Consider the following 115,033-nt stretch of genomic DNA (forward strand, 5'->3'; position numbering starts at 1 on the left):
CGCGGTTCCTTTTTATTTGGATTTAGATTTAATTTTACCTGTCCACTTGCTGATGCCGTTTTTCAGCATATAGATATCACTGTATCCTTTTTTCTTAAGCATCTTTGCCGCTCTGATGGACAATCTTCCATTATGATCATACAGATAGATTGGCTGGTCTTTCCTTAATGAGTTCATTTTCATAGAGAAGTTCATCATCGGAATATTCCTTGCACCCATGATGTGTCCGTGTTCATATTTTTCCTTTTCCCTCAAATCAATCAGCTGAACTCTTCTCAGATCTTTTTTAAATTCTTCCTCTGGCAGGGATTTGACATTGCGCATGTTCCTGTAACCGTTCAGAACGAGCAGTAATATTACGATAACTGCTGCCAGAAGGATGATCATCCAATTTTCCAAAACTCATCTCTCCTTAACTTTTCACATAAGTATATTATAGAGATATTTGATATACTTTTAAAGAGGAAATGAAAGGGGAGAGACGAAGTAATGTTAGAACGCGTTTGGTATTACATAGAAAGTCATAAGAATGATGCGGCCTATAACATGGCGCTGGATGAACTTCTGATGGAGAAGGTGAGGAACAGGGAACTGCCTGCTGTGCTCAGGCTCTATGAATGGAAAACACCGACCCTGTCACTTGGATACTTCCAGAAGGTCCAAAAGGAAATAGACCTCGAACGTGTGGAATCATACGGATATGAAATGGTACGGCGTGCCACAGGCGGCAGAGGGGTGCTGCATGATAAAGAACTTACATACAGCGTTGTGCTCCCCGAAAGTTATGAGGGGATGCCGGACTCCATCACAGAGAGCTACAGGGTAATATCGGCCGGTCTCATGGAAGGCTTCAGGAATCTGGGGCTGGATGCTCATTTCAGCGTACCACAAACAAAGGAACAGAGGAAAGAATTGACGAATATCAGGAGCAGCGTATGTTTTGACACACCGAGCTGGTATGAGCTCATTGTCGAGGGACGTAAAATAGCCGGCAGTGCACAGACCAGGCAGAACGGTGTAATCATGCAGCATGGTTCCATTCTCCTGGATGTCGATATCGATCACCTTTTCGACATGTTCAAATACCAGAATGAACGTTTCAAAGAGAAGATGAAAGCGGCTTTCAGTGAAAAGGCGGTGGCAATCAACGACATAAGTGAAAAGCAATTTACAGTTGACATGTTATATCCTGCTTTCAAGTACGGGTTTGAAACAGGCCTCAACATGGCCACAAAGCCCTACCAGCTGACTGATGATGATCTCGGACGGCTCGAAGAAATCAGCAGTAAATACACTTCTGACGAATGGAACTTCAGAAGATAGAAAAATCCGGGCATATGCCCGGATTTTTCTATCTTCTGTTCTTTTGTCTATATTTGCGTTTCGATTTCCTTAATGCCTTCCGGTATTTCCTCTGGCTCGGTGTCAGGACGAAGAAATAATATACTCCGTAGATGATGAGCCCGAGGACAATCAGGAATATCAGTGAGTTTACAATCATGTTTAGGAAGTAATCCATATTGGTAAGCAGTCCAATTGCCGCAATGATAAGAACTGCATATAAAATTATTTTTTTCAAATTCAGTCTCTCCTTAACAGTTTATTGAACGAGTGAATGGCCACTTCGACCTGTGTATCATCCGGCTGCTTTGTAGTAAGATACTGCAGGAGGAGCCCGGGGGTGCCCAGCCATCTGACCACAGGGATATCCCTAAGCTTATTGGTAAGCTGCAAAAATTCGAAAGAAAGTCCGATTACGACAGGTATGAGTGCAATCCGGTTAAGAATTCTCACATAGAACGGTTCTACGGGTACGAACATATAGACGACGAAGCCGACCAGGACTGTGAAAAGTATGAAAGAGCTGCCACATCTGTAATGCAGCCTGGAGTGGCGCTGTACATTTTCAATTGTCAGGGCACGGCCCTCCTCGAAGGTATTGATCACCTTGTGCTCGGCGCCGTGATACTGGAACAGCCGTCTGATCATCGGGGTCATGGATATTACATATATATAGACCAGGAGAAGGATCAGTTTGAACAATGATTCCAAAAAGACCTGGCCGAAGTGCGAAGTAACCATCCCCGAGAATACTTCGGCAACGAATACGGGGATGAGGGTGAACAGGAACTTGCCGATGAGGAATGACAGTATGCCGACGATGATGGTCGACAATACGACCTTAGTCTGATTTACCGCCTGTTTTTCCTCCTCGATGCTGATATCGTCTTCAGGATTTCTTTCATAGCGATCTGTCGCAAATTCAAGATGCTTCATACCATAGATGCTGGATTCAAGTATCGCGACATTGCCCCGCAGAACAGGAATCTTCTTTAGTTTCTTAACCCATTTTTTCTGAGGGCGCTCCATTTCAAAATACTGTATATCACCGTTGTTTCTGCGAATGGCAGTCACCATCCGGCTGTTTGTCTGGAACATGACGCCTTCCACGACGGCCTGTCCGCCTACTAAAGGTTTATCCATTGGCTACTCTTCTTTCCGGTCAATAGTATTCGCTGGCACTGTTAAGCTGAGAAAGCCCTTCCTCCACGTCCTCCATGGATTCAGAATCCGCTCCGTTTTTAATCGACTGCAAAGCTCCTTCTATCTCATCATTGGCGAGTTTGAGTGAACTGTGCTGCCTTTTCAGGTATTCATTGAGTTCGAGTCCCTCGGCAGCTTTTTCATAATCGCCTGCAGCTTCGTGTATGCTGGAACTTATGTCGTCTATATCTTTACTGATGACAGACATGTCATCCTCTTCCTTTGCTTTTTGAACAGCTTCACTGAGGTCGGTCAATTCTTTCTCCAGTGTACCGGAGTACTCGCTGACAACCTGTACATATTCATCAATGTCAGAGTTGCCAATGACGGACTGCATCTTTGAAATATCCTCTTCAAGAGCGTCAAGCCGGAGTTTGTTCTTCTGGACATTGACTTCCTCCGTCTGGAGGACCCCCTGCAGCTCTTCCTTCTTTTCCTCGGCATTTGAGAGCTGATCCTCAGCAGAGGGGCTACCGCAACCTGCCAGCATAACTATGGGTAATATTATTTTAATTGATCTTCTCATTTGTAATTTCTCCTGTACATCATTTTATTATTTTATCATGATATGACAGAATATTAAATTGAATACTACTGAAATATACAACGATTTAATGTAGAATATATTTGAAAGGTGGATGAACAATGATCAAGTATGAGAAAGTCAATGCATTGCTGGAAGAGAAAAATTTGGATGCACTGCTCATCATGAGTGATTATAACAGACGATATCTGACAGGTTTCACGGGTTCCAGTGGTGCTGTAATAATGACAAAGGATGAAAAATTCCTGATTTCAGATTTCCGCTACAAAGCCCAGGGAATTGAGCAGGCAAAGAATTTTGAATTTGTGCTGCAGGATAAAGGCCTGCTTGATTTCATTATGGAATTCATGGATTCAAAGGGATATGAGAGCGTCGGTTTTGAGGGGGAACACGTGAACTTCAACACTTTCGACAGGCTGGACAGTACTTTCGACCTCATACCGCTCACGGCTGAGATTGAAAAGATTCGCATGTTCAAGACATCAGATGAAGTTGATCTGATCAGAAGAGCCTGCAGCATTGCCGATGAGACATATGAGTACATACTCAAATATATACAGCCTGGCATGAGCGAGCTCGATGTGAGAAATGAAGTCGAAAACTACATGCGTAAACTTGGTGCAGAAGGCTCCAGCTTTGATATGATTGTGGCGAGCGGTGTCAGGGGCGCACTTCCGCATGGAGTTGCCTCCGATAAACTTATAGAATCCGGTGAAATGGTGACCCTGGACTTCGGGGCCTACTATAAAGGCTATGCCTCTGACATCACAAGGTCGTTCGGTGTCGGTTCTGTAACGGAAGAGATGGAGAAGATCCACCATATCGTCCTCGAATCCCAGCTCGCCTCCCTGGATCGGATCGGGCCGGGAATGACTGGCCGGGAAGCGGATAAAGTGGCACGGCAGATCATAGAAAAAAATGCCTATGGTCCGAATTTCGGCCATTCCCTGGGGCACGGCCTCGGCCTTGAAGTACATGAAATGCCCGGGCTCGCCAAATCAAGTGATGTAAAATTGGCGAAGGACATGGTCGTGACAATCGAACCGGGTATATACGTGGATGATACCGGCGGCGTCCGTATCGAAGATGACTGCCTTGTTACAGACAGCGGTCTTGAAAAATTATCACACAGCAGCAAAGAGCTGTTCATCATCTAATTCATTTGGTTTTGAATACTGAGGAGGAAAATTATGATTTCAGTAAACGATTTTAAAACAGGCCTGACAGTAGAAGTGGAAGGCGGCATCTGGAGAGTCATCGACTTCCAGCACGTCAAGCCGGGTAAGGGCGCAGCTTTTGTAAGAAGCAAGCTCAGAAACCTGCGCACAGGTGCAATCCAGGAAAAAACTTTCCGCGCGGGGGAAAAAGTGGGCAAGGCCCAGATAGACAATAATAAGATGCAGTATCTGTATGCAGACGGCGATTCCCATGTGTTCATGGATAACAACACTTTTGAACAGGTTGAACTCCAGGCGTCAGCACTTGAGGATGAGCTGAAATACCTCAAAGAGAATATGAATGTCTCCATCATGATGTACGAAGGAGAAGTGATTGGTGTGGAATTGCCGAAGACTGTCGAGCTCGAAGTGACAGAAACAGAACCGGGCATCAAAGGCGATACAGCCAGCGGTGCTTCGAAATCGGCGACACTGGAAACAGGTCTCACCATCCAGGTTCCTCTGTTTGTTAACCAGGGGGATGTCCTCGTCATCAACACGGAAGAAGGCTCATACGTATCACGTGCCTGAAAATAAAAGCAGATTTCCATCTGCTTTTATTTTTTGCTTGAATTGGTATGACCACTTGCGTAAAATGTAAGACAGTAATTTTTAATTGTTAAGGAGAAGTAAACATGAATCTGGAATATATCGATAATCTGATTGAAAAAATGGAAAAGGCATCATTGACAGAACTCTCCTATAAAGACGGGGATGTTGATATTAAATTGAAGAGGGATATGGGGAACAGTGTACAGACAGCGCCGGTACAGCTTCCGCAGCAGGCACCTGAACAGCCAATGGCAGATGCGCCTGTGGAAGAGGGGAAGATGATCAAGGCTCCGATGGTCGGCACTTTCTATAAAGCAGCTTCACCGGAGGCAGATGCATACGTCAAAGTTGGCGACAAAGTGGATAACACATCCGTTGTATGCATACTTGAAGCAATGAAACTCTTCAATGAAATCCAGGCAGAAATTTCCGGTGAGATAACAGAGATCCTGGTCGAAGACGGAGACATGGTTGAGTACGACCAACCGTTGTTCAGAGTACGATGATCAATAAGATACTTATAGCAAACCGTGGCGAAATTGCAGTTAGGATCATCAGGGCATGTACAGAGCTGGGCATCGATTCTGTCAGCATATACTCAGAAGCGGATGCGGACAGCCTTCACCGGAAAATAGCCACTGAGTCCTATTGTGTTGGTCCGAAACTTTCCAAGGACAGTTATCTGGACATGATCAGCATCATCACCATCGCCAAGAAGTCCGGCTGTGATGCCATACATCCGGGCTACGGTTTCCTCGCTGAAAATAGTGACTTCGCTGAAATGTGTGAAGCTTCAAACCTCATCTTCATCGGTCCGATGCATGAGACAATCTCTCTGATGGGAGTAAAGGACGTGGCCAAAGACACGATGAAAAAAGCCGGGGTGCCGACCGTGCCGGGCAGCAACGGAGTAGTCGCCTCGATTGAGGATGCCAAGCGGATAGCATCAGACATCGGCTACCCCGTCATCATCAAAGCGAGTTACGGCGGCGGCGGCAAAGGCATCCGCGTTGCACGCACAGAAGAGGAACTCGTCCAGAACTACAAGATGACAGAACAGGAAGCAGAAAGTGCTTTCGGCAACAAAAGTCTCTATATAGAAAAATATATCGAGAACTTCAGGCATATAGAAATCCAGGTCATGGGGGACTATCACGGCAATGTCATCCATCTGGGAGAGCGTGACTGTACAGTGCAGCGCCGTATGCAAAAGCTTGTCGAAGAAGCCCCGAGCCCGATTCTTTCTGAGGAGAAACGTGCTGAAATGGGAGAGACCGCAGTGCGTGCTGCAAAAAGCATCGACTATATCGGTGCAGGCACCATCGAATTCATCTATGATCTGAACGACGACAGATTCTACTTCATGGAAATGAACACAAGAATTCAGGTGGAACATCCTGTTACAGAAATGGTCACAGGCATAGACCTTGTGAAGATGCAGATCAAAGTCGCCAGGCGTGAAGCCATTCCGTACAGACAGGAAGACATCAGGATTGAAGGGCATGCAATCGAGTTCAGGATCAATGCCGAGAACCCGTATAAGAACTTCATGCCTTCAGCCGGAACAATCACCGATTTCATCGTTCCCGGAGGTTACGGTGTCAGGCTGGATACTGCCTGCTACGCCGGTTACCGCATCCCGCCTTACTATGACTCCATGATTGCTAAACTGATCACCTTCGCCGATACGCGCGATGAAGCGATCAGGACAGCGAAAAGGGCGCTTGGTGAATATATGATCGGAGGGATTGATACTACGATCCCATTCCACTCCAACCTGCTGGATAACGAAGCGTTCAGAGCGAATGACTATAACACGAACTTCCTGGCTCAGCACGATGTAATGAAATGATGAGTACTGAAACCCGCTTTTTCCAAGTGACAGTGAAAAGGCGGGGTTTTTATTTTCAGAGCAAGAGCATGATTTACTGCTGTAATAATTACCTCAATTAAGTTACAAGTTGTTTCTAATTCCGCACACAATCATGCTATAATAAAATGACGGGGTGATGAACATGATAATCCAGGACGATAAATCAAACTTGGGAATGATCGAGATTTCTTCGGAAGTGCTGGAAGTGATTGCTAGCATTGCAGTTACTGAAACCAAAGGCGTTCATTCATTGCAGAATAATTTTGCCAGCGGCAATTTTGAAAAGATAGGCAAGAAGTACAGGGGCCGCGGTGTCAAAGTTGAGACAGAGGATAATGAGGTGCTGATCTCAATTTATGTAACATTGGATACGAAAGGCAAGGTCCATGAGACGGCTGAAAATATCCAGAAGAATGTCAGCCAGGCGATCAGAAACATGACGGATCATGTTGTTAAGGAAGTCAATGTGCACATCGTAAATATCAAATAAGGATTCAGATAGGTGTTTTTAATGAACAGACACGAGCAGCGGAAAAAGATATTTCAAATAATATTCCAAAAGGACCATGACCTGGTCGATCTCGAAAAAACTGCGTTTTTCGATTTATATGAAACCCATGAGTATATCAAAAGGATCGTTGATTTCTATGTGGGCAGTCAGACAGATGTGGATGCTGATATCAGCGCCCATCTGAACAAGTATACTCTTGAACGGATCCCGAAAGTTGACCGCAATATATTGAGGACTGCAGTCAGTGAGATCAGGGAAGGCGATTCACCTGAGAGAGTCGTCATCAATGAGGCTGTACTGCTTGCCAAAACCTACGGTGAGAAAGACAGTTTCCGTTTTGTAAACGGCGTCCTCAAGAACTTCATCAGAGAAACGGATGAAAATCCATATGGAGAACAATGAGTATCTGTCTGTAGGTGCTTTGACCAAGTACCTGAAATATAAATTCGACCAGGACCCGTATTTGACACGGGTCTTTATCAAAGGCGAACTATCCAACGTAAAAAAGCATACCAGCGGTCACATTTTCTTTGCATTAAAAGATGGGAATGCTGTCATACGGGCCATTATGTTCTCTCGGAGTGCTGATGGCCTGAAGTTTGACCCGGAAAACGGGCAAAGTGTCCTGATTCAGGGCAGAATCAGCATTTATGAATCAAGCGGACAATATCAGATTTACGTGGATGAAATGGAAATCGACGGCATCGGTCTTTTATTTGAACAGCTGGAGAAGGATAAAAAAGAACTGGCTGAAAAAGGTTATTTTGATGCGGTACACAAAAAAACGCTCCCCCGGTATCCGGAACGCATAACAATCATCAGTTCCGAAACGAGCGCCGCATATCGTGATATGCTGACGACGCTCCGCCGCCGGTATCCTCTTGTTAAAGTCTCACTGATTAATACGCTGATGCAGGGGCGCGGGAGCAGACAGGCTGTCATTGAAAGCCTTGAAAATGCCGACGGCCTGGGAGGCGACATTGTCATACTTGCACGGGGCGGCGGTTCCATAGAAGACCTTTGGACTTTCAATGAAAAATCCGTAGCGGTAAAGGTTTTTGAAATGCGCACACCGGTAATCACGGGTGTCGGTCATGAGACGGATACGACACTCGTCGATTTTCTTGCGGACGCACGGGCTGCAACACCGACGGCCGCAGCTGAATTGGCGGTTCCTGACAGACAGGACATCGAGGGCAGCCTGGAAAAATCGGTCACTTTCATGATGCGCAGCATCAAAAATCGTATTGGCACCCAGAAAAACAGGTTGGAAGGGCTGTCCAACTACTACAAACTTAAAAACCCGGGGCTGCTCTATGACCAGCAGACAGAAAAACTTGCAACTCTAAGGACAAACCTTGACACGAAGACCGGCCTGATACTGAGAGATAAACGATACCGTCAAACCGGAATGAGCGAAAGAGTAGGATACAGGAATCCCGGTCCCGGGATTGCCAGGTACAAAGAAATACTGTATGAAACGGGAATGAAAATTGACGGGAAGATGGCTGATAAGATTGCCGGGAAGGAAAGGCGGCTGGGCGGCACAATCGAGCTGCTTAACTCCCTCAGTCCCACAAACACTCTGCTCCGCGGCTATTCATTCACCACGAAAGATGGGGATATCGTCCGCGATGCCCGGGCACTTGCGCCTGGTGATGAAATAGATACAAGGCTTGCCAAAGGGAAGGTCAGATCCAAAGTAACAGAGGTGAAAAAAGATGACAGAGAATAAAACAGAAACTTTCGAAGAGAAAATGGAGATTCTGGAAAAGATCGTAAGACAGCTGGATGAAGACGAGGTCTCATTGGAGGAATCACTAAAACTGTACCAGAGAGGTGTAGAATTGTCTTCGGAATGTGATAAAATCCTGAAAGATGCAGAGCTTAAAGTGGAATCACTGAACCGGAAGGACGATGGGGATGAATAAGGATCTGAAGCAGTATATTGAAAAGTCTGAAAACCTTATACTGGAACATCTCCGCGGGGGTAATATCTCAGACGTCATACAGAAGTCCAGTACCTACTCAGTGGAGGCGGGGGGCAAGCGCTTTCGGCCATATCTGGTCTTTGCCACATTGGAGTCATTCGGTGTCGACCCGGCAGAGGGTCTGTCTGCCGCCGCAGCTGTTGAAATGATCCATACCTATTCGCTGATACACGACGATCTTCCAGCCATGGATGATGATGACTACAGGCGCGGCAAGCCGACAAACCATAAAGTGTACGGGGAGGCTGCCGCAATTCTGGCGGGTGATAATCTCCTCACTGAGAGCTTCAATATCCTTGCACAGGATGAAACCCTTGATGCCGGTATCCGCATCCGGCTCGTACAGGCCTTCTCGGCTGCTGCGGGGCAGACCGGCATGATCGGAGGACAGATGCTGGACATCGAAGCCGAAGGGAAAGATATAACGATGGATGAACTTGTCCTGATCCATCGCCATAAAACCGGCAGACTCATCAGTGCGCCGATAGAATCTGCGGCAATAATCGCAGGGGCGGATGATGACACGAAGGCGCTCCTTTTGCGGTTCGCGGAATACCTGGGCATATTGTTCCAGATACGGGATGACATCCTTGATGTTGAAGGGGATATGTCCAAAACCGGTAAACTTTCAGGAAGCGATGCAAGAAAAGGGAAAGTTACATATGTGAGTGCATATGGTCTAAGCGGCGCAAAGGAACAGCTGGACTTATTGAAGGTTGAAGCCGACGGAATCCTTGAATCACTCTCTTCAAAACTTGATACCAGGAAACTTTACAGTGTACTTGAAATGTTTGCGGTCAGAGAACAGTGATAATTCATAATATTGAATTATCATTTTTTGTTTTTTAGTATTCTTCAATAGTGGTATAATTGGCATTAGTAAATTCAAAGGTGGTTGCTATATGAACCTGTATAGTATAGAAAATCCATCATTTTTGAAAGGTAAAAGTGATGAAGAACTGAAAGAACTGGCGCAGGACATTCGGGAATTCCTGATTCAATCATGTTCCGAGACAGGCGGTCACATCGGCGCTAATCTCGGAGTGGTGGAACTGTCGATTGCACTGCATAAGTATTTTGATTCCCCGTCTGACAAATTCCTGTTCGACGTCGGGCACCAGGCATATATTCATAAAATTCTGACCGGACGCATCAGTGAATTTGATACGCTGAGACAATACAAGGGACTGTGCGGATTCCCTAAAATGCGTGAATCAGAACATGACGTGTGGGAAGCCGGCCATTCATCCACTTCGCTTTCGGCAGCAATGGGTATGGCGAAAGCCCGGGATATCCAGGGCGGGGCCCATCACATCGTCCCGGTGATCGGTGATGGTGCTCTGACAGGCGGCATGGCCCTCGAGGCACTGAATCACATCGGTTCCGACCGGACGAACATGACAATCATACTCAATGATAACGAGATGAGTATAGCACCGAATGTGGGTGCCATGCATAATATGCTGGGCAGAATGCGCACGAATACACAGTATAACCGCGTGAAACATGATGTCGAAGATTTTATCAACCGTCTTCCGCAGGTCGGGTCGAAACTCAGAGATATGGCCGACCGGATCAAAGACAGCATGAAATATCTTGTGGTCAACGGCATATTCTTCGAAGAACTCGGCATAAAGTACATCGGTCCGGTTGATGGACATGACTTTGAGGATCTTGCACAGGCCATCAAATCCTCCAAGGATTACGATGGACCCGTCGTTGTGCATGTCATTACGAAAAAAGGCAAGGGATATCATCCCGCAGAAGCGGATAAACTCGGCAAATGGCATGGCCTCGGACCGTATAAGATCGATACCGGTGAAGTCCTCGGCAGCAAGACGACGCCCTCATGGAGTGAATTCATGTCAAATACGATACTTGAGTATGCCAAAGAGGATAGAAGCATCGTAGCACTGACACCGGCGATGCCGGTAGGCAGCAAACTGACAAAATTCCAGAATGAACTGCCGGATCAGTTCTTTGATGTAGGAATAGCCGAACAGCATGCATTAACCATGGCCGGAGGTATGGCGGCGAGCGGCATGCGGCCATACCTTGCAATCTATTCAACATTCCTGCAACGCGGATACGACCAGCTGCTCCATGACGTTGACAGGCAGAACCTGAATGTACTGATCGGCATTGACCGCAGCGGGCTGGTAGGAGCGGATGGGGAAACGCACCAGGGTGTGTTTGATATCAGTTTCATTTCTCCCCTTCCCAATATCGTACTCATGATGCCTAAAGATGAGGTCGAAGCGTCCCAGATGATTGATCTGTCTCTCAGGCATGAAGGTCCGGCCGCCATACGTTATCCTAGGGGTAATGTAAAAGGCCTGGATATTGGTGAACAGAGAGAACCGCTCAAACTGGGAGAATGGGAGGAGGTCGTTGCCGGTGACGATATGGCGATCATTTCCTTCGGCCCGACCCTTGATCTTGCCATCGACGCTTCCGCGGCACTCAAGAAAGGCGGGGTTGATGCAAGAGTGATCAATGCGAGGTTCATAAAGCCCCTCGATGAAAAGATGCTGCTTGGGCTTGGTGCCAGCAGCATGCCGCTCGTCACAGTCGAGGAATCGATGCTCGCCGGCGGACTCGGCAGCATGATTGCATCATTCATGGCAGATCACCATTTCACCAATCCTTTAAAACGTATCGGCATAGACGGCGAATATGTCGAGCATGGTGATGTGAACAAACTGCTTGAAGATCTCGGCATATCGACAGCGAATATCATACTGCAGTCCAAAACCCTGATGGAGCAGACAGATGAAAAAGAAATTAAGAATTGATGAATATGTCCATCAGGAATTCAGTTTCGGTTCACTGGAGGATGTAAGAAGAATCATTATGGCGGGAAAAGTGCTGAATAATGATGCTCCTGTCTACAAGCCGTCGGAAATGATTGATCCCCAAAAAGCAGATGTCCGCTTCAAAAATATCCGTCCCTTCGTTTCCAGGGGCGGGATAAAACTTAAACGGGCACTGGAATCCTTCGACCTGGATATTGAGGGCAGCGTGGTCGCTGACATAGGGAGTTCCACAGGCGGATTCACCGACTGTGCGCTGAAAAACGGGGCAGTGCGTGTCTACGCCATCGATGTAGGCACAAATCAGCTGGACTACAGACTCCGTATCGATGGAAGGGTCACTGTTATGGAACAGACAAACTTCAAAGGAACAGTGGAAACAGACTTCGATGTACCGCCCGGAGTATTCACCATAGATGTCTCATTTACATCCATCGTTCCCATACTCCGCCATATTGTGGATTTATTCAATCATGAATATGATATCGTTGCACTCATCAAACCGCAGTTCGAGTCGTACCTGGAAGAGCGGGAAGAAGACGGCATCATCCATTCTCTGAAGACGCATGCAGCAGTCATCAAAAGAGTGATGGACGAGTGCACTTCTCTCGGACTCACCCCTCTGACCCTGGAACGCTCACCGATAACTGGCGGGAAGGGCAATATTGAATATTTATTGCATCTGAATCACGGGAGGCACCAAGCTGTATCCATTGATGAAAGAGGCATTCAGTCGATTGTTTACGGCTGAGTGCTCTTTTTTGTGTTATATTCATAAGCTTTATGATATTATATGAATAAATATACAAAGGGAATCTAGGAGGACAGCCCATGTCAAACAAGTCAATCAGACAGATAAAAATCAGGGAAATCATCACAAACGGAAAAGTTGAAACACAGGAAGACCTGGTGGAAAAACTGAATGAATACAATTTCAACGTCACACAGGCGACGGTTTCGCGGGATATAAAGGAACTGCAGCTCATCAAAGTCCCTACGCCAAGCGGTTCCTATATATACAGCATGCCCAAGGATCGGAAATTCCACCCGCTGGAAAAACTCGGCAGATATCTGATGGACAGTTTCGTGAAGCTGGATTATACCGGTAATCTTCTTGTACTCAAAACACTGCCGGGCAATGCCCAGTCAATCGGTGCAATAATCGACCAGCTGGAGTGGGAAGAAGTCGTCGGCACCATATGTGGCGATGATACATGTCTTCTGATATGCAGGGACGAAGAGGCACAGCTGCAAATCAAGGACCGAATCTTTAATCTGATCTAATTGGAGTGGTAGCTTTGCTTGTACGCCTGAATATAAAGAACTTTGCAGTTCTTAAAAATATCGAACTTGAATTTAACAATGGCCTGACAGTCATTTCCGGTGAATCAGGGGCGGGAAAATCCATGATCATTGAAGCGGTCCGCTATCTGCATGGAAAACGGGCTTCTGTGGAGGATATAAGGTTTGAAACTGAAGGTGCTGTAATCGAAGGGGTTTTCGATTTCCCGGAATCGTCTAAAGTGAGAAAACTCCTGGCTGAAAATGATATCCCCGAAGAGGAGCTTTATATCGTCCGCCGGGAAATCATGCAGAACAGGAAGAGCATCATCAAGATCAATTCCCGCATGATTACCTTGGGTGCCCTGAGGGAAATCATGAACGAAGTGATAAGCATCCATTCACAGTCGTCGCAGAGTGGAGATCTGGAGTCCGGCATGCACATTGTATATCTTGACCGGTTCATCGGAATCGATGAAGAGGAAAAGTTCCTGCAGTATAAAGAGTGCTACAGAAAATTCAGGGAGCTTGAGACACGCATCCACGATCTGGAATACAAAGACCGTAACCGCATGCAGCAGCTGGAACTTTACAGGCATCAGTACGATGAGCTGTCCTCCATGGATCTGGTCCAGGGGGAAGAGGAGCAGCTGGAGGAGGAGATCAGTTACTTCAATAACTACGAAAAGATTCATGATGCACTCTCCATCATGCGTTCCCAGCTCGATTCCGAGTATTCTCCGCAGGTCATGCTGTATGAAATTCATAAATCAATCGAAACCATGGGCAGGTTCGATGATTCCTACACTGATTTTACAGAAACAATCCTTGGAGCGTATCATCTCCTGAATGAGCTCGACAGCAAGGTGGCAGGTGATTTGTCTAATGTGGATTACGACGAAGAGGCCTATAACGAAAAGCAGATGAGACTTTCCTCCCTGAATAACCTGAAGCGGAAGTACAACAGGAACATAGAGGAACTTATCGGACTCCGGGAATCCCTTAATGAGGATATCATGCAGCTTGAAAATATTGCCCAGTCCTTCGAAAAGCTGGAACAGGAAAGAGCCGCTGCACTGGCTGAAATGGAGAAACTGGCAAGCTTCCTTCAGAATTACAGGGTGGAACGCAAGCATTTCCTTGAAACCCGGATCAAAAAAGAACTTCAGGATCTTGATATGCCGGATGCGGACTTTGAGATCGAAGTCAAAGAGGGGACATTCGACCAGAGAGGATACTCTGATGTCGGATTCCTTTTCTCACCTAACAAGGGTGAACCGTTGAAATACATGAACAGCATCGCCTCAGGTGGTGAAATCTCCCGGGTGATGCTCGCTGTCAGAACAATTTTCACAGAATTCGACAGACACTCCCTGTTGATCCTGGACGAGATAGATACAGGTGTCAGCGGCGTTGTGGCCACGAAGATGTCAGCAAAGATGAAACTTCTGTCCAAAGCCAGGCAGGTCCTGGTCATATCGCATCTGCCGCAGGCTGCCGCTATTGCCGACAGCCATCTGTATGTCACCAAAAAGACGGCCGATGAACGCACGGTATCAACAGCCGGGTATCTCAACCAGAAGGGGCATATATATGAAATAGCGCGGATGATGAGCGGCTCCGATGTGACAGAAGCAGCACTTGAAAATGCAAAAACCCTCATCAAAGAACAAAAATAAGAGGCGGAGCTCCGCCTCTTATTTTTGTCTGGGTGTCCTCTTTCTTTTAGTCTGTTCCGAGAAACGCCCCTGTACTCTTTTGTTCTTCCTCTCACGGTGGAGCACATAACCGCCGATGAACCATACACCGAATATCGTCAGACCGAGACCCACGAGAAACTGGATGACTGTGAGCGTGAAGGGATCATTCACGACTCCGAACATGCTGTCCCTCATATATTTTATGCCCAGACCTGCGAGGAAAACCGGTACAACCAGTATTATCAAAGCAATCATTTTTTTCATCGAATCACCCGGGTTTCATAGATAATACACATTATACATGAAGGGAACACCAGTTTAAAATAACCTATTCTTTAAAAACTTCAGAATATTCCATGTTTGGTTAAAATCATGTATTTTGAGTATGGGAGATGTATAATAAAGTGTACAGGGGAGGTAGCATAATGAAATTTGATGAAATATTCGTAGAGTACAAAGATGAAATGGCAACGCTTTCAATATGTAAGGCGGCTGACATGGATGTACTCCAACCTGTTCTTCGTCTCTATAAGGAAACGGATATGAGATTTCATCTTGTCGATGACAGGACAAGGCTTGAAGAAATGCTCAGAACATTTGATGAAGGACTCGTTGATGATGGCCGTGTGACCATCCATCATTCTGCAAATGATGAGGAGGCAGCAGCAATTGCTGTGGGGCTCACCGCAGAAGGTAAAGCCGATATTCTCATGAAGGGGCTGATTTCAACCTCGACAATACTGAAAGAAGTACTGAACAAATCCCATGGGCTCATCAGCGGGGGATTGCTGAGCCATACTGCTTTATTCGATCTTCCGAACTACCATAAGGCAATCCTTCTCAGTGACGCGGCTATGAATATTGCACCGGACAGGGAACAGAAGATGGCAATCATTCAGAACACTGCCGGCTGTGCCCGGAAACTTGGGATGACAAGGCCGAAAATTGCCCTTTTATCAGCAGTTGAGAAGGTGAACAGTAAAATCCCTTCCACTACTGATGCTGAAGCCATTGTAAAAGCGAGCAGGGAGAGTGAACCGGAAATTCTGATAGACGGTCCTCTGCAGTATGACCTCGCAGTATCGAAAAAGGCCGCTGAACATAAAAACATGGCATCTGAAGTTGCCGGGGATGCGGATATACTTATCGTCCATAATATTGATGCCGGTAATGTCCTGTATAAGTCGCTGGTTTATTCAGCAGGGGCAAAAGTGGCATCCGTTATTACTGGCGCATCTGTACCGATAGTATTAACATCAAGGGCAGACAGTGCAGAGGACAAATATAATTCAATCAGACTTGCGATGAAGATTTCATAAAATTAATCAACGGGAGTGCTTATAATGATATTTGAAAAAATGGTGGAACAAGATTATGAACAGCTGATTTTCTGTCACGATGAGGCAAGTGGACTCAAAGCGATCATCTGTATACACGATACAACACTCGGACCGGCTCTCGGCGGCTGCAGAATGTGGAATTATGAAACCGAAGAGGAAGCAATCGAGGATGTACTGCGCCTGGCGCGCGGTATGACATACAAGAATGCGGCGGCGGGTCTCAATCTGGGCGGCGGTAAGACTGTGGTCATCGGTGATGCCAAAAAAGATAAATCCGAAGCATTTTTCAGGGCTCTGGGCAGATATGTAAACAGCCTGAATGGCAGATACATCACTGCGGAGGATGTGGGAACGACTGTGGCCGACATGGACCTGATCTATCAGGAGACACCTTACGTCTGTGGCATGAGTGAATCCTACGGCACCGGCGGAAACCCAAGCCCAATGACTGCATTTGGTGTGTATATGGCTATGAAGAGGACCGCCAAAGAGGCATTCGGTGATGATTCACTTAAAGGGAAGACGATAGCAGTACAGGGTGTGGGGAACGTTTCTTACAGCCTCTGCCGCCATCTGCATGAAGAAGGTGCGGATCTTGTCGTTACAGACATAAGCCAGGATGCAATCGACAGAGCTGTAAACGACTTCGGAGCCAAAGCGGTAGACATCGAAAAAATCTATGATGTCGAGGCGGACATCTTCGCCCCATGCGCACTCGGCGGCATCCTGAATGATGAAACGATACCAGCCCTGAAAGCAAAGGCGGTGTGCGGCAGTGCAAACAACCAACTCCTTGAAGATGACAGACACGGTGAAATGCTCAAAGAGCGCGGTATCGTCTATGCACCGGATTATGTAGTCAACTGCGGCGGCGTCATCAATGTGGCGGATGAACTCCAGGGATACAACAAAGAGCGGGCCAAAACCAAAGTGCAGGGCATCTACGATCAGATGGATAAGATCTTCAATATTGCCACACGTGACGGTGTGACACCGGCAGTAGCGGCGGACAGACTTGCAGAAGAGCGGATCGACAGTATGATGCGGGTCAGGAGCACATTTTCACAAAATGAAATCACCACCCTCAGCAGGAGGTAGCCGTCACTGATGCAATATAATATTCTCGTTCTCAATCTTGGAAGTACATCGACCAAGGTTGCAATCTACAATAACCTGATAAGCATTGCAGAAGATACTCTCAGCCATCCGGCAGAGGAAACAATGAAACCCATGACACAGCAGATTGAATACCGCCTCAATGCCATACTCTCCTTTCTGACAGAGCAGAAGTTCGACCCTTCATCCATCGATATAGTCAGCGCACGCGGCGGCACCCTGAGGCCGATCGAGGGCGGTACTTATAATATCAGCCCTCAGATGGTTTCGGACTTATCGGAAAGCACTTACGGCAGGCATGCTTCCAATATGAGCGGCCTCATAGCCGACAGATTCCGTAAAAAATACGGCTGCGAAGCAGTAATCACCGACCCCGTGGTCGTCGATGAACTCATTGATGAAGTGCGGATGACCGGCCTGAAAGGCATAGAACGCAGATCCATCTTCCATGCGCTCAACCAGAAAGCGGTGGCAAGAAAGTATGCAGAATCTGTGAATAAAGAATACGGGGACATAAATGTTATCATATGCCATATGGGCGGGGGCATAACTGCCGGTGCACATCAAAAGGGCAGAGTAATCGATGTGAATGACGGACTTTCCGGCGAAGGGCCGATGAGCCCGAACAGGACCGGTTCCCTTCCCAATGGTGCGTTCGCTAAATATATCATCGACAACAGTCTGGATTATGATGCTGCTTACGAAGTCATCACCAAAGAAGGAGGCTTCATCTCCCTCGCAGGTACCCAGGATGCATTGGAACTTGAGAACAGGGCGCTTGGCGGGGACAGCATGGCGATTTCAATCTATGAAGCGATGGCAGTGCAGATAGCCAAGGAAATCGGTTCCCGGGCGGCAATCCTGAAAGGTGAGGCCGAACAGATCATCTTTACCGGCGGACTCGCCTACAGCAAGTATCTGATCGATCTTATCCGGCCATACATCTCGTTCATCGCACCGATTACCGTCTATCCCGGAGAGGAAGAAATGTCGGCGCTGGCTGAAGGCGCATACCGTGTGATGAGCGGCGAGGAAAGCGTGAAGACTTATGAACAGGAGTGAAAAGAATGGCCCATGAATATGATTTAGTTGTACTCGGTGGCGGTACTGCCGGCTATGTCGCAGCAATAAAAGCCAGTCAGCTCGGTCTGAAGACGGCAATTGTGGAGAAAAGCCGGCTTGGCGGCACCTGCCTCCACAAAGGCTGCATACCGACAAAAAGCATGCTCAAATCCGCTGAAGTTGCAAATACGATAAGGAATGCAGATGATTATGGCATAGAATCCTTCATTCCTTCCATTTCAATGGAAAAGATACAGGCCCGCAAGGACAAAGTCGTGGATCGAATGCACGGGGGCATCAACCAGCTCATGAAAAAGAATAAGATAGACGTCTTTGATGGCTACGGACGTATACTGGGCCCTTCGATCTTTTCCCCTATGGCAGGCACTATCGCTGTTGAAGATCCGGAGGATGATGAAGCCGAAAGTGAAATTCTCATCAATCAGAATGTACTGATCGCCACAGGTTCTTTCGCGAAAGAACTGCCTTTCCTGCCTTTTGACGGCAATATTGTCCTGTCCAGTGACGATATGATGACACTCGACACCGTTCCCGCCAGGATGGCAGTGGTCGGCGGCGGTGTCATCGGACTTGAATTTGCAAGTCTGCTTGCAGACCTCGGCTCCGAAGTCACAGTCATGGAAGCAGGGGGGCAGATCATCCCTATGGAAGATAAAGATATTGCAGGGCAGCTGAAAAAATCACTTGAAGAGAAAGGCATAGAATTCATCACCGGTATATCGCTCAGTGAAGATTCTGTGCAAACATCCGGTTCGGACGCCACGTTTGAAATCAACGGTGAATCAAGGTCCTTCGACAAAGTGCTTGTTTCAATCGGACGCGCGCCGAATGTCGACGACATCGGTCTTCCGAATACAAAGATAGAACGTGAGAATGGATTCATTATCACGGATGAGCATTATCAGACCAAGGATAAGAATATTTATGCGGTGGGAGATGCCGTCGGCAACCTCCAGCTTGCCCACGTTGCGACAAAGGAAGCGATCATCGCAGTGGAACATATGGCGGACAGAAAACCCTATCTGCTGGATTATAAAACAGTACCGAGATGTATATATACTTCTCCGGAAACCGCCTCACTCGGCTATACCGAAAAGGAATTGAAAGATGCAGCAATTGATTACAGAACCCATAAGATACCACTGGCTGCCATTGGTAAAGCAGTCATTGCAGGAGATCAGAAAGGCTTCGGCAAACTGATTGTGGATCCTGAGACAAAAGATATCCTGGGTGTCTCGATCATCGGACCCGGTGCAACAGAACTGATCAATGAAGCGGCATTGGCGAAATTCCTTGATGCCTCATCACTTGAACTGGGTATGTCGGTACACGCCCATCCATCCATAGGAGAAGTTCTGATGGAGCTCGGACTCGATGCAGACGGTATTGCAATTCATGTTTAAGGAGGACAAACGCTTGATGGATTACAAAGAAGCGGGACTCGAAAAAGAGGACCTCAAGGAAATATATCGCACGATGCTTCTCGCCAGAAAACTCGACGAGCGGATGTGGCTTTTGAACAGGGCGGGGAAACTGCCGTTCGTCATCTCGTGCCAGGGACAGGAAGCGACCCAGGTCGGAGCCGGTTATGCACTGAATAAGGACGTTGATATAATCAGCCCGTATTACAGAGACCTGGCACTTGTCACTCATTTCGGCATGACACCTGAGGAGACGATGCTTTCTGCTTTTGCCAAAAAGGGTGACATCTCAAGCGGCGGCAAGCAGATGCCGTCACACTTCAGTAAAAAGGAAAATAACATCATGACCCAGGGCTCCTGTGTGGCAACTCAGGTGCTGCATGCCGTTGGTGCGAGCTTCAAATTCAAGATGGACAACGAAGCGCGTGTTGCAGTAACGACACTCGGTGAGGGCTCTTCCAACCAGGGCGATTTCCACGAAGGCCTGAACTTTGTCGGCGTTCATAATCTGCCTTTCATATGCATCATCGAGAACAACAAATATGCAATCAGTGTGCCGCGGCAGCTGCAGTACGGGGCTGACAAGCTTTCAGACCGGGCCGTAGGTTACGGCATGCACGGGGAGCATATAGACGGCAATGACCCGATTGCAGTCTACAAGGCAGTGAAGGAAGCCAGGGAACGTGCAACCAATGGAGAAGGCGGGACATTGATTGAAGCGATGTCAACCAGGCTTACAGCACATTCTTCGGATGATGATGATTCCTACCGTGAAAAGACTGAGCGCGAAGGTATCAGGGAAGAGGACTGCATTATAAAATTCAGGGCATACATGACCGAACATGAAGTCGCAGATGATGAATGGTTTGATGCCCTTGAAGCAGAACTAAAAAAGCAGGTCACTGATGCAACCAAAGCTGCTGAGAAGGCCCCTTACCCGGATGCTGCGGAAGCTCTGACAAACGTGTACGAGGAGGTAAAACATGGCTAAAATATCCTACCTTCAGGCGATCAAAGAAGCACTTGACTATGAAATGGGACAGGATGAAAATGTATTCGTCCTCGGAGAGGATGTCGGTAAAAAAGGCGGCGTCTTCAAAGTTACAGAAGGGCTTCAGGAAAAATACGGGGAACTGAGATGCCTTGATACGCCGCTTGCGGAATCCAACATTGTGGGTACAAGCATAGGGGCGGCGATGATGGGAAAACGCCCTGTTGCAGAAATCCAGTTTGCCGAGTATATCCTGCCGGCAACGAACCAGATCCTGAATGAAGCGGCAAAAATAAGATACCGCTCAAACGGTGATTGGGACTGTCCGATGGTGATCCGTTCGCCATTCGGCGGGGGCATCCACGGTGCACTCTACCATTCGCAGTCGATTGAAACTGTATTCACTTCGACACCTGGCCTCAAAGTAGTCATTCCGTCCACGCCGGCCGATGCGAAAGGACTGTTGATTTCCGCCATCAGAGACAACGATCCGGTTCTGTTTTTCGAACATAAAAAAGCATACCGGCTGCTCAAGGAAGAAGTGCCGGAAGGTGATTATACAGTGCCGATCGGCAAGGCGGATGTAAAACGCCAGGGTGACGACATCACCGTCATCACCTACGGCCTTTGTGTAAACTATGCACTCCAGGCGGCAGAACGGTTGTCGAAAGACGGATATGAAGCAGAAGTGCTCGATTTGAGAACCGTTTACCCGCTGGATAAGGAAAGCATCATTGAAGCCGCATCTAAAACGGGCAAAGTGCTCCTTGTGACCGAAGATAATCTAGAGGGCAGTGTCATGAGCGAAGTCTCTGCCATCATTGCAGAGAACTGTCTGTATGACCTGGATGCACCGGTAATGCGACTGGCCGGCCCGGATGTACCATCGATGCCTTACTCACCGCCGATGGAAGACTTCTTCATGGTCAATCCGGAAAAGATAGAAGCAAAAATGAAAGAACTTGCAGAGCACTAAGAGGGGGATAGGTTAATGGAAGAAGTATTGATGCCCAAACTGGGTGAAAGTGTAACAGAAGGCACAATAGAGAAATGGCTCGTCAAGCCGGGAGATGCCGTCGAAGAATATGATGCATTGTGCGAAGTCATTACCGATAAAGTGACTGCCGAGGTACCGTCAGTCTTTGACGGTACCATTAAAGAGCTTCTCGTGGATGAAGGGGATACAGTAGAAGTCGGTACCCCGATCTGCATGATGGAAACAAAAGAGGGAGCGGATGAACCCGCTGTTGAATCTGTTGAAGAGCAAACCCCGGCACCCCGGGAACCCGCTCCCCGTTCCAAAGAACCTGCAAAGGACGATGCCCGAAAAGGAACGCGGATTTCACCGGTGGTCATGAGGCTCGCCAGTGAAAACGGCATTGATCTCGATACTGTCGCCGGCACCGGATTCGAGGGCAGGATCACAAAAAAGGATATACTGAAAGTGATGGAGGAAGGGCCATCCGCAAAACAAGTTCCAGTACAGGAGAAAGAGAGTATTCCTGTTCCAGAATCCTCCCCGGAACCTCATGCCGGGCAGACTGCGGCCGGAGAGGAGATCCCCGTCACGGGCGTCCGCAAGGCGATTGCAAACAAGATGGTCCAGTCCAGCCAGGAAATTCCGCATGCCTGGCTGATGATGGAAGTTGATGCGACGAATCTCGTCAATGTCAGAAACAGCCACAAGGCTTCCTTCAGGGAAAAGGAGGGCTATAACCTCACTTTCTTCAGCTTTTTTGTAAAAGCTGTGGCCGAGACACTTAAAGAGTATCCAATGCTTAACAGTTCATGGCAGGATGATAAGATCGTTGTCAACAAAGACATCAATATCTCCATTGCTGTTGCAGGCGACGATAAGCTGTATGTACCTGTCATCAGAAATGCGGATGACCTTTCCATCAAAGGCATCGCAAAGCAGGTCAGTGAACTTGCCAAACTAGGAAGGAGCCATCAGCTGACTCAAAAGCACATGGAGGGCGGAACATTCACAGTCAACAATACCGGCGCCTTCGGGTCTGTACAGTCCATGGGCATCATCAATCATCCACAGGCGGCGATACTGCAGGTGGAATCCATAGTCAAACGTCCGGTCATCATCGACGACATGATTGCCGTGAGACATATGGTGAACCTCTGCCTCTCCATTGATCACCGCATACTCGACGGACTGGTTGCCGGCGAGTTCCTGAGAGCTGTCAAAACGAAAATTGAAAATTACTCAACTGAACACACATCAGTTTACTGACCTTTACAAAAACTTTGATTCAATATAGAATTGAGTCAAAGTATACTAAGTAGCTCGGATGTGAGAAGAGCTGCTCCAAAGGAGTTTTTGTGATGAATATGGATTTCAACCTCTACATGAATGATGTAGTCAGCCAGGCAAGAAACGAAATGCGTGAATCCGGATATACAGAATTGACCACACCAGAAATGGTGGATGAATATCTGAACAAGGAAGGCACTTCACTTGTCATGATCAACTCGGTCTGCGGATGTGCCGGCGGCATCGCGCGTCCAGCCGCAAAGCATGCTCTCAACTATGACAGGCTCCCAACACAGCTGCTGACCGTATTTGCCGGGCAGGATAAGGAAGCGACAGAGCAGGTCCGTGAAAAAGCGACTGAATTCCTGCCATCTTCACCTTCATTCGCCTTGTTCAAAGACGGTAAAATCGTAGATATGATCGAGAGGCATGAGATTGAAGGACACGAGACGATGAGTGTCATCACCGGCCTTCAGGCATGGTTCGAAGAGCACGGTGAAGAGGTATAATATAAAAAGAGGTCCCCGGAGGGACCTCTTTAATTTGTTACATCGTAGTGAGCATGCTTACGCCAAACAACAGACCTGACACTACGATCAGAAAGATCATGAACCATATAACAACTTTTTGGATTTTTCTATTGCCCATACCATCATCCTTAAATTTTTGCTCTTTTTATTATAATATACACTGCTGTGACAATCAACAAACTGACGGAGGAATGAAGCGATGAATAAGAAAAGACTGATCGATCAATTCATGGAAATGGTGCAGGTTGATTCAGAAACCGGCCATGAAAGGGAAATTGCAGACTATCTGCTCAAGATATTCAAAGAGATGGATGTCGAAGTATATGAAGATGATACACAAAAAGAAACGGGGTACGGTGCAGGAAACATTTTCGTGCGTCTCAAGGGGGATGACGAAAAGGCGGAACCTGTCTATTTCACAGTACATATGGACACAGTCGTGCCAGGTACCGGCATCAAACCATCCATAGAGGGGGATTATATCGTCAGCGATGGATCCACCATTCTGGGTTCTGATGACAAAGCCGGAATTGCAGCCATCATTGAAGCAGTCCGTTCACTGTCGGAGTCCGCTGTATCACATGGGGACGTTGAATTTGTCATCACCGTAGGAGAGGAATCCGGACTGGTCGGCGCAAAAGCATTTGATACTTCTGTACTCAAAAGCAGATACGGATATGCTGTCGATTCCACAGGAAAAGTCGGCACAGTCGTCACTTCCGCACCAACACAGAGCAAAATTGAAGCGCATATACATGGCAGGACCGCCCACGCCGGCGTTGCGCCAGAGGAGGGTGTCAGTGCAATCACCATTGCCTCAAAGGCGATCAGCAAGATGAAACTGGGAAGGATCGATTCCGAAACAACAGCCAATATTGGAAAATTTGAAGGCGGTGGCCCGACAAACGTCGTGACGGATTATGTCAATATACTTGCCGAGGCGCGGAGCCAGGACGATGAAAAAATGGAGGCCCAGACGAAGCATATGATTGATGCATTTGAAAGTGCAGCAGAAGAGCTGGGTGGACGTGCGGAAGTGAAATCTGAAGTGATGTATTCCGCACTGAAGGCGCGAGAAGACTCGGAAGTCGTCAGCACTGTAACGAAGGCGGCAGAGAATATCGGCAGGGAAGTCAGTCTGATCAGCCTCGGCGGCGGCAGCGACGGCAATATCTTTGCCGGCAAAGGCATCGATACGGCAATTCTTGGCCTCGGCTATGAAAATATCCATACGACAGCCGAGAGGATGCCGGTAGAAGAACTTGCAAAAATCACAGAGCTCATCATTGAAATCATTAAAGTCCAAAAAGAAATGGGGCGGGCTGAATGATTTATGATATTGGTGTTATCGGTCTTGGGGTCATGGGTACGAATATAGCGAAAAATATGGCCCGCAAGGGATTTAAAGTGATTACTTTCGATTTTTTTGAAAATGTAAGGAAAAACCGTCTGCATGAATTGAAGCAGGAGGATGTTGACATTGCCGAAACACTGGAATCCTTCGTGGACAATCTGAAGCAGCCGAGGAACATACTCATGCTGGTAAAGGCCGGGGAAGTGACTGACGAGACAATCGAACAGGTAGCACCACTGCTTGAAGAAGGGGATACGCTGATCGACGGCGGCAATGAACAGTATGAGAACACCCGCCGCAGAAATATAGAACTTACAAAAAAGGAGATAAACTACATCGGTATGGGCGTGAGCGGTGGCGAAGAAGGTGCATTGAACGGCCCATCCCTCATGCCAGGCGGACAGAGAGAAGCATATGACAATGTCAGTCACATCTTTGAAAAGATTGCTGCAAAAGCGGATGATGGAAAACCATGTGTGTCATACATCGGTGAAGACGGCAGCGGACATTACGTCAAAATGGTACACAATGGAATCGAATATGCGGATATGGAACTCATTGCAGAGAGCTACTTCTTCATGAAACATGCGCTCAGGATGACCAATGATGAAATGAGCGATGTATTCTCAGAATGGAACGAAGGAGAGCTGAACAGTTATCTGATAGAAATCACTGCAGAGATACTGAAATTCAGGGACGAGGAAGGCAATTATGTCCTCGACCTGATACTGGACAAAGCGGGTCAGAAAGGGACGGGCAAATGGACCGGGATTGAAGGCCTGAAACTCGGTATACCATTATCTCTTATAACGGACAGTGTATTTGTCAGATGCCTCTCCAGTCTGATAGATGAACGTGCGCTGATCAGTGAAGCCTATCCAGGGGAGATGGGCACAATCGATACAGACAGGGAAGTCGTTCTCGATGATCTGAAAAATGCACTATATATCAGCAAGCTCATGTGTTATTCCCAAGGGTTCAGGCTCATCAAAGAGGCAAGTGATATTTATGACTGGGATCTCCAGCCGGGTGAAATCTCTATGATCTGGCGCAAAGGATGCATCATCCGCGCCCACTTCCTTGAAAAGATCAACGAGGCCTATACAAGCAATCCGGACCTTACGAATCTGATACTGGGTGACTTTTTCAAGGAAATCGTCATCCGCAACCAGCAGAGCCTCCGCAATATCGCTTCGTCAGCAATACAAAATGCAATACCGATGCCTGCGTTCCTGAGCGCTGTATCCTACTTTGACAGCATGAAGCAAAAACGTGTTTCCAGCAATATGATACAGGCACAGCGGGACTATTTCGGTGCGCATACCTACGAAAGAACGGATAAAGAAGGCGCGTTCCATACAGAATGGTTCTGAAGCCAAAAAAGTACCGGGATCAGGTCAAAGTGATCCCGGTACTTTTTTATCAGTCAATGTATAGTGCCTGCCACACCTGCACTTTGGTGTCGGGAGAGGAGGCATCGAAAGTGCTTTTTAATACTTCCATTGAAAAATTGCAGTTCAGTTCGCCCTCTTCCTTGAAACGCCATCTTCTGAAAATATAGCTGTAGATGTCATCGATCGTCTCAGATGCCGGACCCGTTGATTCGAATATGACGAAATCACCGGACTCGGTGTATGTCTCCTCAAATGGCACAGCAAGGGTCGAAGTGACTCCTATCAAAATTTCCATGCTCTGTGAAACATATCTCTCATGAATGACAATCCCCTTGATGCTGCCATTGTTGTAACGGATCAGTTCATCAATGATGCCGTTCCTGTTAAGATCATCCAGCAGATGATATTTTGCCTCTGCACTATATTCTGCGATTGGGAAACGTTCTGCCACGCCCACTATCCTTGTACTTTCCAGGTACTGCCTTCTCTCGGGGTAGCGCGGCTTATCCACCGGAACCACCTCAAAGGAAATTCGCTCCAGAAGGGGGAGCGACCGGAAATGCTTCTCCGTTTCATAGGGGGAGATGCCAAACGTCCTGAAATACGCCTCTTTGAACGGTTCGATGCCCGAATATCCATAATATTTGGCGATGTCTATGATACGCCTGTGCCCGGTGTAGAGTTCATAGGCGAGCTCTGTCATCTTCCTTTTCTGCTGATATTCATAAGGGGTCATACCGACGAGTGAAGTGAAAATCGTCATGAATGACTTCTGTTCAACGCCCATGGCATTTAAAACCTGGTCGTAATCGATCCTTTCCCTCAGATGATCTTCTATATAGACTATAAACTTTTCAACAAAATTCACTGTTTCCATGGCAATTTCATTCCATTCATCATACATCCCACCATTTGAATCCGTCGCGTGAGACGAGGAGCGTACTTTTTACAGGTCCACTGGAACCTGACTGGTAATTCGGAAAGGCTGCCGGACTGTTTTCCCATACTTTATTGACAGGATCGACAAAAGCCCACGCGTTCATCAATTCTTCCTGGTGGGTGAAGTTTGTCGAATCACCGTTCAGGCAGTCATATATAAGGTTCTCATAAGCATCGACGGTCCGGGAGAGATCCTGTTTAGCAACCGTATACGACAGCTTGATCTCTTTAGTGTCTTTCTCACCGGCATAATCTTTCACATTCAGATGAAGTGTAATGCTCTCATCCGGCTGGATGCGTATTACCAGCAGATTTTTGGCGAGCACATCATCTTCCTCGGCCTGATAATAGAGATTCTTCGGCACTTCTTTGAATTCCACTACAATCTTCGTCTCTTTTTCCTTCATACGCTTGCCGGTGCGCACGTAGAAAGGCACGCCCGCCCATCTGAAATTGTCGATAAAAAGCCTTGATGCGATGAACGTCGGAGTATTGGAATCATCAGCTACATTTTCCTCGTCCCTGTATTTGGGTACCGCTTCACCGTCAACGAGGCCTTCATCATACTGTCCGCGGACGAAATGCCTCCTGACATCTTTTTCGCCGACCCTTCTGAGGCTTTTCAGAACTTTTATCTTCTCATCCCTGATATCGTCACTGTTCAGGCTGATTGGCGGTTCCATCCCAAGGAGGGAAACAATCTGGAGGAGGTGGTTCTGGAACATGTCCCTTACGGCGCCGCTTCTCTCATAATATTCCCCGCGGTCGAGCACTCCGAGGGATTCGGAGGAGGTGATCTGTATATTGGAAATGTAATGGTTGTTCCAAAGCGGCTCAAACATGCTGTTGCTGAACCGGATCACTTCTATGTTCTGTACCATCTCCTTGCCCAGGTAATGGTCGATACGGTAGATCTCATGTTCATCAAACGTTCTGGCAATTTCGTTGTTTAGTGCAAGCGCGCTGTCATAGTCCCTGCCAAACGGTTTTTCGATGATAAGACGCTTGAATCCTTTCGTATCCGTCACTCCGGATTCCCGCAGGTTATCAGTGATGACAGTAAAATACTGCGGCGGCATGGCGAGATAGAATAATCTGTTGCCGGCTGTATCGAACTGCGCCTCCAGTTCCTCGAACCTGTCTTTCAATATTTTATAGGTACTGCTCTCTGCAATATCCAATTTTACATAAAACACATGCTGGAGAAATGAACCAAGGCCATCCAGATTTTCCAGCTTTTTGTTGGAACTGATGGATTCCTCAGCCATTTCTCTGAAATCTTCGTCTGAAAAGTCCCTGCGGCCCACGGCAATGATTACAAAATTCTCTCTGAGTGACCCTTCCTGGAACAGATGGAACATGGAAGGCAATAACTTTCTGCTTGATAGATCGCCGGTTGCACCGAATAATGCAATGGCTGTTTTAAATGGTTGTGTATTCATTTCCAACAAGTCCTTTGGTCAAATTTTTCCTTATATCATTATTCCACTGTATACTGAAAAAAACAACTCTTTAATATGGTATAATGGACCAATCATTACAGACAGGTGATCATTATGAAATTTACAGTTCTCGGTTCCGGGGCAGGCATACCTTCAAGGACCCGGAATACGCAAAGTTACATCCTCGACATCGTGGAGGAGATAAATCAGTATTTTCTGATCGATGCAGCAGAAGGCGTACAGCACCGTATACTCCATACCTCCGTGAGGCCGGCCAAAGTAAGGCATGTTTTCATCACACATCTGCACGGCGATCATATTTACGGTCTGCCGGGGTTTCTTGCCTCCCGTGCCCACCAGGGAGGCGAAGACATACCGCTGACCGTTTACGGCCCTCCCGGCCTGAAGGACTGGGTGGGGCTTACACTCAAAATCAGCGGCTCCCATCTGAACTACCCGGTCCACTATGTGGAGGTGTCACACAATATGCGATACGAAGTGGAAGGCTTCAGCGTGCAGACGTATTTACTTGACCACACTGTGGACAGCTATATGTATGTCTTCAACGAACCTGAGAAGCCCGGCAAGTTGAACACAGGGAAGCTGAAATCCATCGGCATCGAACCAGGTCCCCTCTATAAGGAAATCAAGGACTCAGAAACATTCAACCACGGCGGCATCACTTATGAAACCAGTGATTTTCTTGGTAATCCCACGCCGGGAAGGAAAATATCCATCCATGGTGACACGAGGGTGATGACAGAGCCCGACTACCTGTCTCTCGTGGATGGTTCCGACCTCATTGTACACGAAGCCACCTATCTGGAAGGCGAAATGGAAAAAGCACACATGTACTTCCATTCGGAAATACAAAATGTGCTTCAGAACTTCTCACAGATTGATTACAGGAAAATACTGTTCAGCCATATCAGCAACCGGTATGATGATGACGATATCAGGCGGATCAAAGATACGCTCGGTAACCATGCAACGATTGCCCATGATTATCTTGAAATCACCATCCCGCGTATTTCTTTATAAAACGGTCGACAGTCTCCCGGTATTTTATCGGATCCCTGTTATAGCTCTCAACATGCCCCCCGCGTTCAGGATACCAGGCCGCCTTTGGCGGCTTTTTTTTATCGTACAGCTGACGGCTCTGTTCATACGGAATGAATTTGTCAGGCTTCGAGTGGATGAACAGCATCGGCTGTTCTATCTTGTCTATCACACGTATCGGCGACACTTTAAAAAGTGAAAACCGGCTCCTTATCCTGAAGAAAATGTTGGTGAAGAACAGGACAAGGGGTGAGCCTATTTTAGTGTACTGGCTGAATATGTTGGTCAGTTCATCGCCGAGGGTTGAAAACGATGCATCTGATATATAGAATTTCGCCCTGTTCGACAGTTCGCCTGCATACAGTATCATTGTTGCCGCCCCCATGGATTCCCCGTGTATGCCAACTTCTATGTCCGGGCCATAATGTTCGAACAGGTAATCGACAACCGTTTCCAGGTCATATTTTTCATAGAACCCGTATGTGGAGTGTATGCCGCCGGTATTGCCATGGCGTCTTGCATCATATATCACTGTGTTATAGCCCATCTTAACGAACATGTTCAAGTATTTGATCGAGCTGATCTTGTTCTCGGTGACGCCGTGGCAGAGCACAATCCACTTATTCGTCTCATTAGGATGGACGAAAACTGCATTGATGCTGTAGTCGAACCTGGAAGGAATCAGTACATCGTCCTGCTTCAGTTGCTGGAATTCTTCCATGTTCAGACGCTTGGCGCGTGTTTCACGGCGTTTGATCACCTCCACATCCCTCAGTTTGAAAAACAGTACCTGGCTCGAGGCGTAGTAACCGAGAGAGACCAGGAAAATGACCAATGATGATATGACCGCGATAAGCCATTTGATCACCGATTTCATATTCTATGCTCCCCGTACTTCAGGAGTTTTACAGCTTCCATAATGCTGTTGTATCCATCATCCGTCAGATTCTCTGTGCGCCCATAGCTTGCAAGGTTATCCTCCAGCTGCCGGAGGCTGCTGACGCCATTGACGATGACCGCACCATTCTTCCTGAGGAAGGCGTAGGAAAGGGTTGTCAGATCCCGGTTGATGGCAGCCAGGGCTCCTATCGTTTCCTCCAGTTCATCCTTCGAATAATCGAGGATGCCTTCATTGAATTTCTTCTCAAGCACACTGGAAGACTTGTTGCTGAGGAGCCCTTTCATGACCGGGCCACGTGCCAGGGGCCGGATGCCGGATAACTTGTCAGTGACTTCAAGCGGCCGGTTATCGATCGGATTAAACTGCATCATCAGCGTGGCAATTGCACTGTGCTTTTTATAATAATCGATGACATTCATCCGGATGGAGGAGATTCCGTAGCTTCTGATCGTACCTTCCTGCTTCAGATCATCGAAAGCCTGTATCGTCTCATCCTTGTTGTCTTCGATTGTCCCGCCGTGGAGCTGATACAGATCGAGCTCGCTTACACCCAGGCGGTGGAGTGAATCCTTGACCGCCTCTTTGATATAGGCTGCTGACGGGTTCCAGGCTGTCTTCTCCCGGTTTTCTGCATCAAATTGGTTGCCGACCTTCGTGCCGATGAGGAAATCATACCGCGAACGATGTTTCTCAAGTATTTCACCCACGAGCTTTTCGTTTTCACCGAATTGATAAAGGTCCGCCGTATCAAAATAATTGATGCCGGCATCAAGAGCCGTTTCTATTATCTTTTCGGATTCTGCCTTATCATCAATGGGAAGGTTCATACATCCCAGGGAAAGTTCGGACAGGGAGAGGCCGTCTTTAGTACTTAAGGTTCTCATTTGAATCAGTCCTTTTTATATGATTGTTTTGATAGACATATACAATTATAACAAGGGATTGTCCACTCTTGCAGTGAATGTGCAAAATTTAGTGTTTCAAACCAATTGCTCGAATCCTGGTAATATGGGAACATGTCAATGAAGCCATAGTTTACATATTGTCAGATTTTCATGGACGATATATTGGATAACGTGTATATTTGTTAAGGACGTGCTGATTCCGTATTGGAAAGGAAATCGATTATGAAGAAAAACAACAATTACAATCACCTCAGAGAAAAGATTATCCAACAGGAAAGAGTATTTGATGGTAAAGTGATCCAGGTGGATCATGATACTGTGGAACTTCCGGACGGCGGGCAGTCAAAAAGGGAAATCGTCTATCATAACGGAGCTGTATGCCTCATTGCAGTACATGAGGGAGTCATGTACTTCGTCAGACAGTACCGTGTTGCACCGGATGAGTTTCTGCTGGAAATCCCGGCCGGCAAGATAGAAAAGGGCGACGCGCCCGAAGCAACAGCGAAACGGGAGCTTGAGGAAGAAGTGGGGGCTGTTTCAGGAAAGCTGTCTCTCATTCATCAGTTCTACGTATCCCCAGGTTTTTCAAATGAATTCGTCTGTCTCTATGAAGCAGAGAATATGGAAATGAAAAAGCAGATGCTCGACGATGATGAATTCCTCGATATTGTTAAAATCCCGCTGCATAATCTTAGGGGAACACTCAGCGATGGTTCCGTCAGGGACTCAAAAACGATCATTGCCATACAATATGTAATTGAAAAATACAATTTATAATGATTATAAATAAGACTTTTAAAACAATCAAAAATTCGATATAATGTTTGTGATTATCAAACAAAGTAGGTGAACACGTGGAAAACAGGATTGAGAGAATTAAAGATGCACTCCAGGAGGCGAGATATAAACTCACTCCCCAGAGGGAAGTGACAGTCCGGGTTCTGCTTGAGAACGAAAAGGATCATTTAAGCGCCGAGGATGTCTTTATGAAAGTAAAGGATAAGTATCCCGAAATCGGACTGGCTACCGTCTACAGGACTTTGGAACTGCTGAGTGATCTTAAAGTTCTCGACAAAATTAACTTCGGCGACGGGGTCAGCCGCTATGACCTCAGGAAAGAGGGCGCCAATCATTTCCACCATCACCTTGTCTGTATGGAGTGCGGTTCGGTTGAAGAAATCGAAGAGGATCTGCTGACTGAAGCAGAGAAGATTGTAGAGAAAGATTACAACTTCAAAGTTCTGGACCATCGTCTGACTTTCCACGGCATCTGCAAAAAATGCCGGGAAAAGGAGTAACAGATGGATTTCGAAGGGAATATTGATGAATATCTGCTTTTCCTCAGTGTGGAAAAGGGGCTGAGCCAGGCATCAATCAGCTCATACCGACAGGATTTGAAACGATACCAGGCCTTTCTGGAAAATCGCGGGGTACAAGACTACAGCGCCGTTGATACGGAGCTGATCATTTTGTTCCTCAAACTTCTGAAAGAAGAGGGGAAGAGCGCCAAGACAATCACCAGGATGCAGTCGACCCTGAGAAATTACCATCAGTTCCTGCTGAATGAAGATGTCGTGAAGAGCAACCCCGCCATCAGGCTCCATACTGTCAAAGAGGACAAGAAACTGCCTGTATACCTGACGGTGGAGGAGATGGAAACCCTTCTCAGGACTCCGGATGATTCCACAGCCGGCACACGTGACCGGGCGATGATGGAGCTTCTCTATGCCTCCGGGCTCAGGGTCAGTGAAGTTATTGACATGAAGACGACTGATCTGAATATCGACATGGGGTTCATACGTGTAAGGGGAAAAGGCAGTAAAGAGCGGATTGTGCCCATGACAGACCATGTGGGAAGGCTGCTGACGAGCTACATGGCCAATGAGAGGCTCATCCTTCTGAAAAATGATGATGTGGATGCTTTATTCATAACGAACCGGGGTAAAGGGTTTACCAGACAGGGATTGTGGAAGACAATCAAAAAATACGAGATGCTGAGCGGCATCGGAAAAAATATCACGCCGCATACTTTCAGACATTCGTTTGCCACCCACCTGATCGAAAACGGCGCAGACCTCCGGGCAGTGCAGGAAATGCTCGGCCATTCCGATATCAGTACAACCCAGATATATACACAGATATCTGCAGTGAAGATCAGAGAGATGTATACGCAATACCATCCGAGAAAGTAGGAGATAGAATGTTCAACAGAATTCACCTCATAGTACTCGATTCAGTAGGGACCGGGGCACAGCATGATGCGAAAAATTTCGGTGACGAAGGAGCCCACACTTTGAAACATACGTTGGAATCCCATCCGGTCGTGCTGCCAAACATGGAGAGCTTCGGTCTCGGGTGCATCGATACCCTGCCGGGAATGACCTGTACTGACAGTCCGGCGGCTTTCTACAGCAAGATGAGCGAGGTTTCCCAGGGCAAAGACACGATGACCGGCCATTGGGAAATTGCGGGACTTAATATTGAAGAGCCCTTCAAAGTCTACCCGGACGGCTTCCCCGAAGCGCTGCTCGACAGGATACGCGACGTTTCAGGCAGAGGGATTGTCGGCAACAAACCGGCCAGCGGCACGGAGATCATCAAAGAGTACGGCGAGCATCAGATGGAGACGGGTGACCTCATCGTCTACACGTCAAACGATCCTGTTCTTCAGATTGCCGCCCATGAAGAGATCATTCCACTGGAAGAGCTTTACGATATATGCGAAAAAGTGCGTACCATGACCACGGAGCCGGAGTTTCTCGTCGGCCGGATCATCGCCAGGCCATATGTCGGAGACTCAAAAGAGAACTTCACACGAACGGAAAACCGCCACGACTATGCGTTGGAGCCATTTGGCCCGACAGTGTTGAATGCACTGGAAAACAACGGCAATGATGTTATCGCCATCGGGAAGATCGATGATATCTTTACAGGGTCAGGTGTCACTGATGCAGTACGTACGAAGAACAATGAAGACGGCATGGACAAGTTGCTTGAAGTGATGGACAGGGATTTCAATGGCATCTCCTTCCTCAACCTTGTGGACTTTGATGCATTATACGGCCACAGGCGCAATCCTGAAGGGTACAGCAATGCACTGAAGGCATTTGACGACCGGCTGCCTGAAATCGTCGCTAAGCTTAGAGAGGACGACTTGCTGATAATTACAGCGGATCACGGCAACGACCCGACCTTCACAGGGACAGACCATACAAGGGAAAACGTGCCTTTGTTGATGAAAGCGGGCAGAGACATGGACTACGGACAAATCAGCGATTCAGATACTTTCAGCAATGTGGCTGCCACGATTGCTGAAAACTTTAAAATCGAATACCAGACACACGGCAAAAGTCTGCTGTCGGAGCTGAAATAATATGAAAGGCAGATATCCTGTATTCATATTCCTGTTCCTGTTTGCACTCATCTGGGGCTTTGTGTACTGGATTTTCATAGTATAGAAAACATCAGTCCTGATGTTTTCTTTTTTTGAGGGCGGCTTTCCGGTCTGCTTCAACCTGGCGCCTGTCCCTCATGAGATGTTTGTTGACTGTGAATTCGTCGGTGACGTGCCGCTTTTTTCTCCATTTGAGAAAACTTTCATACGGCATTGCGGGCATATAGGTGCTGTTCAGCTCGATCAGGATAGTTTGGGTAAGCGGAAACTCCAGAGGGGAGAACGGCACATCGTGCATATCTGACAGCCGTCCTTCCATAATGCTGATGATGGAGGGCTCAAGTCCTCCTTTCTCAAGCACGAAGGGGCGGCGGTCAAATATGGTTAGTGCCTTTTGGTATGATTTCACGGCACCGGCAATATTCCCGCGTCTGTAATGGTATTCGCCGACAGCCATCAGTATAAGGAACACTTCCGGGTCCTCTTTTGTCCTTTCAGCTTTCGATTTCCACGCTTCTTCCATGATTTCATGGCATTCGAAGTAATCTTGCTTTATAATGAGTTCGTTATAGAATTCTAGAAGATCGGCTGTTTTCAATGACATACAACTCCCAAGTCAGAGGTAATTTTTATGGATGTATATAAAGTGAAACTGGATATATTCGAGGGGCCGCTTGATCTGCTGCTGCATCTGATCAGGGAACTGGAAATCGATATTTATGATATTCCGATGAGAACCCTCACCCAACAGTATATGGAATATATCGATCAGATGAAAGAACTTGAAATCAACATAGCGAGCGAGTACCTGGTGATGGCGAGCGAACTGCTTAAAATAAAAAGCCATATGCTCCTTCCTGAGCCTGCACATATGGAAGAGGAGTATGAAGATCCGCGCGAGGCGCTGATGGAACAGCTGCTTGAGTATCAGAATTACAAGCAGTATGCTGAACAGCTCCGCATGATGAAAGATGAAAATGAAAAGATCTTCATCAAAGCCCCCCATGAATTTGAAGAGGCGGATGATGACGGCAGTGACGTAGATGTATCGCTGTCGGACCTCCTGGCCGCGTATGAAAAAGTGCGGTCAAGGATTTCGGTCGACCGGCCGGTGAGTGTTACGATAGGGAGAGAACCGGTATCCCGGGAGGAGGCTGAAACATTTTTGGCTGTGAAGTTCAAAGATAGGACGAAGCTCAGTTTCACCGAGCTCTTCAGTTTCAGCGAATCCAGATCTATGGTGGTGGCTGTGTTCATCACTATACTGGACCAGGTCAAATCCAGAGAGATTGCCCTGCACCCCGCATATGAGGGGAATTTTGAAATCGAAAGGCTGTAGCAGGAATGGAAAAGATAGATATCATGGAGGGGCTTCTATACATCGCCGGTGATGTCGGCCTCACCGAGGAACAGCTTATCATGCATGTGCCGATAACACAGGAACAGCTGTATAAAGAAGTGGAGGCATACGACCGCCCGAACCTGAAAATAAGGAGACACGGGGGGAGCTTCTTCCTGGAAACCACACCGGAGATGGAAAAGTATGTACGCCGGATACTTGAGGAGAGACCTGCATCAAAACTGTCCCAGGCATCACTCGAAGTCCTTTCCATCGTCGCCTACAACCAGCCGGTCTCACGGAGTGATATAGAGATGCTGCGCGGTGTGGCTTCTGACGGTCCGGTCTCTACTCTTGCCGGCAAAGGGCTGATAAAAAAGAAACTTCTGCAGGACGAACGGGCCGCACATTTTATAACAACCGATTATTTCCTCCAGTTATTCGGTCTGGGATCACTTGAAGAACTGCCGAGTCAGAAGGATATCATGGAGCAGGAAGAAATGGATCTGTTTTTCAACAATATAGAGGAGGATGAATGATGGAAAAGGTAAGATTACAAAAAGCAATTGCTGACAGCGGCGTCACTTCAAGACGAAAAGCCGAACAGCTTATTACAGATGGAAGGGTGTCGGTCAACGGTGAAGTGGTTGCCGAATTGGGCTCGAAAGTGGCTGCCGGTGACAGAATAGAAGTGGATGGCATCCCCCTGACTTCTGAAGAGAAGGTGCATATCCTCTATTACAAGCCCACAGGGGAGATTTCAGCAGTTGCGGATGACCGCCGCAGAAGCACGGTCGCCGATGCCTTCAAACAGATGGATGTGAGACTGTATCCGGTCGGGCGCCTCGACTATGACACATCGGGAATACTGCTCATGACCAATGATGGGGAATTCACCCAGTATATGACCCATCCCAAGTTCGAGATGAGCAAAACCTACCGTGTAAAGATAAATGGCATACTCAAACGCGAACAGCAGAAGGAGATGCGAAAGGGCATCATGCTGGAGGACGGCCGGACAGCGCCGGCCGGAGTGAAAGTCATCCGGGACAAAAAGGACAGGCAGATGATCCTTGAACTTACAATCCATGAAGGCAGGAACCGCCAGGTGAGGCGCATGTTCGAACATTTCGGGCTGGAAGTCCTTAAGCTGACCCGTATCAGGTACGACTTCCTCACTCTGGATGGACTTGCAGAAGGGGAATACAGGTTCCTGAAACCGCATGAAGTGAAGAAACTGATAGCGAATGCAAAGGACGAGTAATACCGCCCAATTGTCATAATACTGTCATACAGGACAAAATTATAAGATGCTATAATGAACTTTATGAATGAACGTACAGGCAGGTGAGAATATGAAGCGCGGAACACGCAATATTTTAAGAGTGAGCATCATTGTAACCGTTGCAGTTCTAATCGGTATCACGCTGTGGTTCAACCTGACCTCTGATAACAAAACTGTTGCAGTTGGGGATGAGGCGGTAGATTTCCAGCTTACCACGATGAGTGGTGAGGAAATAAGACTTTCCGAGCTGAACGATGACGGCAAAGGGGTAATCCTTAATTTCTGGGGTACATGGTGTAAGCCATGCCGTGAGGAAATGCCCGATATGAATGATATTTATACATCAGATAACAATGATGAATATGAAATTGTGGCAGTGAATGTAGCGGAGAATGAACAACAGATCAACCAGTTCATCTCGGGGCTTGATGCGGATCTTGAATTCCCCATAGCTCTGGATGAGTCAAGGGATGTCACAGAAGCATACAGTATCGGCCCGTTGCCCACTACAATAGCGGTCAACAAAGATGGCACTGTAGTCAAAAAACAGGAATATCAGCTGACTCATGAAGATATCCTGGCATTCATTGAAGATGCCACAGAATAGGATGAATGTATGATGGAACTAAAAGAAATCAAATGTGAATCGTGTGGCCATGTCAATCAGCCAGGAACCCAGCTGTGCCAGTCATGCGGTAAGATGATCAACAGTGATTATGACAGGAAAAAAATCAAAGATCTGATGAGATATGACGGCAGTGCGGTGAGATCCAAGGTCCGGTCAAAAAGTATTTTTGACAAGATCTGGATCTTCTTCACGTCCATTAAAATAGGGGTCATGATCATTCTTGCCATCGCCGTCGCAGCGGCGATAGGGACGATATTCCCCCAGGAATATTTCATACCGCTCGGGGTCGACCCGGCAGATTACTATCAGGAGAACTACGGGACACTCGGATACCTCTATTATTCACTGGGCTTCCACAACCTTTATTCATCCTGGTGGTTTGTACTGCTCAACGGCATGCTCGCACTGTCGATCATCGCAGCCAGCATAGACAGGGGTGTCCCCCTCTTCAAATCACTGAAGAACCAGCGCGCTAAAAAGCACGAGTCATTCTACAGAAGACAGCGTCTGTTCATGCACGAAAAGGACAATGGCAATGCAGATGAAGTAATCAGCCAGCTCAAAGACAAAAGATACAAAGCCCGTAGAGACGGGGATAATTACTTACTTGAAAAAGGAAAGCTGTCCAGGTGGGGGCCCTACATCAACCATACAGGTCTTATCATTCTGCTTATCGGGAGCATGCTCAGATTCTTCCCGGGCATGTATGTCGATGAAATCGTCTACCTCAATGAAGGGGAAACGAAGGACCTGCCCACAACTGACGGTCAATACTATGTCAAGAACGATGGATTTATATTGGATACCCATGGTGAATCCTCAGGAGAGGTATTCGAAGAATCTCTCAATCAGGGAAACAACATAGTCAGCAATTTCCAGACCGACATCTCCGTTTACGAGAATGAAAGTTCGGATGTTGTCGGTGCAGAACCCGAACTCACTAAAATAGACGACTACAGCATCAGGGTCAACCACCCATACCGCTTCGGTTCATATGAACTCTATCAGTCAAGCTACGATGATTCACAGATGAAGGCGATGACCTTCAGTCTCGAAGATGCGGATGGGAATACGGTCGGGGAGAATTTCACCGTAAATCTGGATGATCCCGACCAGTCGTATCAGATAGATGAAAACACAGAGATAAAGATGAGAGCCTATGCCCCGGACTTCCAGGAAATTGACGACAACGGAACGCTCGTTTCAGAAACGCCAGTACCCCGGAACCCGGCTTTCGTATTCGAAGTGAATGCCGGCGGTGACAGCGAACTGAGTCTTCTCCAGATCATGAACAGCACCGATATTACACAGAACAATGATTACAGCATACGCTTTGTGGAAGCTGAACAGCATACCGCCAGCGTGCTTACACTCAAGAAGGACCATACCATCCCTCTCGTGGCAGGTGGATTCGTCATCTTCCTTGCAGGTGTATTCATCGGTTCATATATTAACCACAGACGTATCTGGATCAGCCTCGAAGACGGCTTTACACTGGCAGGGCATACAAATAAAAATTATTTTGGCATGAAAAAGGAACTGGATACGATACTGGAGGCGAATTCATTCTCCCCGGTGTCGGAAAGACAGGAAATAGAAGACAAAGCCAAAGATAAGGAGTCTTAGAATGGAATCTCAACTTGTGTCCATAAGCAGCACCCTGCTGTATGCAGCTTTTATAATATATCTCGTGGCACTTCTGCCGCTGGCAGCAAGCATCAAATCCAAATCAAATAAGCCGGGACGGGTCTCGATCGTCATGATTGTTGCTGCGTTCATCATGCAGCTCGGCTATTTCATACTGAGGTGGATTGCCCAGGGTCATGCGCCTGTTTCAAACATGTATGAATTCATCACCATGTTTGCGATAATGCTGATTGCGGGCTTCCTGATAACATACCACTATTTCAAGACACAGGTTTTCGGGTTATTTGCGATTCCTGTATCACTGCTTCTGGTTGCATACGGCAGCATGTTCTCACGGGAAGTGGAGCCCCTGATACCGGCACTGCAGAGCAACTGGCTGGCCATTCACGTTATCACAGTAACACTCGCATATGGTATACTTTCAATGAGTGCGGTAGCTGGCCTGATCTATCTGCTGAAAGCTATACCGGCTACGGAAAAATCATGGCGTGCCCGCTTCCTTGAAGCAATAATGGCAGGAATAGTGATTGTCATCACATTCATTGCTGCAACAGTTCTCATGGAGTCCATAATAGGATATCAGGATGATTTCATGTACACTGACAAACAGGGACAGACACAGGTGGCGGAATACCATCTGCCGAGTCTGGTCAACTTTGAAGGTGCAGTGCCGGTTGAAAATGTCGGAGAGAACAATTACGAAGAGGCGGACCATTTCCACAGCGGAATCAACCTTCCGCCGCTGATCGACTCCCAGAAACTGAACACGGTCCTCTGGTCTGTGTTTACTGGTCTCATCGTTTACGGTATCATCAGGTTAATAATAAGAAAGCGTCTGTCGGCCCTGATAAAACCGATTACAGACAGGGCAGACCTCAATCTGATGGATGAAATCGGCTATCGCTCCGTTATCATCGGATTCCCGATATTTGCTCTCGGGGGCATTTTCTTCGCTGCAATCTGGGCACAGATTGCATGGAGCAGGTTCTGGGGATGGGACCCGAAAGAGACTTGGGCATTCATCACGTTCATGTTCTATACGATCTTCCTGCATTTGAGACTCAACAGGGGGTACGAAGGTGAAAAGTCAGCATGGCTTGCCGTTATCGGATTCCTGCTCATACTTTTCAACCTCATTGCTATCAACCTGCTGGTCGCAGGCCTGCATTCTTACGCATAATATGAAAAGAGGGTTTGTATGGCTGAAAATATACTAATCGTCGATGATGAAGAACGCATCAGAAAACTGCTCAATATGTATCTGGTGCGTGAAGGATACGAAATTACAGAGGCGGATAATGGAGAAGAGGCACTGGAACTTGCAATGGAAAAGGACTTCCACTGCATCCTCCTCGATCTCATGATGCCGAAAATGGACGGGATCGAAGTTGCCAAACGCCTGAGGAACCACAAATCCACACCGATTATCATGCTCACCGCAAAAGGTGAAGAGAACAACCGGGTGGAAGGCTTTGAAGTTGGTGCGGACGATTACATCGTCAAACCGTTTTCCCCGAGGGAGGTCGTCCTGAGGGTGAAGGCAATATTGAAACGCTCCTCGGAAACTTCCTTCATCGAAGCTGATGCAACTGCGAAAGATGTCATTGCATATGAACACCTTGTGATTGATAATGATGCCCACAGGGTCCTTGCAAACGATACAAAGGTGAACCTTACACCGAAAGAGTATGAACTTCTTCTCTTTTTGGCAAAAAGCCCGGATAAAGTGTTCGACCGCGAGGAACTTTTAAGGGAAGTCTGGCATTATGATTTCTATGGTGACCTGCGAACTGTGGACACTCATGTCAAGCGCCTGAGAGAGAAACTGAACAAGGTGTCCCCCGAGGCGAGTGAAATGATACACACGGTCTGGGGCATCGGCTACAAATTCGAGGTCAATGAATAATGAAAGTATTGAACAGCGTCGTAACTAAACTGTGGTTGACTATCATTCTGATAGTAACTACAGTTTTAATTATATTATCAGTCATACTCAGCATTTATTTCAGGAATTACATGCTCAATTCCACAGAAACTCTCCTTGAGGAGGAAATTTCACGTGCGGAAGAAATTGTTCTCTCGAGGCATGACAATCAGGAGCTTAATGCCACATTGCTCCGTGAAGACAACCTCATCATCTATAGGGATGGGCAAATGATTTCGCAGCAGTCCGTGACGGACCGGGAAATATACTCAAGGATCATCGAGGGCGACGGTGAAGGGAACACTTTCCTGCTTGATGATATTGAAGGCCACGATTATATGGTCCGCGTCTCTAATCTGAGTGATTTTTTCGACAATGAAATGGCAATCATCAAATACCGCGACCTTGAGGATATAAATGAATCCATGGCGGCAGTCACCATGATCATCATTGCCAGCGGCTTCGTCCTGTTCCTCATAACCACATCTTTCGCTTTCTTCCTGATCAACAGGATCACGAGACCGCTGATCAGCCTGAAAGATGCTGCCTTCAAGACAGCAAAGGGGAGGTACAATACACTTGAAACAAAAAGCAGGGATGAGATCGGCGAGCTCACGCTTGCTTTCAATAAGATGAACAATGACATACAGAGCAATGTGGAACAGATCGAGCATGAGAAGAACCTGAGGGAGCAGATATTTACCTCCATCAATGAAGGTGTCCTTTACTTCGACAGCAGGGAAAGACTTATATATTCAAACAAAAAAGGGAACTACCTATACGATCATATGAAAACGCAGGCCGGAACCTTTGACAGTTTCAAAAATAATATCAGGGAGCTAGTGGAATACAGGGAACCAGCCGTCGAACGTGTGGATATAAACGACAGGCATATGCAGTTCTCTTACACACCAGTCGAACAGGATCGTGAACTGTTCGGTGTCATCCTCCTGATCCGGGACATTACCGAAGAAGTGAATACGGAGAAGATGCGCTCGGAATTCATCGCCAACGTCTCCCATGAACTGAAGACACCGATGGTCATGCTGAGCGGCTACTCAGAGGCACTGATCGATGACATTGTCACAGAGCCGGAAGAGATCAAAGAAATGGCGGGCATCATCAAGGATGAATCTGACAGGATGAACACCATGGTGAATGAACTGATCACCATAGCACGGATGGATACAGGTTCCGACTTCTTCAGCATCGACGAGAATGACTTTGGAGACCTGCTCGACAAACTCGCTGCCAGGTTCCGCCATGAGATGCAGGAGAACGGCATCTCCTTCAATATAGAGGTGGATGATCCTGATCCGGTATTCAACTTCGACTACGACAAGATCAATCAGGTACTGACGAACCTTCTCGACAATGCAATCCGCTATACATCAGAAGGTGATGATATAACAGTCGGAATCCGGGATACCGGACGGTTCAAGATCATAGAAGTCCGTGACACCGGGACCGGCATACTTCCTGAACATCAGGGACGTATCTTTGAAAGATTTTATAAAGTCGATGAGTCGAGGACACGCGGCAAGCATGGCACGGGGCTCGGGCTCTATATCGTCCGCAGCATCATACACAGGCACAATGGTACAATTGAACTGGAAAGTGAGTTCGGCAGCGGGACGACGTTCCGAATCACACTCCCAAAAACAAACGAAGAGAGATGAGGCCATGAGACAAAATAAACTGCAGCGACTGATTCTGATCAGCATACTTGCAGCCCTGTCATTTATACTGATGCTCCTGCAATTTCCAATTCCATTCATGCCGCCGTTTCTGATGGTGGATCTGTCGGATATTCCGGCGTTCATCGGTTTCATATTACTGGGCGGCATCGCCGGATCACTCATCATTGTCCTAAAAATCGTACTGTATGCACTGCTGATGGCGAGCGAACCCATCGGGCCGCTCGCCAACCTGCTTGCAGCGTTCTCTCTGATGCTGCCGGTCTATTTCATGTATGTAAGATCCAGAACCAAAAAATCACTGTTTACAGGCTTCATATTAGGCACTTTATCACTGGCACTCATGATGGCAGTGCTCAATTACTTTGTACTTCTGCCGATGTACGGCCTGATCATAGATCATACCGATCTGATTGCGAATATCCGTGCAGTGGTCACAGCCGGAATCATACCATTCAATCTCATCAAAGGCCTCATAGTCTGCCTTGTCTCATATCTCATCTATGTGAAGCTGGTTCCAAAGCTTGAAAAACTGCTGAAATGAAAAAAGAAGTGCAGCCGGGGCTGCACTTCTTTTTATGACTATTCGAATTTAAACGGATCACCATCAAACTGATCTTCTTCCACTTTTATGGAATCCGTCGGACAGCCTTCAAAGGCATCCTCCATGTCCTCAAGCAATTCTTCCGGCACAGGAGTGACACCTTTGTTGTCATCCAATATCACATAGGCGATGCCATCGTCATCATAATCATATATATCAGGTGCAGCTGCTCCACAGGCACCGCAGGCAATGCAAGTATCCATATCAACTATAGTGTATTTCTTCCCGCTCATTTTTTCACCTCTCACCATATCTTCATAACTATTCTACGGCTATCCGGACTGATTTTCAATTATATTCCGTCCGAACAGTATGCGATACAACTATTGGCGTACCCTCCATTTTATTATCACTTTAAAATGTAATGGAAACGTAATATAATTAAGAAAAGAATCATTTCAGTTTTGAGGAGAATGTCAATGAAGGACGATTTTTATAAAGATATTGAACATAAGCGTACTTCTAAGGATGTCGAAGAGGCGAAGAATGAATCACAAAAAGATGAACAGCAACAGACGATGAAACGTTCTGACCGTCATCGTGCAAAGCTTGAGAAGAAAAATGAAAAAGATAGGCAGAAACAGGGTGCGCCTTCTAAGACGGATAAAAAGAAATCTGGCCTGTTCGCCGGTTCCGGCCAAAAGCTAAATTCTTATTTCAACCGTAAAAACCTTGAAAAAGGAAAGGTTTTTTTTGCGGGAAAATTTTCATCATACAAGAGACGATTCAAAGATGAAGTCAGGGTCTCCAAGTCAAAACTTTCCGAACTTGGAAGCAGACGGCAGTCACCGGCAAAGGAAAAAGGGGAGGACAAAGAACAGAAGAAAGGGGTTCTGCCAATCCTCCTCGGCGGAGCTTTGCTTCTGCCGGTAACCATAATCCTCTTCGTGATGATCATCAGCAATTTCTGGCCGTCGGGTGATAATGCCACCGACCTTGCAGGTGCCGGTGAAGAGGAGACGGAAGAATCCTCAGGTGACCAGGGTTCCGGTGATGTAAATGAGGATCTCGAGTCGCAGAAAGCCGAAAAGGAAAGAGAGCTTGCAGAACAGCGTGAAAATGAATCAGGTTCTGATGCCGAACAGGATCTGGGTACCGGTGAGCTTGATGCCGACTACTCTGAAGAGGAGCAGTCGGAACTTGAAGAAGCCGCATCCTCTGCAATCGAAGAAAAGGAGTCAGGAGAAGACTCCGGCCCGGATACAAGTGAAGTGGAGTCTTCTGAAGAGGAGGCGACTGAAGAGCCAACAGAAGAGGAAACCCAGGAGCAGCCGACTGAAGAACAGACGGAGGAACAGGCTGAATCTGAAGAGCCGGCGGAAGATAATGCTTCAGGCGGAAGCACTCACGTCGTGAGCGCTGAAGACAACCTGTACAGGATCGCCATCCGCTATTACGGAAGCGGAAGCAGTGAAAATGTCAATAAGATCATGGATGCAAACGGTGTGACTCCCGATTCTCTGAGTGTAGGTCAGGAGCTCGTCATACCTGAATAGAAAGGTGCTAACAATGAAACACATCGAAACAATCATCATAGGGGCGGGGCCGTGTGGCATGTCAGCTGCAATAGAGCTGAAAACCCGCGGGTTCGAACATCTCATAATAGAGAAGGGGAACGTTGTCGAAGCCATCTACAACTACCCGACACATCAGACATTCTTCTCCTCAAGCGAGAAGCTGGCAATCGGCGGCTTCCCCTTCATTACAGAAGCCCATAAGCCTAAACGAAACCAGGCTCTGGTATACTACAGGGAAGCGGTCAAACATTTCGACCTGAATATCAACACTTATGAAGAAGTGACCTCAGGCAGGCGGGATGCAGACGGATTCATCCTGGAAACATCGAAGGATACCTACAGCTGCACATATCTGATCATCGCCACCGGATATTACGGACAGCCGAACCGGCTGGATGTACCGGGTGAGCACAAGGAGAAAGTCTCGCACTATTTTAAAGAAGCCCACCCATTCTTCAAACAGGACGTACTCGTCATCGGCGGAAAAAATTCCAGTGTCGATGCTGCGATGGAACTTGAGAAGGCAGGCAGCAATGTGACTGTGGTCTATCGCCGGAATGCATATTCAAAAAGTGTAAAACCATGGATCCTTCCGCAGTTCGATTCTTTGGTCAGACACGAAAAAATAGATATGCACTTCGGAACAGATGTCAAAGATATCAAAGATGGAAGTGTCGTACTCGAAAAAGAGGGGAAAGTATTCGAAATACCGAACGATCATGTTTTTGCGATGGTAGGGTATCATCCGGATTACCGCTTCCTGCAGTCATTCGGTATAAAAATAAATGAAAATGAATTCGGGACAGCGCCACTGCACAGCCCGGAGACCATGGAAACCAACGTGGAAAATCTGTACATTGCGGGTGTTATCGCAGCCGGCAATGATGCCAACACCATATTTATAGAAAATGGCAGATTCCACGGCAGACTGATTGCCGAGAATATCCTGAAAAAACATCAGAATTGAAAATACCTGTCAGGGAGTCCCTGACAGGTATTTTAATGCCTGAATATTTCTGTGAGTTCCGGACCGCTGAGTCCATTGCTGAGGGCAAGAACAAGCTTGATCCGGGCTTTCTGTCCGTTCAGGCCGTTGGAGAATATGACCCCTCTGCCTGCAAGGTCATACCCTCCGCCTTCATAATCGTAGTAACTGCCGACGATGCCGTTGAAGGAGCGGGACACAAGCACAACATCAATACCCTGATCCAGCACTTTCTGCAGTCCTGCCAGCGCGCTTGGCGGTATGTTGCCCTGTCCAAGAGCCTCAATGATCAGCCCGTGGTAGCCCGCATCTATAAGCGCATCGAAAAAAATGCCGTCAAGCCCTGCATGTGCCTTGATCAATCCTACTTTGTAGCCGAGGTCAACTTTGTCAAACTGATCCTGTTGCGCCATCTGATGGTGGTACTGGAGAGAGCCCTTGGTCAGAAAACCGATTGGACCATGGTTCGGACTCTGGAATGTGGCAATATTGGAGGTATGTGTCTTCGTGACATTCCGCGCAGTATGGATTTCATCATTGAAAACCACCAGTACACCGCGGTCTCTCGACGCGCTGTCCAAGGCTGTGCGCAGGCTGGAGATGTAATTGTACAATCCGTCAGAACCAATTTCATTGAATGAACGCATGGCCCCTGTCACAATGACCGGTTGCGGTATATCCAGGGCAAGGTCCAGGAAATATGCGGTCTCCTCCAAAGTATCCGTGCCGTGTGTGATGACGAAACCGTCAAAATCATTCCTCCTGTCCAATATTATGTCCTTTAACCCGAGCATATCGTCCATGGTCATATGGGGGGAGGGTTTCTTGACAGGATAGATTTCCTCCAGTCTGATATCGAGGTTTACAGTACCGTCCAGAGCTACAGGGTTCTCTTTATCTGATGAAATGAGGCCGTCCGTCGTGGACATACTGATGGTGCCGCCTGTATGTATAGCCAATATTTTATTGTTCATGCCACTTCCTCCTAAACGATTCATTAAATATATGATAAAATAAATTGGAACAATCAACAAGGCGGGTTTATATGAAGAATAAGATCAATATTGCAATCGACGGCCCTGCAGCAGCAGGAAAAAGCACCATATCGAAACGTGTGGCAGAGAGACTTGGATATATCTATATCGATACCGGTGCCATGTACCGGGCAGTCACACTCCACGTACTGAACACAGGGGAGGGGATTGCCGACAATCTGGATGACGTGGACATCAGATTTTCAAATGATGAGAACCGCTCCATCTATCTGAATGGGCACGATGTATCAGCCGAAATCCGCTCTCCGGAGGTTACCGCAAATGTCAGTGAAATTTCAAGCCTCAAAATGGTAAGGGAGTATCTTGTGCAGATGCAGCGTATCATCGCCGCCGAAAAAGGTGTGGTCATGGACGGCAGGGATATTGGTACAACCGTGCTGCCTGATGCGGAACTTAAAATATACATGAAAGCATCCCCTGAAATAAGGGCGGAGCGCCGACTTGAGGAAGAAAGGGATAGAGGCATTGATGTAGACCTTTCCACACTCATCCAGCAGATCATCAGGCGCGATGATCTTGATATGACAAGGGAAATTTCTCCGCTGAAAAAAGCGGATGATGCAATTTTGCTCGACACCAGCCATATGAGCATCGGAGAAGTCGAAAGCACCATCATCCGCATGGCAGAGAAAGTTCTGAAAGGAGAATAGGAATGTTCTACACTATTGCCAAAAATCTGGTAAAAAGCTATTACCATACCCGTTTTAAAATCAGGGTGGTCGGCAAAGACAGGGTGCCGGAGGATGGACCCGTAGTTGTATGCAGCAACCACATTTCAGAATATGACCCGCCGTTGATCGGGATAAGCGTGGATCGTGACATGTCGTTCTTTGCGAAATCGGAACTGTTCAAGATCCCTGTACTCGGATATCTCATTTCGCATCTGAATGCTTTTCCGGTAGAACGGGGTAAAAGCGACCGGGCGGCTTTGAAGAAATCCATCGAGGTCCTGGGCGAAGGAAATATGCTCTGCATGTTCCCGGAAGGCAGCAGAAGCAGCAGCGGCAAGCTGCAGAATCTCCAGCAGGGGGCAAGTTTCGTGGCTGTAAAATCAGGGGCAAAAATCGTCCCTGCCGCCATCAAGGGCAGCTATGACCGCAAAAAAGGGATAACCCTTGTATTCGGCAAACCCATAGACACTAAACAGCTTACAGAGGAAGGTATGACACGAAAAGACGTTACACTGAAAATCACAGAAGATATAAACAATCTTTTATTTTCTGACTAATCACTTGACAAATCTATACATTTATAAGAAGTTAGATATATACTTTTTAGTAATGTAATTGGAGGCAGGCACATGACGACAGATAATTTCAAAAACGAAGAGAACCAGGAAGAGGTTGACAATCCCTCAATCAATGAGAATGCCGATGAGGTGAACGAAGAGGTGTCCGCTGAGGATGCACAGCAGGAGAACGAAGTTTCAGCCAGCTTTGAGGTTGGGGAAACTGTCAGGGGCACTGTATACAAGATAGAAGACAAATTCGTGAAAGCTCATATCGAAGATTCTGATTTTGAAGGAATCGTACCAATCAGCCAGCTCACAAGCAAAAGAATCGAACGTCCTGAGGAAATTATTTCCGAAGACGACTCGGTCGAAGGCGTAGTCATCAAGGTGGAAGATGAAGAGGACCGTAAAAATGTCATCCTTTCCATCAGGAAGCTGGAAGAATCCAATGCTTATGATTCACTCCAGTCTGCAAAAGACAACGACGAAACGATTACAGGCACTGTAATGGAAGTTGTCAAAGCAGGTCTTGTGATTGATGTCGGAGTCCGGGGCTTCATTCCTGCATCATTGCTCTCGGATGCCTATATCGAAGATCTGGAGCAGTTTGACGGCCAGGAACTGGAAGTTAAAGTTGAAGATATCGAACCCGAGAAAAATCGTGTAATACTCAATAGGAAACGGATTGTAGAAGCGGAAAAAGCAGTTGAAAGAAAGAAACAGTTGGAAACCCTTGAAGTGGGCAGCATTGTACAAGGCGAAGTTGTGCGCATCACGACTTTCGGAGCATTCATCAACCTCGGAGAAGTGGATGGTCTTGCCCATATTTCCGAACTGAGCTACAGCAGGGTTGAAAAAGTCGAGGATGCTGTGAGTATCGGCGACAAAGTGAATGTGAAGATCCTTGATGTCGATCCTGAACAGGAGAGGATCAGCCTTTCCCTCAAACAGGCACAGGAAAGTCCTTTCGACGGCTTCATCAAAGCCCATTCCGAAGGGGATGTACTTGAAGGGACTGTCAAGAGGCTTGTCGACTTTGGCGCATTCGTCGAAGTCACTCCGGGTGTAGAAGGCCTTGTCCATGTTTCAGAAATCAGTCATGAACATGTGGCGGTCCCAAGCGATGTATTGAAGGAAGGCCAGTCAGTTCAGGTCAAGATACTCTCACTCAATGAGGATTCCGAAAAAATCTCACTCTCCATCAAGGAGACGACTGAACCCGCACCAAGAAGCGAGAACAATGAACCAAAAGTATACCGTGACGACTCGGATGATGATGGTCCTACACTCGGTGACGTCTTCGGCGACCGTTTCAAAGACCTGGATATTTAACCGTTATAAAAATGACATGAATTTAATTCTGTAAAGAGCGATGTCTATCGCTCTTTATTTTATTTTTGTGTTAAAATATATTTAAATTAGGAGGGAACCTATGTACAAACCAACCATTGCAGTGGTGGGGCGGCCGAATGTCGGCAAATCCACACTGTTCAATAGAATCATCGGTGAAAGAAAAGCGATAGTGGAAGACAGCCCCGGGGTCACCCGTGACAGGCTATATGCTGCCGGGGACTGGCTGAACTATGAATTCAATGTAATTGATACAGGTGGTATAGAAATTAAAGATGAACCTTTCCAGGAACAGATCAAACTGCAGGCGGAAATAGCAATACTAGAGTCAGATGTCATCCTGATGATTACAAACGGCAGAGAAGGTGTAACAGAGGATGACCTTTTTGTTGCCCGGATTTTGCAGAAATCCAAAAAACCTGTTGTTCTCGCTGTAAATAAAATTGACAACTTCGAAATGAGAAACGATATTTACGAATTTTACCAGCTTGGGCTGGGAGACCCTTATCCGGTTTCCGGTTCACATGGTCTCGGGCTCGGCGATGTTCTCGATGAAGCTGTAAACCATTTCAAGACTCTTGAACTGGAGGAAGAAATGGATACATCCATTAAAGTATCGCTTATCGGCCGGCCGAATGTTGGTAAATCCAGCCTTATCAACGCCATACTCGGCGAGGACAGGGTCATCGTCTCTGATATTGCGGGCACGACCAGGGATGCGATTGATACCTCATATTCCTATGACGGAGAAGATTATACTCTGATCGATACTGCAGGTATGCGGAAAAAGGGTAAGGTATATGAAGCTACTGAGAAGTACTCCGTCCTCAGGGCAAACAGAGCCATAGAACGCTCCGATGTCGTACTGATGATCATCAATGGTGAAGAGGGCATACTCGAGCAGGACAAACGCATCGCAGGCCTTGCCCATGACGAAGGCCGTGCAGTGATCATTGTGGTCAACAAATGGGATGCAGTGGAAAAGGACGATAAGACCATGAAGAAATTCGAGGACAAAGTCAGGAACGAATTCCGGTTCCTGGATTATGCACCAATAGCTTTCGTCTCGGCAATCACGAAATCACGTCTTACGACACTGTTCCCGATGATCAGACTGGTCAACGATTCCCATAAGAAACGGGTACAGTCGAGCACTCTTAACGAAGTTCTTGTCGACAGCGTCAGCATGAATCCGACTCCGACGGACAAAGGGCGCAGGCTCAACATCTTCTACGGCACACAGGTCGGGGTTGCCCCGCCGACATTCGTATTATTTGTAAACGATGTGGAGCTGATGCATTTCAGCTATCGCAGATATTTGGAGAATCAGCTGAGAAATGCTTTCGATTTCACAGGTACGCCAATTCATATAGTAAGCAGAAAACGTAACTAGGAGGGTACAAGTATGAAAATTTCTGTAATAGGCACCGGCAGTTTCGGCACAAGCCTGGCAATGGTGCTTAATGATAATGGTCATGATGTACTCATGTATGGACGGAACGGCGAAGTCGTTTCTGAAATCAGCCAGAGACACACCAACCACCGTTTTTTAAAGAATATCGATTTGAACGAAGGGATACTTGCCACCAATGTCCTGAAGGAAGCAGCAGTCCATGCAGAACTGATTGTCCTGGCGGTGCCCGTCAAGGCAATCCGTACAACCTCTAATGAACTGAACAGAATACTTTCGGAACTCGGCAAAAAAGTGATCGTCGTCCATGTGGCAAAAGGTCTGGAGCTTGGTACCCACATGCGGGTTTCCGATGTCATTGCAGAAGAGATGACATCCGGGACCATGACAGACATCTGTGTGCTGAGCGGGCCGAGCCATGCCGAGGAGGTTGCATTGAAATCTCCGACAACGGTCAGCGCCGCATGCAGAAACCCGGAAAGCCTGCAGATTGTGCAGGATGTTTTCATGAATAAATACTTCCGGGTCTACAGAAATGATGACATGACAGGTGTCGAGATAGGTGGGGCATTGAAAAACATCATCGCTCTAGCAATCGGGGTCCTTCACGGTCTTGATTTCGGGGACAATGCAAAAGCGGCACTCATTACACGCGGGCTTCAGGAAATCACCCGCCTGGGCACAAGGATGGGGGCAGATCCTCTGACCTTCCTCGGTCTGACAGGAATGGGCGATCTCATAGTTACTGCAACCAGCATGCATTCAAGAAACTATCGCTGCGGCATCATGCTCGCCGAAGGCAAAAGTATAGATGAGGCCCAGGAGGAGATGGGCATGGTGGTTGAAGGTGTCAACACAACAAAGGCGGCCTACGAACTTTCCAGTGAATACGGTGTGGAAATGCCGATCACTGAAGTACTGTACAGATATCTTTTCCATGGTATCACTGAAGAAGAGGCATTCTATGCACTGATGATGCGTGAGAAGACGGGTGAGACAGACAAGCTGGAAGACCTGCTTGATAAGCAATACAATGATTGGACAAGAGAGTGATACAATGTTTGATATATCCAGGATGAATCTCATGTGGATTTCATTTTATTCGTTAGGTGCAATGGCGCTTGCGGCAGTATTGATCTATGTCGCAAGGTACGTTGTAAAAAACAGGTTTCTGAGTATTATTATTTCAATGGTTGCATGGGTTCTTCTGATTGCCGCTTTTCTGCTCATGATTCCTGTTCTCGGGGGCAGTACCCATGCGTAGCATCAAGTTATCCATGCTCATGATAGCCGCAATACTTATGTCAGGGTGTCTGTATCCTGAATCAGAAAAAGCGGGGAACCAGGTACCGGGGGAAGCGCAGGTCGAAATGGTTCAGAATGCAGTTGACAAGTACAAGGAAGATTCCGAAGGCCTGCTGCCGATCAGCACTAAGGAAAACCAGAGGGAGTATCTGGAATACCAGGTCGATTTTGAAAAGCTGGTGCCGAACTACCTGGATGAACGCCCGTCAAATTCATATGAAGCAGGCGGCAAATATCAATACGTCATCATAGACGCGGAAGGCGATCCAAAAGTCAAACTGGCTGACCTGAGTATTACAGAGGAAGTACGCTCGCTTACAATCAGGCTGGATGCAATGGGTGAACATGTCCACCTTGGTGAAGAGGTTGGCCCGAATGTCTATCAGCTGGATCTCGGCTTCTATAAACTTTCCGACAATCCGGTTGTAACAAGCCCGTATTCAAGCTCATCACTCAATGTCTATTACAATGGCGGGCAGCAATTTGTAGTGGACTACCGTGAAGATATCGGCAGAATCATAGAGGAGAACAATCTGTCGTTCGAAACCGGTGAAGATGTCCGGCATGTTTTGTATGAATATACACCAGTGGTTCCCATCTATTCTCCCGAGGTAACAGTGGACGATAAAAACCGGCCGATCTTCATGACAAGCCGTCACAAAAGCGGCCAGTAAAGGTTTTTTTGGCATTAAAACGGTGAAATCCGTTGCAGTGCCAAGACCACTGTGTTAAAGTCAAAACATAATGATAAAATCACTTATCATTACAGTCATATAAGGAGGTGGATCTGATGAACAAAACAGATTTGATCAATGCAGTCAGCGATGATGCTGATCTTACAAAAAAAGAAGCAGGTGCTGCAGTTGATGCAGTATTTGATACGATCCAGGAATCTTTGAAAAAAGGTGAAAAAGTACAGCTTATTGGCTTCGGTAACTTCGAAGTGCGTGAACGCTCTGCTAGAAAAGGACGCAATCCACAATCTGGTGAAGAAATCGAGATTGCAGCATCTAAAGTACCGGCATTCAAAGCAGGTAAAGCTCTTAAAGATGCAGTAAAATAATTGACTACTTAGGCCTAACTTCTTCTGGTTAGGTCTATTAATTTATAAGGTGATATTTTCATGGATGCTCTTAAGAAAGAACTTGAAAACGATCTCGGAGACGGTGCAGGGGTACTTGACATACATAATAATCCTTTTTTTGATTTCTTCTCCGAAAAGGGCAGCGTCCGGCACGGCAGCCATGTAAATGATGCCGTTCTTCTTTTTAATACGGCACTTAATTTTCTGGACATGACACCTGAGGATGAAGACAGGGAACTCCACGTGCTGGCCGGGGATTATCTGTTCAGCAGGTTCTACATGTATCTTGCAAAAGGCAGAAACTATTCAGTGCTCCGGGACATGATGAAAATTTCCAAACAGCTTAGCTCGAGGAAATCAATGCTTGCCGCTTCAGGGGAAATGCCCGGAGCCGATGAAGTGAAATGGCTGCTTTATGCACCCATGCTCTACCTCGTCGAACATGGCTTTGCAGATGGGGATCTCGAAGTTCTGATTGACGAACAGATGAAAACAATGGACATCACTTCGCTCCCATACATATCCCAAGAGTAAAGGTGAATCTAATGGATAAAGAGAAAAAAGTACAGACTATATTCAACGCCATTTCAGGCGATTACGACCATATGAACAACATCATCAGCCTGAACCAGCATACAGCATGGAGAAACAAGACCATGAAGGAGATGTTCCTGAAAAATGGGCACAAAATACTTGATGTATGCTGCGGCACGGGAGACTGGACAATACAGCTTGCAGAAAAAGCTCCGGGAGCAGACGTTACAGGCCTTGATTTCAGCGGGAACATGCTGGAGGTCGCAAAAGGAAAAGTTGAAGACCATGGCAATATCACCCTGCTCCAGGGGAACGCAATGGACCTTCCGTTTGAAGATGACAGTTTCAATTTCGTCACAATAGGATTTGGGCTGCGCAACCTCCCCGATTACAGACAGGCGATTGAAGAATTCCACAGAGTACTCATCCCGGGCGGTGTCCTTGTTGTACTGGAAACATCCACGCCGAAAAACAGCATTGTAAATAGCGGTTTCGATTTTTACTTTGGAAAGATCATGCCGAAACTTGGCGGGATGATTGCCGGCAGGACAAAAGAATATGAGTGGCTGTATGAATCCACCAGCACATTTTTGACCAAGCGGGAGCTTAAAGACATGATGACAGCCGCAGGGTTTACCAATATAAAAATCCTGTCCCATACACTGGGCACAGCAGCGACACATATCGGATACAAACCTCTCGGACAGGTGGGATCTGTTTGATTAGACATAAAGAATTCCTTGCTTCCGATTTCGAAGAAGTGAATGAACTGATCAGAGAAAGTCTTGACCCCAACGGCATCATAGTCAATGACAGCAGCTATGAACTGTTCCAATACGGTGGCAAGAAGATACGTCCGACCTTCACCCTGCTTGTCGGCAGGCTGGGAGAACGTCATCTGCATGATGATGTCATCAGAGCAGGTGCCAGCCTCGAACTGATTCATATGGCAAGCCTCGTTCATGATGACATAATAGACGACAGCAAACTCAGAAGAGGGCAGGATACCGTGTTCTATGAACATGGATATCTTCAGGCGGTAAACACCGGAAACTACCTGCTCTCCACTTCGCTGGAACTGGTGGGCACCATCGAACATGAAAAACTCCACGATGCTTTTTCAGCTGCCATGAAGGATATTGTCAGCGGGGAGCTATTCCAATTCGATCAGCAGTTCAATGCGGAACAGACCCTTGATGACTATTATAAGAAAATATACAGGAAAACTGCATTGCTGATCGAACTCAGCATCGAGATGGGAGCATATGCTGCACGTGTGAAGGATGAAGATCTGGATGCTCTCCTGAAGTACGGATACCATATCGGAATGAGCTTCCAGATCATCGATGATTGCCTCGATTTCACCGGTGATGAAAAAAATCTCGGCAAACCGAAATTTTCAGATCTTGAAAACGGGCACTATACACTTCCAGTGCTCCTTTTGAAGGATTCAGACCCTCTATTCAAAGAAAAGCTCTCGGAGTTCAGGGAAGACAGAAGCATCCGCGATTCCCTGATCAGACAACTCCTCAGCTCGGATGCCATCCCGGAATCCATCCGGATCAGCGGCGGACACATCGAAGAGGCAAAAGCGGCGATCAAAGATATAGATGAACCGATACGCACTTATCTGTTCCAAATCGCAGAAAAACTTGCGAATCGTCTGAATTGAATTGAAATAACAAATTTGAAAATGTTAGAATAGTATGGAATTCAATTAAAGGAGACTTGAAATGGAAAAGACATTTTTAATGATCAAGCCTGATGGCGTACAGAGAAATCTCATCGGACCCATTGTGGAGCGTCTGGAGAACAAAGGTTTCAAACTGGCAGGAGCAAAACTGATGCACGTATCAGACACACTTGCCAAAACACATTACCAGGAACACCAGGATAAGCCTTTCTTCGGTGAATTGGTGGATTTTATCACTTCAGGACCGGTGTTTGCAATGGTACTTGAAGGTGAGAACGTCATTGATACAGCACGCCTTGTAGTTGGATCAACCAACCCGCAGCAGGCTGCACCAGGTACAATCCGCGGAGATTTCGGCCTGACAGTCGGAAAGAACATCATCCACGGCTCTGATTCACCAGAGAGTGCTGAAAGGGAAATCGGTCTTTTCTTTGACGAATCAGAAGTACTTGATTACGATCTGGTCAACAGCTCCTGGATATACTAGTAGCAGAGCATCATAAGCTGGGTGAAGAGACTCGGCTTTTTTTAATATCATGAAATAGGCAGGTGCATATAATGAGATTTTTAACATCGGGTGAATCCCATGGACCAAAGCTTTCAGCGATAGTGGAAGGATTTCCGGCAAACCTGGAAATTGATAAAGAGAGAATGACCAATGAACTGATTAAACGGCAGGGAGGCTACGGACGCGGCCGGAGAATGCAGATTGAAAAGGACACTTTCCAGTTCGGCAGCGGAATCCGCCATGCTAAAACTCTTGGCAGCCCTATAATGATTGAGATTATCAACGACGACTTCAAACACTGGAGCAAGATCATGGGCAGCGATCCTCTCACGCCGGAAGAGGCGGAGTCCATGAGACGTGTCATAACAAAACCACGTCCGGGGCATGCTGACCTGGTGGGCGGCATGAAGTATAATATGCGTGATCTTAGAAATGTTCTTGAACGTTCCTCCGCACGTGAAACAGCAGCCCGGGTTGCTGTGGGTGCCCTGTGCAAGGAACTGCTCCATGCCCTGGACATCAATATAGTCAGCCGTGTGAAGCAGATCGGCAGTGTGAGAGATGATGGCCAGTATAACCTGGCTGATATCCGTGAGTTTTCCGATAAGTCCTCAGTACGCATGGTTTCCGAAGAGAAGACCGGCGAAGCTGAGGAGCTGATTGATGCCACCAAAAAGAACGGCGATTCAATCGGCGGAGTCGTTGAAGTGATTGTTGAAAATCCGATTCCAGGTCTCGGCAGCCATGTTCATTATGACAGGAAACTGGATGCAAAGATTGCAGGCAGTGTGGTAAGCATCAACGCCTTCAAGGGTGTTGAATTCGGGGCAGGCTTCGAGGCAGCCTCCACGCCGGGCTCCGAAGTCCAGGATGAAATAACTTATGATGATGAGATGGGCTATAGACGCCGAACGAATAACCTGGGCGGTTTCGAAGGTGGCATGACAACAGGTATGCCGATCGTCGTCAAAGCGGTGATGAAACCTATACCGACACTTTACAAACCGCTTCTAAGTGTGGACATCAACTCCAAGGAAGAGTTCAAGGCAACGATTGAACGCAGTGACGCATGTGCAGTGCCGGCGGCTTCAGTAGTATGTGAACATATGGTTGCAATCGAGGTCGCCCGTGCAGTGCTTGACAAGTTCCCACACGATGACATGGATGAACTTAAAGCCGCTGTCGGGGCTTATAAAAAACGGGTCAAAGAGTACTGAGATATGAAAATCATGACTCAATACACAGACGGCAACTATGCAATCGAGGTGGCCCGCGGCATATTGGAAGACAGAATAGACGATTATACTGGTAAATATGACCAGGTGTTCTATCTTGCAGATAAAAATGTATATGAGTTACACAAAAATGGGAAGCTGTCTTTTATTGAAGATCCGATTTTGATGGAGCAGGGTGAGGCATCGAAGTATTTCGATGCCTTCAGCAATCTTTTGGAGACCCTTCTCGCCAGTGGCGTACAGAGGAATTGTCTGCTGGTTGTTATCGGAGGCGGGGCGGCAGGGGATGCAGGCGGTTTTGCTGCTGCAACCGTGCTGAGGGGGGTGGATTACATCCACGTTCCGACGACACTCCTAGCCCATGATTCATCAATAGGAGGAAAAACAGCCATCAACAGCAGACACGGCAAAAACCTGATCGGTGCCTTCCACCGTCCAAAAGGTGTAATATACGACCTCGATTTCCTGGATACACTGCCTGAACCTGAGATCCTCAGCGGTTTCGGGGAAGTGATCAAGCATGCGCTCCTTAAAGACAGGGACACAGTCGATGCTCTCATGGATGCCACAAAAGACGGCATTGAGCTGGACAAGATAGAATCATTCATCATCCAGGGTATTGAGACCAAAATGGAACACGTGCTGAGAGATGAAAATGAATCAGGCATAAGAAAGCACCTCAACCTCGGTCATACTCTCGGGCATGCCATAGAATACAGATACGGAATGCCGCACGGCATCGCTGTGACTCTCGGAATATATGCCGCACTGTATATATCAAATGAACTGAATCAGAAAGACACTTTCGATCTTGCACACTTCTACGAATATTTCAGAGGGCTCGGCTATCCCGTCGAAAAGCTGAAGACGCTGGATGCATCTGATATGATTTCTCTGATGATGAAGGATAAAAAAAATCAGACAGGCGGTCTCTTGGGGTATATCTTCATGGAAGACGCCGGCCGCGCCCACTTCACAGAAATTGACCGGCAACAGCTTACAAAATTCATAAATGATATGAAGGAGAGCCTATGAAACAACTTTTGAACAGAACTTTTGAAGGCACCTTGAGAGTTCCCGGCGACAAGTCGATCACCCACCGGTCTCTCATGCTTGCTGCACTTGCAGAAGGGCGCACTGAAATACACCTTCCTCTGAAGAGTGAGGACACTTACCGGACCATGGAAATCATGCGGGCAATCGGTGCAGACATAACTGAATCGGGTGACATATGGATTGTTGAATCCAGGGGACATGCACATCTGCATTCACCGGCCGGGCCCCTGTATACCGGAAACTCGGGCACAACTTCCCGGCTGATCATCGGCCTCCTTGCAGGGCTTGGGCTTGAAGCTGAGTTCAGCGGAGATGACTCCATCAACAGACGTCCCATGGACAGGGTTCAGAGACCGCTGCTTGATATGGGTGCTGACATCCGGCTGAAAGACGAAAAGTATCCACCGGTCCACATCTATCCAAAGCCGCTGAAAGCAATCGATTATGATATGCCGATTGCAAGTGCACAGGTGAAAAGTGCAGTGCTGCTTGCCGGGCTGTTTGCAGAAGGTACGACCGTCGTACGTGAATCATCACCGTCAAGAGACCATTCCGAAATCATGATGAAACAGTTTGGGGCTGAACTTTCATCAAAAGATGGTGTCATCTCGCTCACCGGCGGTAAAAATCTCACGTCGGCGGATGTCACTGTCCCGGGTGATATTTCATCAGCGGCATTCCCGCTTGCCCTTGCAATACTGAAACCGGGCACTTCCATTACCATCGAAAATGTTTCATTGAATCCAACACGCTCTGGTATACTTGAAGTCCTGGAAATGATGGATGCCAATATAGAAATCGAAACCCTCCCGGGTGACGGGGAAGCAATCGGGAATATCACTGCCTCGTACACCCCTGAGCTCCGCGGCTTCGACATTTCAGGCGAAATCATCCCGCGGCTTATAGACGAGATTCCGATTCTTGCACTTCTCGCAGCCTACAGCAATGAATCATGTACAGTGAGCGACGCCGGGGAGCTGAGATTCAAAGAAACTGACAGGATCCGCGCGGTTGTGGATGAGCTATCCAAATTCGGCATCAGATTTGAAGAGAAAGAGGATGGCTTCACTGTCCTGCCGGGAGAAATCGAACCAGCAGCGGGCACGGCGGTGAAAGGCTATCATGACCATCGCATCATCATGATGCTCATAATATTCTCCATCGTCTCTGACACACCGCTCAACATCGATGATACTTCAGCAATAGACATATCATATCCAGGATTCATAAATGATTTGGAGTCATTACGGAAGGATGCTTAAATATGCAGGACCAGATCTATTCCATTATAGATGAATTGAAGGCGGGTAAATTTCCCGAAAACGAAGTTAACAGTCTCCTCGCCAATCTTGAGGGGCTGGATGAAGATATGGAACTCGAATCCCTTTTCATACTAGGGGATACGCTCATGCAGGCGGGGGCCGTCAGTGAAGCGGAAACCATTTTCCAGCATCTCCACAAAAACACCGGCCATGATGACGAAGTGCTCGCCTATCTCACCGATATCTATATCACGGACGGCAGGCTTGATGAGGCGCTGAGCCTGATCAACGAAGCGCCGAAGACAAAGACGGTGCTCATGCTCAAAGCGGAAATTTTCCAGCAGCTCAACATGAATGATGTTTCCATCAGGCTGATTCATGAAGCAAAAGAGATGGGGGATGAACCGACCCTCGATTATGCCCTTGCCGAAATCCATTATCAGGACGGGGATTTCCAGGAAGCACTGAGGTATTACGGTGCACTGCTTGATGAAGGAATCGATGAGCTGAACGGAGTCAACTTCAATCTGCGCGCAGCAGAACTCCACATGAACCAGATTGAGCTTGAAGAGGCAAAGGAACACTTTGACCGCGTTGACGAGAAGTTGTATTCGAATGATGACTTCTACCGGAAAGCTCTGATGGAATATCAGCTGCAGTCATACGAAACGGCCAAGAACCTTCTCAATAAAGTTATAGAGAATGAACCTTACTATATCAATGCATATATCCTTCTGATGAATGTCCATGAAACCGAGCATGACCTCACGGCGGCAAAGACACTCCTTGAAAAGTACCTTGGCCAGGATGATACGAATCCGCTGATCTATTTTCATCTTGGGCGCATAAACTTCAGACTCGGCGGCACGGACAGTGCAATTGAGGCGTTCAAACAGGCGATTGCACTCGACCAGGACTACGATGATGCCTACCTCATGCTGTTTGAGACGCTCATCAAGTCGGATCGTACTGATGAAATAGCATCATTCGAAAATGCTCTCGATACACATGCACTCTCAGGCGAGTCACTGTATCTGCTTGCCAGGATATATCAGGAAAATGAAGAGGACGATCACGCCCTGAAGTACTATCAGGATGCACGGGAACTTATCGGAGAGTCCGTCGAATTCTACAAGGATTACTACGAATATCTGACCGAGATCAGCCATCCACTAAAATCAGAAATACTGGACAAACTGATGGAACTTGATCCTGCCAATGCCGACTGGCAGTTTGAAAAGGAGCGTCTGGAAGGTGAGGAAGATCAGCTATAGGAGAGATTTCATAGACTACGTGCTTTACCACTATGAATTTGAAGACCGGGTGGCTGTATGGATCCTGAACTTCCTCAAATCCCACCCTGTCGTATCCAAAAACATCTCCTTCACACCGGACGAGTCGGTCGAACGGAGACTGCGCATTGCTGCAGCCGGTACTGACCGGCCGACACTGGTACTTGAAAAGGGAGATATCGTGACAACCGACGGCGAGGTCATCTTCCACGAACTCAACATGAGCCAGGATGAACTGCTATACTTGGAATTTGTGTTCCCGGCAGTCGATGCCCGCTACAGGAAGGTGAAGGAGATTGAAAACGACCTGGACAAGGAACTTCAGACCATTGCAGAGGAAGCGCTGCTGAAACAGATTGACCAGGCACTTGACCAGCAGGATCAGGAGCTTTTTCTGCGCCTTGTAAGAATGCTGAAACGATCAACATAAGGACAGGTGAACGAATTGCTGTATAACCGGAAGGATTTGAAATTATTAAAAGATGAAATAGAGTTCATCGACACTGCCGTCATCCCCTTCTCATCCATGGATATGGATTCGCGTGCTCCTGTGCATGCCGGCAACCTCGAACTGCTGCAGATTGTCTCTGTACAGCTGGAAAAACAATTCAAGGGCCGTCTGCTCATTACACCACCCTTGATGACAGTAGAGGAGGATACTGTGCTTCTTGAAAGTTACAAGGAGCAGCTCCTGGCATACGGTTTCAAAAAGATCGTGGTTCTGACCCACATCCAAAAAGACCTGGGGGCCATGGACAGGATCCGTCTCAATGAAATCCCCCTTGAGAACATGAGTGATGATATGAAGATGGAAATGGTCAATGATGAAGTCAAATCTGCAATGAAATCCATCATTTCCATCTGGAACCGGTAAATTCGGTACTTTTACACAATTAACGGAAAGCCCTCTGTCAAAAGTTTCGATACCTTATTGACCGGTTTCAGGTAATAGGCTAAAATTGAACTGTCCTAGTTATATTTAAATGTAAAAGAACGCGCGTTTGAGGGGGGAAATATTAATGTCGCAAAAAGTAACACGACGCCAGTTCCTGAACTATTCCCTGATGGGAGTGGGGTCTTTCATGGCGGCAGGTGCAATTCTGCCGATGGGCAGGTTTGCGCTAGATCCATTGTTCCAGGGCGAAGCTCAAGGTTCCATGATCACTACAAGTGTCAAGACCGAAGAGATTACAGAAGAACCGGTGAAAGTCGATTTTTCTTATGAACAGCAGGATGCCTGGTACACAAGTGAAGTGACCGACTTTGTCTGGGTCTACAGAGACGGTGATAATCTCATTGCACTTTCACCAATCTGTAAACATCTGGGCTGTACTGTAACCTGGGCGGGTGATGATGCCAACCCGGATAAATTCTTCTGTCCATGCCATAACGGACTTTATGAGAAGAACGGGAAAAACATTCCGGGGACGCCGCCGAGAGGTCCGCTTGACCAGTATGAAGTTGGAGACTCTGATGGATTCATCACAATCGGCGAAATGTTTGAAAATGAACTTGTATAGGAGGGAAAACTGTGCTAAACAGAATCTATGACTGGATAGACGATCGCATGGATATCACTCCGATCTGGAGAGATGTTGCCGATCATGAAGTGCCGGAGCATGTTAACCCTGCCTATCACTTTTCTGCTTTCGTCTACTGTTTCGGAGGGTTAACATTTTTCATTACGGTAATTCAGATATTATCAGGTATGTTCCTCACAATGTACTATGTCCCTGATATTGTAAACGCCTGGAACTCCGTTTATTACCTGCAACATGATGTTGCTGCAGGTGTTATTGTAAGAGGTATGCACCACTGGGGTGCGAGCCTGGTTGTAGTAATGATGTTCCTACATACTTTAAGGGTGTTCTTCACCGGGGCCTACAAAGCACCACGTGAACTGAACTGGGTTGTCGGAGTACTCTTATTCGCAGTAATGCTGGGTCTGGCATTTACCGGATACCTGCTCCCGTGGGATATGAAGGCACTCTTCGCAACCAAAGTTGGTTTGGATATCGCAGAAAGTGTGCCATTTGTTGGAGAATGGATCAAGACTCTGCTTGCTGGTGACGAACAGATCATCGGCGCCCAGACGTTGACACGTTTCTTTGCCATCCACGTATTCTTCTTACCTGCGGCCCTGTTTGTATTAATGGCGATCCACTTCATTATGATACGTAGACAAGGTATTGCAGGACCACTATAAGAAAAACACAGGGAGGTAAATTGATATGAAACGTGGAAAAGGGCTGACTTTTGTCGGCGACTCACGAATACAGAAATATGAAAAACCAAAACTCAATCGTGACTACTCGGAATTCCCGGGCCGTACGGAAGAGTTCTATCCGGATTTCCTTCTGAAGGAGTGGATCACCGGTGCAGTATTCCTCATCGGTTTCCTTTGCCTTACAGTTGCGCATCCAGCCCCGCTTGAACGTGTAGCTGATCCTACGGATACAGGTTATATACCACTCCCTGACTGGTATTTCCTATTCCTGTATCAGATACTCAAGTATTCATTTGCATCCGGTCCTTATAACGTCATCGGTGCAATCATCATACCGGGAATCGCCTTTGGTGCACTTCTCTTGGCACCCTGGCTTGACAACAACAAAGAACGTCACTGGAAAAAACGCCCTGTGGCAGCTGCCATGATGCTCCTTTCTGTCGGTATCATCTTCTATACGACCTGGGAATCGGTAGCATACCATGACTGGGAAACACAGGATAAACAGGGTGAGATTGTGTTCTCCAACCTTGATTCCGAAGATCCGGTCTTCACCGACCTCATCCGCTCCAACTGTACAAGCTGTCACGGCGGGGAACTGACCGGCGGTTCGGGACCGAACCTCGTGGAACCCGATCTGAACGCTGAGACCGTGAATGCATTCGTAACCAACGGTACGGGTGAAATGCCTGCATTTGAAGGTCAGCTTACTGAAGAGGAGATCCAGCAGATCTCTGAATTCGTAGCAAACCTTGAAGTCACCTCTGCAGATGAAGCGATGGGTGGCACTCAGCAGGAAGGCGGAGAATCAGACACAGATTAAATAAAAACCCCCCTATGTATAGGGGGTTTTTTATTGACAGGAGACTTTTATGGAAACAGTAATCCGGCTCATTCACAACAGAATATTCCTTATCCTCCTTCTCGTATCGAATTTCCTGGGAACCATCTACGGCTACTGGTGGTACGGGGGGCAGCTTGCACAGACGGAATGGTACTTTTATCCGTTCGTTCCCGACAGTCCGACTGCCACATTCTTTCTGTCCATACTCATCGTACTGATCCTTGCGGGGAAAAAATGGGGGCTGATCGATGCACTCGCTTTTACAACCCTGATAAAATATGGCGTATGGGCAGTCGTCATGAACCTGCTCACATTCATGGAAACCGGGTTTATTTCATGGATCGGTCTGATGCTCATCGCATCGCACAGCATCATGGCATTACAGGCGATACTTTTCCTGCCTCACCTGGAAATTAAGATGAGCCACTTCTATATAACAGCTGTCTGGCTGTTCCACAACGATATCATCGACTATGTATACGGCCAGTACCCTGTATATGGAAGCCTGTCGCAATATGCGGAACACATCGGCTATTTTACATTCTGGCTGAGCGTGTTTGTACTGGTGCTGCTGCATCAGCTGGTGCCGAAGCGTAACAATTGACTATCCATTCAATTTTAAAGTAAAATTCATATATGAACAATTATTGGAGGTTGGAATACAAGTGTATATTATCATCTATTTTGTGATTTTGATGGTTGTTCCAATGCTCGCTCAGATGAATGTCAAATCCACATTTAATAAGTACTCGAAAGTACGTTCAACAAGTGGTCTGACTGGTCGAGAGGTTGCAGAGGAGATTCTTAGGGAAAATGGTATTTATGATGTTTCAGTAGAAAGAGGACAGGGGTTTCTAAGCGACTATTACGACCCTAGGAACAAAAAACTCGTGCTCTCTCCGGACAACTATGACACGCCGAGCGTCGCAGGTACTGCGGTAGCTGCGCACGAAGTCGGACACGCGATACAGCATGCCACAGGATATGCGTTCCTGAATTTCAGATCTGCACTTTTCCCTCTGGCACAGTTGGGCAGTAACTTTTCATACTTCCTGATCATTGCCGGCATGATCATCACATATGCGCAGAACAACGTCGGCGGCGGTCTTGGAAACATGCTGCTGTGGGCCGGTATCGGACTGATGGCGTTTGCTGTCCTTTTCCAGCTTGTCACACTGCCTGTAGAATTTGATGCGTCGAAAAGGGCCATGAATCAGATCCAGACGCTGAACATCGTCAATGAAAAGGAATACCGCCATGCCAAGAAAGTATTGAATGCTGCAGCAATGACTTATGTCGCGGCAACTGCAGTTGCTGTTGCCGAACTGATAAGATTCATCCTTATTGCAAAGAGCAACAACTGATCGGAATTTACAGGATGCCCATCTATGATGGGTATCCTTTTTTTATTTACCGGCACTCTCTGGTATTATTATATATGTATTCAAGGAGATGATTAATATGGACTGCGGCTTCAAATCAGGAAAAAACGTATTCAGATACCGTGTGGCGGGTATCATACTGGATGATGGAAAAGCACTTCTTGCCACCAACACGATGACGGGCTACTTCTATATCCTCTCGGGGGCGGTTAACCTGGGGGAAGCAAGCGAGGAGGCGGCAGTGCGCGTCATGAATGAAAAGACCGGCGGAGATTACAATGTAAGCCGGCTGCTGACTATTGTGGAGACTTTTTTTGATTATGAATTCAATGATACGAAATATGATTTCCAGGAAGTCACATTCTATTATTTAATGGAACCCGGAGATATAAAGTATCCGGAGCAAAAGAACAGGCTGGGAGGGGGGAGGACGGAGACCCTTCACTGGATTCCACTTTCCGAAACTGCCGGAAAAGATATCAGGCCAAAAGCCGGAAAAGAGATGATGCTCGATCTGCCTCTTCAGGTGGAAACCATCATCAGTGACGAAAGAAGTGACCATTCTAGCTGAAAACTGCAGCATAGGCAGTTCACTTAACAACCAAAATTCTCTATAATTAGGAACATGATCAATTATGATACTTCACAGGAATGGATGATGAATATGAAAATTGCACTGATTGCCCATGATAAAAAGAAAGACGATATTCTGAAATTCATCAGACAGCATCTGGGATTCTTCAAAGACCATGAACTGTTTGCGACAGGCACAACAGGGACCAGAATCATGGAACATACAGGTCTTGAAGTGAACAGGTGCAAGTCGGGACCACTCGGCGGAGACCAGGAGATAGGTGCAATGGTCGCCAACGGTGCCATAGATGCCATTATATTCTTCAGGGACCCTTTGACCGCCCAGCCGCATGAGCCGGACGTCTCTGCGCTACTGAGGCTCTCCGACGTCTATGATGTCCCACTGGCGACAAATGAAGGGACCGCAAGCGCAGTGCTTCATTATCTTAACTACAAAGATAGAGCGTGATTGTATGAAAATAGGAATAACATGCTATCCAAGCGTAGGCGGCAGCGGGATCATTGCAACGGAACTCGGCATCAAACTGGCGGAAAAAGGTCACGAGGTGCATTTCATCACATCAAACATTCCGTTCAGGCTGAACACCAGCCATCCCAATATCCATATCCATCAGACCGATATCACTGATTACAGTGTGTTCAAATACCCGCCGTATGATATCACCCTGGCGAGTAAGATTTCCGAAGTCATCACCCAATACGGGCTGGATCTGATCCATATGCATTATGCCGTCCCCCATGCGGTCTGCGGAATTCTTGCCCGGCAGATGTCGGGGCGTGATGTGCGCATCGTGACAACGCTGCACGGAACGGATATTACCGTGCTCGGCCACGATATGTCCCTTGTCAATGCCATTCGTTTCGGAATAGAAGGCTCTGATGCGGTCACCGCCGTTTCCGACAGCCTGACACAGGAGACCCATGAACTGATCGGCCCTGACAAGTCCATAGAGACCATTTATAATTTTGTGGATGAAACTTATTTCAACACTGCTGACAGAGAAGAGACTGCCGCAAGGATGAAAAAGAGATACGGCATAGCTGAACATACCAAAGTACTCATGCATACTTCAAATTTCCGGAAAATCAAGCGTATCGATGATATTGTACGGACATTCAGCATAGTGCAGGAACAGATGGATGCTGTGCTGGTCCTGATCGGTGACGGACCTGAAACAAACAGCATCCGGCACCTCATTAAAGCACTCGATATCGAAAATTCAGTGATTTTGGCGGGACAGCAGACTGATGTAAGATCATTCTATATGATGAGCGATATCTTCCTGCTTCTCAGTCAGAAGGAAAGCTTTGGACTGGCACTGCTTGAAGCGATGCACTGCGGCTCCGTTCCCGTCGGCTCGACGGCCGGCGGCATTTCCGAAGTCATCAGGGATGAGGCGACCGGTCTCATTGTCGAAGTGGGTGATTACAATGCTGCTGCAGAGAAAATCACCGGCCTGCTTGAGGATCCAAAAAGATATGAGTCAATGCAGCAACTAATGATTGAGGATATCAGTATCAGGTTCCGGACTGATGTAATAATCGAAGAATATGAAGCTCTGTACAAGAGGCTGACGGGAGACATGGAACATGGATGATCTGTTCATTACTGGAAAAAAGATACTGGAACGTCTGCAGGGAGCTGGCTTCGAGGCGTATTTCGTAGGCGGGTGTGTGAGGGATCATAAGATGGGCCGTGAAATCAATGATGTCGACATTACGACTGATGCCCTGCCCGAAGAGGTGGAATCATTGTTTGAAAACACAGTTGATGTGGGCATAGAACATGGAACTGTGATTGTGGTCCTATCCGGCAGACCGTTTGAAGTTACCACCTTCCGGGTCGAGTCGGAATATACAGATCATAGACGCCCGGACTCGGTCGCTTTTACAAAAGAACTGGCCGGGGATCTTGAGCGCCGCGATTTCACCATGAATGCAATGGCCATGGACAGCGAATTCAATGTGATAGATCCTTATGCAGGCCTTGAAGCGATTAAAAGCAGGTCTATCACTACAGTCGGCCCGCCGGATGAACGCTTTGACGAGGACGCCCTCAGAATTCTGAGGGCAGTCCGTTTCAAAGCACAGCTCGGCTTCACAATTGACCACGAAACCGTGCAGGCAATGGAACGCCATGCCGGTCACCTTCGACATGTCGCCGTGGAACGTTCACTGGTGGAACTGAAGAAGACATTTTCCGGCGGACACATGGATGGCGTCAAATCACTGATGGTCCGAACCGGTATAAAAAGGAACCTTCCGTTCATCAGAGAAGTTGACGATAACACTTTTATGTCAACTAACACTTTTTCTTTCATCACCGGCATGGGCCTTCAGATCTATTTGAACGAATCTCTGATGGAGTATGCTCCCGACCTGAAGCTTTCCAACGCCGAGAAAAATGAGGTGAAGGAAATCGTCTCCGTCTTCAGGGATCTTGAATATGACAGACAGGTTAAAACCATCTCCTACAATTACAATTATGATACACTTGAAAATGTCAGGAAACTGGTGGACACCAACCGATTTTCCAGAAAGCTGGAATGGAGCAACATTCTCGGCGAAGCACTGGAAATGAAGCCATCACTTCCCATACAGCACATATCGGATATTGATATAGACGGCAGAGAATTGATGCGCTATTTTGAAGCGCGCGGAGGCCGATGGATCAGGGAAGTTCTTGCGGCTTTGGAACATGAGATCCTTTTCAATCTGCTTCCCAATGAAAAAACAAAAATACTTGAATGGATGGACATGCATGTCAAATTTAAAGAAGGAAATATTGAGTTTACTTGACCGGGAGCGATTCATATCGGGTCAGAATATCGCAGATATGCTCGGCGTATCCCGGACCTCAGTCTGGAAGAGTATAAAAGTCCTGAAAGAGGAGGGCTATTCTATAGAATCGGTCACAAACAAAGGCTATCATCTCAAAAATTCACCGACATATGTAAACCCAACCGCACTTTCAATGCTCATCAGCCAGTCCTCCCTTTTCGACCGTGTGGAATATTTCAAAACAACTCCTTCCACACAGAAGGAAGCCTTCAGTATGCTGCCTGAATCGAACGATACTTTCGTCGTGGTTGCTGAAGAACAGACAGAGGGACGGGGACGCTTTGACAGACGTTGGGATTCTCCGGGCAGGACGGGTGTATACATATCTCTTGTGCTCCGGCCGGATATACCGATTTCTGATATCATCCGTTTCAATCTTTTCATCTCACTGGCAATTGCGGAATCCATCGATGAAGCTTTCGGTGTTGAAACAGGCATAAAGTGGCCGAATGATATTTACATTCACGGGAAAAAAGTCTGCGGGTTCCTTACCGAAGTAGTCAGCGAATCCGGAATCATCAATGCAATCGTATGCGGCATCGGCATCAATATCTTCAAGGACGAAACTGTCGGGAAGATTCCGACCGCCATCTCGGTTGAGGAGGCTGCCGGAACTCATGTACACATGGACCTGGATTTATTCATGAAAACATTCATGGGCAACATTGAAATGTACTATAATAGATTTTTAAGCGAACCATTTTCCCGCATCCGGGAGACCTGGATAGAGAAATCGGTCATCTTCGGCCGGCAGCTGCGTATTACTGAATCCGGCGGGACCTTCCATGGCCGTGCACTCGGCATAACTGAGGCCGGCTTTCTTGAAGTTCTGGACGACGACGGTAATATAAGAAAAGTAATCAGTGCAGATGTTGAACTATAGTAGAAATTGGTGATTGTATGTTTACAGAGAGATTTGCTGTCATAGACTTGGAAACAACCGGAAATAATAAGAATAGGGACAATATCATACAACTGAGTATCGTCTTTGTTGAAAATTTTAAAATTACTGACCAGTACACCACTTTTCTCTCTGATGATACTGAAATCAGTCCTTTCATAAGGGAGCTTACCAATATAGAACCCCACATGCTCAAAGGTGCGCCCAAATTCCGTGATGTTGCAGATGAGGTTGTCTCCCTCCTTGACGGATGCGTCTTTACTGCACATAATGTCGAATTCGACTACGGTTTTCTGAAAAGTGCACTGGAACAAAGGGGCATAAGATATGAACCCCGCTATAAGATCGATACCGTTGAACTTTCTAAAATATTCATGCCGACCCTTGAAAAGTTCCAGCTGAATGAAATTGCCCAGTCCATCGGCATAACACTTTCAAACGCCCACCGGGCAGATGAGGATGCACGGGCGACTGCAGAACTTCTCATCAGATTGCAGGAAATCATCACATCGATGAACACTGAAACACTGAAGCAGTTGTACCATCTCTCAAAGCCACTGAAGCATAATCTGTCGGATATTCTTTTTCTGACCCTGGCAGAATCGGATGACAACCTCTCCGGGGATCTTGAAAAACGGGGATCCGTCCATATGAGAAAACAGCAAGATGTACAAGAGGCTCTCCCCCCGGTGGAAGTAGGGGAACTGTACAGCAGGTATATAGATCATACCGGAAATGATTACCGGGAAGACCAGCTGATGCTCGCAAACAGGATATTCGGGGCGTTTGAAACAAAGAACCACCTTGCTCTGGAAGCCTATACAGGGCTCGGTAAGACTGTCGCTTTCCTCCTTGCAGGCATAAGCTATTATTCCATGTACGGCACAAAGACACTGATTTCAACCAGCAGAAAAATACTCCAGAAACAGATCATCACCGAGGACCTTGCCACTCTCAAAGAGGCATGCGGATTGGATATTTCTGCTGCAGACCTCAAGGGCAGGGATAATTATCTCAACCTGGAAGCATTTGAACTCCTGCTTTCACTTGAAGACGAGAACACAGAAATCATCTACCTCAAGATGAAATTGCTGGTGTGGCTCCTCGACACCGAAACCGGGGATTTGTCTGAAATCCATCTCAAAGGGCCCGAGAGGGCGTATTACAGGACGATGGCCATCCAGGCGGGAGAAGGGGGGGCACACCCTTATTTTGAGCGTGCGCTTGATAAAGCCCGGAATTCGTCAATAATCATCACAAACCATCATTTCCTCCCCGATTGCCTTGACTATGTCATCGGTATAGATTCAGTGCTGGTCGATGAAGCGCACCAGCTTAAAAATGTGCTTGATGACAGAATGAAATCTGTCTATAGTTACCAGGGTATGAAATTTTTCATCGGACAGATCGGTATGGCCTCCCAGGAGCGTCTGCTGCATACCTATATGGCCGACAACAACGAAACCGCAGTATATCTGCTGGAAGATATACTGAAGCATCTCAATCAGAATATCGACCGGCTGTTCGGTTCGTTTACCGCAGGGAATATGGAGGAGGCACTTCTCCACATCAAAGGCGGGCTGAAATATACAGAAACATTTCTCGGTGCGATCCGCGGCACCAACAACTATCAGATACTCTACAATCATATGCACCACTACCAGGGGATGCTTTCACTTTTGAAAACCGGGCTGGAGAAGGGCCGTTATACCATCGGCAGGGATGACAATTTCCAGAAAACCAAAATATTCATCAGGGACGACAGACAAACAGTCCTTGAGAGCCGGGTGAAAGATCTGTCCTCGACAGTACTTCTGTCCGGGACACTCGAAGTAAACGGCGGCTTCGGACATCTCACCTACTGGTTCGGTGATCTGCCGTACGGGTCGCAGATCATCAGCAATCCGGCACTTTTTGAAAATACCAAGCTTTTCATCCCTGAAGACATACCTGATTATGATGTGGACGATGACCGGTTCATATTGGCACTTGTCGATTATATTTCAGTCTATCTGAGCGAGACGGACAGCAAACTCATGGTGCTTTTTTCAAACTATGAACTGCTCGACAAGGTGGCCGAATACACCGAGGATGTCCAGCTGTTCGAGGATTACCCTGTATTGAGGCAATCCCGTACAAGCACTCCCGAAAAACTTCTTGCACAGTTCAACCAGCTTGATAAATGTCTGCTCCTCGGAACATCAAGCTTCAATGAAGGGATAAACATGGAAAGTGCCGGCACCAAATGTCTGATGCTGACCAAACTGCCTTTTCCTGTCCCGACGGACAAAGGATTTAAAAACTTCTATAAGACTGACCTGCCAGAGGCTGTTTTCTCATTCCGCCAGATTGCGGGGAGGGTACACAGGCAGCCATCCGACAAAGGTCTGGTGCTGTTATTTGACAGGCGGATCCTGACCAGGAACTATAAAAATGCATTTCTTAAGTATTTTCCCGAGGAAAATATCATCCACGGCCCACAGGAGACTTTCAAAGGGCTTCTGCGTGATTTATAATGACCATATCAACATAAAAGGAGAAGGAACATGCAAATCTCAGATCGTATTAAAAATGTAACCCCGAGTCAGACGCTCGCGATCACTGCCAAGTCCAGGGATCTCAAAGCACAGGGTGTAGATGTCATCGGTCTTGGGGCAGGAGAGCCTGACTTCAACACTCCGGATGAAATCATCGACAAGGCGTATGAATCACTGAAAGCGGGCAAGACCAAATATACTGCAGCAGCAGGGATACCCGAGCTTAAAAGTGCAATCATCAATAAGATGGAGAAGGATCACGGACTTGTATATGAACCTTCCGAAGTATTCGTCGGCAATGGTGCAAAACATGTACTCTACAACCTGTTCCAGGCCACTTTGAACCCGGGTGATGAAGTGATCATACCGGTACCTTACTGGGTAAGCTACACAGAGCAGGTGAAACTGGCCGGAGGCAATCCTGTCATCATGCCGACAGACGAATCCACCTCCTTCAAGGTGACACCCGAAATCATCGACGGGTTCCTCACCGATAAGACCCGCATGCTGCTGCTCAACTCGCCAAGCAATCCGAGCGGTATGGTCTATACCCGTGAAGAGCTTGAGGCACTGGCAGCATATATCGAAGAGAAGGATCTCATCGTGGTGGCGGATGAAATATATGAAACGCTCGTCTATGACAGCGAACATATTTCCATTGCTTCATTGAGCAACAGGATGAAGGAGAATACTTTCGTCATCAACGGTGTAAGTAAATCCCATGCAATGACAGGGTGGAGAATCGGATACTGCTGCGGCAACAGTGGAGTCGTCAAAGCAATGACCGACCTGACCAGCCATTCCACATCAAATCCGGTGACGCCGTCACAGTGGGCAGCGATAGCCGCATATGAAATGGATGATTCATTCACACGTGAATATAACCGCACCTTCCATGAACGACGGGATGCAGCCTATGAGAAACTGATGGAAATCCCTTACATTACGTGTATAAAACCGCAGGGCGCATTCTATCTGTTCCCGAATTTCAGTGAATGTGCGGAACGCTGTGGATTCGATTCAGTGGATGCATTTGTGAATGCAGTCCTGGAAGAGGTTTACGTGGCTGTCGTTCCAGGCTCCGGATTCGGATCTCCGGATAATATCAGGCTCAGCTACTCTTTGAGCATCGAAGATATGAATGAAGCGCTTGAACGCATCAGAAAATTTGTATTACAGAGAACAGAAGGAGCTTAAAAACAGATATGAAGATTTCAATAAACCAGGTACCCCAATATGAAGGCACGGAGGTTACAATCGGATGCTGGCTGCTTCAAAAGCGCGGAAGCGGGAAAATACAATTTCTCCAGTTGAGGGATGGTACCGGCTTCATGCAGGCTGTTGTAGTCAAAGCCTCAGATGAAGAACTCTTCGCTGCAGCGAAGGGGCTGAACCAGGAAACATCCATGTATGTAACAGGCACGATCAAATCCGATGAGCGCTCTTCCTTTGGATACGAAATGGAAGTCTCCGGCATCGAGATCATCCATGAAGCGGAAGGCTACCCGATCACTCCCAAGAATCACGGACCTGAATTCCTCATGGACAACCGCCATCTGTGGCTGAGATCCCGCAAACAGCATGCGGTGATGAATGTCAGGAACCAGATCATCAGAAGCACTTACAACTTCTTCTTTGAAAACGGCTATAAGAAAATCGACCCGCCTATTCTGACCAGCAGTTCACCGGAAGGCACAACCGAACTGTTCCACACAAAATACTTCGAAGAGGATGCTTTCCTGTCACAGAGCGGCCAGCTCTATGCTGAAGCGGCAGCTATGGCCCATGGCAAAGTCTTTTCATTCGGCCCGACATTCCGTGCGGAAAAATCGAAGACGCGAAGACATCTGATCGAATTCTGGATGATTGAACCTGAAATGGCGTTCTACAACCACGAAGACAGTCTCAAAGTACAGGAGGAGTATGTGGAATATCTTGTTACGGATGTACTTGAACACTGCATGCTCGACCTTGAGGCACTCGGCCGTGATACCTCCGTCCTCGAAAAGATAAAGGCGCCGTTCCCGCGCATCACATATACGGATGCGATTGAACTGCTCAAGGAAAAGGGCTTTGATGATATCGAGTGGGGTGAGGACTTCGGCGCGCCGCATGAAACGGAAATCGCAAATCATTTCGATCTTCCCGTATTCATCGTGAACTATCCGAAAGAGATAAAGTCCTTCTACATGGAAGAGAATCCGGAGGACCCACGGACAGTGCTGTGCGCAGATCTGATTGCTCCTGAAGGCTACGGAGAAGTAATCGGCGGCAGCCAGAGGATACATGATTATGACACACTCAAACAGAAGATTGTAGACAATGGTCTGGACCTTGCCGCATATGAATGGTACCTGGACCTCCGCAAATACGGAAGCGTACCGCACTCCGGTTTCGGACTGGGCCTTGAGAGAACCGTTGCGTGGCTGAGCGGTGTTCAGCATGTCAGGGAAACAGCACCATTCCCGCGTCTGTTGAACCGTCTTTATCCATAATTTAAAATATCGCCTCCGGGCGATATTTTTCATAAGGAGATACAAATATGCTTGAAAGATATATGCATTATATCAATGTACCTGTAAATAAAATCCTGATAGACAAATACGGCACCCTGGGAGTGGATGAACGCACACTCGTCGTCCTTATACGCCTGATGGACATTCATGATACCTCTGATCAGCTGCCGGATTTCAAGACACTTTCTGCCCACACAACGATGTCGGAAAATGATATTTCGAAGATCATGGAAAACCTTATACAAAAAGGCCTGATTGAAGTGGAGACTGTAAAGGACCAGGGCAAGTTCATCGAACGTTTCAATCTGGACCCCCTGTTCAATAAGCTTATCAAGGCTCTGGATACCGGTATTGAAGATAAAAAGAAGGACCAGTCGGAGATCAGGGAACTGTTCGAGTATGTGGAACGGCTTTACGGCAGGGTAATCAGTCCGAATGAATTTCAGCGTATGAACAGCTGGCTGGATGATTCAGGTCACACTCCTGAAAAAATCAAGGAAGCAATAGATATTGCCTATCAGAACCAGGTAACGTCGCTCCAATATGTTGAACGCATATTGAACAGTACCGACAACAGAAAAGAAGAGCAGGGCGCCCATAAGAGAATGCCGGTCCGTTCCTGGCTGGAAGGAGAAGATGTATTTGATTAGTGCCAAAAAAACGATGGAAATGATTGATAAGATCGACATGATGTTCCCGGACGCGGAATGTGAACTCATCCACAAAAACTCTTTCGAGCTGACCATTGCAGTGCTGCTCTCGGCCCAATGCACCGACAATCTTGTCAACAGAGTGACACGGGAGCTGTTCAAAAAGTATAAGACACCTGAAGACTTTCTGATGGTGGAGCTCGCAGAACTTGAAAATGACATCAGGTCCATAGGTCTGTTCCGCAACAAAGCAAAAAACATCCAGAAACTGTGCCGTGATCTCATCAACCGCTATGACGGCGAAATACCGGGCAATTATGATGATCTGGTGAGCCTCGCCGGAGTAGGGCGGAAAACTGCCAACGTCGTACTGTCAGTAGCATTTGATGCACCGAGGATTGCAGTGGACACACATGTTGAACGGGTGACAAAACGCCTTGGTGTCGCCCGCTACAAAGATTCCGTGCTCGAAGTCGAACGGACATTGATGAAAAAGATCCCCTCTGAAAGATGGAGCAAAACCCATCATCAGCTCATCTTCTTCGGACGCTACCACTGTCTGTCAAGGTCGCCCAAATGTGATATCTGCCCGCTGCTGGAAGACTGCCGGGAAGGGCAGAAGCGCATGAAAGCGAAAGCCAGCCAATGACTATAGAAGAAATGTATGAATGCCTGATTGAAAACGCCAAAACTCCCGACCGTACAATATACAACCAGTTCAGGAATGAAATCGTGGAACATATCAAACGGACAATCATTTCAGATGCACCGCAAGATTCGGGGACAATTCTCCCGCTCAACTACAGGGAACGGATGGACTACATCGATGCAAGACCCTGCCGGTACCACAGCATCATCCAGCTGAAAAACATTTATGATGAATTCAATAAACGCAGCGCTTCATACCATGCCAGAAGATAGAACAGCGCCCCGGGTCAAATTGACCCGGGGCGCTGTTTTGTCTATGCGGCGCTGTCGCCTGATTCTTCAGTTGGTTCTTCCTGTGGTTCCGACTCTTCTGTAGCTTCTTCCTGTGTCGGCTCCTCGGTGGTTTCCTCTTCGGTGGTTTCTTCTTCTGTCGGTTCCTCCGTAGTCTCCTCTTCGGTCTCTTCCTCAGTCGGCTCCTCGGTAGTTTCCTCTTCGGCAGTCTCTTCTTCTGTCGGTTCCTCCGTGGTCTCCTCTTCAGTCTCTTCCTCTTCACGCTGCTGTTCCGCTTCTCTTCGTGCGCGTTCTTCAGCCTGTTGCTGCTGGCGCTCTCTGCGCTCCTCTTCTGCACGCTGCTCTTCCTGTCTGTCCTGATAGCTTTGGAGTTCTTCACTGCCACGGACCGCCAGCTCTCCGCCGGAGATGTCGACTACGCTGTCCGGCCGCTTGAAATCCTGGCCGTTATACGTCGAAATCGACTGCATGATATCCCGGAAGAACCATTGCGGCGTGATCTGCTCATCCTGCCCGACAAATGATGTGTCTCCATTTTCTTCCGTGGCGGTGAAACCGGTCCAGACACTCATAGTATACTCAGGAGTATATCCGACCATCCATGCATCTTTGGCTGCATTATCCGGCAGATTGTGCTCTTCCCTGACAGACCTGGAGTAGGAGGTCGTCCCCGTCTTTCCGGCAATATTCAGCCCGTCCATCTGGATATAATCGGCACTTCCGTATGACTCAAATGTCCCTTTGAGCATGTCGGTGAGCATATATGCCGTGTAGTCCTCCATCGCCTGCCGCGACTCGCTTTCAAATTCGATTGTTTCTCCTTCATCGGTCTCTACATAGCGGATGGACTGTGCCTCATTATAGGTGCCGCCGTTGCCGAGAGTGGAGTAGGCCTCCGCCATCTGCATCGGGCTGAATGTCGATTGGCTTCCGCCAAGGACATCATTGAACGATAGTGAGTAGTTGCCATCCTCTTTCTCACTGTAATCAAGGCCCGTCTTCCCGGCGAATTCCTCGGACGCATTGTCACCGGCTTCGTCCCTGACTGTTTCGAATGTCTTGACCGCTGGAATATTGAAACTCTGCCTTAATGCATCACGCATGGTCACTTCACCGTGGTCCTGCATGTCATAGTTGTAGATCGTGTTGTCATGTCCTTTGGGGCTGTATTCATACTCATCTTCAATCTTATGATCCGTCCGCCATTCCATGTTTTCAATCGCGGGTCCGTATGAAAGGAAAGGCTTCATGGTGGAACCGGCGTTCTTCGGTGTCAGGGCCTGGTTATGGTTGACAACTTCCCTGTAATCCCGCCCGCCTGTGACTGCGACGAGGTTTCCTGTCTCTGTATCCAGGATGCTGGAGGCAAGATTGAAATGCTCGCTCTGGAATTTAGGGTTGTAATAGTAATCCTCGTTGTCCGCCATACCCTGCAGCTGCCTCTGGATGTCCGCATCCATATTTGTATAGATATCGAGTCCACTTGCAAGCGCCTCGGACAGTTCCATACCTTCGAATTTTTCATTCCTCTGCAGTTCCTGCTTGATCACATTGATATAGGAGGCATATTCCGGATCCTCCGGCTCAATATCCGCACGTTCTTCCTCGGTGCGCGCAACAAGATTTGCAGTAATATCTGTGTTGATTGCTTCATCGTACTGCTCCTGTGTAATCCTTTCATGATTCAACATCTGATAGAGTACTGTATGTGCCCGTTTCGTCCCCTGTTCCGGATCTATATAGAGATTATACCGGTTAGGGAGCTGCGGCAGACCGGCCAGATATGCTGATTCGGCCAGATTGAGCTCTTCCAGCTCCTTGTCGAAATAGTAATTGCTGGCAGTCCTTATACCGTATATCCCGTCGGAATAATAGATTTTGTTCAAATACATTTCGAGTATTTCATCTTTGGAATATTCCTGCTCCAGACGATAGGCAAGATAGGCCTCCTGGGCCTTCCTTTCGATTGTCTTATCCGCTGTCAGGAATGCCCTTTTGACAACCTGCTGTGTAACCGTACTCGCTCCCTCGCTGCCGAAGCCGTTCGAAAGGTTGCTGAGCACCGCACCGCCAAGCCGGAAGAAATCTATCGCCCCGTGCTCGTAGAATCTGTCGTCCTCGATGGCAAGTACGGCATCCGTCATCTGTCCGGGTACATTATCTATCTCAACGAGTTCTCTTTTCTGACCCTGGTACAGTGTGGTGACGAGATTGTCATCCTTATCATATACGCGCGCAGGTATCGGATCTTTCAGCTTCTCTTCACTGAATGCCGGGGCATTGGATGCATAATAGGCAAAGAGGAATGAACCCAGCACCAGCATCACAAGTCCAATCAGAACCGCCCAAAGCAGTATCCGTTTGATGAGGGACGACCGGGACATCTTCCCTTTATCCTTTTTCCGGCCTGCTGCCGTTTTTTTCCGGCCCGGCCTGCCTGTCCTTTTATAGTTATTCTGATCCATTATCTAATCTCCATTCTCAAAATAAAATTCATCAACGGCTGCAAGATAGTCGATTCTCGGATTGATGCCTGTGCTCAGAGAAAGGCTGTCTTCTTTGATATCAGTATAGCGTATGGACTTCCTTCCATCATCCAAAAACCTTTCCCAGTAGGGAAGGAACTTTTCAAAAGGCATCATGTAGGTTTCATCATAGAGTGTGAATTTGATTATGATGAAAACTATGCCCCCGTGCAGATGGCACTGGTGCATATGGCGCACCTGATGCTCATGGATGTTGATGAACGGGAAACGTGTTTCATTTCTCGTTTCCTTTGCTTCAAAATCGATATATTTCCCTTTGTAGAGACCATTGTAGTCACTCGTCGACGGTACTTTGAAATAGGCTTCATTTATTTTGGCTTTGTTTCTGGAAGGATAATCAACGTTTACGACCTGGACGGGTGTCGGCTTCTTATGGATCACCGCGCGGCCGTGCTCCAGATAGTAGCTGTTTGCAAAGTCCAGATCCTTCTCAAGCGTCATGCCCCTTGAGCCGTAGCGCACTTCACCGCCTTTACTGCGGCCGGCACCGGGTTTTTTCTGCCTCCCGGGCCTCGTACCTTTAGGATACTTCATTAACATCGCCTTCCATATTTCTGTATGATGATATTATAATATTATACAATAAAATAAGTGAAATAAACCAATCATAATTATAGGGAGTGTGGCATTTTTGTCAAGAATTGAAGCTTACAATGCACTCACATCACTGCTTGATGAAGTGGATGCACGGTACCGGAAGGCAAAGGACGGGTACGAATTCGACTTCGAAACGGAAATCGCACCGTTTCTTGAGACGAACAAGACCCTCGTATATAACATGGAGGAAATAGAAACCGATGGGCGGTTCGACCCGGTGACAAGGCAGAAGGTGGTCGAAGAGTTCCTGGAACTTCTGATGGCCTGCCATGCCGGGCGGTTCAGCAGAAAGCTCTACAAAGAAAAGACCAAGTTCATAAATATGTGGGTGCAGCATGCCAAAAGGGAAGGTCTCATTTCATGAAGACACTGATAGCGGGATACCGCCCGTACGAGCTCGGCATATTCAAGGATAACGATGCCAAAAAAGAAGTCCTCACGGATTTTTTGAGGCATAAGATCCGCGAATATCTGGAGTCCGGAACGGAATGGTTCATCATACAGGGGTACACCGGCATAGAGCTCTATGCTGCAAAATGCATTCTTGACCTCAAGGAGGATTATGGTGTCGGGCTGGCAGTGCTGAAACCATTCCATGACTTTGATGAAAGGTATAAGGATGAAGAAAAGATTGCTCTCAAGGAAATACTGGCCGCATGCGATTTCCACAGATTCATTTTCGAAAAACCCTATGAAAATCCGGGAATGTTCAGGCAGATCAACCGGTTCCTTATAGAGAATACGGATCAGGCCATGATCGTGTATGATGAAGAGACGCCGTCCAAAACACGATTCTTATACAACGAAATACTTGAATTCGAGGCGGATAATACGTATAATATTGAAAGAATACAATTTGATGAAATCAATACTTTCATAGATTCCAGATATGACAGTTGAGAGGTGAGACGATGAGTGAACAGACGCTGAAATTGTCAGCAAAGGATATTTTTGAGAAGGAATTCGAAAAGTCCGTCCGGGGGTTCAAACCCCTCGAAGTGGATAGTTTCCTCGATGATGTGATCAGTGACTATCAGAAGATGGCTGATATGAACAGCAATCTCAAGCGCCTGGAGGAAGAGAATGCCCGGCTGAAAAAAGAAGTCGAGGACCTAAGAATCCGTGTTGCAACGAAATCAAGATCAGCTGACAACCAGACCCAGAATCATCAGATAGACATCCTCAAGAGATTGAGCAGTCTGGAGAAGAAAGTGTTTGGCCAATCAAAAGTGAACTGATCTTCCGAAGATCATTCATGAAACCAGCACGGTGTTTCTGATAATCGCTATGCATTCCTAAGATGCATAGAGGAAAGTCCATGCTCACACGATCCTGAGATGGTCGTAGTGTTCGTGCCTGACGAAACAATAAGTCAGGGCAGCCCGTCTAAGACGGCTGACGGCTGTGAACCGGCCTAAGTGTGAATTCATATGGCCCTAGTAACTGTAAAAGTGCCACAGTGACGGAGCTTCAGCAGAAATGCATGAAGGTGGAACGCGGTAAACCCCTCGAGTGAGCAATCCAAATTAGGTAGGAGCACTTTCCAACGGGAATTCAACCCGAGGAAAGATATTACGATAGTAGTATAGACAGATGATTATCACCAATGTGCGAGTGTAGCTAGTGCACGCCCGCAGCACAGCGGTACAGAACATGGCTTATAGAGACACCGGACTAGAGACGCTCTCCATCACGTATGGAGAGCTTTTATTTTACAAATTTTGATATTACATAAACCACACAGGGAGGGTAATTTAATGACTTTTAAATTACTGGCAAACACACCGATGGGACTCGAACGGGTAGTCGCGGATGAAATTGAATCGCTCGGATACGAGACCACACTCGAAAACGGCAGAGTCTTCTTTGAAGGGGGAGCAGAAGCGATCATCAGGACCAACTTGATGATGCGCACCGCCGACAGGATCCGTATCATCATCGGAGACTTTGAAGCGAAAACTTTCGATGAACTGTTCGAGCAGACCAAGGCCCTGCCCTGGTCGGATATTCTCGGCCCCGGGGCAGAATTCCCAGTGACCGGCCGGTCCCACAAATCGACACTCTACAGTGTGCCGGATGTGCAGCGTATTGTAAAAAAGGCAGTGGTCGAGCATCTCAGAGATGATTTCAGCATCAAAGGCAAGCTCCCCGAGAGCGGCCCACGCTACAAAATTGATGTCTCCATCCATAAGGACCGCGCTCTCCTCACCATCGACACCAGTGGGCCCGCCCTTCACCGCCGTGGCTACCGCACCGGCCAGGGGGAAGCACCGATCAAGGAGACCCTCGCAGCTTCCATGCTGAAACTTGCAAACTATGACGGCACCAAGCCGCTCATCGACCCCTTTGCGGGCTCGGGTACGATTGTGATAGAGGCGGCAATGATCGCGCTCAATATTGCGCCCGGTTCTAACAGGACATTCGACTCGGAAAAATGGGATATAGTTCCGCTGGAAGAATGGCGCAGAATACGCACGGAACTCGAGGAGGCTGCCCTCTATGACAGGGAAACCGAAATATATGCCTCGGACATAGATGAACACATGATCCAGATTGCACGGGACAATGCGATGGAGGTTGGCCTGGATGACAACATCCGTTTTGAGGTGAAGGATATCCATCACCTCAAAGCCAGGGAGGGAGCAGTACAGATGGTGACCAACCCGCCTTACGGTGAGCGCATCGGGGAGGCAAAAGCTGTCGAGGACATGTACAGTCGGGTCGGAGAACTGATGAAATCGAATCCTGCCCTGAGCGTCTACCTGATGACATCCAACAAAGAATTCGAGCATATTGTAGGCAAAAAGGCGACAAAACGCAGAAAGCTGTTCAACGGTTACATCGAAACGACATTCTTCCAATACTGGGGAAAGCGGGCTGAAGACTGAGTGAAGCATTCATCGACACTGGAGATATTATACAAACTGAAAAAAGAGATACTCAAATCTAACAATCATGTACTCGTTTCACAGATTGATCATGCAATCATGAAAACATACAAAGACCAGCTTGTGTTCTCATTCATCGGACATTACTCTGCAGGCAAGTCAAGCCTGATCAACCACCTGCTCGACCAGAAGATCCTGCCGTCGTCCCCTGTGCCGACGACAAGCAATACCGTCTCCGTCCAGGTCGGTGAATCCGAAGAGATGAAGGCCTTCATCGACCAGTATAAATATATACCGCTCGAAAACTACGCGGCGCTCCGGGATCTGAACACAAAAGATCTTGATATCACATCAATAGAAATGGATGTGAAACACCCTGTCTTCCAAGACCGCACGGTGTTCCAGGATACGCCCGGAGTGGATTCCAGTACACGGGGGCACGAGGAGAGTGCCAGCCGTTTCCTCCTGAACAGCGACTATATCTTCTTCACGGTGGAATACAACCATGTTGAGAGCGAACACAACCTGAAGCTCCTCAGAGACATCGCGGCCCTCGGCATTCCTTTTGCGCTTGTGATCAATCAGGTCGACAAGCATGACGACAGCGAACTGACCATGGATACCTTCCTCTCAAGGATCCAATCGACGCTCGGACAGTGGAGGATAGAACCTGAAGAAATATTCACGACAACCATCTATGACTCGCCCTACAATGAAATTACAGAACTGATCAACCTGATCACCGGCATCGAAGGAAAACATGAGGCATACAAGGCAGACTATCACGAACGCATCATTTCGAATATCGAGGACAGGCAGATGCAGTATATAGCCGGTGAACTCGGTGACATTTTCAAAAGACAGCCCGCAGCGGAGGGGAAGTCCGCCGAAGAGGTCAACAGTCATATAGCCTATCTCGAAAACGCAATTAAAAACGATGCGCTTGCCGGTCTTCACGAAGATCCCGACGCACTGACGGATTATGTCAGACAGCGCACGAAGGATATAGCGAAAAACAGCTACCTGTATCCGCACCCGGTGAAAAGCGCCATCACCGACTATCTCAAAGTGATATCCGGCGATATACGTGCCGGCGGTTTATTCGGCAGGAAGAAAAAGCAGGAGGCACTGTACAATGGAACCCTTCGTGACATAGAAGAAGCAATCACTCCCGTCATAGGTACAGAAATCGACGCACCCGTCAACGGACTCTTCGGGGAGCTGGGTCTGACCGGGGCGCCCTTCAGGTACAGATGGGGGAGCGGCCTCCTTCATGAGGAGGAAATCACTACATTGAGCAATGCCTATATACTCAATTATCTGGATAAGCTCAAACGCAGTGTGGAAAAGGATGTTTCACATCAGGCGGTGGACCATCTCGGCAGACTCGAGGCCGGCAATGTACAGGATATGCACGGAAGTGAGGAGCTCACCGGCGAACGCGCCGATTATGAGCAGATCAAAAGTCTTCTGAAACTGAAAGAATCACTGGAGACTGCCAACTACAGACATTTCTACATCCATATGGATGACGAGCTGGAAAAATTGAATCTGGCGGAACCCGTTGAACATGATTTCGAAAATGCCAGCGCCGGGGAATCCGAAAGCACCGGCAATTATCAGGTGGAAGAGGAGGCAGCAGTGGATATATCGATGTTCAGAAGGGTGCGCGCACTGCTCGAAGGACACCCGAGGCACGAGAGGTTCAGCCGTGTGTTCACAGACAAGCTCGCCCGGATTGACGGCGGCCTTGTGAATATCAGTATCTTCGGCGGTTTCAGTGCGGGCAAGACGACTTTCATCAATGCCCTGATGGGGGAGGCAAAACTAAGAACAAGTCCGAACCCGACCACTGCGGCAATCACGGAGATAAATGGCGGCAGTGAAAGTTATGCCGTCTACAAACGGGAAGAGGATCTCGCCGGCGCGCTGAAAGTGATTACAAATCAGGATGGCAGTTCCACAGCGGACTACATGGGCTGGCTGAAACGTTATCGCAACACAGTAGCAGAGGCACATGTGCCGTTCGTAAACGGTGTGTATCACAATTACGAATCCTATAAGCCATATCTCGGTCAGACATTGCCAATAACATCCGATGAACTCATTTACAAGATCGGTTCGGATCATGATGCGATATTCATCCATAAGGCACTGCTTTCGGTTCCCGGCGAATTGACTGAAAGGTTTAGCATCGTGGACTCCCCGGGGATAAACTCCATCAATCAGCGGCACACGAAGGAAACACACAATATCATTGCAGGCAGTGACCTGATCATATACGTGTCCTACTACAACCACGTGTTCAGCCGTTCGGATGAGAGCTTCCTCAAGTATATCCAGTCCATCAAAGGCGATGATTTCCCGGTCATATTCATCATCAATGCCGTAGATCTGATGAAATCCGAAGAAGATCTGGAAAAAGTGATCGACTATATGTCCGGCTCGCTCAGGCAGCTCGGGCTAAGAAACGTCATATTCCCTCTATCCAGCAAACGGGCGCTCGAGGGCGGTGACGAAGGGTTCAGCACGGCGAAGGCAGGCATCATGGAGTTGGCTGAAAAGAATGCCGCAAAAATCCAGACAGCTTCCCTCGAAGAGACAAAGGCACAGCTTGAAGCGGCGCTTGAGAGCAATATCAGGAGATATGCCAACCAGCAGGAAGAGATTGCAAAAATAGAACGCACACGGCGGATGCTCACAGAAGAGCTCAGAAACCATACAGCAATGGATATGGTACCTTTATTGGACCAGGAAGCAGATATCATACTGTCCCACATGGACAGGCAGCTTGAACTGAAACTCTATGATCACCTTAAAGGCCTCATCACGGTGCACGACATGTCGGACAGGAAGTTCATGGCCAAAAATGAAGCGATGCTCAAAAGAGAAATCAACCAGTTCCTGAGCATGGAAGCGGCGACTGCATTCAATGCCGTATACCGGAAAGCGGACGCAGAATACGAACAGTCTGTCCGGCAGCTCAACGAACGGCTCAAAGAAGCGAATACCGCCGAAACCCTTGCCAATCCCTCTGTGGAGGGGGAACAGCTTGAAACAGCAATAGATGCGGGCATCCTTGAATCCCACGGCAAATCGCTGAACCAGGCACGCAGTAGCACGAAAGCCTTCAGAGAAGAACTCCTGGAACTTTCAAGAGCTCTGATACAATCCATCGACCATGAATCGGTAAAATCTGATGTGGAAGGCATGTCCCGCCGCTACATGTCTCTTAAAGATGAGGTTTCCAAAGACAATAAGGCGGCTATACTCGCCTCACTCACAGAACCGCTTCCCGAAATAAGCAGGGAAGATCATGATGAGGACAAAATGCTGCTTGAAACAATCAGACAGACGACGGAGGTGGAAGCATTATGATTATTGATGCAAAAACATCAGGCAAACTGGGCAAACGCAAACTGACACTTGCCGACTGCAGGAACGTCATGGATAATCACAGCTCATCAGTGGAACGGATAGAGAAGTCACCGGTGGAAGGTTCCGTCCATATCAGCCAGGTTCCATGGATGTTCACCGAAGACGGTATGAACGGCGGGAGACATCCGATTCCAAATTCGGGGGTGATCGATACACTTTATGATGCCCTCGGAGGCGGCACTAACGATATCATTCTTTTCGCAGATGAAAACAGCTTTTTCCATACACGCCTGTACTACCTGTTCAGACTATACGGACACAACGTTTTCCTGTGGAATGATTCCGTGCAGGCGCTTGAGAGTCTGACAACAGACAGGGATGCTGCTGCAGTGCCACTTGAAGATGTAAGCATACAGGCGGGAAACCGGGAAGTGTCTGAAGACATATTCCGTTCAATGGAAGACGTACAGGCTAGAGCAGGCAGACCTCATGTACTGCTGATCGATGTCAGGTCACGGAACAGGTATCTCGGGCTCGAGGAGCCCATCGACAGCAGGAAGGGGCATATTCCTTCCGCAATCAACATACCCCTGCCTACAATCCATAAGGATGGTGTCATTGATTTCGGCGCCCTCCGATACATGAGGACAGAACTCGAAAAATACAGGGAAATCATCGTGTATTGCGGCTCCGGCATGAGTGCAACACCGATGTTCGTACTGCTGGATGAGATGCGTCTGCCGGTAAAACTGTATGGCGGGAGCTTTTCCGAATGGATTACAGACAGTGACAACGCGGTGGAAACGGGAGACACCCGGCTGAATGAAAGGATGGGCAGAATATATGGATAGTGATAAAACGCTGGTCATAGACGGAATGGCTCTTTTGTTCAGGCATTTCTTTGCAACCAGTTTCCGCAACCAGTTCATGATCAATGAAGCCGGAGTACCGACGAACGGCACCCAGGGCATGATCAGACATACTCTCAAGCTCCTGGAAATACTGAAGCCCTCAAGAATGATCATCACGTGGGATATGGGGTCTGAGACAATACGCAATGAATGGTTCAAAGATTATAAGAAGAACCGCACGGCACCGCCCGAGGAACTGATTCCCCAGTTTGACTATGTAAAAGAAGTCATTGATGACATCGGATTCTGCCAGACCGGAATCAGTGGGTATGAAGCAGACGATATCATCGGCACACTTTCAAAGAAATATGATGATCTCATCATCGTCAGCGGGGACCGTGACCTGCTGCAGCTTCTGGATGGTACAAATGACATCTGGCTGACGAAGAAAGGTTTTACAGAGTACAATATGTATACGAAGGACCTGTTCGAAGCACAGTACGGTATACACCCCGAACAGTTCATAGACGTGAAGGCGCTCATGGGCGATCCCGGGGACGGCTATTTCGGAGTCAAGGGCATCGGTGAGAAGACTGCACTCAAACTGATCAGGGAACATGGCAGCATAGAACAGCTGCTCCTGAACCTGGACAGTCTGACTCCTTCTGTCAAATCGAAGATCGAAGCGGACAGAGCGTCCCTCGATATGTCGCTCAGACTTGCAAGAATAATTACGGATGTCCCCGTTGATATAAACCTCGTTGAGACAAGATCACCGCTTTCTGTAAATCCCGGGCACATCAAATCCGTACTGGAGGGCCATAATCTGACCATCAGCAGCAGATATGTGGGCACACTGGATCTATGACGATGGTATATATTGATGCTGCTGCGTCACAAAACCCTAAAATGGCGGCGGGCGCAGTGGTATTCAAAGATGGTGGGGCCGCCCTGGAGTACACAGTCTTCCTTGGGGAAATGGATAACCATGAAGGGGAATGGGCCGTGCTCCTGTTTGCTGTCGAAAAGGCAGTGGAACACGGTTTCACCTCCCTCATCATACACACGGATTCCAAAGTGGTCTCCGACAGTTTTGACAGAGGCTTTGTCAAAAATCCTGTGTTCAGGGAATACTACAGGAGAATTGAAGCTGAACTTGACCAATTTGACCTGTTCCTGGTGAGTTGGAAACCGAGACGCGAAAACCGCCGTGCGGATGAACTCGCCAGGGATACCTTATACAGGCATAAAAAAGGGTGAGCAGGCTGGTCATCCTTTTTTTATGGGTGCCGATTATGTATAATTGGTTCAGGAGGTTGAAATGTGAATACCAAAGTTTTGGATAAGATCAACAATCTTGAAGAGAAATACTGTCGTGACTGTATCCTGAAGATGCTCAACAGGCAGCAGGGAAGTAAGACGACTGCACATAATTTCTGTATACATGAATGCTCCGTAGGCAAACAGATACGGGCACATGGCAACAATCTGCAATAGGAGGATCATAATGGAAATTGTAAGAATTGAACCGACACCAAGCCCCAACACTATGAAAATTACCGTTAGTGAAGAGAAGGCGGAAATGAAATCATCCACTTACAGGGAAGTTTCAGACGATGCACCGGATTTCATCAACCGCATCCTTGAACTTGATGATGTAAAAAGCGTATTTCACGCCCTCGATTTCATCTCGGTCGACAAATCTCCGAAAGTGGACTGGGAGACGCTCATTCCACAGATCGAAGAAACATTTGCCGGCGGATCGGAAGATGTAAAAAAAAACTTGAATTAGATACCAAATACGGAGAGGTCACCACCCAGGTGCTCACCTTCAAAAACATTCCATACCAGATCAAATTGAATGATGGCGAGGAACACCGAAGACAACTTCCGGAGCGTTTTACTGAAGCTGTGACTGAAGCGACGCTGCCGGAAGACAACATCATTCTTCTGCGCAAATGGAAAGATTTCGGTATCCGCTACGGTGGACCGGAAGAGATCTTTACCGAAGTCTCCGAAGAGATCGGGGCCCTCTATAATGAAGAGCAGCTCGAACGTCTGGTGGATGAGGCGAAAACCAAAAGAACACCGGAACCGAAGCGGTATTTCAAAGTCACTACAGAGGACTTCAGGTCCAAAGAGGACTGGAAAGAACGCCTGTGGCTCCTTGACCATATGGAAACACCGACAAAGGCAGACTACAAAGTCCTGGCACTCGCACTCGAAGACGAAAAGATGCAGGTGCGGAGGGAAGCCGTCAGTCTGCTTGCCATGATTGAAGAGAAAAGCACCCTGCCGTACCTGAAGGCCGGCCTGAACGACAAATCCGTGCCTGTCAGACGTACTGCCGGGGATGCATACAGCGATCTTGGATTTTCTGAGGGCCTGGATGACATGTATCAGGCACTCGGGGATAAAAGTCCGATTGTGCGCTTGTGCGCTGGCGCGCTGCAATGTTCATCTATGAACTGGGCACGGAAGAAAGCCTGCCCCATCTCAAGGCACACCAGGATGACAGCCAGTATGATGTAAGACTGCAGATTGAAATGGCGATCGCCAGGATAGAGCAGGGTGAAGAGGCGCTTGGAAGCGTCTGGAAACAAATTCAGGAAAGGGAGCGTTGACAGATATGAATCCTTATGAAGCATATATGAAAGAGATGGCCCAGCCGATGCGTGATGAACTGACAGACCAGGCATTTGAAGACTTGACGACCGGAGAGTCCGTAGACCAGTTCATGGAAGGCATCAGTGATGATGAAACTGCATTTGTCGTGGTAAACAGTGTATGCGGCTGTGCAGCAGGACTTGCCAGACCGGCTGCCGTCACAGTTGCCGACCAGAACCCGGTCAAACCGACCAAAAAAGCGACTGTTTTCGCCGGCCAGGACAAAGAAGCGACAGAAAAGATGCGTGAGTATATCGGTCAAGTGCCATCCAGCCCTTCCATGGCATTATTCAAAGGCAGGGACCTGGTACACTTCATTCCACGTGAGCATATCGAAGGCAGGGAAATCGAAGATATCATGATGGATATCAAAGAAAGCTTCGACCAGAACTGTTCATAAGTAAAAAAAACAGGAAAGGCTGAGCCTTTCCTGTTTTTTATCCGACGGATGGATTACTCGTATATGCACATAGAAACCATGTAAAATGATAACAGTATGAGGCCGATCGCCATGATAATTTCCATAAGCCCACTCTCCAGACAGTTATGATTATAATTTTCTATAAAGAATTCATATCAATTATATATAAAGAATCAGGAAAAAGAAAGAGGGGATTGCATGAATCACTTTGACAGAGCTTATCACGGATTGCTTGAAAAAATACTCAACGAAGGGGAATATAAGGATGACAGGACCGGGACAGGCACCTATTCTATTTTCGGCCATCAGCTGCGGTTTGACCTGAGGGAAGGATTCCCGCTTCTGACCACGAAGAAAGTATTGTTCAAGATGCTTGCAACCGAGTTGGTCTGGTTCATCCGGGGGGATACGAACATCAGGTTCCTCCTTGCGTACAACAACAATATATGGAACGAATGGGCCTTTAAGAAATGGGTCGAATCAGATGAATATGAAGGCCCTGACATGACGGATTTTGGTAACCGTGCACAGCAGGATCCTTCATTCAATACTGTCTACAAGGACGAGATGGAAAGGTTCAAAAAACGCATACTGGAAGAAGATGAATTCGCAGAAAAATACGGTGATCTCGGCAATGTCTACGGCAGACAGTGGCGGGCATGGGAAGGGCCGGACGGCGCGTTCACCGATCAGCTCAGAAACGTCGTTGACAGCATCATTGACAACCCTGATTCCCGAAGGCACATCGTCACAGCATGGAATCCGTCAGAAATCGATTCGATGGCCCTTCCGCCATGCCATGCTTTCTTCCAGTTCTATGTAAATGATGGAAAACTCAGCCTTCAGCTGTATCAGAGAAGCGCGGATGTCTTCCTGGGTGTCCCGTTCAATATTGCGAGCTATGCACTCCTGCTCCACCTGGTCGCCAGGGAATGTCATCTGGAACCGGCGGATTTCGTTCACACATTCGGTGACGCCCACATATACAGCAATCATCTGGATGCCGTAAAGACACAGCTTTCAAGAGACAGCTACAAGGCACCTGAGATCAGGGTCAACAGTGACAAATCCATGTTCGATATTGATTATGAAGACCTGGAAATCGTCGATTATGAATGTCACCCTTATATAAAAGCACCTATTGCAGTCTAGGAGGTAATAACAATGGTATCATTGATTGTATGCCACGCCGATCAGAATGTCATCGGTTTCAAAAATGGAATGCCGTGGCATCTGCCGGTCGACCTGAAACATGTCAAAAAACTGACGGAGGGCAACACCATCGTCATGGGAAGAAAGACTTTCGAATCCCTCGGCAGGCCGCTGCCAAACCGCACAAATGTAATTCTCACCAAAAACCAAGACTACAGCGCTGAAGGTGCTGATATCATCCACGATATTGATGATATCAGCGAGCTTCCCGGAAAGATATTCATCTTTGGCGGCAGCGGTGTATACAAGCAGACTATGGAACTCGTCGATGAAATGTATATAACACGCATCCATGAAACATTTGCAGGGGACACCTTTTTTCCGGAATATGATATGAATGATTGGGAAATAACTGCCAGACAGGAGGGCACCATCGATGACAGCAACAGGTACCCGCATGAATTCCTGAAGCTGACGAGAAAAAACACGTCAGGGGTGCATCCTGGATGAAAATCTGGAAATGGATGTTCATCATCCTTCTTGCAGTCAACATCATCGCCGCCTTCGGTCTGGTCTATCTCCTCTCGAAAAGCTACACAGCTCCCGAGGAACAGGATAATTATTCCGGTGGAAGTTCGGGTATGGAAATACAGATGACGAATGATGCTGTGGAATCGCTGATCATGGAAAGTATTGATGATGACAGCCTGTCTCTCGATATCAGCGAATCGGGCATCAGCCTCAATTCCCGGAACAATATTTACGGAATCAGTGTGGATGCCTCATTTCAGCTTGAGCCGGTGGCAACAGGTGATACAATAGTATTTGAAGTGTCGGATATAGACATAGCAAATATTCCGCTTCCGCAGGATACCCTTTATTCGATCATCCGTTCCCAAAGCGATCTGCCGGAAGGTATTTCGTTTTCCGAAGATGAACGTGCGCTGATCATCGATACAGCTCTGTTTGACGGGGCGGCAGGACTTGATGTGAGAGTCGAGTCGATTGATTACCAGAACGATGAATGGTATTTTTCAATGGAAAGATAATAGATGAGGTGATTTATTTGTCAACAGCAACATTGGCAGGAGGGTGCTTCTGGTGTCTCGTGAAACCGTTCGACCAGTTTGAAGGAGTGAACAGCGTGGTCTCCGGTTACTCGAACGGACATGTCGAAAACCCGACCTATCAGGAAGTAACGAGTGGATCAACAGGACACGTAGAGGCCGTTCAGATCGAATTTGACGAATCCATTATGTCCTATAAAGAACTGCTTGGAATTTTCTTCCAGACCTTCGACCCTACTGATAACACAGGGCAATTTGGTGACAGAGGGCCAAGTTACGAACCGGCGGTCTTCTACCATGATGAAGCCCAGAAAGAAACAGCTGAAAAGGTCATCAGAGAACTGGACGAGCAGCATATTTTCTCAAAACCAATCAACACGCCGGTTCTGCCTTACAAGAACTTCTACCGTGCCGAAGATGAACATCAGGACTTCTACCAGACCAACAGCGGCCATTACAATGCCTATTACAAAGGTTCGGGAAGGAAAGCATTCGTAGAAAACCACTGGGGAGTGAATTGATATATGACAATGAAGAATATTGATGAACTGTCAGCAGCTGAATTCAGCGTAATGAAGGAAAATGGGACGGAACCCCCTTTCCAGAATGAATACTGGGATCATTATGAAGATGGACTGTATGTGGATAAGATGAGCGGGAAACCGCTGTTTTCCTCCCGGGATAAATTCGCCTCCGACTGCGGATGGCCGAGTTTTTCAAAGTCCGTATCCGGGGATGTATCGGAACACTTCGATGATTCATTCGGCATGAGGCGTACAGAGGTGAGGAGCGAAACTTCCGACAGCCATCTCGGCCATGTGTTCCCCGACGGCCCGAAAGAATTGGGAGGACTTCGCTACTGCATCAACTCCGCGGCGCTCACGTTCATTCCAAAAGATCAGATGGAAGAAAAAGGATATGCAGAATATCTTCGTTTATTCGACTGATAATGGGCTATTATATAAAGAAGAAGAAAACAGGAGATGAAGCAGATGTTCAAAAATCTATTCGGTAAGAAAGAAAAAGATGTAGACAAAACCCTGGAGATTAAAAGTCCCATGAATGGCTCCTATGTACCGCTTGAAGATATCCCGGACCCCGTTTTCGCAGAAAAAATGATGGGGGAGGGCTTCGGCATCGACCCTTCTCACGGCGAAGTGGTCGCACCTGTCGATGGTGTGATTATGCAGGTGTTCCCTACGAACCACGCTATCGGCATCAAGACCGACAACGGGGTGGAAGTCCTGATCCACATCGGTCTTGAGACAGTGGCCATGGAAGGTAAGGGGTTTGAGGGCTTCGTTTCGGAAGGGGACAGGATAGAAGTCGGTGACAAGCTTGTCACATTCGATATCGATCTCGTGAAGGAAGAGGCGAACAGTACCATTTCACCGGTTATCATTACGAACAGTGATGAACTTGCATCATTCGACATCCAGTCCGTATCGGACACTGTAAAAGGGGAAACAGTTGTAGTCAGAACAGCTGTCAAATAATGAAAAACTATTCCTACTATCACTATATCAAGACGCGGCGGGGCGAGGACTCCGATATCGGGCGCCTCGCCGCTCTGATATTTGATGATTCCATGTTTCCTCGTGATGCCGATGATTATTCTGAGGTGTCCGATTATCTGGAGCGAAACCCCTACGGGGGCATGCCCCTCTCTGTATATGACGAATCCTTTGAGGATTACCGGAATTGGCTGCAGCACTGAACAATTTTTGAAATTAAAGGAGAACAAGAAATGAGTATTCACATCAATGCACAAAAAGGCGACATCGCAGACACGATACTTCTTCCAGGAGACCCACTCAGGGCAAAATACATTGCCGAAACTTTCCTGGATGATGTAGTATGCTACAATGAAGTCCGCAACATGCTCGGGTTTACAGGTTACTACAAAGGAAAACGCATCTCTGTACAGGGCACCGGCATGGGCGTACCTTCCATTTCCATCTATATCCATGAACTCATGGAGGAATACGGCGTCAAAAACCTGATCCGTGTAGGTACATGTGGAGCGATCCAGAAAGATGTAAAGGTCCGCGATGTTATTTTGGCACAAAGTGCTTCAAGTGACTCTTACCAGAACAGAAAACTCTTCAAAAACATCGAATATGCGCCTACTTCTGATTTTGAACTCCTTCTGTCGAGCTACAACGAAGCGAAGAAGAAGGGCATGGAGATCAAAGTCGGCAACGTCTTTACCGCGGACTCTTTCTATGATGAAAATGGAAATATCGAACAGCTTGCCGAGTACGGAGTCCTTGCACTTGAAATGGAATCCAGCGCGCTGTTCACCATCAGCAAGAAATTCGATGCGCGCGCCCTCTCTATCCTGACGGTCTCCGATCACGTACTGACAGGAGAAGCGACATCAAGTGCAGAACGCCAGACGACATTCAATGAAATGATCGAAGTCGCACTCGATGCCGCAGTACCATTCATAGAAGCATAACAAGCCAGCCGGCTGGGAGCAGGAAGGTATGTGCCTTTCTGTTCTTTTTCTTTAAATTCAATACATAAACTGTTAAACTATTATGTAATTATTCAAGTAGAAATTAGGTGTGAATTTTGAACGAGGACCAAAAGGATAAAAAATCAGTTGAAGGCGGTGGCCGCCGAATAAGCATAAACCTATTCTGGTTCATCATCATCATGCTGACGGCTGTAATCGCTACAGCTGTGGTGACAGCGCTGAGCCTTGAAGCAGGCTCGGAAAAAGCCGTCAACGTGGGCACGGATACAAGGAGTGAATTCGCCAAGCTGTACAATGTATACGATACCATTACATCAGAATACTATACTGATGTAGACAGGAATGCACTTATAGAGTCTTCGATTGAAGGTATGGTCGAAGGACTGGATGACCCATACAGTGAATACATGAACAAGGATGAGACGGCTGAATTCCAGGAATCCGTCACCGGTGATTTTGAAGGCATCGGTGCGGAAGTGATGCAGGAAGGCAGCAAGATCATCATTACATCCCCGATGAAAGGTTCGCCGGCTGAAGAAGCAGGTCTCGAACCCGGAGACCAGATTGTCGGTGTAGACGGTGAATCCACAGAAGGGATGACCACCCATGAGGCAGTACAGCTCATACGCGGGGAAAAAGGGACGGATGTCGTCCTATCCATTGTCCGGGGTGAAGGCGAGCCGATGGATATTACCGTGACACGGGACACCATCCATATTGAAAGTGTGACTTATGAAGTGATTGATGATGTGGCCCATATAAGCGTCAACAGGTTCCAGGAGGGGACGACCAAGGAGTTTGAGGACAGTCTGAACCGGGCCGCTGAGGAGGAAGTTGATGACGTGATCATAGATTTCCGCTACAATCCGGGCGGTTTGCTTGATGAGGCCGTTTCAATGATCAACCAGTTTGTTGAAAAAGGAGAGACGGCGCTCCATCTCGAAGATAACTCAGGTGAGCGCACCGAAATCGTGACCGAGAATGAAGTCAACCCATCCACTGAGGATATGAATGTGTATATACTGATCAATGAAGGATCCGCAAGTGCGTCAGAAGTATTCACCGGAGCGATGAATGACCTGAATGAGGATGTCACCATTGCCGGTACCCGCTCATTCGGCAAGGGAGTAGTGCAGCGCACACAGGAATTCGGTGACAACTCAATGCTCAAGTACACCAACACCAAATGGCTGACACCGGAGGGTACCTGGATTCATGAAGAGGGCATCACGCCGGATATAGAGCTGGTCAATCCGGACTACTACCGCGTGGATATGCTCAGTGAAGAGGAAGTCTATGCCGAGGGACAGACCAATGAGACAGTGACTTCCATCAAAGTCGCACTGGATACCCTCGGATATGAAATCAGTGATTTCAATACGACATTCACACCTGAACTTACAACCGCAGTCATGAACTTTCAGGGCGAGCAGGAGCTCGAGCAGACGGGCGATGTGACAGGTGAGACGTCAACTGCCCTGATGAGCGAACTCAGACAGTACATCAATGAGAATGATGCCCAGCTCAACTATTTGATAGATTATATCAATGGAGAATACTCGGAAGAGGAAATAGAACAGCGTGCATCCGAAAATGCGGAACATATAGAAATAGAACGCCCAGCACCTGAGGAGGACGGAGAAGGTCAGTCCGGGGAATCCTCTGAAGAATCTGCAGAAGAAGAATCCACCGAAGAAGATTCCAGCCAGCCTGAAGGGCAGGGCACTCCGGAGGAGGAATCCTCTGAAGAGCAGGATGCAGAATAAGGTCAAAGCCGCATGAACTTATGTTTATGCGGCTTTATATTGTGCAAACCGGACAAATAGTTTAAAGTATTTAGCATAATGGAGTATGGAGGATATTATGGATTCAAAAAAAAGAAAAGTCGTGCTTACAGGTGGCGGCACCGTAGGGCATGTGATGCTCAATAAGCTTCTGATTCCGGGCCTTTTCAATCGGGATGTCGAGCCCGTGTATATCGGCTCAAAAAAAGGTATTGAAAAAGAATTAATAAGTGCCACTTCAATCAAATACTTCAACATCTCGAGCGGGAAGCTGAGACGTTACATTTCCATTGAAAATGGTAAAGATCTTTTCAAAGTGATAAAAGGCATCTTTGATGCCAGGAAAATCCTGAAAAGGGAAAAACCTGAGTTTGTCTTTTCAAAAGGAGGATTCGTCAGTGTGCCGGTCGTACTGGCAGCTAGATCATTGAATATTCCTGTCTATATACACGAGTCGGATATCACTCCCGGACTGGCAAATAAAATTGCAAGTAAATTTGCAACGAAAATATTTGTCACTTTCAAGAAAACACTGGATTACCTGCCGGCAGACAAAGCAGAATACTTGGGACCGGTAATCAGGGATGAGCTCAGCAGGGGATATTCCCGTATCGGATACGAAATGACTGAGTTCAATCCGGAAAAACCTATCATGCTGATCATGGGAGGGTCGCTCGGCTCAAAAGCAATCAACCAGTTTGTAAGGGATAACCTTGATACACTGCTTGAGGAATGGCAGATCATCCATCTGTGCGGCAGAGGGAATCATATTTCCTCTTTTGAGAGGGAAGGATACAGACAATATGAATTTGTCAAAAGGGAACTGCCTCATCTTATAAAAATATCGGACCTTGTCGTCGGACGCAGTGGATCGAATGCGATATATGAATTCCTTCTCAATGAAAAACCGATGATTCTCATACCGTTGCCTTTATCCCAGAGCAGAGGCGATCAGGTGGAAAATGCTGAATACTTCAAGGAAAAAGGATATGCGGAAGTGATACAGGAGTCCGATCTGGATCTTTCACATTTTAATCAAAGCGCCGCCAGGATTGAAAGCAACAGAAGTGAAATCATTGCAAGAATGAAAGGTTTTGAAGGAGGATTCAAGCCTGAAGACCTTGTGGACAGACTGCTCAGCAAGGAGGACAAATAGTGAGCCGCACAAAAAAAATGTCTTTATTTCTAGTATTCACGCTCATCTTCGGCGTGATTGCCTATTTCCATGAATCCAGAGTAGGCAAATGGATCGATACCGAGGTGTATGAATTCATCTATGCCTCGGAGAGCTTCATCACTACGGCTCTGATGCTCGGGTTCACACAGGTGGGTGAGGTTCTGACAATGGTGATCCTGTCGCTTATCATGATCACCATACTGATGCTTTACAAACTCAAATTCCATACACTCTTCCTGATAGTCGCGATGCTGGCAAGCAGTATTCTGATACCGGTAACCAAAAATTCCTTCGACAGGGAAAGACCCTCCCTATTGAGACTGATTGATATTACCGGATTCAGTTTTCCGAGTGGGCATGCGATGGGATCGACAATATTCTTCGGTTCACTCGGCATCATCATTAAAAATAGCGGCATGAGAAGCAAAGGAGTGCTGTACGCACTGTGTGCTTTCTTCATACTCATGATATCATCTTCAAGAGTGTACCTGGGTGTCCATTATCCAACAGATGTCATTGCGGGGATTGTTGCCGGAACGATGGTTGTGCTCGTTGCAACAATGATTTTTCATAAAAAGCTTGACAGTGTGAGGATAACTGGATAGAATGTAATTGAAAATGATTATCAATGAGAATGAATAAGCCCCCCTTATTTAAAAAGATCATTTTCAAACCAGAGGAATATATCCAACACACATAGGCAGCGTCCAATTTTTGGACGTTGCTTTTTTATTTTTTGAGATGGACGACAGAACATTCTTTCACACATTTAACTTTTTTCATAATACAGTTAAAATGATATGATATGAAAAACAGTAGATAGGAAGATGAATATGAAACATATTTTGGTAGTGGAGGACGAAATCAACCTTTCCAGGTTCATAGAACTTGAGCTTGTCCATGAAGGGTATGAAGTGACCCTCTCTGAAAATGGCACTGATGGTCTTGATAAGGCCCTCGGGAATGATTATGATTGCATCCTGCTCGATTTGATGCTCCCTGAGTTGAACGGTCTTGAAGTCTGCCGGAGAATCCGGAAAGTCAAAGATGTACCCATCATCATAATAACAGCCAAAGGGGAGACATACGACAAGGTTGTCGGCCTTGATTACGGCGCGGATGACTACATCGTCAAGCCCTTTGAAATTGAGGAGTTGCTGGCACGAATCCGGGTGATAATGAGACGGTCCCAAAATATGGAGGAAAAGCAGGAAGTATTGGAACTCCACGGTATTTCAATCGATACTTCAGCCTACAGGGTGGCCATTGAAGGGGATGATATCGAACTTACAAAGACAGAGTATGAACTCCTTTATCTGCTTGTCAAAAATGCCGGCATCGTACTGCAGCGGGAGACAATACTTGACCATGTATGGGGATATGAAAGTGAAGTGGAGACAAATGTCGTGGACGTGTACATCAGGTATCTGCGCAACAAGCTGAAACCTTTCAATAGACATAAATACATCGAAACTGTACGCGGCGTAGGATATGTGATCCGGCCATGAACAGAAATTCATTAAAGTACAGATGGCTCAGGCTGTCGACATTGATAATTACAATCACATACCTCATATTCAGCTCACTGCTGATCTATTTCACAAGTGTCTACCTGAAGGACCAGGAGGACCGTTCGCTCAAGAGAAGTCTGGAAGAGCTGGAATCATTGTATGAATCGCAGCCGATAAATACAATTGGCCAGAATGAAATTTATTCGAGCCTCTATGACAGACAGAAGATGATTCTCTATACACAGGGCGGAGATGTGGTTTACAGTGCTACCACGGGCGTGCCGATGGATCTTGAGAGCGAATTCCAAACGGTCTATGAACAGGAAATTTCTCAGATGGAGACAGATGACAGCAGCTATCTGATCGGCAGGGTAAATATCGATTCACAATACTGGAACGGTTATCTATCGGTCATCCATCCTCTGGATGCCTATAATTCCGTCATCAGGATGATGATGTTCATCGCCATCATTGTCGGTTTCCTATCAATATTATTCACTTCCATAATCAGTTATTTCTTCTCCACCCAGATGGTCAAACCGATCAGAAGCATTGCGAACCAGCTGAAACGGATTGAATCGGAAGGTTTCTCGGAACGTCTGAAACTTAAAACGAATACGGAAGAGACTGATTACATGGTGGATTCATTCAACCATATGATGGACACGCTTGAGGAATCCTACAACCAGCAGAAGCAGTTTGTAGAAGATGCCTCGCATGAACTCAGAACGCCCCTGCAGATCATACAGGGACATCTCAAACTGATCAGCAGATGGGGGAAACATAAGCCGGAAGTGCTTGATGAATCTCTCGACATCTCCATCGACGAGTTGAAGCGTATCAACAAGCTTGTAGAAGAATTGCTCCTTCTGACCAAAAATGATGGCAAAATGAACGAAAGCAAAGAGGAGATTGATATCAACCAGGAAGTGAGAGGCCGTGTAAATGCCATGCAGAAGGTCCATCCGGATTATACATTCTCTCTGGACCTGGACCCATCGCCGATCAAGTTCATGATCAATTCCTACCATGTGGAACAGATGCTCATCATCTTTCTCGACAACGCCATAAAATACGATACACAGAACAAGCACATCATAGTTGCGACCGAGAAAAAAGAGGACTATTTCGACATCTCCATCATGGATCACGGCATAGGGATCCCAGATGGGGAAATAGATGTGATCTTCAACAGGTTCTACAGAGTCGATAAATCGAGAAGCAGACAGCAGGGCGGCAACGGGCTCGGACTGTCAATCGCAAAAAAATTAATCGAGAACTATAAGGGAAACGTATGGCTCGAGAGTGACGAGGGTAAATTTACAAAGGTCACGATAAGATTCCCGATATAATTGATGTTATTGTCCTTTTTACACCTATAATTCGCTTTAAAACGGTATGTCTTAATGCTAGAATAGTATGTGTAAAAGTTAAAAAGTTTCTAAAGAGGGTGGCAAAATGCAAGAGAAAGAACTTGAGAACGCTCCGCTTCGGTTTGGAACGAACCTGGGGATGATTCTCGAGCTTCATGACATGTATCAAGAAGATCCCGACAGTGTGAGCGAGGAAATGCGCACGCTGTTTGAGAGTATCGGCTCCGGCAAGTCCGGTGCTGCCGTTTCAAATATGGATCAGGACAAGGTTAAGGGCCTGCTGAGACTGTTGGATAACATCAGGCTGTTCGGTCATCTGAAATCGGATATTTATCCTGTATACAGACCCGACGTAAAAAACATACCAAGTCTTGACTTTGAAGATTACGGCCTTTCTGAAGATGATCTGAAACAGATGCCGGCTTCTCTGGTTAGTTCGCATCTTGGGGATCATTATGATAATGCATACGAAGCGATGACGCAGCTGTATGAATTGTATACAGGCCCGCTCGCATATGAATATATGCATATCAATGACACAGAAGAACGTCAATGGCTCAAGGAAACAATCGAACAGCAGAGTCCTGTTTCGTTAAGTGATGATGAAAAGAAACATCTCTTCAGGACACTTGCAAAAGTTGAAGGCTTTGAAAAGTACCTTCATAAGAACTTTGTCGGGGCCAAGCGTTTTTCCATCGAAGGTGTCGACAGCCTGGTTCCGATGCTTGATCATCTTCTCGCTATGCTGGCTGACGCCGGCATTCCAAATCTCCAGATCGGCATGGCCCACAGGGGTCGCCTCAATGTGTTGACTCACATCCTCGAAAAGCCATATGAAATGATGATCAGTGAATTCATGCATACCGATCCGATGAAGTTCCTGCCTGAAGACGGCTCCCTTGAAATCACCCAGGGGTGGGCGCGCGACGTGAAATACCATCTGGGCGGCGCCAAGACAAGGAACGACAAGGGACTGGAGCAGCGCATCAGTCTTGCAAACAACCCGAGTCACCTGGAAGTCGTTGGTCCTGTTGTACTTGGTAAGACACGGGCGCAGCAGGAATCCACAGACCATACCGGCCTGCCGGAGCAGGACTACAACCAGGCAATTGCGGCGATCATCCACGGTGACGCTGCATTCCCGGGACAGGGTATTGTATACGAGTCATTAAACCTCGGCAAGCTTGACGGCTATACGACAGGCGGATCACTTCATATCATTGCCAACAACCGTATCGGCTTCACCACTGAGGAGACTGATGCAAGATCGACTGTCTATGCATCAGATGCAGCTCTCGGATTTGATCTGCCTGTACTCCATGTGAACTCGGACAAACCTGAACATGTGCTCAGGTCCATTGAGATTGCACTGAAATACAGACAGAAGTTCAATAAGGACATCGTCATCGACCTCGTCGGCTACCGCCGCTACGGCCATAATGAAATGGATGAACCCACGACGACCAATCCGATGCTCTACAAAGAAATCAAAGAGCGTGCGACAATCGATGAACTGTACGGCAGTGAACTTGTGGAGCAGGAGATAATCACAGAGGATGAGAAAAAGCAGGTTATCCAGAGTGTGCTCGATAAGATGAGGGAAGCTCATGACAAGATTGACAAGTCTGATACGAATGTAGACGGTAAATTGAATACACCGGAAGCAGTCCTCAGAGGGCATGAAAATGCTGTCGATGAGATTGGTTACGCCAGACTCAAGGATATTAACGAAACATTGTTCAACTACCCGGATGATTTCACCGTCTTCAAAAAGCTTTCCAATGTCCTTGACCGCAGAAAGAAACCATTCGAGGATGAAAATGCACTGGTTGACTGGGCCCACGCGGAAGCACTCGCCTTTGCCACCATAAACCAGGATGGAACACCGATCAGGCTGACCGGCCAGGACTCAGAACGGGGTACATTTGCCCAACGTCATGTGGTACTCCATGATCCTGACACGGGAGAGGAGTTCATACCTCTGCACGAAGTGCATGATGTGAATGCGACGTTCGACGTTCACAATTCGCCGCTGTCAGAAGCCGCTGTTGTCGGTTTTGACTACGGCTATAATGTTGAAAACAAAGAAGCTCTGGCAATATGGGAAGCACAGTACGGCGACTTTTCCAATATGGCGCAGGTGTTCTTTGACAACTTCCTGTCCGCTGGAAATGCGAAATGGGGAGAGCAGTCAGGCATGACCCTGTTCCTTCCGCATGGTTCGGAAGGACAGGGTGCAGAACACTCATCAGCCCGTCTTGAGAGATATCTGCAGCTGGCAGCTGAAAACAACATGACAGTTGCGAACCTTTCCAGCAGCTCCAATTATTTCCATCTTCTCAGAAGACAGGCAAAGTATCTCGGTACCGAAAGCATGAAACCACTCGTTCTTATGACACCTAAGAGCCTCCTCAGGAACCAGCTTGTCAGTGAACCCGTAAGCGCATTTTTGGAGGGCGGCTTCAGAGAAGTGATCATACCGGAATACAAGAAAACAAAAGTCAGGAAAGTATTGGTTGCAAGCGGGAAAATGGCTGTGGACCTGATGAACGCACAGAAGGAAACTCCGGATGATTCCATTCTGCTCATCCGTCTGGAACAGATCTATCCATTCCCATCTGAAGACATCCAGAATCTGTTCAATGACATCAAAAATCTCGAGGAAGTCAGATTTGTCCAGGAAGAACCTAAAAATCAGGGTGCCTATCACTTCGTCCTGCCTCATCTTCTGGATATTGTTCCCGAGAAGACAGAATTTAATTATATAGGCAGAATCAGACGTGCTTCAACTGCAGAAGGCGACGGGGAGTCTTACAAGATCATACAGCAAAATATCATTGACAACGCTCTAAAATCCTAGGAGGTAAAATAATGGCAGAAGTAAAAGTACCCGAATTGGCTGAATCCATAACAGAAGGAACAATAGCAAGCTGGCTGAAGCAAAAAGGCGACCGTGTAGAGCAGGGAGAGAATATCCTTGAACTTGAGACGGATAAAGTCAATGTTGAAGTGATCAGTGAAGAGGCCGGAGTAATAACGGAACTCAAAGCAGAAGAGGGCGACACTGTCGAAGTCGGTCAGGTGATCGCCATTGTCGGTGAAAACGGCGAAGGTGGCGGTTCAGAGGAGGATGCTTCTGAAGAGAAAAAATCTGATGAAGACAAATCCGGAGAAGGCGAAAAGGAAAGCAGAACTGAAGATGAGAAGGTAGAACCGGCATCTTCAAAAGAAAGCGGACCAGAAAATAATGATGACCGCATTGTTGCGACACCATCCGCACGCCGCCTGGCACGCGAAAAAGGGATCGACCTTAGTGACATCAACGCTTCAGATCCGCGCGGACTTGTCAGAGGCCAGGATGTCGACAATCATTCCAAACAGCCTGCAAAACAGGAAGAACCAAAGAAAGAAACACCTAAGTCTAAATCATCAGACAATCCTGAAAAACCGGTTGTAAGGGAAAAATTGTCCCGCAGAAGGCAGACCATCGCCAAGAAACTTCTGGAAGTTTCACAGAATACAGCAATGCTTACGACATTCAACGAAGTCGATATGACAAACATCATGGCGCTCAGAAAACGCAAGAAAGATCAGTTCCAGGACCGTCATGACGGTACACGTCTCGGTTTCATGTCATTTTTCACAAAAGCTGCTGTCGCTGCACTCAGAAAATATCCTGCGGTGAATGCGGAAATTGACGGAGAGGACCTCATTCTAAAACAGTTCTTTGATATAGGTGTAGCCGTGTCAACAGAAGAAGGCCTTGTCGTTCCAATCGTCAGAGATGCAGAACGTAAAACTTTTGCCGATATAGAATCCGATATCGCCAGCCTTGCCAAAAAGGCACAGGATAAGAAACTCGGACTTGACGATATGACCGGCGGTTCATTCACAATTACAAATGGTGGTGTATTCGGTTCACTCATGTCCACACCGATCATCAACGGAACACAGGCTGCCATACTGGGTATGCATACAATCCAGAAACGCCCGGTTGCAATCGATGATGATAATATGGAAAACCGTCCGATGATGTACATTGCACTCAGCTATGACCACAGGATCATTGATGGTAAGGAAGCCGTCGGTTTCCTTAAAACAATCAAAGACTTGATTGAAAACCCTGAAGACCTTCTTCTGGAAGGCTGATATAAGTTATCAACAGCAGGTTTCCGCGTGGGAAGCCTGCTGTTTTATGTTAGAATATATTTAAAATCTGAAAGTCTGGGGAGATATACATGCTTCATGAAACATGGAATGACAATAACTTAAGAACTGTGAGGGCAGTACATACAAACGCTGCCAAATATAAAGTTTCAGATATGTTGACTAAAGGCCAGGAATATACAGTGGTCAATGAAACTGATGAATATATATTCGTCAAAGACAACTCCGGAAAAGTCGGGGGCTACTACAAGACTTATTTTGAAGATGTGAATTAATCATGTGTGCTGAATTCCTACACAACGATGAACATATAAAGCAGGATGCCGAAAGCATTTTGAAACTCGGAAAAAACCTTCTGTTGAAAGGCCCGACAGGTTCCGGTAAAACGCGGCTGGCTGAGGATCTGGCAGACGAACTGGGCAGGGAAATGTACAGCATCAACTGTTCAGTGGATGTTGATATCGAGGCACTTCTCGGCTTTAAAACGATCGAATATACAGATAACAGGCAGGAAATCGTATTCATCGACGGGCCGGTCATACGTGCCATGAATGCCGGGGCGATTCTTTACATCGATGAAATAAACATGGCGAAACCGGAAGTCCTCCCTATATTAAATGCAGCCCTTGATTACAGAAGAACTCTCACAAACCCATTGACCGGTGAAACACTGACTGCCCACAAGGATTTCAGGGCGGTTGCAGCCATCAATGTCGGCTACGTCGGTACCATGCCGATGAACGAAGCGCTTCTTAACAGGTTTAATGTCATTGAAATCGGCTATGTATCCAAGGAATCACTCAAAACCGTCCTTATGGACCAGAGCATACAGGATGATGAGAAAATCATTGATACGCTGACCGATTTCCATCAGGATCTGGTGACAATGACCGAGCAGGGCCAGATATCGCGGGAACCTTCGAGCGTGAGAAGTCTTTTGGATATGGCGGATCTGAGCACCCTGATGCCACTTTCCCGTGCCTGCTACCGGGCCATCATTGATAAGCTCGACAGTGAGCAGGAAAAGAAAGCGATACTGAATGCAGCCGGACTTCATTTTGGAATGTGATAGATATGAGCTATTCATTTATAAAATTCAATGATGAAATCATTGATTCCACAGTCATGATGGAACTTACAGATCTGGCACGTCTGTTATTCAAAGATAAAGACGCGTCTGTTTCTGTACGTAAGCACAGCTATTTCAACCCATACGTCAATACTGTATATGTCAGTACGTTCTGGAAGCACAGATATGACATTACGGAGCTCGAGGGGTTCCGCCATGATATACTGACAAGATTTCCGTCTGCTTCATTGTTTGATTATGAAGAGTTTGAAACTGTAAAGGATCGGGATATACTCTTCCAGCAGATTTTCCTGACATTGGAGCATTACCGCAACAGGATGGAGTCCATCAGACAGCGGCCATTTATAAAGCGTATGATTGCATCAGGCGATGCTATTCTGCTGGAGAAATACAGAAAACACTCCACCAATGATGCTGAATTATTGCTGAAGGCTCTGAACACGGCTGTACTGGAATATGAAAGTCATTTCAAGGCTGGTGATGAATCTTTCGGCATCATCAGTAAAAGTACAACGGAGAGCATAGCAATTACAGAACAGATAATCAAAGCATCTGCCCCCCGCAACAGACTGTCAGGCTATCATCAGATTCATGATATGCCTTTTAATGACATCAGTGCCTTTAACCGTACGACGCCTTTCAGAAAGGATAGTGAGAAACTGCAGAGTGAAAATGACGAAGAGGATATCAGTCACGATACGGGCAGGGTGGATACAAAAACCAACCGCGATGTGGAAGATGCAGCTGTGCTGGGTGAAACAGGGAATAATACAGCCAGAAAGAGCAGGCATGATCTAGAGAATGCTTACGATGACGATGTAGAGGACTTCCATGAAGGTTTCGGCCGAAACAGGGGAGACAACCGCTTGCGTGACACGGGGACTGCCAACACACACGCAGAACTCCTGGTCAGAAAGCCGAAGATCAAAATGACCAATTATGGAAGATACAGGGAAATATATGATTTTTATAATGATCTGGCACAGCAGGTAATAGGCGACATTACAAAAATAATGAATTTCAAGATGAATGAGTTCCAATCCAACAGGAGCACAGGAAAGCTGATGAAGAATCCTACTGGTGCAATTGTAAGTGGCAGCCACAAGATATTCACCAAGAAGATTTCAGAGTCGAAAGAGGTTGATGCGGCGTTTTCCATCATACTTGACCAGTCCTATTCGATGACAGACCATATGGAAGAGTGCATAAATGGTATCGTCATCATAAACAACATCCTGAAGAGCCTCGGTATCCCGCAGAGGATTGTATCGCATCACGAAGACTCATTTGAAATCATGTCCGATCACTATCCGAATTATCTGTATGAGCATCTGGATTTTGACAGATCCATATACTACTATCCTGTATCACTTCTGGATATTGAAGCATCAGGCGATAACAGAGACGGCTTCATCTTCCGACATGAAACCGATATACTCAGCAGGCGGATGGAAAAGGATAAATTCATGATCATATTTTCAGACGGTCTGCCTAGCGCAGAGCAATATAACCAGAGTGGTGTAATAGATACCCATGAAGCCGTCAATAAAGCCAGGAAAAATGGCATCAATGTCATCAATATTTTCATCGATGTTGATAATGAGGAGAATACCCGTGATGCAATCAGGAATATTTACGGTCAGAATGCAGTGGTCGTAGAAAATCCTGAAGAAATCGGACATATTCTTCCAAATGTTATCGAACGGGTCATTAAATCACTGGTCATTTAGATTTACATCATTTTCATATATCTGATAATTTAAAATTTTATAGACTTTAAAGGTCTTATAATGTAAACTAATGTTTATCTATTATTTCACATATTAGGAGGTCACAAGATGAGTACTAAAAATAGTTTCATCGTCGGTTTCATGCTTTTTGCCATGTTCTTTGGTGCGGGCAACCTTATCTTCCCACCGGGACTCGGCTTTGTAAGCGGAGACTATTTTTGGCTGGCAATAGCCGGTTTTGTCCTTACGGGTGTAGGACTGCCGCTTATCGGTGTCATTGCCGGCTCAATATCAAAAGATGGGTATGTCGAATCATTGAAAGTGGTACATCCCGTTTTTGCAATTATTTTCATGGTCGCCATATACTTAACAATCGGCCCATTCTTTGCCATTCCAAGAACGGCAACAACCAGCTATGAAATGTCTGTGCTGCCATTCATGGAGAATGCAGGGGCTTTAAGTCTTTTTATTTTCAGTGTCATTTTCTTCATGATTGTATTTGCACTCAGTTACAGGGCGGACTCACTTACCAACAGCATTGGAAAAATACTGACTCCATTCCTGCTGGTTACTATTGTGGCGCTGATCATACGTGCAATCACTTTATATTTCGGAGCAGATTCTGCACCGCTTGGTGAAGGGTTCAACACAGATTCTCCATTTTCGGTCGGTTTTACGGAAGGATATCTGACAATGGACGCCATTGCCGCCATCGCATTCTCCATGGTCGTACTGAATTCCATCAGGGAGCTCGGGGTTAACAATCGTAAAGATCTGCTGGTTGGTACTGTAAAATCGGCATCCATCGCAGCCGTACTCCTGGGTATCATCTACGTTTCCCTTGGGTGGATAGGCAATAAAGTCAGTCTGACACCGGAAGAAATCGGAGACCAGAACTCAGGCACTTTCATTCTCACTTTCGTTTCTGACCTGGCATACGGCCAGTTCGGCATGATTCTGCTGGCTGCCATAGTGCTGCTTGCCTGTCTGACGACAGCGACAGGTCTTATAGTTTCAGTAAGTGAGTATTTCCATAAGGTCCTGCCAAAAATTTCCTATGAAATTTTCGTAGTCATCTTTACGCTGATTTCTTTCATCCTTGCAAACCAGGGGCTGGAACAGGTCATCCAGACGAGCGTACCGGTACTTTCAATTCTTTATCCGATTGCGATTACATCGGTCATACTGCTGTTTGTCACTTACTTCTTTACATCACCGAGACTAAGTTTCCAGGTGCCTGTAGCACTCGTAATCGTAGTAAGCATACTCAGTGTCGTTCACCGCAATGCCTGGCTCGAGATGCCCTGGCTCGAAAATCTTCCATTCTTCGCAAGTTCATTCGAATGGATACCGTTCATGATTATCGGCTATGTTGCGGGATATCTCATCGGTCTTAGAAAAGAGAAAATCAAATATACCTGATAGAAAAAGCAGTCCGGAAAATTTTCCGGACTGCTTTTATATTAATTAGTAGCGATGCTCCTCTTTGAGTTGCAGCAGACGCGATTTGAGATCGTCCTCCATCTGTACAAGCTCTTTTTCTGCAGCATGGCGTTTTTGAGAGCCTTCCTGCTGTATCCTCAGCGTCTCTTCGATTGTCGTTACGAGATTTTCCTGTGTCGTTTTAAGTGTTTCAATATCCACGATGCCACGCTCATTTTCCTCTGCTGTACGGAGCGAATTCTGTTTGAGCATCTCAGAATTTTTAGTGAGCAGTTCATTCGTGGTATTGGTCACTGCCCGCTGCGCCTGTGAAGCAGACTCCTGACGCAGCAGTGTAAGTGCTATGGCCATCTGATTCTTCCACAGCGGAATACTTGTCAGGATGGAGCTCTGTATCTTCTCAGCCAGCGTCTGGTTGATATTCTGGATCATGCGGATCTGGGGAGCGGACTGAAGTGTAATCTGCCTTGACAACTTCAGATCATGGACCCGTTTTTCAAGACGGTTGATATACTGCATCATATCATTCACATCCTGCACATCCATCTGGTTGTTTGATGCATCCGCCTTCTTTTTAAGATCGGGGAGGACTTCGTTATTCAATTCCTCCTTCTTCATTTCCGCCGCTGCAATATAGATATTGATTGCATCGAAATAATCTTTGTTCTGATCATAAAGCTTATCCAGCAGATGAACATCCTTAGTCAGTACTTCCTTGGCATGCTCAAGCTGGATACTGATACGATCCACCTGGGAGGCTACACTCTGGTGTTTGGAGATGACTTCGTTCACAGACTTCTTTACACGCCTGAACAGACGTGTGAAAATATTCTTTTTTTCACTGGATAATTCATCAGGATCCACTTCTTTAAGTTTCTTCATCAGATCTTCGAGGGTATCACCGATAGGGCCCACATCTTTGGACTGTACTTCGTTCAGCATCTGATGTGAAAATTTGGAAAGTGCCTGCTGTGCATTGGAGCCGTATTGGATGAGGGCATCATTGTTAAGCGGCTCAATCTTCTCTTTGATTTCTTTGATTTTCTTCAGCTCTTCCTCATCGAAACTTTCTTTATAGGTTGTGAGAGATTCTGCTGTCTGGCGGGGCGAGGTTTCCATATCACTTTCAGGCTGAAGTTTCAGTTCTCTTTCAGACTGATCCGCATCACGCTCCATCGGGGCAAAAGGATCGCTTAAAAGCTCTTCCTTCAACTTATTTTCTTCCTTCATTTTTTTCACCTCTGTCAGCTTTTGCTGGTTCTTTCTCTTTTTTGTCCATGTTGACTTTCTGTCTATCCAGTTCATTGTCCAGGCGCAGCGGCCCTCCCGAACGCTTGCGGTTCAATTTGATCACTTCCTTTTCCACATCCAATGAGTGATAGGTGCTTCTGTTCATTGCTGAAAGGTTGGACTGGAGTGTACGCTTCAGCTCAAGGAGCGAAATTCTGGTTTCATGCAGCTTTACTTTTTCTTCTTTGGATTTTCCCGGCATTTTATAGAGGTAGAGATACTGTTCGATAGTATTCACAGCCGAATCGAGGTTCGAATGGAAAAATTGCTGGACACCAAAAAACAACTTCGGATTGTCTTCGACGGAACTGTATATTGTCCTGACAATCCTGTTGATATCATAAATGAGCTTTGCATCTTTCAATGTTCTTACATTTTTATAATTCTTTCTGAGTCTTCTTATTTTCTCCCTTGCTTCACCAAGCTTTGTTTTGACATATTTATATTCACTTTTTGTTATGCCCATTTCTCTCAACTGTGACTTCATGCTGTAGGATTGGGATGGAAAATATGCTGCAAAAAATCCACCCGCTGCGATCAACATATCGTAGACAAGATGGATATCGAATGCAATCATTGAAGCTAGGCCGGCAATGATGGCAGCCGGTATTGACACCATTGAAGCAAACCAGTGGGATATATTATATTTCATGTCGATATTACACCTTCAGTCAGTACTATTTTGTTGAAAATTTTTTATAACTGTCATCAAGATCCAGTTGCTTGACAGAGTAGTCATGCACGCTAGAGGAGGGGGAGGCACCTTCGACAACTCTTCGCGTAAATGTATCCAGTGCTTCCGCGCTGCCGGTTGCCAGTATTTCGACGTAGTCCTGAACGTTTTCGGCATATCCTGTAATTCCCAGCTCATCAGCGATCATCTTTGTTGAAAATCTGAAACCGACACCTTGTACATGACCGATTACAATAATCATCCTAGTTTCCATATTTTGCACCTCTTTATATTACATTATAAGTATTTTAACTTGATAATGCTAATTATACGCGTATATAATACATATATTATCAAAAGCGAATGGAGTTTTTAAAATGTTTCATATCGTTATACTTAAAGCCGACTATGAAGGCTGGTGGCTTTTTGACGACTGGCAGCAGAACATTGTGGAAACATATACATTCGATGCTGAAAATGAAATGAGACAGGAATACAGGAAACTACTTGATGAGATGAAAAGCACCTATCACAGCTTCAGGACAGGAAAGTATGACATGCACGCTTTCTTCAATGGATGCGAACTTGAATATTGTGAAGATTGTGGAGAGGACATACAAATCTACTATACACCTATCATGATGAAAGATGACTCGGTATATACATTCTAAAATTAAAAAACAATGAGGGAATCCTTCAAATATTGGTTTGCAATATTCTGATTCATGGCGTATAATTGATAGTGCAATAGGCATTATTATACAGCTGAGACGTATTAGGCTTAATACATTTGTCTTCTCTGAGTAATTTGCATATTGAATATCGTCTTTGGAGGATTTAATTAATGAAACAAGGTACAGTAAAATGGTTCAACGCAGAAAAAGGTTTCGGCTTCATCGAAATTGAAGGCGAAAACGACGTATTCGTTCACTTCTCAGCTATCAACCAAGAGGGCTACAAATCCCTCGAGGAAGGTCAATCAGTTGAATTTGAAGTAGTTGAAGGCGACCGCGGCCCACAAGCTGCAAACGTTGTTAAACTATAATATAAATCATTTAAATGTAAATTGATTTGTATCATCAAAACCTCCCGGACATTTTGTCCGGGAGGTTTTCTCGTTAATTAATCGGATTTATAATATATCGTTTTCTATAAGCTGTTCAAAAGTCTGTCTACGGATGACCGGCCGTGTTCCTTGATCGTCCACAAACACGACTGCAGGCTTCGCCATCTGGTTATAGTTGGACGCCATGGAATAATGATAGGCACCCGTAGTTTTTACCGCCAGCAGGTCGCCCCGTTTCAAATCGGCTGGTACAGACAGGTGTTTGCCTATGATATCGCCGGATTCACACAGCTTGCCGACTACATTCGCCTCAGTATTATCAACGTCTGTTCTGTTCACAGGGACTAATTCATATTGTGCATTGTACAGGGGTGTTCTGAGATGATCACTCATTCCTCCGTCAATGGATACATATTTGGTTATACCCGGTATCTCTTTGATCACACCGACTTCATAAACGGTCGTGCCGGCTTCAGCTATGATGGATCTTCCAGGCTCTATCATCACATGGGGCAGGGGATAGCCATACTTTTCCGTCAACCTTTTCAGTTTTCCGATAATCCTTCTGAAACCGGAGTCGACAGGGAAGCGCCTGTCGTCTTCAACGTATTTTACACCATAGCCCCCACCCATATTCAGTACTTCTATATCCAATGATGAATCCGAAAGCCACGAGTAGACAGCCTCCAGTGCATTAAGGAATGGAGATTCGGTGGAAAGCTGGCTTCCCAGGTGATAATGGATGCCCCTGAATTTCAGGTGGCGGCTTTCTTTGATGGCGTTGACGGCCTCGAGAGCTGAACCATTATGTATTGAAAGTCCAAATTTACTGTCTTCCTGCCCGGTCTGGATGAATTCATGCGTGTCCACGTCCACTCCGGGATTAATGCGCAGCAGCACATCGATCTTTCCAGTTGCAATGCTGTCAATCAACGCAACTTCATCGAGGGCGTCCACTACAATAAGGCCAACCCCCGAATCAAGGGCGTACTCCACTTCCTGTACTGTCTTATTATTCCCGTGGAAATGGATATCCTGGGCGTTGAATCCCGCTTTGAGCGCTGTATAGAGTTCGCCCTGGGAGACTACGTCGAGCTTCATCTTTTCCGTTTCAAGGAGCTTTACCATCTGGACAGACGTAAATGCTTTGGACGCATACGAAATGGAATAATCAAGACCCGCCTCCTCAAGCACCCGGTGATATTTCCGGCACTGGGTTCTGATCGCATTCTCATCATATACGAAAAGAGGAGTGCCGTATTCACGTGCGATGCCTGTTAAACCGTGTCCGTTTACAGATAGTTCATTATTGATGTATTCCAACGTCATTTAAAATCACCTTTTCCAAAGATTGATAATTCAATGCGCCCAGTTGTTCGGAGTTGGCCCCGACACCCTTAGCCGTGAATTCATCTATTCTCATTTCATTGCTGTATAATACCACTTCATCACTCTGAGAGACTGCATCGTCGATTTCTACAATCATATGGCTCATCATCAGAGATTTTATCGGATATCTTCTGCCGCCTATCATGCAGTCGAATGCCGCACGCTTCCTTAACAGGCCGTCACCATAGCCGATGTCGACGACAGCTATCCTTCTGTCTCCGTCCGGTTCATATGATCCGCCATAGCCGCATTTCTGACCCGATCTGATACTTCTTATCTGTACAATTTCCGCTTTCAGTTCAAGACTTTGGATAAAAGCCGTTTCAGGGAGGCCATAGTAGGGACGTGAGCCGTAAAGGCTGATGCCGAGCCGCAGATGGGTATGTCCATCCAAAATACCATCACGGGCAAAGCTTGCGCTGTTCTGGGCGTGTACAATATCAAAGGTATATCCTGATATATCCAATGTTTCCAGGAGGTCAAGCCACATGCCACGCTCAATTTCATATTCATCCATCCCCAGTTCATCTGCATACCCAAAATGTGTCCATATCCCTTTGATATGCATCTGCTCAGCCGCTTGGAGGGTTTTCTGATGTTCCATCACTTCCACCATGCCAGGGGCACCTTCGAATCCAGAGCGGTTGAAAAGTCCTGCAAATTCCAGATGCACATTGATTCCCGCGAGTGATTCATGGTATTCATAATAATATTCCAGAGAAGGCATTGTGATATGAAGATCATATTCACGCACCGCTTCGAGATTCCTGACTGGATTCATCATGAATATCAGAGCTTCTGGCATATATGAACGGATACGCTTGGCTTCGTCCAGGGAAGTGGTGGCGAAGGAACGGATACCCGCTTCCCAAAATGCCCTGACAGCAAACTCCAATCCATAGTTATATGCATTGTTCTTTACAACTGCGATAACATCCCTGCCGCCGGCGGAATGTTTTGCTGTTTCAATGAATTGTTCTCTGTCGATTGTGAGTATTCCACCCATCTGAAGCACTTCCTTTACAGACTGTTTAGTATGGATTCATAGTAGTCGGCC

At 47.0% G+C, this 115,033-nt stretch carries 126 protein-coding genes, 1 other RNA gene and 1 pseudogene (1 of these 128 cut by a window edge); 107 read left to right on the forward strand and 21 right to left on the reverse strand.

Annotated features, from left to right (window positions below):
- Positions 1-12 precede the first annotated feature (12 nt).
- Positions 13-387 carry a rhodanese-like domain-containing protein gene (locus C792_RS0107615; RefSeq protein WP_425413718.1) on the reverse strand — a complete coding sequence of 125 codons (375 nt, stop codon included), beginning with the start codon at positions 385-387 and terminating at the stop codon, positions 13-15.
- A 102-nt stretch (positions 388-489) separates the two neighbouring features.
- Here C792_RS0107615 and C792_RS0107620 point away from each other — a divergent pair, with 102 nt between their 5' ends.
- Complete coding sequence (locus C792_RS0107620; protein WP_017548874.1) at positions 490-1,323, forward strand: lipoate--protein ligase family protein; 834 nt, start codon at positions 490-492, stop codon at positions 1,321-1,323.
- Positions 1,324-1,351: 28 nt separating this feature from the next.
- Here the strand turns inward: C792_RS0107620 and C792_RS0107625 are convergent, their stop codons facing one another.
- From C792_RS0107625 to C792_RS0107635, 3 genes are read right to left on the reverse strand one after another with little or no spacing between them, the layout of a single operon-like run.
- Positions 1,352-1,579 carry an SA1362 family protein gene (locus C792_RS0107625; RefSeq protein WP_017548875.1) on the reverse strand — a complete coding sequence of 76 codons (228 nt, stop codon included), beginning with the start codon at positions 1,577-1,579 and terminating at the stop codon, positions 1,352-1,354.
- Between the two features lie 2 nt (positions 1,580-1,581).
- Positions 1,582-2,484 (reverse strand): DUF1385 domain-containing protein, encoded by a 903-nt coding sequence (locus C792_RS0107630; protein WP_017548876.1) that lies wholly within the window; start codon positions 2,482-2,484, stop codon positions 1,582-1,584.
- A 19-nt stretch (positions 2,485-2,503) separates the two neighbouring features.
- Positions 2,504-3,070, reverse strand: coding sequence for a hypothetical protein (locus tag C792_RS0107635; RefSeq protein WP_017548877.1), 567 nt, complete (start codon positions 3,068-3,070; stop codon positions 2,504-2,506).
- 119 nt (positions 3,071-3,189) lie between these two features.
- On the opposite strand from C792_RS0107635, the gene C792_RS0107640 reads away from it, so the two are divergent.
- From C792_RS0107640 to recN, 13 genes are all read left to right on the forward strand, one after another.
- A complete protein-coding gene (locus tag C792_RS0107640; RefSeq protein ID WP_017548878.1) occupies positions 3,190-4,245 on the forward strand; it encodes a M24 family metallopeptidase in 1,056 nt (351 codons plus the stop codon).
- 33 nt (positions 4,246-4,278) lie between these two features.
- Positions 4,279-4,836, forward strand: a complete 558-nt coding sequence (efp, locus tag C792_RS0107645) for an elongation factor P (RefSeq protein WP_017548879.1) — start codon at positions 4,279-4,281, stop codon at positions 4,834-4,836.
- A 104-nt stretch (positions 4,837-4,940) separates the two neighbouring features.
- A complete protein-coding gene (gene accB, locus C792_RS0107650; protein ID WP_017548880.1) occupies positions 4,941-5,363 on the forward strand; it encodes an acetyl-CoA carboxylase biotin carboxyl carrier protein in 423 nt (140 codons plus the stop codon).
- Entirely contained in the window at positions 5,363-6,709 is a 1,347-nt protein-coding gene (gene accC, locus C792_RS0107655; protein WP_026090283.1) for an acetyl-CoA carboxylase biotin carboxylase subunit, read from the forward strand. The genes accB and accC overlap by 1 nt, the downstream gene beginning before the upstream one ends.
- 163 nt (positions 6,710-6,872) lie before the next feature.
- On the forward strand, positions 6,873-7,220 hold the full coding sequence (locus C792_RS0107660) for an Asp23/Gls24 family envelope stress response protein (RefSeq protein ID WP_017548882.1): 348 nt from the start codon (positions 6,873-6,875) through the stop codon (positions 7,218-7,220).
- 21 nt (positions 7,221-7,241) lie between these two features.
- The gene (gene nusB, locus C792_RS14395) at positions 7,242-7,643 is read left to right on the forward strand and encodes a transcription antitermination factor NusB (RefSeq protein ID WP_017548883.1); all 402 of its coding nucleotides are present in this window, start codon (positions 7,242-7,244) and stop codon (positions 7,641-7,643) included.
- A complete protein-coding gene (gene xseA, locus C792_RS0107670) occupies positions 7,630-8,976 on the forward strand; it encodes an exodeoxyribonuclease VII large subunit (RefSeq protein ID WP_017548884.1) in 1,347 nt (448 codons plus the stop codon). The genes nusB and xseA overlap by 14 nt, the downstream gene beginning before the upstream one ends.
- On the forward strand, positions 8,963-9,172 hold the full coding sequence (gene xseB, locus C792_RS0107675; RefSeq protein WP_017548885.1) for an exodeoxyribonuclease VII small subunit: 210 nt from the start codon (positions 8,963-8,965) through the stop codon (positions 9,170-9,172). Before xseA ends, xseB begins: the two co-directional genes overlap by 14 nt.
- Entirely contained in the window at positions 9,165-10,043 is an 879-nt protein-coding gene (locus C792_RS0107680; protein ID WP_017548886.1) for a polyprenyl synthetase family protein, read from the forward strand. Before xseB ends, C792_RS0107680 begins: the two co-directional genes overlap by 8 nt.
- A 91-nt stretch (positions 10,044-10,134) precedes the next feature.
- On the forward strand, positions 10,135-12,027 hold the full coding sequence (gene dxs / locus C792_RS0107685; RefSeq protein WP_017548887.1) for a 1-deoxy-D-xylulose-5-phosphate synthase: 1,893 nt from the start codon (positions 10,135-10,137) through the stop codon (positions 12,025-12,027).
- Positions 12,005-12,796: a TlyA family RNA methyltransferase gene (locus tag C792_RS0107690; RefSeq protein ID WP_017548888.1), complete on the forward strand. Its 792-nt coding sequence runs from the start codon at positions 12,005-12,007 to the stop codon at positions 12,794-12,796. Before dxs ends, C792_RS0107690 begins: the two co-directional genes overlap by 23 nt.
- 80 nt (positions 12,797-12,876) lie before the next feature.
- The gene (ahrC, locus tag C792_RS0107695) at positions 12,877-13,329 is read left to right on the forward strand and encodes a transcriptional regulator AhrC/ArgR (RefSeq protein WP_017548889.1); all 453 of its coding nucleotides are present in this window, start codon (positions 12,877-12,879) and stop codon (positions 13,327-13,329) included.
- 5 nt (positions 13,330-13,334) lie between these two features.
- A complete protein-coding gene (gene recN / locus C792_RS0107700; RefSeq protein ID WP_425413715.1) occupies positions 13,335-15,005 on the forward strand; it encodes a DNA repair protein RecN in 1,671 nt (556 codons plus the stop codon).
- Between the two features lie 18 nt (positions 15,006-15,023).
- Here recN and C792_RS0107705 read toward each other — a convergent pair whose 3' ends face one another.
- Positions 15,024-15,290: a DUF2627 domain-containing protein gene (locus C792_RS0107705; RefSeq protein ID WP_017548891.1), complete on the reverse strand. Its 267-nt coding sequence runs from the start codon at positions 15,288-15,290 to the stop codon at positions 15,024-15,026.
- A 161-nt stretch (positions 15,291-15,451) separates the two neighbouring features.
- On the opposite strand from C792_RS0107705, the gene C792_RS0107710 reads away from it, so the two are divergent.
- The 8 genes from C792_RS0107710 to C792_RS0107745 all read left to right on the forward strand — a co-directional run bounded on the left by C792_RS0107710 (position 15,452) and on the right by C792_RS0107745 (position 23,752).
- Positions 15,452-16,345, forward strand: coding sequence for a phosphate acyltransferase (locus C792_RS0107710; protein WP_017548892.1), 894 nt, complete (start codon positions 15,452-15,454; stop codon positions 16,343-16,345).
- Between the two features lie 24 nt (positions 16,346-16,369).
- Positions 16,370-17,464, forward strand: a complete 1,095-nt coding sequence (locus C792_RS0107715) for a Leu/Phe/Val dehydrogenase (protein WP_017548893.1) — start codon at positions 16,370-16,372, stop codon at positions 17,462-17,464.
- 9 nt (positions 17,465-17,473) lie between these two features.
- Positions 17,474-18,544 carry a butyrate kinase gene (gene buk / locus C792_RS0107720; RefSeq protein ID WP_017548894.1) on the forward strand — a complete coding sequence of 357 codons (1,071 nt, stop codon included), beginning with the start codon at positions 17,474-17,476 and terminating at the stop codon, positions 18,542-18,544.
- A gap of 5 nt (positions 18,545-18,549) precedes the next feature.
- Positions 18,550-19,968, forward strand: coding sequence for a dihydrolipoyl dehydrogenase (lpdA, locus tag C792_RS0107725; RefSeq protein ID WP_017548895.1), 1,419 nt, complete (start codon positions 18,550-18,552; stop codon positions 19,966-19,968).
- A 13-nt stretch (positions 19,969-19,981) separates the two neighbouring features.
- Positions 19,982-20,977: a thiamine pyrophosphate-dependent dehydrogenase E1 component subunit alpha gene (locus tag C792_RS0107730; protein WP_026090285.1), complete on the forward strand. Its 996-nt coding sequence runs from the start codon at positions 19,982-19,984 to the stop codon at positions 20,975-20,977.
- A complete protein-coding gene (locus C792_RS0107735) occupies positions 20,970-21,953 on the forward strand; it encodes an alpha-ketoacid dehydrogenase subunit beta (RefSeq protein WP_017548897.1) in 984 nt (327 codons plus the stop codon). The genes C792_RS0107730 and C792_RS0107735 overlap by 8 nt, the downstream gene beginning before the upstream one ends.
- A 15-nt stretch (positions 21,954-21,968) precedes the next feature.
- Entirely contained in the window at positions 21,969-23,222 is a 1,254-nt protein-coding gene (locus tag C792_RS0107740) for a dihydrolipoamide acetyltransferase family protein (protein ID WP_017548898.1), read from the forward strand.
- 92 nt (positions 23,223-23,314) lie between these two features.
- Positions 23,315-23,752 carry a BrxA/BrxB family bacilliredoxin gene (locus tag C792_RS0107745; protein WP_017548899.1) on the forward strand — a complete coding sequence of 146 codons (438 nt, stop codon included), beginning with the start codon at positions 23,315-23,317 and terminating at the stop codon, positions 23,750-23,752.
- A 37-nt stretch (positions 23,753-23,789) separates the two neighbouring features.
- On the opposite strand, the gene prli42 is transcribed toward C792_RS0107745, so the two are convergent.
- Positions 23,790-23,891 (reverse strand): stressosome-associated protein Prli42, encoded by a 102-nt coding sequence (prli42, locus tag C792_RS14895; protein WP_017548900.1) that lies wholly within the window; start codon positions 23,889-23,891, stop codon positions 23,790-23,792.
- 81 nt (positions 23,892-23,972) lie between these two features.
- Between prli42 and C792_RS0107755 the strand changes: the two genes are divergently transcribed.
- Both C792_RS0107755 and gndA read left to right on the forward strand, forming a co-directional pair.
- Complete coding sequence (locus tag C792_RS0107755) at positions 23,973-25,103, forward strand: M20/M25/M40 family metallo-hydrolase (RefSeq protein WP_017548901.1); 1,131 nt, start codon at positions 23,973-23,975, stop codon at positions 25,101-25,103.
- Entirely contained in the window at positions 25,100-26,500 is a 1,401-nt protein-coding gene (gene gndA, locus C792_RS0107760; protein ID WP_017548902.1) for an NADP-dependent phosphogluconate dehydrogenase, read from the forward strand. Before C792_RS0107755 ends, gndA begins: the two co-directional genes overlap by 4 nt.
- Before the next feature lie 49 nt (positions 26,501-26,549).
- Here the strand turns inward: gndA and C792_RS0107765 are convergent, their stop codons facing one another.
- On the reverse strand, positions 26,550-27,398 hold the full coding sequence (locus C792_RS0107765) for a helix-turn-helix domain-containing protein (protein WP_040608824.1): 849 nt from the start codon (positions 27,396-27,398) through the stop codon (positions 26,550-26,552).
- Between the two features lie 19 nt (positions 27,399-27,417).
- Positions 27,418-28,902 (reverse strand): glucose-6-phosphate dehydrogenase, encoded by a 1,485-nt coding sequence (gene zwf / locus C792_RS0107770; protein WP_017548904.1) that lies wholly within the window; start codon positions 28,900-28,902, stop codon positions 27,418-27,420.
- A gap of 114 nt (positions 28,903-29,016) precedes the next feature.
- On the opposite strand from zwf, the gene C792_RS0107775 reads away from it, so the two are divergent.
- Entirely contained in the window at positions 29,017-29,943 is a 927-nt protein-coding gene (locus C792_RS0107775) for an MBL fold metallo-hydrolase (RefSeq protein ID WP_017548905.1), read from the forward strand.
- On the opposite strand, the gene C792_RS0107780 is transcribed toward C792_RS0107775, so the two are convergent.
- Together C792_RS0107780 and C792_RS0107785 are read right to left on the reverse strand one after the other, a co-directional pair.
- Positions 29,918-30,838, reverse strand: a complete 921-nt coding sequence (locus tag C792_RS0107780; RefSeq protein ID WP_017548906.1) for an alpha/beta hydrolase — start codon at positions 30,836-30,838, stop codon at positions 29,918-29,920. The two genes, C792_RS0107775 and C792_RS0107780, sit on opposite strands and share 26 nt — an antisense overlap.
- Positions 30,835-31,746 carry an aldo/keto reductase gene (locus C792_RS0107785; RefSeq protein WP_017548907.1) on the reverse strand — a complete coding sequence of 304 codons (912 nt, stop codon included), beginning with the start codon at positions 31,744-31,746 and terminating at the stop codon, positions 30,835-30,837. The genes C792_RS0107780 and C792_RS0107785 overlap by 4 nt, the downstream gene beginning before the upstream one ends.
- A 243-nt stretch (positions 31,747-31,989) precedes the next feature.
- On the opposite strand from C792_RS0107785, the gene C792_RS0107790 reads away from it, so the two are divergent.
- The 4 genes from C792_RS0107790 to deoB all read left to right on the forward strand — a co-directional run bounded on the left by C792_RS0107790 (position 31,990) and on the right by deoB (position 35,140).
- Complete coding sequence (locus C792_RS0107790; RefSeq protein WP_017548908.1) at positions 31,990-32,544, forward strand: NUDIX hydrolase; 555 nt, start codon at positions 31,990-31,992, stop codon at positions 32,542-32,544.
- Positions 32,545-32,621: 77 nt separating this feature from the next.
- A complete protein-coding gene (fur, locus tag C792_RS0107795) occupies positions 32,622-33,065 on the forward strand; it encodes a ferric iron uptake transcriptional regulator (RefSeq protein WP_017548909.1) in 444 nt (147 codons plus the stop codon).
- A 3-nt stretch (positions 33,066-33,068) separates the two neighbouring features.
- Positions 33,069-33,959, forward strand: coding sequence for a site-specific tyrosine recombinase XerD (gene xerD / locus C792_RS0107800; protein ID WP_017548910.1), 891 nt, complete (start codon positions 33,069-33,071; stop codon positions 33,957-33,959).
- An 8-nt stretch (positions 33,960-33,967) separates the two neighbouring features.
- Entirely contained in the window at positions 33,968-35,140 is a 1,173-nt protein-coding gene (gene deoB, locus C792_RS0107805) for a phosphopentomutase (protein WP_017548911.1), read from the forward strand.
- A gap of 91 nt (positions 35,141-35,231) precedes the next feature.
- On the opposite strand, the gene C792_RS0107815 is transcribed toward deoB, so the two are convergent.
- Entirely contained in the window at positions 35,232-35,759 is a 528-nt protein-coding gene (locus C792_RS0107815; RefSeq protein WP_017548912.1) for a DUF309 domain-containing protein, read from the reverse strand.
- Positions 35,760-35,792: 33 nt separating this feature from the next.
- Here C792_RS0107815 and C792_RS0107820 point away from each other — a divergent pair, with 33 nt between their 5' ends.
- From C792_RS0107820 to C792_RS0107860, 9 genes are all read left to right on the forward strand, one after another.
- A complete protein-coding gene (locus tag C792_RS0107820; protein ID WP_017548913.1) occupies positions 35,793-36,500 on the forward strand; it encodes a segregation and condensation protein A in 708 nt (235 codons plus the stop codon).
- 5 nt (positions 36,501-36,505) lie between these two features.
- Positions 36,506-37,039, forward strand: a complete 534-nt coding sequence (scpB, locus tag C792_RS0107825; protein ID WP_017548914.1) for an SMC-Scp complex subunit ScpB — start codon at positions 36,506-36,508, stop codon at positions 37,037-37,039.
- Complete coding sequence (locus C792_RS0107830) at positions 37,039-37,764, forward strand: pseudouridine synthase (RefSeq protein ID WP_017548915.1); 726 nt, start codon at positions 37,039-37,041, stop codon at positions 37,762-37,764. Before scpB ends, C792_RS0107830 begins: the two co-directional genes overlap by 1 nt.
- A 91-nt stretch (positions 37,765-37,855) precedes the next feature.
- Positions 37,856-38,392, forward strand: a complete 537-nt coding sequence (resA, locus tag C792_RS0107835; RefSeq protein ID WP_017548916.1) for a thiol-disulfide oxidoreductase ResA — start codon at positions 37,856-37,858, stop codon at positions 38,390-38,392.
- Between the two features lie 9 nt (positions 38,393-38,401).
- Positions 38,402-40,039, forward strand: coding sequence for a cytochrome c biogenesis ResB family protein (locus tag C792_RS0107840; RefSeq protein ID WP_245537527.1), 1,638 nt, complete (start codon positions 38,402-38,404; stop codon positions 40,037-40,039).
- 1 nt (position 40,040) lies between these two features.
- Positions 40,041-41,240: a c-type cytochrome biogenesis protein CcsB gene (gene ccsB, locus C792_RS0107845; protein ID WP_017548918.1), complete on the forward strand. Its 1,200-nt coding sequence runs from the start codon at positions 40,041-40,043 to the stop codon at positions 41,238-41,240.
- 18 nt (positions 41,241-41,258) lie between these two features.
- Positions 41,259-41,966 carry a response regulator transcription factor gene (locus tag C792_RS0107850; protein ID WP_017548919.1) on the forward strand — a complete coding sequence of 236 codons (708 nt, stop codon included), beginning with the start codon at positions 41,259-41,261 and terminating at the stop codon, positions 41,964-41,966.
- Positions 41,966-43,663 (forward strand): sensor histidine kinase, encoded by a 1,698-nt coding sequence (locus C792_RS0107855; RefSeq protein WP_040608779.1) that lies wholly within the window; start codon positions 41,966-41,968, stop codon positions 43,661-43,663. The genes C792_RS0107850 and C792_RS0107855 overlap by 1 nt, the downstream gene beginning before the upstream one ends.
- Before the next feature lie 4 nt (positions 43,664-43,667).
- Complete coding sequence (locus C792_RS0107860; RefSeq protein ID WP_017548921.1) at positions 43,668-44,225, forward strand: ECF transporter S component; 558 nt, start codon at positions 43,668-43,670, stop codon at positions 44,223-44,225.
- Between the two features lie 38 nt (positions 44,226-44,263).
- On the opposite strand, the gene C792_RS0107865 is transcribed toward C792_RS0107860, so the two are convergent.
- Positions 44,264-44,518 (reverse strand): ferredoxin, encoded by a 255-nt coding sequence (locus tag C792_RS0107865; RefSeq protein WP_017548922.1) that lies wholly within the window; start codon positions 44,516-44,518, stop codon positions 44,264-44,266.
- Positions 44,519-44,704: 186 nt separating this feature from the next.
- Between C792_RS0107865 and C792_RS0107870 the strand changes: the two genes are divergently transcribed.
- Both C792_RS0107870 and C792_RS0107875 read left to right on the forward strand, forming a co-directional pair.
- Positions 44,705-45,781, forward strand: coding sequence for a LysM peptidoglycan-binding domain-containing protein (locus C792_RS0107870; protein WP_017548923.1), 1,077 nt, complete (start codon positions 44,705-44,707; stop codon positions 45,779-45,781).
- A gap of 13 nt (positions 45,782-45,794) precedes the next feature.
- Positions 45,795-46,769, forward strand: a complete 975-nt coding sequence (locus C792_RS0107875) for a YpdA family putative bacillithiol disulfide reductase (protein ID WP_017548924.1) — start codon at positions 45,795-45,797, stop codon at positions 46,767-46,769.
- 32 nt (positions 46,770-46,801) lie between these two features.
- Here C792_RS0107875 and C792_RS0107880 read toward each other — a convergent pair whose 3' ends face one another.
- The gene (locus tag C792_RS0107880) at positions 46,802-47,761 is read right to left on the reverse strand and encodes an asparaginase (protein WP_017548925.1); all 960 of its coding nucleotides are present in this window, start codon (positions 47,759-47,761) and stop codon (positions 46,802-46,804) included.
- Between the two features lie 71 nt (positions 47,762-47,832).
- Here C792_RS0107880 and cmk point away from each other — a divergent pair, with 71 nt between their 5' ends.
- The 34 genes from cmk to C792_RS0108050 all read left to right on the forward strand — a co-directional run bounded on the left by cmk (position 47,833) and on the right by C792_RS0108050 (position 77,216).
- Entirely contained in the window at positions 47,833-48,492 is a 660-nt protein-coding gene (gene cmk / locus C792_RS0107885) for a (d)CMP kinase (protein ID WP_017548926.1), read from the forward strand.
- A 2-nt stretch (positions 48,493-48,494) separates the two neighbouring features.
- Positions 48,495-49,070, forward strand: a complete 576-nt coding sequence (locus C792_RS0107890) for a lysophospholipid acyltransferase family protein (protein WP_017548927.1) — start codon at positions 48,495-48,497, stop codon at positions 49,068-49,070.
- A gap of 72 nt (positions 49,071-49,142) precedes the next feature.
- Positions 49,143-50,405: a 30S ribosomal protein S1 gene (rpsA, locus tag C792_RS0107895; protein WP_017548928.1), complete on the forward strand. Its 1,263-nt coding sequence runs from the start codon at positions 49,143-49,145 to the stop codon at positions 50,403-50,405.
- Between the two features lie 100 nt (positions 50,406-50,505).
- On the forward strand, positions 50,506-51,816 hold the full coding sequence (gene der, locus C792_RS0107900; protein ID WP_017548929.1) for a ribosome biogenesis GTPase Der: 1,311 nt from the start codon (positions 50,506-50,508) through the stop codon (positions 51,814-51,816).
- 12 nt (positions 51,817-51,828) lie between these two features.
- Complete coding sequence (locus tag C792_RS0107905; protein ID WP_017548930.1) at positions 51,829-52,887, forward strand: NAD(P)H-dependent glycerol-3-phosphate dehydrogenase; 1,059 nt, start codon at positions 51,829-51,831, stop codon at positions 52,885-52,887.
- A 31-nt stretch (positions 52,888-52,918) separates the two neighbouring features.
- Entirely contained in the window at positions 52,919-53,098 is a 180-nt protein-coding gene (locus C792_RS0107910) for a DUF2768 domain-containing protein (protein ID WP_245537528.1), read from the forward strand.
- Entirely contained in the window at positions 53,091-53,813 is a 723-nt protein-coding gene (locus tag C792_RS0107915) for a hypothetical protein (RefSeq protein WP_017548932.1), read from the forward strand. Before C792_RS0107910 ends, C792_RS0107915 begins: the two co-directional genes overlap by 8 nt.
- Positions 53,814-53,929: 116 nt before the next feature.
- Entirely contained in the window at positions 53,930-54,202 is a 273-nt protein-coding gene (locus C792_RS0107920) for an HU family DNA-binding protein (protein WP_017548933.1), read from the forward strand.
- Between the two features lie 60 nt (positions 54,203-54,262).
- Positions 54,263-54,757 (forward strand): hypothetical protein, encoded by a 495-nt coding sequence (locus C792_RS0107925; RefSeq protein WP_017548934.1) that lies wholly within the window; start codon positions 54,263-54,265, stop codon positions 54,755-54,757.
- 11 nt (positions 54,758-54,768) lie between these two features.
- Positions 54,769-55,479, forward strand: coding sequence for a demethylmenaquinone methyltransferase (locus tag C792_RS0107930; protein WP_017548935.1), 711 nt, complete (start codon positions 54,769-54,771; stop codon positions 55,477-55,479).
- Positions 55,476-56,429, forward strand: a complete 954-nt coding sequence (locus C792_RS0107935; RefSeq protein ID WP_017548936.1) for a polyprenyl synthetase family protein — start codon at positions 55,476-55,478, stop codon at positions 56,427-56,429. The genes C792_RS0107930 and C792_RS0107935 overlap by 4 nt, the downstream gene beginning before the upstream one ends.
- Positions 56,430-56,490: 61 nt before the next feature.
- Positions 56,491-56,937, forward strand: a complete 447-nt coding sequence (ndk, locus tag C792_RS0107940; protein WP_017548937.1) for a nucleoside-diphosphate kinase — start codon at positions 56,491-56,493, stop codon at positions 56,935-56,937.
- A gap of 71 nt (positions 56,938-57,008) precedes the next feature.
- Positions 57,009-58,175: a chorismate synthase gene (aroC, locus tag C792_RS0107945; protein WP_017548938.1), complete on the forward strand. Its 1,167-nt coding sequence runs from the start codon at positions 57,009-57,011 to the stop codon at positions 58,173-58,175.
- 3 nt (positions 58,176-58,178) lie between these two features.
- Positions 58,179-59,228: a 3-dehydroquinate synthase gene (locus C792_RS0107950; protein WP_017548939.1), complete on the forward strand. Its 1,050-nt coding sequence runs from the start codon at positions 58,179-58,181 to the stop codon at positions 59,226-59,228.
- Positions 59,225-60,511 (forward strand): 3-phosphoshikimate 1-carboxyvinyltransferase, encoded by a 1,287-nt coding sequence (aroA, locus tag C792_RS0107955; protein ID WP_017548940.1) that lies wholly within the window; start codon positions 59,225-59,227, stop codon positions 60,509-60,511. The genes C792_RS0107950 and aroA overlap by 4 nt, the downstream gene beginning before the upstream one ends.
- Before the next feature lie 2 nt (positions 60,512-60,513).
- Complete coding sequence (locus C792_RS0107960) at positions 60,514-61,785, forward strand: tetratricopeptide repeat protein (RefSeq protein ID WP_017548941.1); 1,272 nt, start codon at positions 60,514-60,516, stop codon at positions 61,783-61,785.
- Positions 61,766-62,233: a YpiB family protein gene (locus tag C792_RS0107965; protein ID WP_017548942.1), complete on the forward strand. Its 468-nt coding sequence runs from the start codon at positions 61,766-61,768 to the stop codon at positions 62,231-62,233. The genes C792_RS0107960 and C792_RS0107965 overlap by 20 nt, the downstream gene beginning before the upstream one ends.
- Before the next feature lie 36 nt (positions 62,234-62,269).
- Positions 62,270-62,677 carry a DUF2487 family protein gene (locus C792_RS0107970; protein ID WP_245537529.1) on the forward strand — a complete coding sequence of 136 codons (408 nt, stop codon included), beginning with the start codon at positions 62,270-62,272 and terminating at the stop codon, positions 62,675-62,677.
- Between the two features lie 145 nt (positions 62,678-62,822).
- The gene (locus tag C792_RS0107975; RefSeq protein WP_017548944.1) at positions 62,823-63,323 is read left to right on the forward strand and encodes a Rieske (2Fe-2S) protein; all 501 of its coding nucleotides are present in this window, start codon (positions 62,823-62,825) and stop codon (positions 63,321-63,323) included.
- Between the two features lie 11 nt (positions 63,324-63,334).
- The gene (qcrB, locus tag C792_RS0107980) at positions 63,335-64,009 is read left to right on the forward strand and encodes a menaquinol-cytochrome c reductase cytochrome b subunit (protein ID WP_017548945.1); all 675 of its coding nucleotides are present in this window, start codon (positions 63,335-63,337) and stop codon (positions 64,007-64,009) included.
- Between the two features lie 25 nt (positions 64,010-64,034).
- The gene (locus C792_RS14400) at positions 64,035-64,853 is read left to right on the forward strand and encodes a menaquinol-cytochrome c reductase cytochrome b/c subunit (protein WP_017548946.1); all 819 of its coding nucleotides are present in this window, start codon (positions 64,035-64,037) and stop codon (positions 64,851-64,853) included.
- Positions 64,854-64,902: 49 nt separating this feature from the next.
- A complete protein-coding gene (locus C792_RS0107990; protein ID WP_017548947.1) occupies positions 64,903-65,478 on the forward strand; it encodes a DUF1405 domain-containing protein in 576 nt (191 codons plus the stop codon).
- A 61-nt stretch (positions 65,479-65,539) separates the two neighbouring features.
- Positions 65,540-66,238, forward strand: a complete 699-nt coding sequence (locus C792_RS0107995) for a zinc metallopeptidase (RefSeq protein WP_082099083.1) — start codon at positions 65,540-65,542, stop codon at positions 66,236-66,238.
- A gap of 97 nt (positions 66,239-66,335) precedes the next feature.
- Complete coding sequence (locus C792_RS14405) at positions 66,336-66,827, forward strand: NUDIX hydrolase (RefSeq protein ID WP_017548949.1); 492 nt, start codon at positions 66,336-66,338, stop codon at positions 66,825-66,827.
- Between the two features lie 93 nt (positions 66,828-66,920).
- A complete protein-coding gene (gene mgsA / locus C792_RS0108005; RefSeq protein WP_026090288.1) occupies positions 66,921-67,298 on the forward strand; it encodes a methylglyoxal synthase in 378 nt (125 codons plus the stop codon).
- 4 nt (positions 67,299-67,302) lie between these two features.
- Positions 67,303-68,448, forward strand: coding sequence for an N-acetyl-alpha-D-glucosaminyl L-malate synthase BshA (gene bshA, locus C792_RS0108010; protein WP_017548951.1), 1,146 nt, complete (start codon positions 67,303-67,305; stop codon positions 68,446-68,448).
- Positions 68,441-69,649 (forward strand): CCA tRNA nucleotidyltransferase, encoded by a 1,209-nt coding sequence (locus C792_RS0108015; protein ID WP_017548952.1) that lies wholly within the window; start codon positions 68,441-68,443, stop codon positions 69,647-69,649. The genes bshA and C792_RS0108015 overlap by 8 nt, the downstream gene beginning before the upstream one ends.
- On the forward strand, positions 69,636-70,574 hold the full coding sequence (locus C792_RS0108020; protein ID WP_245537530.1) for a biotin--[acetyl-CoA-carboxylase] ligase: 939 nt from the start codon (positions 69,636-69,638) through the stop codon (positions 70,572-70,574). Before C792_RS0108015 ends, C792_RS0108020 begins: the two co-directional genes overlap by 14 nt.
- Positions 70,575-70,591: 17 nt before the next feature.
- Positions 70,592-73,108, forward strand: a complete 2,517-nt coding sequence (locus C792_RS0108025) for a helicase C-terminal domain-containing protein (RefSeq protein ID WP_017548954.1) — start codon at positions 70,592-70,594, stop codon at positions 73,106-73,108.
- 30 nt (positions 73,109-73,138) lie between these two features.
- Positions 73,139-74,326 carry a pyridoxal phosphate-dependent aminotransferase gene (locus C792_RS0108030; RefSeq protein ID WP_017548955.1) on the forward strand — a complete coding sequence of 396 codons (1,188 nt, stop codon included), beginning with the start codon at positions 73,139-73,141 and terminating at the stop codon, positions 74,324-74,326.
- Positions 74,327-74,334: 8 nt separating this feature from the next.
- Complete coding sequence (gene asnS, locus C792_RS0108035; protein ID WP_017548956.1) at positions 74,335-75,624, forward strand: asparagine--tRNA ligase; 1,290 nt, start codon at positions 74,335-74,337, stop codon at positions 75,622-75,624.
- Positions 75,625-75,671: 47 nt separating this feature from the next.
- Complete coding sequence (locus C792_RS0108040) at positions 75,672-76,295, forward strand: DnaD domain protein (protein ID WP_017548957.1); 624 nt, start codon at positions 75,672-75,674, stop codon at positions 76,293-76,295.
- Positions 76,288-76,944: an endonuclease III gene (nth, locus tag C792_RS0108045; protein WP_017548958.1), complete on the forward strand. Its 657-nt coding sequence runs from the start codon at positions 76,288-76,290 to the stop codon at positions 76,942-76,944. The genes C792_RS0108040 and nth overlap by 8 nt, the downstream gene beginning before the upstream one ends.
- Positions 76,941-77,216 (forward strand): YpoC family protein, encoded by a 276-nt coding sequence (locus C792_RS0108050; protein ID WP_017548959.1) that lies wholly within the window; start codon positions 76,941-76,943, stop codon positions 77,214-77,216. Before nth ends, C792_RS0108050 begins: the two co-directional genes overlap by 4 nt.
- Positions 77,217-77,257: 41 nt before the next feature.
- Here C792_RS0108050 and C792_RS0108055 read toward each other — a convergent pair whose 3' ends face one another.
- Both C792_RS0108055 and recU read right to left on the reverse strand, forming a co-directional pair.
- Positions 77,258-79,699: a transglycosylase domain-containing protein gene (locus C792_RS0108055; protein WP_040608781.1), complete on the reverse strand. Its 2,442-nt coding sequence runs from the start codon at positions 79,697-79,699 to the stop codon at positions 77,258-77,260.
- A gap of 3 nt (positions 79,700-79,702) precedes the next feature.
- Positions 79,703-80,320 carry a Holliday junction resolvase RecU gene (recU, locus tag C792_RS0108060; RefSeq protein ID WP_026090290.1) on the reverse strand — a complete coding sequence of 206 codons (618 nt, stop codon included), beginning with the start codon at positions 80,318-80,320 and terminating at the stop codon, positions 79,703-79,705.
- An 82-nt stretch (positions 80,321-80,402) separates the two neighbouring features.
- Between recU and C792_RS0108065 the strand changes: the two genes are divergently transcribed.
- From C792_RS0108065 to brnQ, 31 genes and pseudogenes are all read left to right on the forward strand, one after another.
- A complete protein-coding gene (locus C792_RS0108065; protein WP_425413716.1) occupies positions 80,403-80,741 on the forward strand; it encodes a hypothetical protein in 339 nt (112 codons plus the stop codon).
- Positions 80,738-81,277 (forward strand): SLOG family protein, encoded by a 540-nt coding sequence (locus C792_RS0108070; protein ID WP_017548962.1) that lies wholly within the window; start codon positions 80,738-80,740, stop codon positions 81,275-81,277. Before C792_RS0108065 ends, C792_RS0108070 begins: the two co-directional genes overlap by 4 nt.
- Positions 81,278-81,288: 11 nt before the next feature.
- A complete protein-coding gene (gene gpsB / locus C792_RS0108075; protein ID WP_017548963.1) occupies positions 81,289-81,615 on the forward strand; it encodes a cell division regulator GpsB in 327 nt (108 codons plus the stop codon).
- A gap of 32 nt (positions 81,616-81,647) precedes the next feature.
- Positions 81,648-82,043, forward strand: an RNA gene (rnpB, locus tag C792_RS14765) — RNase P RNA component class B.
- Positions 82,044-82,134: 91 nt separating this feature from the next.
- Positions 82,135-83,265: a THUMP domain-containing class I SAM-dependent RNA methyltransferase gene (locus C792_RS0108080; RefSeq protein WP_017548964.1), complete on the forward strand. Its 1,131-nt coding sequence runs from the start codon at positions 82,135-82,137 to the stop codon at positions 83,263-83,265.
- On the forward strand, positions 83,266-86,643 hold the full coding sequence (locus C792_RS0108085; protein ID WP_017548965.1) for a dynamin family protein: 3,378 nt from the start codon (positions 83,266-83,268) through the stop codon (positions 86,641-86,643).
- Positions 86,640-87,494 (forward strand): sulfurtransferase, encoded by an 855-nt coding sequence (locus tag C792_RS0108090; RefSeq protein WP_017548966.1) that lies wholly within the window; start codon positions 86,640-86,642, stop codon positions 87,492-87,494. The genes C792_RS0108085 and C792_RS0108090 overlap by 4 nt, the downstream gene beginning before the upstream one ends.
- Positions 87,487-88,362 (forward strand): 5'-3' exonuclease, encoded by an 876-nt coding sequence (locus tag C792_RS0108095; protein ID WP_040608833.1) that lies wholly within the window; start codon positions 87,487-87,489, stop codon positions 88,360-88,362. Before C792_RS0108090 ends, C792_RS0108095 begins: the two co-directional genes overlap by 8 nt.
- A 2-nt stretch (positions 88,363-88,364) precedes the next feature.
- Entirely contained in the window at positions 88,365-88,754 is a 390-nt protein-coding gene (locus C792_RS0108100; RefSeq protein ID WP_245537531.1) for a ribonuclease HI family protein, read from the forward strand.
- Between the two features lie 63 nt (positions 88,755-88,817).
- The gene (locus C792_RS14770) at positions 88,818-88,991 is read left to right on the forward strand and encodes a zinc-finger domain-containing protein (protein WP_017548969.1); all 174 of its coding nucleotides are present in this window, start codon (positions 88,818-88,820) and stop codon (positions 88,989-88,991) included.
- A gap of 10 nt (positions 88,992-89,001) precedes the next feature.
- Positions 89,002-90,118: pseudogene (locus tag C792_RS14410) on the forward strand (conserved virulence factor C family protein).
- A gap of 5 nt (positions 90,119-90,123) precedes the next feature.
- Positions 90,124-90,561 (forward strand): BrxA/BrxB family bacilliredoxin, encoded by a 438-nt coding sequence (locus C792_RS0108115; RefSeq protein ID WP_026090292.1) that lies wholly within the window; start codon positions 90,124-90,126, stop codon positions 90,559-90,561.
- 219 nt (positions 90,562-90,780) lie between these two features.
- Positions 90,781-91,734, forward strand: coding sequence for a thymidylate synthase (locus tag C792_RS0108120; protein ID WP_017548971.1), 954 nt, complete (start codon positions 90,781-90,783; stop codon positions 91,732-91,734).
- Between the two features lie 12 nt (positions 91,735-91,746).
- On the forward strand, positions 91,747-92,244 hold the full coding sequence (locus C792_RS0108125) for a dihydrofolate reductase (protein WP_017548972.1): 498 nt from the start codon (positions 91,747-91,749) through the stop codon (positions 92,242-92,244).
- A complete protein-coding gene (locus C792_RS0108130) occupies positions 92,241-92,783 on the forward strand; it encodes a DUF2140 family protein (RefSeq protein ID WP_017548973.1) in 543 nt (180 codons plus the stop codon). The genes C792_RS0108125 and C792_RS0108130 overlap by 4 nt, the downstream gene beginning before the upstream one ends.
- A gap of 17 nt (positions 92,784-92,800) precedes the next feature.
- The gene (msrA, locus tag C792_RS0108135) at positions 92,801-93,322 is read left to right on the forward strand and encodes a peptide-methionine (S)-S-oxide reductase MsrA (RefSeq protein ID WP_026090293.1); all 522 of its coding nucleotides are present in this window, start codon (positions 92,801-92,803) and stop codon (positions 93,320-93,322) included.
- A 3-nt stretch (positions 93,323-93,325) separates the two neighbouring features.
- Positions 93,326-93,748 (forward strand): peptide-methionine (R)-S-oxide reductase MsrB, encoded by a 423-nt coding sequence (msrB, locus tag C792_RS0108140; protein WP_017548975.1) that lies wholly within the window; start codon positions 93,326-93,328, stop codon positions 93,746-93,748.
- A gap of 45 nt (positions 93,749-93,793) precedes the next feature.
- Positions 93,794-94,297: a PTS sugar transporter subunit IIA gene (locus C792_RS0108145; RefSeq protein ID WP_017548976.1), complete on the forward strand. Its 504-nt coding sequence runs from the start codon at positions 93,794-93,796 to the stop codon at positions 94,295-94,297.
- Positions 94,297-94,518 carry a YozE family protein gene (locus C792_RS0108150; RefSeq protein ID WP_017548977.1) on the forward strand — a complete coding sequence of 74 codons (222 nt, stop codon included), beginning with the start codon at positions 94,297-94,299 and terminating at the stop codon, positions 94,516-94,518. The genes C792_RS0108145 and C792_RS0108150 overlap by 1 nt, the downstream gene beginning before the upstream one ends.
- Before the next feature lie 30 nt (positions 94,519-94,548).
- Complete coding sequence (gene deoD, locus C792_RS0108155; RefSeq protein WP_017548978.1) at positions 94,549-95,262, forward strand: purine-nucleoside phosphorylase; 714 nt, start codon at positions 94,549-94,551, stop codon at positions 95,260-95,262.
- Positions 95,263-95,378: 116 nt separating this feature from the next.
- Positions 95,379-97,049, forward strand: coding sequence for a S41 family peptidase (locus C792_RS14415; RefSeq protein WP_017548979.1), 1,671 nt, complete (start codon positions 95,379-95,381; stop codon positions 97,047-97,049).
- Between the two features lie 97 nt (positions 97,050-97,146).
- Positions 97,147-98,223: an undecaprenyldiphospho-muramoylpentapeptide beta-N-acetylglucosaminyltransferase gene (locus tag C792_RS0108165; protein ID WP_017548980.1), complete on the forward strand. Its 1,077-nt coding sequence runs from the start codon at positions 97,147-97,149 to the stop codon at positions 98,221-98,223.
- The gene (locus C792_RS0108170; RefSeq protein WP_017548981.1) at positions 98,223-98,849 is read left to right on the forward strand and encodes a phosphatase PAP2 family protein; all 627 of its coding nucleotides are present in this window, start codon (positions 98,223-98,225) and stop codon (positions 98,847-98,849) included. Before C792_RS0108165 ends, C792_RS0108170 begins: the two co-directional genes overlap by 1 nt.
- A gap of 228 nt (positions 98,850-99,077) precedes the next feature.
- Positions 99,078-99,752 (forward strand): response regulator transcription factor, encoded by a 675-nt coding sequence (locus C792_RS0108175; protein ID WP_017548982.1) that lies wholly within the window; start codon positions 99,078-99,080, stop codon positions 99,750-99,752.
- Entirely contained in the window at positions 99,749-101,107 is a 1,359-nt protein-coding gene (locus C792_RS0108180) for a HAMP domain-containing sensor histidine kinase (RefSeq protein WP_017548983.1), read from the forward strand. The genes C792_RS0108175 and C792_RS0108180 overlap by 4 nt, the downstream gene beginning before the upstream one ends.
- A 106-nt stretch (positions 101,108-101,213) precedes the next feature.
- Complete coding sequence (locus tag C792_RS0108185) at positions 101,214-103,988, forward strand: 2-oxoglutarate dehydrogenase E1 component (protein WP_017548984.1); 2,775 nt, start codon at positions 101,214-101,216, stop codon at positions 103,986-103,988.
- An 11-nt stretch (positions 103,989-103,999) separates the two neighbouring features.
- Positions 104,000-105,277 (forward strand): 2-oxoglutarate dehydrogenase complex dihydrolipoyllysine-residue succinyltransferase, encoded by a 1,278-nt coding sequence (gene odhB, locus C792_RS0108190; protein WP_017548985.1) that lies wholly within the window; start codon positions 104,000-104,002, stop codon positions 105,275-105,277.
- 89 nt (positions 105,278-105,366) lie between these two features.
- Complete coding sequence (locus C792_RS0108195) at positions 105,367-105,570, forward strand: DUF6501 family protein (RefSeq protein WP_017548986.1); 204 nt, start codon at positions 105,367-105,369, stop codon at positions 105,568-105,570.
- Positions 105,571-105,572: 2 nt separating this feature from the next.
- Positions 105,573-106,364, forward strand: coding sequence for an AAA family ATPase (locus C792_RS0108200; protein ID WP_017548987.1), 792 nt, complete (start codon positions 105,573-105,575; stop codon positions 106,362-106,364).
- Between the two features lie 5 nt (positions 106,365-106,369).
- Positions 106,370-108,115 carry a vWA domain-containing protein gene (locus tag C792_RS0108205; RefSeq protein WP_017548988.1) on the forward strand — a complete coding sequence of 582 codons (1,746 nt, stop codon included), beginning with the start codon at positions 106,370-106,372 and terminating at the stop codon, positions 108,113-108,115.
- A gap of 108 nt (positions 108,116-108,223) precedes the next feature.
- Positions 108,224-109,537, forward strand: coding sequence for a branched-chain amino acid transport system II carrier protein (brnQ, locus tag C792_RS0108210; RefSeq protein ID WP_017548989.1), 1,314 nt, complete (start codon positions 108,224-108,226; stop codon positions 109,535-109,537).
- A gap of 45 nt (positions 109,538-109,582) precedes the next feature.
- On the opposite strand, the gene C792_RS0108215 is transcribed toward brnQ, so the two are convergent.
- From C792_RS0108215 to C792_RS0108225, 3 genes are read right to left on the reverse strand one after another with little or no spacing between them, the layout of a single operon-like run.
- Positions 109,583-110,788 (reverse strand): toxic anion resistance protein, encoded by a 1,206-nt coding sequence (locus tag C792_RS0108215; protein WP_017548990.1) that lies wholly within the window; start codon positions 110,786-110,788, stop codon positions 109,583-109,585.
- Positions 110,772-111,500, reverse strand: a complete 729-nt coding sequence (locus C792_RS0108220) for a 5-bromo-4-chloroindolyl phosphate hydrolysis family protein (RefSeq protein WP_017548991.1) — start codon at positions 111,498-111,500, stop codon at positions 110,772-110,774. Before C792_RS0108220 ends, C792_RS0108215 begins: the two co-directional genes overlap by 17 nt.
- A 25-nt stretch (positions 111,501-111,525) precedes the next feature.
- The gene (locus tag C792_RS0108225) at positions 111,526-111,795 is read right to left on the reverse strand and encodes an acylphosphatase (protein ID WP_017548992.1); all 270 of its coding nucleotides are present in this window, start codon (positions 111,793-111,795) and stop codon (positions 111,526-111,528) included.
- A 103-nt stretch (positions 111,796-111,898) separates the two neighbouring features.
- On the opposite strand from C792_RS0108225, the gene C792_RS0108230 reads away from it, so the two are divergent.
- Together C792_RS0108230 and cspA are read left to right on the forward strand one after the other, a co-directional pair.
- On the forward strand, positions 111,899-112,192 hold the full coding sequence (locus C792_RS0108230; RefSeq protein WP_017548993.1) for a DUF1033 family protein: 294 nt from the start codon (positions 111,899-111,901) through the stop codon (positions 112,190-112,192).
- Positions 112,193-112,365: 173 nt separating this feature from the next.
- Positions 112,366-112,566: a cold shock protein CspA gene (gene cspA / locus C792_RS0108235; RefSeq protein ID WP_017548994.1), complete on the forward strand. Its 201-nt coding sequence runs from the start codon at positions 112,366-112,368 to the stop codon at positions 112,564-112,566.
- Between the two features lie 87 nt (positions 112,567-112,653).
- Here cspA and lysA read toward each other — a convergent pair whose 3' ends face one another.
- The 3 genes in view from lysA to C792_RS0108250 are tightly spaced (at most 14 nt apart) and all read right to left on the reverse strand, a layout consistent with a single transcriptional unit that may run on beyond the window.
- A complete protein-coding gene (gene lysA, locus C792_RS0108240; RefSeq protein ID WP_017548995.1) occupies positions 112,654-113,916 on the reverse strand; it encodes a diaminopimelate decarboxylase in 1,263 nt (420 codons plus the stop codon).
- Complete coding sequence (locus C792_RS0108245) at positions 113,894-114,982, reverse strand: alanine racemase (RefSeq protein WP_017548996.1); 1,089 nt, start codon at positions 114,980-114,982, stop codon at positions 113,894-113,896. Before C792_RS0108245 ends, lysA begins: the two co-directional genes overlap by 23 nt.
- A 14-nt stretch (positions 114,983-114,996) precedes the next feature.
- Positions 114,997-115,033: the end of a M20 metallopeptidase family protein gene (locus tag C792_RS0108250; protein WP_017548997.1), read on the reverse strand. 1,100 nt of this gene lie beyond the right edge of the window; 37 of the gene's 1,137 nt are visible here — the last part of the coding sequence; its start codon lies beyond the right edge, outside the window — the gene reads right to left on this strand; the stop codon is at positions 114,997-114,999.

This window comes from Salinicoccus carnicancri Crm, from assembly GCF_000330705.1.
GTDB classification, from domain to species: domain Bacteria; phylum Bacillota; class Bacilli; order Staphylococcales; family Salinicoccaceae; genus Salinicoccus; species Salinicoccus carnicancri.

What these genes read in the sequence shown, in the direction of transcription:
- C792_RS0108225 (WP_017548992.1), bottom strand. Translation starts at nt 111,795, where the DNA reads ATGGAAACTAGGATGATTATTGTAATCGGTCATGTACAAGGTGTCGGT.
- C792_RS0108245 (WP_017548996.1), bottom strand. Translation starts at nt 114,982, where the DNA reads ATGGGTGGAATACTCACAATCGACAGAGAACAATTCATTGAAACAGCA.
- deoB (WP_017548911.1), top strand. Translation starts at nt 33,968, where the DNA reads ATGTTCAACAGAATTCACCTCATAGTACTCGATTCAGTAGGGACCGGG.
- C792_RS0108195 (WP_017548986.1), top strand. Translation starts at nt 105,367, where the DNA reads ATGCTTCATGAAACATGGAATGACAATAACTTAAGAACTGTGAGGGCA.
- lpdA (WP_017548895.1), top strand. Translation starts at nt 18,550, where the DNA reads ATGGCCCATGAATATGATTTAGTTGTACTCGGTGGCGGTACTGCCGGC.
- C792_RS0107640 (WP_017548878.1), top strand. Translation starts at nt 3,190, where the DNA reads ATGATCAAGTATGAGAAAGTCAATGCATTGCTGGAAGAGAAAAATTTG.
- buk (WP_017548894.1), top strand. Translation starts at nt 17,474, where the DNA reads ATGCAATATAATATTCTCGTTCTCAATCTTGGAAGTACATCGACCAAG.
- C792_RS0108090 (WP_017548966.1), top strand. Translation starts at nt 86,640, where the DNA reads ATGATTATTGATGCAAAAACATCAGGCAAACTGGGCAAACGCAAACTG.
- C792_RS0108185 (WP_017548984.1), top strand. Translation starts at nt 101,214, where the DNA reads ATGCAAGAGAAAGAACTTGAGAACGCTCCGCTTCGGTTTGGAACGAAC.
- efp (WP_017548879.1), top strand. Translation starts at nt 4,279, where the DNA reads ATGATTTCAGTAAACGATTTTAAAACAGGCCTGACAGTAGAAGTGGAA.
- C792_RS14405 (WP_017548949.1), top strand. Translation starts at nt 66,336, where the DNA reads ATGGACTGCGGCTTCAAATCAGGAAAAAACGTATTCAGATACCGTGTG.
- C792_RS0108230 (WP_017548993.1), top strand. Translation starts at nt 111,899, where the DNA reads ATGTTTCATATCGTTATACTTAAAGCCGACTATGAAGGCTGGTGGCTT.
- C792_RS0108030 (WP_017548955.1), top strand. Translation starts at nt 73,139, where the DNA reads ATGCAAATCTCAGATCGTATTAAAAATGTAACCCCGAGTCAGACGCTC.
- C792_RS0107855 (WP_040608779.1), top strand. Translation starts at nt 41,966, where the DNA reads ATGAAAGTATTGAACAGCGTCGTAACTAAACTGTGGTTGACTATCATT.
- asnS (WP_017548956.1), top strand. Translation starts at nt 74,335, where the DNA reads ATGAAGATTTCAATAAACCAGGTACCCCAATATGAAGGCACGGAGGTT.
- C792_RS0107850 (WP_017548919.1), top strand. Translation starts at nt 41,259, where the DNA reads ATGGCTGAAAATATACTAATCGTCGATGATGAAGAACGCATCAGAAAA.
- aroA (WP_017548940.1), top strand. Translation starts at nt 59,225, where the DNA reads ATGAAACAACTTTTGAACAGAACTTTTGAAGGCACCTTGAGAGTTCCC.
- C792_RS0108125 (WP_017548972.1), top strand. Translation starts at nt 91,747, where the DNA reads ATGGTATCATTGATTGTATGCCACGCCGATCAGAATGTCATCGGTTTC.
- C792_RS0107660 (WP_017548882.1), top strand. Translation starts at nt 6,873, where the DNA reads ATGATAATCCAGGACGATAAATCAAACTTGGGAATGATCGAGATTTCT.
- C792_RS0108150 (WP_017548977.1), top strand. Translation starts at nt 94,297, where the DNA reads ATGAAAAACTATTCCTACTATCACTATATCAAGACGCGGCGGGGCGAG.
- odhB (WP_017548985.1), top strand. Translation starts at nt 104,000, where the DNA reads ATGGCAGAAGTAAAAGTACCCGAATTGGCTGAATCCATAACAGAAGGA.
- C792_RS14400 (WP_017548946.1), top strand. Translation starts at nt 64,035, where the DNA reads ATGAAACGTGGAAAAGGGCTGACTTTTGTCGGCGACTCACGAATACAG.
- C792_RS0107840 (WP_245537527.1), top strand. Translation starts at nt 38,402, where the DNA reads ATGATGGAACTAAAAGAAATCAAATGTGAATCGTGTGGCCATGTCAAT.
- C792_RS0107920 (WP_017548933.1), top strand. Translation starts at nt 53,930, where the DNA reads ATGAACAAAACAGATTTGATCAATGCAGTCAGCGATGATGCTGATCTT.
- C792_RS0108220 (WP_017548991.1), bottom strand. Translation starts at nt 111,500, where the DNA reads ATGAAATATAATATATCCCACTGGTTTGCTTCAATGGTGTCAATACCG.
- C792_RS0107975 (WP_017548944.1), top strand. Translation starts at nt 62,823, where the DNA reads ATGTCGCAAAAAGTAACACGACGCCAGTTCCTGAACTATTCCCTGATG.
- C792_RS0107785 (WP_017548907.1), bottom strand. Translation starts at nt 31,746, where the DNA reads ATGAGAACCTTAAGTACTAAAGACGGCCTCTCCCTGTCCGAACTTTCC.
- C792_RS0108100 (WP_245537531.1), top strand. Translation starts at nt 88,365, where the DNA reads ATGGTATATATTGATGCTGCTGCGTCACAAAACCCTAAAATGGCGGCG.
- C792_RS0107860 (WP_017548921.1), top strand. Translation starts at nt 43,668, where the DNA reads ATGAGACAAAATAAACTGCAGCGACTGATTCTGATCAGCATACTTGCA.
- C792_RS0108095 (WP_040608833.1), top strand. Translation starts at nt 87,487, where the DNA reads ATGGATAGTGATAAAACGCTGGTCATAGACGGAATGGCTCTTTTGTTC.
- C792_RS0107820 (WP_017548913.1), top strand. Translation starts at nt 35,793, where the DNA reads ATGGATGTATATAAAGTGAAACTGGATATATTCGAGGGGCCGCTTGAT.
- prli42 (WP_017548900.1), bottom strand. Translation starts at nt 23,891, where the DNA reads ATGGGCAATAGAAAAATCCAAAAAGTTGTTATATGGTTCATGATCTTT.
- deoD (WP_017548978.1), top strand. Translation starts at nt 94,549, where the DNA reads ATGAGTATTCACATCAATGCACAAAAAGGCGACATCGCAGACACGATA.
- C792_RS0108205 (WP_017548988.1), top strand. Translation starts at nt 106,370, where the DNA reads ATGAGCTATTCATTTATAAAATTCAATGATGAAATCATTGATTCCACA.
- C792_RS0107950 (WP_017548939.1), top strand. Translation starts at nt 58,179, where the DNA reads ATGAAAATCATGACTCAATACACAGACGGCAACTATGCAATCGAGGTG.
- C792_RS0108200 (WP_017548987.1), top strand. Translation starts at nt 105,573, where the DNA reads ATGTGTGCTGAATTCCTACACAACGATGAACATATAAAGCAGGATGCC.
- cspA (WP_017548994.1), top strand. Translation starts at nt 112,366, where the DNA reads ATGAAACAAGGTACAGTAAAATGGTTCAACGCAGAAAAAGGTTTCGGC.
- C792_RS0107875 (WP_017548924.1), top strand. Translation starts at nt 45,795, where the DNA reads ATGAAACACATCGAAACAATCATCATAGGGGCGGGGCCGTGTGGCATG.
- xseB (WP_017548885.1), top strand. Translation starts at nt 8,963, where the DNA reads ATGACAGAGAATAAAACAGAAACTTTCGAAGAGAAAATGGAGATTCTG.
- C792_RS0108120 (WP_017548971.1), top strand. Translation starts at nt 90,781, where the DNA reads ATGAATCACTTTGACAGAGCTTATCACGGATTGCTTGAAAAAATACTC.
- mgsA (WP_026090288.1), top strand. Translation starts at nt 66,921, where the DNA reads ATGAAAATTGCACTGATTGCCCATGATAAAAAGAAAGACGATATTCTG.
- lysA (WP_017548995.1), bottom strand. Translation starts at nt 113,916, where the DNA reads ATGACGTTGGAATACATCAATAATGAACTATCTGTAAACGGACACGGT.
- C792_RS0107915 (WP_017548932.1), top strand. Translation starts at nt 53,091, where the DNA reads ATGCGTAGCATCAAGTTATCCATGCTCATGATAGCCGCAATACTTATG.
- C792_RS0108180 (WP_017548983.1), top strand. Translation starts at nt 99,749, where the DNA reads ATGAACAGAAATTCATTAAAGTACAGATGGCTCAGGCTGTCGACATTG.
- cmk (WP_017548926.1), top strand. Translation starts at nt 47,833, where the DNA reads ATGAAGAATAAGATCAATATTGCAATCGACGGCCCTGCAGCAGCAGGA.
- C792_RS0107830 (WP_017548915.1), top strand. Translation starts at nt 37,039, where the DNA reads ATGGAAAAGGTAAGATTACAAAAAGCAATTGCTGACAGCGGCGTCACT.
- C792_RS0108055 (WP_040608781.1), bottom strand. Translation starts at nt 79,699, where the DNA reads ATGGATCAGAATAACTATAAAAGGACAGGCAGGCCGGGCCGGAAAAAA.
- C792_RS0107630 (WP_017548876.1), bottom strand. Translation starts at nt 2,484, where the DNA reads ATGGATAAACCTTTAGTAGGCGGACAGGCCGTCGTGGAAGGCGTCATG.
- ccsB (WP_017548918.1), top strand. Translation starts at nt 40,041, where the DNA reads ATGGAATCTCAACTTGTGTCCATAAGCAGCACCCTGCTGTATGCAGCT.
- C792_RS0107775 (WP_017548905.1), top strand. Translation starts at nt 29,017, where the DNA reads ATGAAATTTACAGTTCTCGGTTCCGGGGCAGGCATACCTTCAAGGACC.
- zwf (WP_017548904.1), bottom strand. Translation starts at nt 28,902, where the DNA reads ATGAATACACAACCATTTAAAACAGCCATTGCATTATTCGGTGCAACC.
- der (WP_017548929.1), top strand. Translation starts at nt 50,506, where the DNA reads ATGTACAAACCAACCATTGCAGTGGTGGGGCGGCCGAATGTCGGCAAA.
- C792_RS0107905 (WP_017548930.1), top strand. Translation starts at nt 51,829, where the DNA reads ATGAAAATTTCTGTAATAGGCACCGGCAGTTTCGGCACAAGCCTGGCA.
- C792_RS0107620 (WP_017548874.1), top strand. Translation starts at nt 490, where the DNA reads ATGTTAGAACGCGTTTGGTATTACATAGAAAGTCATAAGAATGATGCG.
- C792_RS0107705 (WP_017548891.1), bottom strand. Translation starts at nt 15,290, where the DNA reads ATGAAAAAAATGATTGCTTTGATAATACTGGTTGTACCGGTTTTCCTC.
- C792_RS0108145 (WP_017548976.1), top strand. Translation starts at nt 93,794, where the DNA reads ATGTTCAAAAATCTATTCGGTAAGAAAGAAAAAGATGTAGACAAAACC.
- xseA (WP_017548884.1), top strand. Translation starts at nt 7,630, where the DNA reads ATGGAGAACAATGAGTATCTGTCTGTAGGTGCTTTGACCAAGTACCTG.
- C792_RS0108165 (WP_017548980.1), top strand. Translation starts at nt 97,147, where the DNA reads ATGGATTCAAAAAAAAGAAAAGTCGTGCTTACAGGTGGCGGCACCGTA.
- C792_RS0107870 (WP_017548923.1), top strand. Translation starts at nt 44,705, where the DNA reads ATGAAGGACGATTTTTATAAAGATATTGAACATAAGCGTACTTCTAAG.
- C792_RS0108215 (WP_017548990.1), bottom strand. Translation starts at nt 110,788, where the DNA reads ATGAAGGAAGAAAATAAGTTGAAGGAAGAGCTTTTAAGCGATCCTTTT.
- C792_RS0107715 (WP_017548893.1), top strand. Translation starts at nt 16,370, where the DNA reads ATGATATTTGAAAAAATGGTGGAACAAGATTATGAACAGCTGATTTTC.
- C792_RS0108175 (WP_017548982.1), top strand. Translation starts at nt 99,078, where the DNA reads ATGAAACATATTTTGGTAGTGGAGGACGAAATCAACCTTTCCAGGTTC.
- C792_RS0108025 (WP_017548954.1), top strand. Translation starts at nt 70,592, where the DNA reads ATGTTTACAGAGAGATTTGCTGTCATAGACTTGGAAACAACCGGAAAT.
- C792_RS0107710 (WP_017548892.1), top strand. Translation starts at nt 15,452, where the DNA reads ATGAAATTTGATGAAATATTCGTAGAGTACAAAGATGAAATGGCAACG.
- C792_RS0108115 (WP_026090292.1), top strand. Translation starts at nt 90,124, where the DNA reads ATGAATCCTTATGAAGCATATATGAAAGAGATGGCCCAGCCGATGCGT.
- C792_RS0107765 (WP_040608824.1), bottom strand. Translation starts at nt 27,398, where the DNA reads ATGGAAACAGTGAATTTTGTTGAAAAGTTTATAGTCTATATAGAAGAT.
- rpsA (WP_017548928.1), top strand. Translation starts at nt 49,143, where the DNA reads ATGACGACAGATAATTTCAAAAACGAAGAGAACCAGGAAGAGGTTGAC.
- C792_RS0107690 (WP_017548888.1), top strand. Translation starts at nt 12,005, where the DNA reads ATGAAAAAGAAATTAAGAATTGATGAATATGTCCATCAGGAATTCAGT.
- C792_RS0107865 (WP_017548922.1), bottom strand. Translation starts at nt 44,518, where the DNA reads ATGAGCGGGAAGAAATACACTATAGTTGATATGGATACTTGCATTGCC.
- C792_RS0107790 (WP_017548908.1), top strand. Translation starts at nt 31,990, where the DNA reads ATGAAGAAAAACAACAATTACAATCACCTCAGAGAAAAGATTATCCAA.
- C792_RS0108070 (WP_017548962.1), top strand. Translation starts at nt 80,738, where the DNA reads ATGAAGACACTGATAGCGGGATACCGCCCGTACGAGCTCGGCATATTC.
- C792_RS0107680 (WP_017548886.1), top strand. Translation starts at nt 9,165, where the DNA reads ATGAATAAGGATCTGAAGCAGTATATTGAAAAGTCTGAAAACCTTATA.
- C792_RS0108040 (WP_017548957.1), top strand. Translation starts at nt 75,672, where the DNA reads ATGCTTGAAAGATATATGCATTATATCAATGTACCTGTAAATAAAATC.
- accB (WP_017548880.1), top strand. Translation starts at nt 4,941, where the DNA reads ATGAATCTGGAATATATCGATAATCTGATTGAAAAAATGGAAAAGGCA.
- xerD (WP_017548910.1), top strand. Translation starts at nt 33,069, where the DNA reads ATGGATTTCGAAGGGAATATTGATGAATATCTGCTTTTCCTCAGTGTG.
- dxs (WP_017548887.1), top strand. Translation starts at nt 10,135, where the DNA reads ATGAACCTGTATAGTATAGAAAATCCATCATTTTTGAAAGGTAAAAGT.
- C792_RS0107755 (WP_017548901.1), top strand. Translation starts at nt 23,973, where the DNA reads ATGAATAAGAAAAGACTGATCGATCAATTCATGGAAATGGTGCAGGTT.
- gpsB (WP_017548963.1), top strand. Translation starts at nt 81,289, where the DNA reads ATGAGTGAACAGACGCTGAAATTGTCAGCAAAGGATATTTTTGAGAAG.
- C792_RS0108080 (WP_017548964.1), top strand. Translation starts at nt 82,135, where the DNA reads ATGACTTTTAAATTACTGGCAAACACACCGATGGGACTCGAACGGGTA.
- C792_RS0107930 (WP_017548935.1), top strand. Translation starts at nt 54,769, where the DNA reads ATGGATAAAGAGAAAAAAGTACAGACTATATTCAACGCCATTTCAGGC.
- nusB (WP_017548883.1), top strand. Translation starts at nt 7,242, where the DNA reads ATGAACAGACACGAGCAGCGGAAAAAGATATTTCAAATAATATTCCAA.
- C792_RS0107890 (WP_017548927.1), top strand. Translation starts at nt 48,495, where the DNA reads ATGTTCTACACTATTGCCAAAAATCTGGTAAAAAGCTATTACCATACC.
- C792_RS0107635 (WP_017548877.1), bottom strand. Translation starts at nt 3,070, where the DNA reads ATGAGAAGATCAATTAAAATAATATTACCCATAGTTATGCTGGCAGGT.
- C792_RS0107745 (WP_017548899.1), top strand. Translation starts at nt 23,315, where the DNA reads ATGAATATGGATTTCAACCTCTACATGAATGATGTAGTCAGCCAGGCA.
- gndA (WP_017548902.1), top strand. Translation starts at nt 25,100, where the DNA reads ATGATTTATGATATTGGTGTTATCGGTCTTGGGGTCATGGGTACGAAT.
- recU (WP_026090290.1), bottom strand. Translation starts at nt 80,320, where the DNA reads ATGTTAATGAAGTATCCTAAAGGTACGAGGCCCGGGAGGCAGAAAAAA.
- msrB (WP_017548975.1), top strand. Translation starts at nt 93,326, where the DNA reads ATGACAATGAAGAATATTGATGAACTGTCAGCAGCTGAATTCAGCGTA.
- ndk (WP_017548937.1), top strand. Translation starts at nt 56,491, where the DNA reads ATGGAAAAGACATTTTTAATGATCAAGCCTGATGGCGTACAGAGAAAT.
- C792_RS0107910 (WP_245537528.1), top strand. Translation starts at nt 52,919, where the DNA reads ATGTGGATTTCATTTTATTCGTTAGGTGCAATGGCGCTTGCGGCAGTA.
- C792_RS0108015 (WP_017548952.1), top strand. Translation starts at nt 68,441, where the DNA reads ATGGATGATCTGTTCATTACTGGAAAAAAGATACTGGAACGTCTGCAG.
- ahrC (WP_017548889.1), top strand. Translation starts at nt 12,877, where the DNA reads ATGTCAAACAAGTCAATCAGACAGATAAAAATCAGGGAAATCATCACA.
- C792_RS0107740 (WP_017548898.1), top strand. Translation starts at nt 21,969, where the DNA reads ATGGAAGAAGTATTGATGCCCAAACTGGGTGAAAGTGTAACAGAAGGC.
- bshA (WP_017548951.1), top strand. Translation starts at nt 67,303, where the DNA reads ATGAAAATAGGAATAACATGCTATCCAAGCGTAGGCGGCAGCGGGATC.
- C792_RS0108130 (WP_017548973.1), top strand. Translation starts at nt 92,241, where the DNA reads ATGAAAATCTGGAAATGGATGTTCATCATCCTTCTTGCAGTCAACATC.
- brnQ (WP_017548989.1), top strand. Translation starts at nt 108,224, where the DNA reads ATGAGTACTAAAAATAGTTTCATCGTCGGTTTCATGCTTTTTGCCATG.
- C792_RS0107990 (WP_017548947.1), top strand. Translation starts at nt 64,903, where the DNA reads ATGGAAACAGTAATCCGGCTCATTCACAACAGAATATTCCTTATCCTC.
- C792_RS0107960 (WP_017548941.1), top strand. Translation starts at nt 60,514, where the DNA reads ATGCAGGACCAGATCTATTCCATTATAGATGAATTGAAGGCGGGTAAA.
- resA (WP_017548916.1), top strand. Translation starts at nt 37,856, where the DNA reads ATGAAGCGCGGAACACGCAATATTTTAAGAGTGAGCATCATTGTAACC.
- C792_RS0107880 (WP_017548925.1), bottom strand. Translation starts at nt 47,761, where the DNA reads ATGAACAATAAAATATTGGCTATACATACAGGCGGCACCATCAGTATG.
- aroC (WP_017548938.1), top strand. Translation starts at nt 57,009, where the DNA reads ATGAGATTTTTAACATCGGGTGAATCCCATGGACCAAAGCTTTCAGCG.
- scpB (WP_017548914.1), top strand. Translation starts at nt 36,506, where the DNA reads ATGGAAAAGATAGATATCATGGAGGGGCTTCTATACATCGCCGGTGAT.
- C792_RS0108050 (WP_017548959.1), top strand. Translation starts at nt 76,941, where the DNA reads ATGACTATAGAAGAAATGTATGAATGCCTGATTGAAAACGCCAAAACT.
- C792_RS0107735 (WP_017548897.1), top strand. Translation starts at nt 20,970, where the DNA reads ATGGCTAAAATATCCTACCTTCAGGCGATCAAAGAAGCACTTGACTAT.
- C792_RS0107925 (WP_017548934.1), top strand. Translation starts at nt 54,263, where the DNA reads ATGGATGCTCTTAAGAAAGAACTTGAAAACGATCTCGGAGACGGTGCA.
- C792_RS0107615 (WP_425413718.1), bottom strand. Translation starts at nt 387, where the DNA reads ATGATCATCCTTCTGGCAGCAGTTATCGTAATATTACTGCTCGTTCTG.
- C792_RS0107780 (WP_017548906.1), bottom strand. Translation starts at nt 30,838, where the DNA reads ATGAAATCGGTGATCAAATGGCTTATCGCGGTCATATCATCATTGGTC.